General features: G+C 73.0%; 102 protein-coding genes, 1 tRNA gene, 4 pseudogenes and 1 riboswitch (1 of these 108 only partly in view). Of the genes and pseudogenes, 59 read left to right on the plus strand and 48 right to left on the minus strand.

Going from position 1 to position 111375, the window contains the following annotated elements:
- Positions 1–88 precede the first annotated feature (88 nt).
- Positions 89–472: a hypothetical protein gene (locus tag IE294_RS10740; RefSeq protein ID WP_189884727.1), complete on the minus strand. Its 384-nt coding sequence runs from the start codon at positions 470–472 to the stop codon at positions 89–91.
- Between the two features lie 178 nt (positions 473–650).
- Here IE294_RS10740 and IE294_RS10745 point away from each other — a divergent pair, with 178 nt between their 5' ends.
- Positions 651–1511 (plus strand): GAF and ANTAR domain-containing protein, encoded by an 861-nt coding sequence (locus IE294_RS10745; protein WP_229917125.1) that lies wholly within the window; start codon positions 651–653, stop codon positions 1509–1511.
- An 86-nt stretch (positions 1512–1597) separates the two neighbouring features.
- On the opposite strand, the gene IE294_RS10750 is transcribed toward IE294_RS10745, so the two are convergent.
- The 3 genes from IE294_RS10750 to phoU form a co-directional block, all read right to left on the minus strand.
- Entirely contained in the window at positions 1598–1846 is a 249-nt protein-coding gene (locus tag IE294_RS10750) for an SCO4226 family nickel-binding protein (RefSeq protein WP_189884729.1), read from the minus strand.
- A 130-nt stretch (positions 1847–1976) separates the two neighbouring features.
- Complete coding sequence (locus tag IE294_RS10755) at positions 1977–2132, minus strand: hypothetical protein (RefSeq protein WP_014673458.1); 156 nt, start codon at positions 2130–2132, stop codon at positions 1977–1979.
- 114 nt (positions 2133–2246) lie between these two features.
- Positions 2247–2936, minus strand: a complete 690-nt coding sequence (gene phoU, locus IE294_RS10760; RefSeq protein ID WP_189884731.1) for a phosphate signaling complex protein PhoU — start codon at positions 2934–2936, stop codon at positions 2247–2249.
- A 180-nt stretch (positions 2937–3116) separates the two neighbouring features.
- On the opposite strand from phoU, the gene phoR reads away from it, so the two are divergent.
- Positions 3117–4418: a two-component system sensor histidine kinase PhoR gene (phoR, locus tag IE294_RS10765; protein WP_189884733.1), complete on the plus strand. Its 1302-nt coding sequence runs from the start codon at positions 3117–3119 to the stop codon at positions 4416–4418.
- On the plus strand, positions 4415–5095 hold the full coding sequence (gene phoP, locus IE294_RS10770) for a two-component system response regulator PhoP (RefSeq protein ID WP_014673455.1): 681 nt from the start codon (positions 4415–4417) through the stop codon (positions 5093–5095). The genes phoR and phoP overlap by 4 nt, the downstream gene beginning before the upstream one ends.
- Before the next feature lie 101 nt (positions 5096–5196).
- On the opposite strand, the gene IE294_RS10775 is transcribed toward phoP, so the two are convergent.
- Positions 5197–5880: a copper chaperone PCu(A)C domain-containing protein gene (locus tag IE294_RS10775; protein ID WP_189884735.1), complete on the minus strand. Its 684-nt coding sequence runs from the start codon at positions 5878–5880 to the stop codon at positions 5197–5199.
- A 626-nt stretch (positions 5881–6506) separates the two neighbouring features.
- On the opposite strand from IE294_RS10775, the gene IE294_RS10780 reads away from it, so the two are divergent.
- The 7 genes from IE294_RS10780 to IE294_RS10810 all read left to right on the plus strand — a co-directional run bounded on the left by IE294_RS10780 (position 6507) and on the right by IE294_RS10810 (position 13593).
- Complete coding sequence (locus tag IE294_RS10780) at positions 6507–6989, plus strand: CarD family transcriptional regulator (protein WP_003953493.1); 483 nt, start codon at positions 6507–6509, stop codon at positions 6987–6989.
- A gap of 338 nt (positions 6990–7327) precedes the next feature.
- Positions 7328–8080 carry a 2-C-methyl-D-erythritol 4-phosphate cytidylyltransferase gene (gene ispD, locus IE294_RS10785; RefSeq protein WP_189884738.1) on the plus strand — a complete coding sequence of 251 codons (753 nt, stop codon included), beginning with the start codon at positions 7328–7330 and terminating at the stop codon, positions 8078–8080.
- Positions 8070–8567, plus strand: a complete 498-nt coding sequence (gene ispF, locus IE294_RS10790; RefSeq protein ID WP_058080988.1) for a 2-C-methyl-D-erythritol 2,4-cyclodiphosphate synthase — start codon at positions 8070–8072, stop codon at positions 8565–8567. The genes ispD and ispF overlap by 11 nt, the downstream gene beginning before the upstream one ends.
- Positions 8568–8624: 57 nt before the next feature.
- A complete protein-coding gene (locus IE294_RS10795; protein WP_189884740.1) occupies positions 8625–9029 on the plus strand; it encodes a PPOX class F420-dependent oxidoreductase in 405 nt (134 codons plus the stop codon).
- A gap of 285 nt (positions 9030–9314) precedes the next feature.
- Positions 9315–10718 carry a cysteine--tRNA ligase gene (gene cysS / locus IE294_RS10800; RefSeq protein ID WP_189884742.1) on the plus strand — a complete coding sequence of 468 codons (1404 nt, stop codon included), beginning with the start codon at positions 9315–9317 and terminating at the stop codon, positions 10716–10718.
- Between the two features lie 88 nt (positions 10719–10806).
- Positions 10807–11748, plus strand: a complete 942-nt coding sequence (gene rlmB, locus IE294_RS10805; RefSeq protein ID WP_189884744.1) for a 23S rRNA (guanosine(2251)-2'-O)-methyltransferase RlmB — start codon at positions 10807–10809, stop codon at positions 11746–11748.
- A 150-nt stretch (positions 11749–11898) separates the two neighbouring features.
- A complete protein-coding gene (locus IE294_RS10810; RefSeq protein WP_189884746.1) occupies positions 11899–13593 on the plus strand; it encodes a DoxX family protein in 1695 nt (564 codons plus the stop codon).
- 98 nt (positions 13594–13691) lie between these two features.
- Here the strand turns inward: IE294_RS10810 and IE294_RS10815 are convergent, their stop codons facing one another.
- The 3 genes from IE294_RS10815 to IE294_RS10825 form a co-directional block, all read right to left on the minus strand.
- Positions 13692–14423: a nucleotidyltransferase family protein gene (locus IE294_RS10815; protein ID WP_189884748.1), complete on the minus strand. Its 732-nt coding sequence runs from the start codon at positions 14421–14423 to the stop codon at positions 13692–13694.
- A gap of 101 nt (positions 14424–14524) precedes the next feature.
- Positions 14525–14986 (minus strand): hypothetical protein, encoded by a 462-nt coding sequence (locus IE294_RS10820; RefSeq protein WP_189884750.1) that lies wholly within the window; start codon positions 14984–14986, stop codon positions 14525–14527.
- Positions 14987–15191: 205 nt separating this feature from the next.
- Entirely contained in the window at positions 15192–16328 is a 1137-nt protein-coding gene (locus IE294_RS10825) for an ABC transporter ATP-binding protein (protein ID WP_189884753.1), read from the minus strand.
- 207 nt (positions 16329–16535) lie between these two features.
- On the opposite strand from IE294_RS10825, the gene IE294_RS10830 reads away from it, so the two are divergent.
- Positions 16536–16609: transfer RNA gene (locus IE294_RS10830), tRNA-Thr, on the plus strand.
- Positions 16610–16859: 250 nt separating this feature from the next.
- On the opposite strand, the pseudogene IE294_RS10835 reads toward IE294_RS10830, so the two are convergent.
- Positions 16860–17770 (minus strand): annotated as a pseudogene (locus IE294_RS10835) (aminoglycoside phosphotransferase family protein).
- Between IE294_RS10835 and IE294_RS10840 the strand changes: the two are divergent.
- The 3 genes from IE294_RS10840 to IE294_RS10850 are packed head-to-tail and all read left to right on the plus strand — an operon-like array spanning position 17769 to position 20351.
- Entirely contained in the window at positions 17769–18422 is a 654-nt protein-coding gene (locus IE294_RS10840) for a rhomboid-like protein (RefSeq protein ID WP_189884755.1), read from the plus strand. The pseudogene IE294_RS10835 and the gene IE294_RS10840 sit on opposite strands and share 2 nt — an antisense overlap.
- A gap of 10 nt (positions 18423–18432) precedes the next feature.
- The gene (locus tag IE294_RS10845; protein ID WP_189884757.1) at positions 18433–19839 is read left to right on the plus strand and encodes an NAD(P)/FAD-dependent oxidoreductase; all 1407 of its coding nucleotides are present in this window, start codon (positions 18433–18435) and stop codon (positions 19837–19839) included.
- A gap of 32 nt (positions 19840–19871) precedes the next feature.
- Positions 19872–20351, plus strand: a complete 480-nt coding sequence (locus IE294_RS10850) for a GNAT family N-acetyltransferase (RefSeq protein WP_189884759.1) — start codon at positions 19872–19874, stop codon at positions 20349–20351.
- 283 nt (positions 20352–20634) lie between these two features.
- On the opposite strand, the gene IE294_RS10855 is transcribed toward IE294_RS10850, so the two are convergent.
- Together IE294_RS10855 and IE294_RS10860 are read right to left on the minus strand one after the other, a co-directional pair.
- Positions 20635–21606 carry a zinc-binding dehydrogenase gene (locus IE294_RS10855; RefSeq protein ID WP_189884761.1) on the minus strand — a complete coding sequence of 324 codons (972 nt, stop codon included), beginning with the start codon at positions 21604–21606 and terminating at the stop codon, positions 20635–20637.
- Between the two features lie 47 nt (positions 21607–21653).
- The gene (locus tag IE294_RS10860; RefSeq protein ID WP_189884763.1) at positions 21654–22826 is read right to left on the minus strand and encodes an FAD-dependent oxidoreductase; all 1173 of its coding nucleotides are present in this window, start codon (positions 22824–22826) and stop codon (positions 21654–21656) included.
- Positions 22827–22950: 124 nt separating this feature from the next.
- Here IE294_RS10860 and IE294_RS10865 point away from each other — a divergent pair, with 124 nt between their 5' ends.
- Positions 22951–23631 (plus strand): pentapeptide repeat-containing protein, encoded by a 681-nt coding sequence (locus IE294_RS10865; protein WP_189884765.1) that lies wholly within the window; start codon positions 22951–22953, stop codon positions 23629–23631.
- A gap of 308 nt (positions 23632–23939) precedes the next feature.
- On the opposite strand, the gene IE294_RS10870 is transcribed toward IE294_RS10865, so the two are convergent.
- Entirely contained in the window at positions 23940–25334 is a 1395-nt protein-coding gene (locus IE294_RS10870; protein ID WP_189884767.1) for a M1 family metallopeptidase, read from the minus strand.
- Positions 25335–25530: 196 nt separating this feature from the next.
- On the opposite strand from IE294_RS10870, the gene IE294_RS10875 reads away from it, so the two are divergent.
- Positions 25531–26031 (plus strand): hypothetical protein, encoded by a 501-nt coding sequence (locus IE294_RS10875; RefSeq protein ID WP_189885208.1) that lies wholly within the window; start codon positions 25531–25533, stop codon positions 26029–26031.
- Between the two features lie 48 nt (positions 26032–26079).
- On the opposite strand, the gene IE294_RS10880 is transcribed toward IE294_RS10875, so the two are convergent.
- Positions 26080–26655 (minus strand): TerD family protein, encoded by a 576-nt coding sequence (locus tag IE294_RS10880; RefSeq protein ID WP_014673433.1) that lies wholly within the window; start codon positions 26653–26655, stop codon positions 26080–26082.
- Positions 26656–26822: 167 nt separating this feature from the next.
- Between IE294_RS10880 and arfB the strand changes: the two genes are divergently transcribed.
- Together arfB and IE294_RS10890 are read left to right on the plus strand one after the other, a co-directional pair.
- Positions 26823–27260 (plus strand): alternative ribosome rescue aminoacyl-tRNA hydrolase ArfB, encoded by a 438-nt coding sequence (arfB, locus tag IE294_RS10885; protein WP_132785418.1) that lies wholly within the window; start codon positions 26823–26825, stop codon positions 27258–27260.
- Between the two features lie 105 nt (positions 27261–27365).
- A pseudogene (locus tag IE294_RS10890) lies at positions 27366–28299 on the plus strand (sigma-70 family RNA polymerase sigma factor).
- Here the strand turns inward: IE294_RS10890 and IE294_RS10895 are convergent.
- Positions 28224–28685 carry a GNAT family N-acetyltransferase gene (locus IE294_RS10895; RefSeq protein ID WP_189884769.1) on the minus strand — a complete coding sequence of 154 codons (462 nt, stop codon included), beginning with the start codon at positions 28683–28685 and terminating at the stop codon, positions 28224–28226. The pseudogene IE294_RS10890 and the gene IE294_RS10895 overlap by 76 nt on opposite strands.
- A gap of 82 nt (positions 28686–28767) precedes the next feature.
- Positions 28768–29340, minus strand: a complete 573-nt coding sequence (locus IE294_RS10900; protein WP_189884771.1) for a flavin reductase family protein — start codon at positions 29338–29340, stop codon at positions 28768–28770.
- A 330-nt stretch (positions 29341–29670) separates the two neighbouring features.
- Here IE294_RS10900 and cdgB point away from each other — a divergent pair, with 330 nt between their 5' ends.
- Together cdgB and IE294_RS10910 are read left to right on the plus strand one after the other, a co-directional pair.
- Positions 29671–31326 carry a diguanylate cyclase CdgB gene (gene cdgB, locus IE294_RS10905; RefSeq protein ID WP_189884778.1) on the plus strand — a complete coding sequence of 552 codons (1656 nt, stop codon included), beginning with the start codon at positions 29671–29673 and terminating at the stop codon, positions 31324–31326.
- A gap of 117 nt (positions 31327–31443) precedes the next feature.
- On the plus strand, positions 31444–32361 hold the full coding sequence (locus IE294_RS10910) for a carbohydrate-binding protein (RefSeq protein WP_189884780.1): 918 nt from the start codon (positions 31444–31446) through the stop codon (positions 32359–32361).
- On the opposite strand, the gene IE294_RS10915 is transcribed toward IE294_RS10910, so the two are convergent.
- The 3 genes from IE294_RS10915 to IE294_RS10925 all read right to left on the minus strand — a co-directional run bounded on the left by IE294_RS10915 (position 32358) and on the right by IE294_RS10925 (position 35569).
- The gene (locus IE294_RS10915; RefSeq protein WP_189884782.1) at positions 32358–33287 is read right to left on the minus strand and encodes a 1-phosphofructokinase family hexose kinase; all 930 of its coding nucleotides are present in this window, start codon (positions 33285–33287) and stop codon (positions 32358–32360) included. The two genes, IE294_RS10910 and IE294_RS10915, sit on opposite strands and share 4 nt — an antisense overlap.
- 123 nt (positions 33288–33410) lie before the next feature.
- Positions 33411–34538, minus strand: coding sequence for an N-acetylglucosamine-6-phosphate deacetylase (gene nagA / locus IE294_RS10920; RefSeq protein WP_189885210.1), 1128 nt, complete (start codon positions 34536–34538; stop codon positions 33411–33413).
- A gap of 86 nt (positions 34539–34624) precedes the next feature.
- Positions 34625–35569 carry an ROK family protein gene (locus IE294_RS10925; protein ID WP_189885212.1) on the minus strand — a complete coding sequence of 315 codons (945 nt, stop codon included), beginning with the start codon at positions 35567–35569 and terminating at the stop codon, positions 34625–34627.
- A 111-nt stretch (positions 35570–35680) separates the two neighbouring features.
- Here IE294_RS10925 and IE294_RS10930 point away from each other — a divergent pair, with 111 nt between their 5' ends.
- From IE294_RS10930 to otsB, 3 genes are all read left to right on the plus strand, one after another.
- Positions 35681–36964 (plus strand): ABC transporter substrate-binding protein, encoded by a 1284-nt coding sequence (locus tag IE294_RS10930; RefSeq protein WP_444545311.1) that lies wholly within the window; start codon positions 35681–35683, stop codon positions 36962–36964.
- A gap of 36 nt (positions 36965–37000) precedes the next feature.
- On the plus strand, positions 37001–37225 hold the full coding sequence (locus IE294_RS10935) for a DUF3263 domain-containing protein (RefSeq protein ID WP_189884786.1): 225 nt from the start codon (positions 37001–37003) through the stop codon (positions 37223–37225).
- Positions 37226–37314: 89 nt separating this feature from the next.
- Positions 37315–38178 (plus strand): trehalose-phosphatase, encoded by an 864-nt coding sequence (gene otsB, locus IE294_RS10940; RefSeq protein ID WP_189884788.1) that lies wholly within the window; start codon positions 37315–37317, stop codon positions 38176–38178.
- Here otsB and IE294_RS10945 read toward each other — a convergent pair.
- Positions 38145–39584, minus strand: a complete 1440-nt coding sequence (locus tag IE294_RS10945) for an alpha,alpha-trehalose-phosphate synthase (UDP-forming) (RefSeq protein WP_189884790.1) — start codon at positions 39582–39584, stop codon at positions 38145–38147. The genes otsB and IE294_RS10945 overlap by 34 nt on opposite strands.
- Positions 39585–39659: 75 nt before the next feature.
- On the minus strand, positions 39660–40604 hold the full coding sequence (locus tag IE294_RS10950) for a glucosyl-3-phosphoglycerate synthase (RefSeq protein WP_189884792.1): 945 nt from the start codon (positions 40602–40604) through the stop codon (positions 39660–39662).
- 131 nt (positions 40605–40735) lie between these two features.
- Positions 40736–40875: riboswitch (SAM riboswitch) on the plus strand.
- Positions 40876–40892: 17 nt separating this feature from the next.
- Between IE294_RS10950 and thrC the strand changes: the two genes are divergently transcribed.
- From thrC to IE294_RS10975, 5 genes are all read left to right on the plus strand, one after another.
- The gene (gene thrC / locus IE294_RS10955; protein ID WP_189884794.1) at positions 40893–42176 is read left to right on the plus strand and encodes a threonine synthase; all 1284 of its coding nucleotides are present in this window, start codon (positions 40893–40895) and stop codon (positions 42174–42176) included.
- Between the two features lie 148 nt (positions 42177–42324).
- Complete coding sequence (locus IE294_RS10960; protein WP_189814501.1) at positions 42325–42600, plus strand: MoaD/ThiS family protein; 276 nt, start codon at positions 42325–42327, stop codon at positions 42598–42600.
- A 449-nt stretch (positions 42601–43049) separates the two neighbouring features.
- Complete coding sequence (locus IE294_RS10965) at positions 43050–43253, plus strand: cold-shock protein (RefSeq protein ID WP_004986573.1); 204 nt, start codon at positions 43050–43052, stop codon at positions 43251–43253.
- Between the two features lie 299 nt (positions 43254–43552).
- The gene (gene groL, locus IE294_RS10970) at positions 43553–45175 is read left to right on the plus strand and encodes a chaperonin GroEL (RefSeq protein ID WP_014673417.1); all 1623 of its coding nucleotides are present in this window, start codon (positions 43553–43555) and stop codon (positions 45173–45175) included.
- A 234-nt stretch (positions 45176–45409) separates the two neighbouring features.
- Positions 45410–46537: an NADH:flavin oxidoreductase gene (locus IE294_RS10975; protein WP_189884797.1), complete on the plus strand. Its 1128-nt coding sequence runs from the start codon at positions 45410–45412 to the stop codon at positions 46535–46537.
- A gap of 28 nt (positions 46538–46565) precedes the next feature.
- On the opposite strand, the gene IE294_RS10980 is transcribed toward IE294_RS10975, so the two are convergent.
- The 3 genes from IE294_RS10980 to IE294_RS10990 all read right to left on the minus strand — a co-directional run bounded on the left by IE294_RS10980 (position 46566) and on the right by IE294_RS10990 (position 49085).
- A complete protein-coding gene (locus IE294_RS10980) occupies positions 46566–47138 on the minus strand; it encodes a hypothetical protein (protein WP_014673415.1) in 573 nt (190 codons plus the stop codon).
- A gap of 48 nt (positions 47139–47186) precedes the next feature.
- The gene (murQ, locus tag IE294_RS10985; RefSeq protein WP_189884799.1) at positions 47187–48110 is read right to left on the minus strand and encodes an N-acetylmuramic acid 6-phosphate etherase; all 924 of its coding nucleotides are present in this window, start codon (positions 48108–48110) and stop codon (positions 47187–47189) included.
- Between the two features lie 69 nt (positions 48111–48179).
- Positions 48180–49085, minus strand: a complete 906-nt coding sequence (locus tag IE294_RS10990) for a MurR/RpiR family transcriptional regulator (protein WP_014673413.1) — start codon at positions 49083–49085, stop codon at positions 48180–48182.
- Between the two features lie 56 nt (positions 49086–49141).
- Here IE294_RS10990 and IE294_RS10995 point away from each other — a divergent pair, with 56 nt between their 5' ends.
- Positions 49142–49525 (plus strand): DUF8819 family protein, encoded by a 384-nt coding sequence (locus tag IE294_RS10995; protein ID WP_058083895.1) that lies wholly within the window; start codon positions 49142–49144, stop codon positions 49523–49525.
- Between the two features lie 7 nt (positions 49526–49532).
- Positions 49533–49808: a DUF4031 domain-containing protein gene (locus tag IE294_RS11000; RefSeq protein WP_189884801.1), complete on the plus strand. Its 276-nt coding sequence runs from the start codon at positions 49533–49535 to the stop codon at positions 49806–49808.
- Here IE294_RS11000 and IE294_RS11005 read toward each other — a convergent pair.
- Together IE294_RS11005 and IE294_RS11010 are read right to left on the minus strand one after the other, a co-directional pair.
- On the minus strand, positions 49790–50881 hold the full coding sequence (locus tag IE294_RS11005; protein ID WP_189885215.1) for a GNAT family N-acetyltransferase: 1092 nt from the start codon (positions 50879–50881) through the stop codon (positions 49790–49792). The genes IE294_RS11000 and IE294_RS11005 overlap by 19 nt on opposite strands.
- A 35-nt stretch (positions 50882–50916) precedes the next feature.
- Positions 50917–51561: an HD domain-containing protein gene (locus IE294_RS11010; RefSeq protein ID WP_189884804.1), complete on the minus strand. Its 645-nt coding sequence runs from the start codon at positions 51559–51561 to the stop codon at positions 50917–50919.
- Between the two features lie 112 nt (positions 51562–51673).
- Between IE294_RS11010 and IE294_RS11015 the strand changes: the two genes are divergently transcribed.
- Together IE294_RS11015 and IE294_RS11020 are read left to right on the plus strand one after the other, a co-directional pair.
- Positions 51674–52342: a maleylpyruvate isomerase family mycothiol-dependent enzyme gene (locus IE294_RS11015; RefSeq protein WP_189884806.1), complete on the plus strand. Its 669-nt coding sequence runs from the start codon at positions 51674–51676 to the stop codon at positions 52340–52342.
- Between the two features lie 71 nt (positions 52343–52413).
- Complete coding sequence (locus IE294_RS11020; protein ID WP_189884808.1) at positions 52414–53112, plus strand: copper homeostasis protein CutC; 699 nt, start codon at positions 52414–52416, stop codon at positions 53110–53112.
- Between the two features lie 336 nt (positions 53113–53448).
- Here IE294_RS11020 and IE294_RS11025 read toward each other — a convergent pair.
- Both IE294_RS11025 and IE294_RS11030 read right to left on the minus strand, forming a co-directional pair.
- Positions 53449–54375, minus strand: a pseudogene (locus tag IE294_RS11025) (IS5 family transposase).
- 53 nt (positions 54376–54428) lie between these two features.
- A complete protein-coding gene (locus IE294_RS11030) occupies positions 54429–55802 on the minus strand; it encodes an erythromycin esterase family protein (protein ID WP_189884810.1) in 1374 nt (457 codons plus the stop codon).
- Positions 55803–56864: 1062 nt separating this feature from the next.
- Between IE294_RS11030 and IE294_RS11035 the strand changes: the two genes are divergently transcribed.
- Together IE294_RS11035 and IE294_RS11040 are read left to right on the plus strand one after the other, a co-directional pair.
- Positions 56865–57722: an ABC transporter ATP-binding protein gene (locus tag IE294_RS11035; RefSeq protein ID WP_189884812.1), complete on the plus strand. Its 858-nt coding sequence runs from the start codon at positions 56865–56867 to the stop codon at positions 57720–57722.
- Complete coding sequence (locus IE294_RS11040; protein ID WP_189884813.1) at positions 57719–60244, plus strand: ABC transporter permease; 2526 nt, start codon at positions 57719–57721, stop codon at positions 60242–60244. Before IE294_RS11035 ends, IE294_RS11040 begins: the two co-directional genes overlap by 4 nt.
- Positions 60245–60661: 417 nt before the next feature.
- On the opposite strand, the gene IE294_RS11045 is transcribed toward IE294_RS11040, so the two are convergent.
- Positions 60662–62725: a HelD family protein gene (locus tag IE294_RS11045; protein ID WP_189884815.1), complete on the minus strand. Its 2064-nt coding sequence runs from the start codon at positions 62723–62725 to the stop codon at positions 60662–60664.
- A gap of 320 nt (positions 62726–63045) precedes the next feature.
- On the opposite strand from IE294_RS11045, the gene IE294_RS11050 reads away from it, so the two are divergent.
- The gene (locus IE294_RS11050; RefSeq protein ID WP_103809762.1) at positions 63046–63228 is read left to right on the plus strand and encodes a hypothetical protein; all 183 of its coding nucleotides are present in this window, start codon (positions 63046–63048) and stop codon (positions 63226–63228) included.
- Positions 63229–63261: 33 nt separating this feature from the next.
- Positions 63262–64395: a glycosyltransferase 87 family protein gene (locus IE294_RS11055; RefSeq protein ID WP_189885216.1), complete on the plus strand. Its 1134-nt coding sequence runs from the start codon at positions 63262–63264 to the stop codon at positions 64393–64395.
- A 23-nt stretch (positions 64396–64418) separates the two neighbouring features.
- Here IE294_RS11055 and IE294_RS11060 read toward each other — a convergent pair whose 3' ends face one another.
- Positions 64419–66443, minus strand: a complete 2025-nt coding sequence (locus IE294_RS11060) for a CASTOR/POLLUX-related putative ion channel (protein WP_189884817.1) — start codon at positions 66441–66443, stop codon at positions 64419–64421.
- Between the two features lie 231 nt (positions 66444–66674).
- On the opposite strand from IE294_RS11060, the gene lgoX reads away from it, so the two are divergent.
- A complete protein-coding gene (gene lgoX / locus IE294_RS11065) occupies positions 66675–68693 on the plus strand; it encodes an L-glutamate oxidase LgoX (protein ID WP_189884819.1) in 2019 nt (672 codons plus the stop codon).
- 4 nt (positions 68694–68697) lie between these two features.
- On the opposite strand, the gene IE294_RS11070 is transcribed toward lgoX, so the two are convergent.
- A complete protein-coding gene (locus IE294_RS11070; RefSeq protein WP_189884821.1) occupies positions 68698–70341 on the minus strand; it encodes a DNA repair helicase XPB in 1644 nt (547 codons plus the stop codon).
- A gap of 176 nt (positions 70342–70517) precedes the next feature.
- Between IE294_RS11070 and IE294_RS11075 the strand changes: the two genes are divergently transcribed.
- Positions 70518–71066 carry a hypothetical protein gene (locus tag IE294_RS11075; protein WP_189884823.1) on the plus strand — a complete coding sequence of 183 codons (549 nt, stop codon included), beginning with the start codon at positions 70518–70520 and terminating at the stop codon, positions 71064–71066.
- On the plus strand, positions 71063–71326 hold the full coding sequence (locus IE294_RS11080; protein WP_229917126.1) for a hypothetical protein: 264 nt from the start codon (positions 71063–71065) through the stop codon (positions 71324–71326). Before IE294_RS11075 ends, IE294_RS11080 begins: the two co-directional genes overlap by 4 nt.
- Positions 71327–71337: 11 nt before the next feature.
- Here the strand turns inward: IE294_RS11080 and IE294_RS11085 are convergent, their stop codons facing one another.
- A complete protein-coding gene (locus tag IE294_RS11085; protein ID WP_189884825.1) occupies positions 71338–73896 on the minus strand; it encodes a helicase-associated domain-containing protein in 2559 nt (852 codons plus the stop codon).
- Between the two features lie 97 nt (positions 73897–73993).
- Between IE294_RS11085 and IE294_RS11090 the strand changes: the two genes are divergently transcribed.
- Both IE294_RS11090 and IE294_RS11095 read left to right on the plus strand, forming a co-directional pair.
- Positions 73994–74986 carry a hypothetical protein gene (locus tag IE294_RS11090; RefSeq protein WP_189884827.1) on the plus strand — a complete coding sequence of 331 codons (993 nt, stop codon included), beginning with the start codon at positions 73994–73996 and terminating at the stop codon, positions 74984–74986.
- A 179-nt stretch (positions 74987–75165) separates the two neighbouring features.
- On the plus strand, positions 75166–75810 hold the full coding sequence (locus IE294_RS11095; RefSeq protein ID WP_189884829.1) for an HAD family hydrolase: 645 nt from the start codon (positions 75166–75168) through the stop codon (positions 75808–75810).
- Here IE294_RS11095 and IE294_RS11100 read toward each other — a convergent pair.
- Complete coding sequence (locus IE294_RS11100) at positions 75774–76037, minus strand: hypothetical protein (RefSeq protein WP_030989395.1); 264 nt, start codon at positions 76035–76037, stop codon at positions 75774–75776. The two genes, IE294_RS11095 and IE294_RS11100, sit on opposite strands and share 37 nt — an antisense overlap.
- A gap of 165 nt (positions 76038–76202) precedes the next feature.
- Between IE294_RS11100 and IE294_RS49315 the strand changes: the two genes are divergently transcribed.
- The gene (locus IE294_RS49315; protein ID WP_189884831.1) at positions 76203–76586 is read left to right on the plus strand and encodes a cold-shock protein; all 384 of its coding nucleotides are present in this window, start codon (positions 76203–76205) and stop codon (positions 76584–76586) included.
- Between the two features lie 29 nt (positions 76587–76615).
- On the opposite strand, the gene IE294_RS11110 is transcribed toward IE294_RS49315, so the two are convergent.
- From IE294_RS11110 to IE294_RS11125, 4 genes are all read right to left on the minus strand, one after another.
- Entirely contained in the window at positions 76616–77464 is an 849-nt protein-coding gene (locus IE294_RS11110; protein ID WP_189884833.1) for a 1,4-dihydroxy-6-naphtoate synthase, read from the minus strand.
- Positions 77454–78206: a futalosine hydrolase gene (locus tag IE294_RS11115; protein WP_189884835.1), complete on the minus strand. Its 753-nt coding sequence runs from the start codon at positions 78204–78206 to the stop codon at positions 77454–77456. The genes IE294_RS11110 and IE294_RS11115 overlap by 11 nt, the downstream gene beginning before the upstream one ends.
- Positions 78179–78673: a DUF2771 family protein gene (locus tag IE294_RS11120; RefSeq protein ID WP_189884837.1), complete on the minus strand. Its 495-nt coding sequence runs from the start codon at positions 78671–78673 to the stop codon at positions 78179–78181. Before IE294_RS11120 ends, IE294_RS11115 begins: the two co-directional genes overlap by 28 nt.
- 94 nt (positions 78674–78767) lie before the next feature.
- Positions 78768–80168, minus strand: coding sequence for an MFS transporter (locus IE294_RS11125; RefSeq protein WP_229917127.1), 1401 nt, complete (start codon positions 80166–80168; stop codon positions 78768–78770).
- Between the two features lie 267 nt (positions 80169–80435).
- Between IE294_RS11125 and IE294_RS11130 the strand changes: the two genes are divergently transcribed.
- The gene (locus IE294_RS11130; protein ID WP_189884839.1) at positions 80436–81362 is read left to right on the plus strand and encodes a DUF3027 domain-containing protein; all 927 of its coding nucleotides are present in this window, start codon (positions 80436–80438) and stop codon (positions 81360–81362) included.
- A gap of 8 nt (positions 81363–81370) precedes the next feature.
- Here IE294_RS11130 and IE294_RS11135 read toward each other — a convergent pair.
- A pseudogene (locus IE294_RS11135) lies at positions 81371–81778 on the minus strand (ATP-binding protein); the annotation flags it as partial.
- A gap of 93 nt (positions 81779–81871) precedes the next feature.
- Here IE294_RS11135 and IE294_RS11140 point away from each other — a divergent pair.
- Together IE294_RS11140 and IE294_RS11145 are read left to right on the plus strand one after the other, a co-directional pair.
- Positions 81872–82738, plus strand: a complete 867-nt coding sequence (locus tag IE294_RS11140; RefSeq protein WP_189884841.1) for a helix-turn-helix domain-containing protein — start codon at positions 81872–81874, stop codon at positions 82736–82738.
- Positions 82735–82929, plus strand: a complete 195-nt coding sequence (locus tag IE294_RS11145) for a DUF397 domain-containing protein (protein ID WP_189884844.1) — start codon at positions 82735–82737, stop codon at positions 82927–82929. Before IE294_RS11140 ends, IE294_RS11145 begins: the two co-directional genes overlap by 4 nt.
- 1 nt (position 82930) lies before the next feature.
- On the opposite strand, the gene IE294_RS11150 is transcribed toward IE294_RS11145, so the two are convergent.
- Positions 82931–84556 (minus strand): alkaline phosphatase D family protein, encoded by a 1626-nt coding sequence (locus IE294_RS11150; protein ID WP_189884846.1) that lies wholly within the window; start codon positions 84554–84556, stop codon positions 82931–82933.
- 142 nt (positions 84557–84698) lie between these two features.
- Between IE294_RS11150 and ppk2 the strand changes: the two genes are divergently transcribed.
- Positions 84699–85718 (plus strand): polyphosphate kinase 2, encoded by a 1020-nt coding sequence (gene ppk2 / locus IE294_RS11155; RefSeq protein WP_189884848.1) that lies wholly within the window; start codon positions 84699–84701, stop codon positions 85716–85718.
- A gap of 15 nt (positions 85719–85733) precedes the next feature.
- Positions 85734–86696 carry a YihY/virulence factor BrkB family protein gene (locus IE294_RS11160; protein ID WP_189884850.1) on the plus strand — a complete coding sequence of 321 codons (963 nt, stop codon included), beginning with the start codon at positions 85734–85736 and terminating at the stop codon, positions 86694–86696.
- Positions 86697–86717: 21 nt separating this feature from the next.
- Here the strand turns inward: IE294_RS11160 and IE294_RS11165 are convergent, their stop codons facing one another.
- On the minus strand, positions 86718–87209 hold the full coding sequence (locus IE294_RS11165; protein ID WP_189884852.1) for a hemerythrin domain-containing protein: 492 nt from the start codon (positions 87207–87209) through the stop codon (positions 86718–86720).
- Positions 87210–87346: 137 nt separating this feature from the next.
- Here IE294_RS11165 and IE294_RS11170 point away from each other — a divergent pair, with 137 nt between their 5' ends.
- The 3 genes from IE294_RS11170 to IE294_RS11180 all read left to right on the plus strand — a co-directional run bounded on the left by IE294_RS11170 (position 87347) and on the right by IE294_RS11180 (position 92407).
- Positions 87347–90475, plus strand: a complete 3129-nt coding sequence (locus IE294_RS11170; RefSeq protein WP_189884854.1) for a sacsin N-terminal ATP-binding-like domain-containing protein — start codon at positions 87347–87349, stop codon at positions 90473–90475.
- Between the two features lie 141 nt (positions 90476–90616).
- Complete coding sequence (locus tag IE294_RS11175) at positions 90617–91375, plus strand: calcium-binding protein (RefSeq protein ID WP_189884856.1); 759 nt, start codon at positions 90617–90619, stop codon at positions 91373–91375.
- A gap of 201 nt (positions 91376–91576) precedes the next feature.
- Positions 91577–92407, plus strand: coding sequence for a hypothetical protein (locus IE294_RS11180; RefSeq protein WP_189884859.1), 831 nt, complete (start codon positions 91577–91579; stop codon positions 92405–92407).
- 16 nt (positions 92408–92423) lie between these two features.
- Here IE294_RS11180 and IE294_RS11185 read toward each other — a convergent pair whose 3' ends face one another.
- Together IE294_RS11185 and IE294_RS11190 are read right to left on the minus strand one after the other, a co-directional pair.
- Positions 92424–94820, minus strand: coding sequence for an HAD-IC family P-type ATPase (locus tag IE294_RS11185; protein WP_189884860.1), 2397 nt, complete (start codon positions 94818–94820; stop codon positions 92424–92426).
- Between the two features lie 78 nt (positions 94821–94898).
- Positions 94899–95165 carry a DUF2530 domain-containing protein gene (locus tag IE294_RS11190; protein ID WP_189814472.1) on the minus strand — a complete coding sequence of 89 codons (267 nt, stop codon included), beginning with the start codon at positions 95163–95165 and terminating at the stop codon, positions 94899–94901.
- A 150-nt stretch (positions 95166–95315) separates the two neighbouring features.
- Here IE294_RS11190 and IE294_RS11195 point away from each other — a divergent pair, with 150 nt between their 5' ends.
- Positions 95316–96767 carry an NCS2 family permease gene (locus tag IE294_RS11195; RefSeq protein WP_189884862.1) on the plus strand — a complete coding sequence of 484 codons (1452 nt, stop codon included), beginning with the start codon at positions 95316–95318 and terminating at the stop codon, positions 96765–96767.
- Between the two features lie 10 nt (positions 96768–96777).
- On the opposite strand, the gene IE294_RS11200 is transcribed toward IE294_RS11195, so the two are convergent.
- Entirely contained in the window at positions 96778–96960 is a 183-nt protein-coding gene (locus tag IE294_RS11200) for a ribbon-helix-helix protein, CopG family (RefSeq protein WP_189884864.1), read from the minus strand.
- Between the two features lie 154 nt (positions 96961–97114).
- Between IE294_RS11200 and IE294_RS11205 the strand changes: the two genes are divergently transcribed.
- Together IE294_RS11205 and IE294_RS11210 are read left to right on the plus strand one after the other, a co-directional pair.
- Positions 97115–97552, plus strand: a complete 438-nt coding sequence (locus IE294_RS11205) for a MarR family winged helix-turn-helix transcriptional regulator (protein WP_041665295.1) — start codon at positions 97115–97117, stop codon at positions 97550–97552.
- Positions 97553–97654: 102 nt separating this feature from the next.
- On the plus strand, positions 97655–98926 hold the full coding sequence (locus IE294_RS11210; protein WP_189884867.1) for an MFS transporter: 1272 nt from the start codon (positions 97655–97657) through the stop codon (positions 98924–98926).
- Between the two features lie 18 nt (positions 98927–98944).
- Here IE294_RS11210 and IE294_RS11215 read toward each other — a convergent pair whose 3' ends face one another.
- A complete protein-coding gene (locus IE294_RS11215) occupies positions 98945–99490 on the minus strand; it encodes a GNAT family N-acetyltransferase (protein WP_189884869.1) in 546 nt (181 codons plus the stop codon).
- A gap of 40 nt (positions 99491–99530) precedes the next feature.
- On the opposite strand from IE294_RS11215, the gene thpR reads away from it, so the two are divergent.
- Positions 99531–100103 carry an RNA 2',3'-cyclic phosphodiesterase gene (thpR, locus tag IE294_RS11220; RefSeq protein WP_189884871.1) on the plus strand — a complete coding sequence of 191 codons (573 nt, stop codon included), beginning with the start codon at positions 99531–99533 and terminating at the stop codon, positions 100101–100103.
- A gap of 181 nt (positions 100104–100284) precedes the next feature.
- On the opposite strand, the gene IE294_RS11225 is transcribed toward thpR, so the two are convergent.
- Complete coding sequence (locus tag IE294_RS11225) at positions 100285–101277, minus strand: aldo/keto reductase (RefSeq protein WP_189884873.1); 993 nt, start codon at positions 101275–101277, stop codon at positions 100285–100287.
- A gap of 30 nt (positions 101278–101307) precedes the next feature.
- Positions 101308–101781: a carboxymuconolactone decarboxylase family protein gene (locus IE294_RS11230; protein ID WP_189884875.1), complete on the minus strand. Its 474-nt coding sequence runs from the start codon at positions 101779–101781 to the stop codon at positions 101308–101310.
- An 851-nt stretch (positions 101782–102632) separates the two neighbouring features.
- Between IE294_RS11230 and IE294_RS11235 the strand changes: the two genes are divergently transcribed.
- On the plus strand, positions 102633–102932 hold the full coding sequence (locus IE294_RS11235) for a hypothetical protein (RefSeq protein ID WP_189884877.1): 300 nt from the start codon (positions 102633–102635) through the stop codon (positions 102930–102932).
- On the opposite strand, the gene IE294_RS11240 is transcribed toward IE294_RS11235, so the two are convergent.
- Positions 102904–103488: a Uma2 family endonuclease gene (locus tag IE294_RS11240; RefSeq protein WP_189884879.1), complete on the minus strand. Its 585-nt coding sequence runs from the start codon at positions 103486–103488 to the stop codon at positions 102904–102906. The genes IE294_RS11235 and IE294_RS11240 overlap by 29 nt on opposite strands.
- 87 nt (positions 103489–103575) lie before the next feature.
- Positions 103576–104259, minus strand: a complete 684-nt coding sequence (locus IE294_RS11245; RefSeq protein ID WP_189884881.1) for a GDSL-type esterase/lipase family protein — start codon at positions 104257–104259, stop codon at positions 103576–103578.
- Positions 104260–104381: 122 nt separating this feature from the next.
- Between IE294_RS11245 and IE294_RS11250 the strand changes: the two genes are divergently transcribed.
- Positions 104382–105362 carry a TolB-like translocation protein gene (locus IE294_RS11250; protein ID WP_189884883.1) on the plus strand — a complete coding sequence of 327 codons (981 nt, stop codon included), beginning with the start codon at positions 104382–104384 and terminating at the stop codon, positions 105360–105362.
- Between the two features lie 82 nt (positions 105363–105444).
- Here the strand turns inward: IE294_RS11250 and serC are convergent, their stop codons facing one another.
- The gene (gene serC, locus IE294_RS11255) at positions 105445–106563 is read right to left on the minus strand and encodes a phosphoserine transaminase (RefSeq protein WP_189814460.1); all 1119 of its coding nucleotides are present in this window, start codon (positions 106561–106563) and stop codon (positions 105445–105447) included.
- A 156-nt stretch (positions 106564–106719) separates the two neighbouring features.
- Between serC and IE294_RS11260 the strand changes: the two genes are divergently transcribed.
- From IE294_RS11260 to IE294_RS11270, 3 genes are all read left to right on the plus strand, one after another.
- Positions 106720–110004: an FAD-binding and (Fe-S)-binding domain-containing protein gene (locus IE294_RS11260; RefSeq protein WP_373315807.1), complete on the plus strand. Its 3285-nt coding sequence runs from the start codon at positions 106720–106722 to the stop codon at positions 110002–110004.
- On the plus strand, positions 110001–110774 hold the full coding sequence (locus IE294_RS11265; protein ID WP_189884886.1) for a metallophosphoesterase family protein: 774 nt from the start codon (positions 110001–110003) through the stop codon (positions 110772–110774). The genes IE294_RS11260 and IE294_RS11265 overlap by 4 nt, the downstream gene beginning before the upstream one ends.
- 158 nt (positions 110775–110932) lie before the next feature.
- Positions 110933–111375 carry the 5' portion of a lipid II:glycine glycyltransferase FemX gene (locus tag IE294_RS11270; RefSeq protein ID WP_189884888.1) on the plus strand. The gene runs 676 nt beyond the window's last position, so 443 of the gene's 1119 nt are visible here — the first part of the coding sequence; its start codon is at positions 110933–110935; the stop codon falls past the right edge of the window.

Here is a 111375-nt window from a genome sequence, read left to right on the forward strand (position 1 = left end):
ACACTGACCAACGGGCGCCCTTCGCCATGGTCGCGATCAGCACAAACATCGGACTCATTCATCTAGCCGGCCACTGCTCGTGCCGCCCTCACAGGGCCGGCAGGAAGCCGCCGCGGGTCGTGCCCGAGGAGAGCAGGGCGGACCAGTCGAGGGTCTCGGGCAGCCGGTCCAGGGACAGTACGACCGCTCCGCCCGCCGCCTCGGCGTCCGCGCACCAGTCGCCCATGTCGCCGGGGGCTCCCCGCGCGTCGATCACCGGGGCGGCGAGGGCGGGCACGACGAGGCCGTGGTCGCCGGGTCCGTCCACGACACACAGGGTGAGCCGGGGCGCGATGCTCCATCCCTCGCACACCGGCACCGCCCCGTCGGGCGCGGCCGGCACCGGCAGCGCGTCGTGGACGGGCGCCCCGGCCGGCAGCAGTACGGGCGTGGCCCCACGGACGAACAGGGTCTTCTCGGCATCCAGCAGCACGGACCCACACTCGCAGGACCGGCACCGGGCCCGGGAGGCGGGGCGACCGACGTGCGGGGCTCACGCCGGCGGAAACGCGCGGTTGCTTCCCCCTTTACTTCGCCCTTCCTGGGAACTCGGCAGGCGGATGCCGGTGGATCATGCCGGCGCAGACCGTGCCGTGGCGGGAGTGATGACCATGCCGGCCGAGAAGTCCGGGTCGTCCGCGGGTGGCGGCGGGCCGCCCGACGCCGAGGTGCGGCTGCGGCTGCGGGTCGGTGAGGCGCTGGCCGCCGCCGCGCGGGGTGCCGACGAGCCCCGGGCGGTACCCGGCGCGCTGTGCGCGGCGTGCGCGCGGCTGCTGCCGGTCACCGGTTCCTCGGTGTCGATCTCCGGCGGCAAGGGCGTCCGCATGACGTGGTGCGCCAGTGACCGGGTCGCGGCCCGGCTGGCGGAGTTGCAGTACACGGTGGGCGACGGCCCCTGCCAGACCGCCCTCGACCGGGGCGTCCCCGTCCTCGCCTGCGACCTCACCCAGGGCCCCGACCTCCGCCGCTGGCCGATCTTCGCGCACGAGGCGGTGGGTCTCGGCGTCCGGGCGGTGTTCTCGCTGCCGCTCGGCGTCAGCGGCGCCGCCATCGGCACCCTCGACCTGTACAGCGAGCAGGCGGGCGGGCTGGCCGAACCCGATCTGCGGGTCGCGTTGTGGGTGCGGGACGCGGTCACCCTGGCGCTGATGAACCTCCAGGCGGCCCGGTACGGCACCCCCGGCGGGGGCACCGACGAGGACACCGAGGGCGAGGTGGCGTCCTGGGTGGCGGCCTCCGAGGCCGGCCACACCGAGGTCTACCAGGCGGTCGGCATGGTGATGGTGCAGCTGGACGTGGACCCCGAGCAGGCCCTGGACCGGCTGCGGGCCCGCGCGTACGCCGACGGCCGCACGGTCAGCCAGGTGGCCCGGGAGGTCCTGACCCGCCGGCTGAGCTTCCGGCCGGAGACGGACGGCGGTGACCCGGCCCGTCCGTACGGCGATGACCCCCAGGGTCCTCTCGGAGAGTGACGGGCGTGACGTCCGCTGAGGCGGAAGGGGCGGGGTGCCCGTACGCCGACGAGGACGGGGCGTGCCCCTCACGCCTCCAGTGGCCCTCACGCCTCCAGCGGTACCGGATGCACCTCGTCCGCCCGGTGGCCGGCGCGCTCGTGGACGCGCTGGACGGCTTCCGCCGAGGGCGCTTCGGAGAGGCAGTAGACGACGCCGGACTCCGGGTCCGCCCAGGCGTGCTGGAAGTGCACGAACTCGTCCGCCTCGATGGCGAGGTCGGCCCGGTGCGCCTCCGTCAACTGGTCGGCCGTGATGCCCTCCATGCCACGGTGCACGTCGATGAACTTGGCCATGGCCCGACACCTCCTGCTGCCGGTTGTCCTTCCCACCCGCACCTTCCATGCTGCGCCCGGGGGAAGGGAGGGGCATCCGGTACGGCGGGGGCCGGTGTGAACAGGGCTCACACCGGCCCGGACGTGCCGTTCAGCCGCACTGGCAGGGGTTGCCCGACTGGCAGCCGCAGCCGCAGCCGGAGCCGCAGCCGCACGCGCCGAACAGCGGAAGGGTCCTGATCTCGGCGGGCTGCCCGGTCTCGCGCTCCTGCGTCGGGTCGGGCGTGGTGCTGGGGGATTCGGCCATGGGTCCCTCCTAGACCTGGGGCAGGGTGCCCTCGCCCATTTCATGCCCGTCGCGCCGGGCGCATCAACGGCGCACGGAGGCGTTCGCGGACCCGGGCCGCCCCGGCCGGAGGGGTTACGCCCCCTCGGCGCCCGTCACCGGCTGGATGTCCGGCTGCAACTCGTCGGCGTGCTCACCGGTCACCAGGTAGATCACGCGCTTGGCGACGGCCACGGCGTGGTCGGCGTACCGCTCGTAGTAGCGGCCCAGCAGGGTGACGTCCACGGCCGTCTCGATGCCGTGCTTCCAGCGCTCGTCGATCAGGTGCTGGAAGAGCGTGCGGTGCAGCAGGTCCATCTCGTCGTCGTCCTGCTCCAGCTGGAGGGCGAGGTCGACGTCCTTGGTCACGAGCACTTCGGCCGCCTTCGCCATCAGGCGCTGCGCGAGCTGGCCCATCTCCAGGATGGTGGCGTGCAGGTCGTGCGGCACGGCCCGGTTCGGGAAGCGCAGCCGCGCGAGCTTCGCCACGTGCTGGGCGAGGTCGCCGGAGCGCTCCAGGTCGGCGGACATCCGCAGCGACGTGACGACGATCCGCAGGTCCGTCGCCACCGGCTGCTGCCGGGCCAGCAGGGCTATCGCCCGGGCCTCCAGGTCGTGCTGGAGTTCGTCGACCTTCTTGTCGGCCTCGATCACGCTCTCGGCCAGCTTGAGGTCGGAGTCGAGGATGGCGGTCGTGGCGCGCCCGATCGCCGATCCGACCAGCCGGGCCATCTCCACCAGTCCGTCGCCGATCGAGTCCAGTTCCTCGTGGTACGCGTCCCGCATCAGGGTTCCCTCTCATCGGTGTGCTTGGTCCCCACGCTCCCACGTTCCGCCCCGCACCCGTCCGTTTCCGCCACCCCAAATGAACCAATACTGGCTGCAAGGTGAACTCTGGGCGACGAGTGTCCGAGGTCGCACGGTGACGGCTGTGGTCATGTCGTACCCCGTGCCTAACCTGGAGGCATGGACGTGAACGCGGCGGTCGCCGCAGCGGCAGCGATCGCCGGGGTGCTCACCGGTGTCATCGCCATGCTGGCGTTCCGCTGGAGCGAACGCGACCAGAAGCGACCGACCAGGACTTCCTTGCACACTGATCCCGTACTCCCGCCCGGCGTGGACACCGTACTGTCCGTGCTCCGCTCCTCCGCCGTCGTCCTCGACGAGGCCGATGCCGTGGTCAAGGCCAGCTCCGCCGCCTACGCCCTCGGGCTGGTCCGCGGCGGCAAGCTCTCCGTCGAGCCCATGCTCCAGATGGCCCGGGACACCAGACGGGACGGCGAGATAAGACAGGTCGAGCTGGACCTGCCCCGGCGCGGCACCGGCCGCGGCGAGGCCCTCGCCGTCTCCGCGCGCGTGGCCCCGCTCGGCTCCCGCCTGGTCCTGCTGCTGGTCGAGGACCTGACGGAGGCCCGCCGGATCGAGGCGGTGCGCCGTGACTTCGTGGCGAACGTCAGCCATGAGCTGAAGACGCCCGTCGGCGCGCTGTCCCTGCTCTCCGAGGCCGTGATGGACGCCTCCGACGACCCCGAGGCCGTGCAGCGCTTCGCCGGCCGGATGCAGATCGAGGCGACCCGCCTGACCAACCTGGTGCAGGAGCTGATCGACCTCTCCCGGGTGCAGAACGACGACCCGCTGGAGGACGCCGAGCCCGTCCGCGTGGACGAGCTGGTCGCCGAGGCCATGGACCGCTGCCGCCACCAGGCGGGCACGAAGCAGATCACGATGGCCTCGAACGTATGGGCGCCCGAAGGGCCCGATCAGGGCGGTGGCGGGCGACGGGCGGGTGGCACCGGGGACCTGCACGTGTGGGGGAACCGGGGCCAGCTGGCCGCCGCCCTGGGCAACCTGGTCGAGAACGCGGTCAACTACTCCCCGGCCCGCACCCGCGTCGGCATAGCCGCACGCCGGGTCAACGCGCCCGGCGGCGACATGATCGAGCTGGCGGTGACCGACCAGGGCATCGGCATCTCGGACAAGGACAAGGAGCGCATCTTCGAGCGCTTCTACCGGGTCGACCCGGCCCGCTCCCGGGCCACCGGCGGCACCGGTCTGGGTCTCGCCATCGTCAAGCACGTGGTCGCCTCGCACGGCGGGGAGGTCACGGTCTGGAGCGCCGAAGGCCAGGGCTCCACCTTCACCCTCAGGCTGCCGGAGGCGGGCGCGGCCCGCGACCGCGCACAGCAGCACCCCGACCTCGACGACGAGGCCGGCCCCACCGATCCACCCCCGTACGCATCGCTTCCCGCCCCGGAGGTCCTTCCGTGACCCGTGTGCTCGTCGTCGAGGACGAGGAGTCCTTCTCCGACGCCCTGTCGTACATGCTCCGCAAGGAGGGCTTCGAGGTCGCCGTCGCGGCGACCGGCCCTGACGGCCTGGACGAGTTCGAGCGCAACGGCGCCGACCTGGTCCTCCTCGACCTGATGCTGCCGGGCCTGCCCGGCACCGAGGTCTGCCGCCAGCTGCGCGGCCGTTCCAACGTCCCCGTGATCATGGTGACCGCCAAGGACAGCGAGATCGACAAGGTCGTCGGGCTCGAAATAGGAGCCGACGACTACGTCACCAAGCCGTTCTCCTCCCGCGAGCTGGTCGCCCGCATCCGCGCGGTGCTGCGCCGGCGCGGCGAGCCGGAGGAGGTCACCCCGGCCGCGCTGGAGGCGGGGCCGGTCCGCATGGACGTCGACCGGCACGTGGTCACGGTCGGCGGCTCCAAGGTCGACCTCCCGCTCAAGGAGTTCGACCTCCTGGAGATGCTGCTGCGCAACGCGGGCCGCGTGCTCACCCGCATGCAGCTCATCGACCGCGTCTGGGGCGCCGACTACGTGGGCGACACCAAGACCCTCGACGTCCACGTCAAGCGTCTGCGCGCCAAGATCGAACCGGACCCGGGCGCGCCGCGGTACCTGGTGACGGTGCGGGGTCTGGGCTACAAGTTCGAGCCGTAAACCGTAAACCGTAATCCGTAAGCGCTCGTGGATGGGCGAGCGCTCGTACGTATGCCGAAGGGCGGCACCCGCACGGGTACCGCCCTTCGGCATACGGCTGGTCAGTGGCCGGCGGCCGACGCCGACGCCGAGTCGTGCGGGGTGACGGCCGCACCGGACGCGGGGGCCGACGGGCTCGTCCCGTGGCCGCTTGCCGGCTTGCCGCTGCCGGACGCGCTCGCGCTGCCGGACGGGGTGGCCGTGGCGCCGCCGGCGCCGGCCGGGGCGGACGGGACCTGGCTCGGGCCCCACTCGTCGAAGTAGCTGGTGGCCGGGACGACGAAGGCGCGCAGGCTCACCTTGCCGGTCTTGCTGAAGGTGAAGGTGATCTTCTGGGCGTTGCCGTCCTGGACGGCCTCACGGCCGCTGGGCAGCGTCGCGGACGCGTTGTCCTTGCCGCCGAGGATCAGCGAGCCGTGCGCGGGAACGGTCAGGCTCTGGCCCTTGGCGGGCTTCAGCTCGGCGGACGTCCCGCTGCCGTCCAGGGTGATCGACTGGAGGGTCTGGTCGGTGCGCCCGGAGTTGAACAGGGTCGCGGAGATCACCGCGGGGCCCGTCGACTGGAGGTCGGGCTGGGTGATGACCAGAGCGTTCTGGACCTTGATGTCGCCCACACTGGTCGCCGCGTTGTCCGGCTTGACCTCCAGGGTCTGGGCGTTGTTTCCGGCGCCGCAGGCGGCGAGCGAGGCGATCGAGAAGACGATGGCGGAGGCGGCGAGGGCGCCGCGTCGAAGGCTGCTGCTCACGGCGGCGGCAACTCCTTGAACGCGCGGGCGGCTCCCCTTGTAAAGCCGCCCTAAGTGTCTGTCAGCGGCTTCAGGCTACCGAGCCGTTCCGGCGGCGTCGCACCCGACCCTCCCCCTGGCCCCGGGCTTCCCTCCGGCTGGGGGTACTCCGCGCGGCCCACGCGGCTCCGCGGTGACATTGCGGAGCCACTGGTCTGTCATTCACATAACGCGACGGCGACCCCCTCTCGGCCCCTCACAACGACGCCCGCAAAATGTCCGTGAAGGAATGTGCGAGCTGTCCCAATATTGATCACGGAGCACCCCTCCGGCAGCCGTTGATCAATTCCGGATTCGTCTCGCATCCGGCCATGGCCACCGAACGGAGTAGCGGAAGTCGCACGCTTGAGGCCGGACAAATCAGGATGTTCCGCCACTTGGAACGACCTCCCGGGGCGTGTGACGTACGCGTTTCACCTCGCCCGGAGAGCCCCTCCGACCTGCGAATACCCGGTTCCGGAGGCTCCCCGCAGCACGTTCCGGTTGCTGTTGTCAAGCCCTGAGATATGCCCTGACCTGCGAAAACGCCATTCAGAAGACGCCGTATCCGTGTTACCCTGGATAGCCACGGAAGGGGTACCTGTCACATGACGTTCAAGGTTGGCGACACCGTGGTCTATCCCCATCACGGGGCCGCGCTGATCGAGGCCATCGAAACTCGCCAGATCAAAGGCGTGGACAAGACCTACTTGGTGCTGAAGGTCGCCCAGGGTGACCTGACGGTGCGTGTGCCAGCGGACAATGCGGAGTTCGTCGGCGTGCGTGATGTGGTCGGTCAGGACGGGCTGGACCGGGTCTTCGAGGTGCTGCGCGCGCCGTACGCCGAGGAGCCCACGAACTGGTCCCGTCGCTACAAGGCAAACCTGGAGAAGCTCGCCTCCGGCGATGTCATCAAGGTCGCGGAAGTCGTGCGTGACCTGTGGCGTCGCGAGCGCGAGCGTGGACTGTCCGCCGGTGAGAAGCGCATGCTCGCCAAGGCCCGCCAGATCCTGGTGAGCGAGCTGGCTCTCGCGGAGAACACGAACGAGGACAAGGCCGAGGCCCTGCTCGACGAGGTGCTCGCCTCCTGACGCGCAACGGCGGCGAACCTTCGCTTCCGGCACGCTCAGCACACTGAAATGCCGCGGTGCCCGATGACACTGATCCTGTCGCCGGGCGCTGCGGCATGTTGCGTCCCCGCAGCGGGTGCTCCTCGGCAAGCCTGTGGACCAGCCCCCGACACGCGATCCCCCGATAATCGATTCCCGGTCGATACTCGATCCCCCGGTACCCGCAGTGCCGGTACTCGATGTGCCGCCCGGGCGGATGGCTCGACCAGGGTCACGGAAAGGGTCCGGTCAAGGCGTCGCGCCCGCACTCCTCCAGGCCATACCCACCTAGGTCGAGCACACAAACCTGACAGGAACCGATGTCTGACGAATCGCGCCCCACGCCCGCGCAGACCCCCGTCGCCGCCGTGATTCCGGCCGCCGGCCGGGGCGTACGGCTCGGTCCGGGCGCCCCCAAGGCGCTCCGCGCGCTGAACGGCACACCCATGCTCATCCACGCGGTCCGCGCCCTCGCCGCGTCCCGCCATGTCTCGCTGGTGGTCGTCGTGGCCCCGCCGGACGGCGCCGCCGAGGTCAAGTCCCTGCTCGACGCGCACGCGCTGCCGGAGAGGACGGACTTCCAGGTCGTCCCCGGCGGCCAGTCGCGCCAGGAGTCGGTCCGGATCGGCCTGGACGCCCTGCCGCCGCACTACCGGATCGTCCTCGTCCACGACGCGGCCCGGCCGCTGGTCCCGGTCGACACGGTGGACGCGGTCATCGAGGCCGTACGCGACGGCGCCCCCGCCGTGGTGCCCGCGCTGCCGCTGGCCGACACGGTCAAGGAGGTCGAGCCCGCGGCCGTGGCCGACGACCCGGAACCGGTCGTCGCCACCCCTGACCGGGCCCGGCTGCGGGCCGTCCAGACCCCGCAGGGCTTCGACCGGTCGACCCTGGTCCGCGCCCACGAGAGCGTCACCGAGAACGTCACCGACGACGCGAGCATGGTGGAGCAGCTGGGGCTGCCCGTCGTGGCCGTCCCCGGCCACGAGGAGGCGTTCAAGGTCACCCGCCCCCTCGACCTGATCCTCGCCGAGGCGGTCCTGGCCCGCAGGAGGCTGACCGATGGCTTCTGAGGCCGGCTTCGTGCTTCCCCAGGTCGGCATCGGCACCGACATCCACGCCTTCGAGGAGGGCCGCGAGCTGTGGTGCGCGGGCCTGAAGTGGGAGGGCGAGGGGCCCGGCCTGGCCGGCCACTCCGACGCCGACGTCGTCGCCCACGCGGCCTGCAACGCCCTCTTCTCCGCCGCCGGGCTCGGTGACCTGGGGCAGCACTTCGGCACCGGCCGCCCCGAGTGGTCCGGCGCGTCCGGGGTCACCCTGCTCACCGAGGCCGCCCGGATCGTGCGCGCGGCGGGCTTCACCGTCGGCAACGTCGCCGTCCAGGTGATCGGGCCCCGCCCGAAGATCGGCAAGCGGCGCGACGAGGCGCAGAAGATCCTCTCCGAGGCGGCCGGCGCGCCCGTGTCGGTCTCCGGCGCCACGACGGACGGGCTGGGCTTCCCGGGCCGCGAGGAGGGGCTGATGGCGGTGGCCACGGCACTCGTGGTGCGCGTGAGCTGACGGCGTGGCAGGGTACCCACACGACCACCAGTGATCGTGTACTCCGGAGGGGTGCCCATGTCCGCCGTACTGTCCGACCGCCTGAAGTCCGTGCTCGACGGCAAGGTGTTCGTCGTCTTCGGCACCGTCCAGCCCGACGGCAGCCCGCAGATGTCCCCGGTCTGGGTGAAGCGCGACGGCGACGACCTCCTGGTCTCCACGACGGTCGACCGCCGCAAGTACCACAACCTGGAGCGCGAGCCCCGGGTGACGGTCGTCGTCCTCAACCCCGACGAGCCCTACGAGTACGCCGAGATCCGCGGCACCGCCGAGACCACGACCGAGGGCGGCCGGGAACTCATCGACGAACTCAGCCGCAAGTACACCGGCAAGGACTACGCCGACTTCAACCCGGCGTCGGGCCAGGACGCCGAGCGGGTGGTGGTGCGGATCCGGCCGCGGAAGGTGGTCGGGCGGTTGTGACGGCGGCCGGGGGCGGTCGGTGAGGGTTGTGCCGGCCGTGGAAGGCGGTTGTGCGGTGGGGACTGCGCCGCCCGCGGGCGGAGCCCGCTGTCGGGTGCGGTAACCCGGCGTCGGGCCAGGACGCCGAGCGGGTGGTGGTGCGGATCCGGCCGCGGAAGGTGGTCGGGCGGTTGTAGAGGTGAGGGCTGGGCCTGCCGTGGACGGTGGCGGGGCCCGGCCCCGCGGCGAGGCGGCTTCCTGGTGGGAAGGCGCATGGCACTGCCCGGGGCCCACTACTCTGGAGTGGTGACTATTCGCCTGTACGACACCAGCGCCCGGCAGATCCGTGACTTCACCCCGCTCAAGCCGGGCTGCGTCTCGATCTACCTCTGTGGCGCCACCGTGCAGGCGGCACCGCACATCGGCCACATCCGCTCGGGCCTCAACTTCGACATCATGCGCCGCTGGTTCGCGTACCGCGGCTACGAGGTGACGTTCATCCGCAACGTCACCGACATCGACGACAAGATCATCACCAAGAGCCGCGAGCAGAACCGGCCCTGGTGGTCGATCGGGTACGAGAACGAGCGCGCGTTCAACGAGGGCTACGCCGCCCTCGGCTGCCTCCCGCCGACCTACGAGCCCCGCGCCACCGGCCACATCACCGAGATGGTCGAGATGATGCGGGGCCTCATCGAGCGCGGGCACGCCTACGAGGCCGACGGCAACGTCTACTTCGACGTACGGTCCTTCCCGCACTACCTGGAGCTGTCCCGGCAGGAGCTGGACAACCTGCTCCAGCCGTCCGGCGAGGGCGAGACCGGCAAGCGGGACCCGCGTGACTTCGCCATGTGGAAGGCGGCGAAGCCGGGCGAGCCGACCTGGCCGACCCCCTGGGGACCGGGCCGCCCCGGCTGGCACCTGGAGTGCTCCGCCATGGCGCACAAGTACCTGGGCAGCGCCTTCGACATCCACGGCGGCGGCCTCGACCTGATCTTCCCGCACCACGAGAACGAGATCGCCCAGGCCAAGGCCTACGGCGACGACTTCGCCCGGTACTGGGTGCACAACGCCTGGGTGACCATGGCCGGCGACAAGATGTCCAAGTCGCTCGGCAACAGCGTCCTGGTCGGCGAGATGGTCAAGCGGTGGCGGCCCGTCGTGCTGCGCTACTACCTGGGCACCCCGCACTACCGCTCGATGATCGAGTACAGCGAGGAGTCCCTGCGCGAGGCCGAGTCCGCGTTCGGGCGGATCGAGGGCTTCGTGCAGCGGGTCACCGAGCTGGCCGGCAAGACGGTCGAGCCGGCCGCCGAGGTCCCGCCCGCCTTCGCCGAGGCGATGGACGACGACCTGGGCGTCCCGCAGGCCCTCGCCGTCGTGCACACCACCGTCCGGCAGGGCAACAGCGCGCTGGCCGCCGACGACAAGGAGGCCGCCGTCGCCCGGCTCGCCGAGGTGCGGGCCATGCTCGGCGTCCTCGGCCTCGACCCGCTCGACCCGCACTGGGTAGGCGAGGGCGGCGACCGGGGCGAGGACCTGAACGGCGTGGTCGACAGCCTCGTACGCCTCGTCCTGGACCAGCGCGAGTCCGCCCGCGCCCGCAAGGACTGGGCCACCGCCGACGCCATCCGCGACCAGCTCGGCCAGGCCGGGCTGGCCATCGAGGACAGCCCGCAGGGCCCGCGCTGGAGCCTCGGCCCGCGCTAGCGCCCGCTTGATCGATTGTGCCGCCCGGCCCTCCGGGCGGCACACTGCATAAGACGTACGTACGAAAGCTCACGAAGACAGGTAGGTCATGGCCGCGAACAACCGTCGCATGTCCGGCAAGAAGGGCGCGCAGGTCGGCAGTGGCGGCCAGCGGCGCCGGGGCCTGGAGGGCAAGGGTCCGACCCCGCCCGCCGAGATGCGCAAGGGGCACGCCAAGCAGCGCGCCGCGGCGGCCAAGGCCCGCCGCGTGCAGGGCCGCTCGCAGCAGCGCCGGGGTGGCGGCAGGTCCACCTCCGAGCTGGTGGTGGGCCGCAACCCGGTCGTCGAGGCGCTCCGCGAGGGCGTCCCGGCTTCCACCCTCTACGTCCAGCAGTTCATCGACAACGACGAGCGCGTCCGCGAGGCCCTCCAGCTCGTCGCCGAGCGCGGTGGCATCAACCTCATGGAGGCCCCGCGTCCCGAGCTGGACCGCATGACGAACGGCCTCAACCACCAGGGCCTGGTCCTCCAGGTCCCGCCGTACGAGTACGCGCATCCGGAGGACCTGCTCGACGCCGCGGCCGACGAGGGCGAGGACCCGCTGGTCGTGGCCCTGGACGGGGTCACCGACCCGCGCAACCTCGGCGCCGTCGTCCGTTCCGTCTCCGCCTTCGGCGGCCACGGCGTGGTCGTGCCCGAGCGCCGCTCGGCCGGCATGACCGCCGGCGCCTGGAAGACCTCCGCCGGTACGGCCGCCCGTACGCCGGTCGCCCGCGCCACCAACCTCACCCGGACCCTGGAGGCCTACAAGAAGGCCGGCCTCACGGTGGTCGGCCTGGCGGCGGACGGCGAGGTCGAACTCGGTGACCTCGAGGCCCTGGGGGGCCCGGTCGCCATCGTGGTCGGCAGCGAGGGCAAGGGCCTGTCCCGCCTGGTCGGCGAGACCTGCGACTTCCGCGTCCGCATCCCGATGCCGGGCGGTGCCGAGTCGCTCAACGCGGGTGTGGCCGCCGGGATCGTGCTGTACGAGGCCGCCCGCAGGCGGAGCTGAACAACCGTCCGGGCGGGCCTGAACGCCCGTCCGGAAGTTCACCCTCGCGGGGTAATTCGGGCGGCCATATGGCGCTCGGGGCCGCTTTGACGGGGTCCGGACACATCCGGGCGGTCAAAGCAGTGTCCTAACGCCACGTCACTCGGTTAGATGAGTGTGGACACCAGAACACCCCGCACACCCACGGGGGACCGTTCGTCGGGCTTCGACGACGCTCCCGCGCTGAGCATGGTGAAGGTGCCGAGCGATCCGGCGCAGGTCATCGTCAATCACGCCAGCTTCCGCGTGCAGCTGGGCGCGGCGGCCAGGCGCACCCAATCCCCGCGGATCGCCCGGCATCTGAGCGCCGCCCAGGACACCGCCCGGATGCCCGTCGTGGGCACGGCGGGCCGGGCCGGCTCCACCGGCCGCCGCCGCCCCGTCGTGTGGAGCGGCAAGTCCGCCCCCGACGACACCGGCGCCCACCGGCTCCTCCAGGCCGTGCGGGGCAGCAGCGTCCGCCACGCCGACGAGCCCGAGGCCGGCGCCACCCAGGTCATCCCGCGCGTCCAGACGGGCTACGCCGACACCTACGACGAACGCGACCTGACCGTCGAGACCCCCGTCGTCGGCCACCAGCGCACCGCCCCCGGCGCCGACGGCACCCGCCTCCTGCCGCACATGCGCACGGCCACCGGCGCCTACGACGACCCCGCCTACCCTCCCTACCCCGACGACCACGAGCCGTACGACACCTACCCGGCCGACACCGACCCCGGCACCGACCTCGCCGCGGACGCCGACGCCCCGCGCCGCGCCAGGCGCCAGGGCGACGACCCGGCCCGGCACGCCTACTACCCCGGCCGCCGGCTCAACCTCGGCGTCGTCCTCCTCCCGCTGCGCATCTTCCTCGGCTTCATCTCCATCTACGCCGGCATGGGCAAGCTGTGCGACCCCGTCTACTTCGACGGCGGCAAGCGCGGCTCCATGGTCACCTGGCTCAACACGCTGCACCCCTGGGACGTCGCCGAGCCGCTGCGCCAGTTCGCCCTGCACCACCCGGTCGGCTCCGGCCTGGTCATCGCCTTCCTCCAGGTCGTCGTCGGCGTCCTGACGATCCTGGGCTGCTGGCAGCGCGTCGCCGCGGTCGTCGGCGCGATGCTCTCCGCCGCCCTGATCGTCACCGTCAGCTGGAAGACCGTCCCGGTCTACGACGCCCCGGACATCATCTACCTCGCCGCCTGGTCCCCGCTGATCATCGCGGGCGCCCCCGTCTACTCCGTGGACGGCCGGCTCGCGGGCGGCGCCTGGCGCCGCCTCGGCCCCCGCGCCGACATCTGGGAGCTGCGCCGCTACGTCCTGCGCCGCGGCGCGCTGATCACGGCCGTCACGGTCGGTCTGACCCTGTTCATCGGCTCCCTGCTGGGCGGTGCGGTCCGCGACTCCAGCCGCGTGGTCGTCCCCGGCCCCGGCGAGGCGCCCCGCAACCAGCTCCCCGGCTCCCCGCTCCCGCAGGAGCCCGGCACGCGGCACAAGAGGACCCCGGCGGCGTCCAGCTCCCCGACCGGCGGCGCCACGGCCGACGCGAGCCCCTCGGGGGCGGCGACGACCCCGGGCGCGAGCCGGGCCACCTCCGGCGGTACCACCACGGCCCCGACCCAGACCCAGGGCACCACGGGCCAGGTCCCGCCCCGCCAGACGTCCCCGACGACGGGTGGCGCGCCCAGCACGACGGCGGGCCCGACGAGCACGGGCGGCGGCGGCGCGAGCACCGGTGGCTCGACGACGGGCGGCGGCACGTCCACAGGCGGCGGCAGCAGTACGTCCACGGGACAGCCGGGCCTGGTGGGCGGCCTGCTGGGCTGACGGAACAGCGCAGGGCCCCGTACCGGGAGCGGTACGGGGCCCTCTTCGATCTCGGGGACCCGGGGGCCGGTGGACCCGCCCAGGGGCCCGGGGACCTGTCAGCGACCGAGCGCCGCCAGTTCCTTGGCCGCCTCCGTCAGGTCCTTCGCCGTGTCGATGGCCCGCCAGTACGCGCCCTGCGGAATGGGGAACCCGGCCAGCTTCTTCTCCCGGGCCAGCCGGGGGAACGTGGTCCGCTCGTGGTCCCCCCGCTCGGGCAGCAGGGAGGCGAACTCCGGCGAGAACACGTAGACACCCGCGTTGATCTCGAACGTCGACGGCGGTGCCTCGATGAAGTCGGTGATGTGCCCGAACCCGTCGGTCTTCACGGCTCCCCACGGGAGCCGCGGCCGGGCGAGCGCCAGCGTGGCCACGGCGTCCCGCTCGGCGTGGAAGTCGGCCATGTCCCGCAGGGAGAACCGCGTCCAGATGTCACCGTTCGTGGCGTACCAGGACCGGTCGGGATGGGGCAGCCGGGCCGCCGCGTACCGCAGGCCGCCGCCGCGGCCGAGGGGCTCGCTCTCCACGACGGTGGTGACGGAGACGGGAAGGTCGGCCGAGTCCAGCCACTTCTCCAGGACGTCGGCGAGGTGGCCGCAGGAGACCACGACGTCCGTTACACCTTCCTCGGCCAGCCAGGTCAGCTGGTGGCCGATGATCGGAGTGCCCGTACCGGGGATCTCGACCATCGGCTTGGGCCGGTCGTCGGTGTACGGACGCAGCCGGGAGCCCTGGCCACCGGCCAGGACCACGGCTTGTGTGGGGCGCGACGCGGCGTTCGGATGGGTCATGACCGCACTGTACGTGGCACCCCACCGCGGTGCGCCGGGGGCAACCCGCTCCTTGAGGAGCCGTTACCCGGTTCACACCGGCAGCCCGCTGTCGCCGGGGCTCAGCTGTGCGCGGCCAGGACGCCCGAGGCGAAGGCCGTGTCGCACACCGGGCGGGCGTACGACTGGGCGCGCGAGGCGCCGTAGAGGTGCACCGCGGCCCTGCCGAGGGCGCGGGCGATGGAGGAGCAGTGCCGGGCCAGCGAGGGGCGGCCGTTGACGGCCTGCTGGAGGTGGGTGAGGACCGCCCCCGGGTTCTTGTGCTGCAACTCGGTCATCAGCTGGTCGCGGAGCACGTCCTGCGGGGCGCGGGTGACCTTCTTGGCGGAGACCTCCACCGACGACACGTCGGAGGCGGCCAGCACCGAGCTGGAGGGGCTCCCCGTCCAGTTGACCCGGGTGACCGCGAGGGTCCCGGAGAGCACCAGGACGACGGGCAGGACGAGGGCGAGAGTGCGGCCGATCCGGCGGGCAGGGCCGCCCCGGTGGCCGCGTCGTGTCTGTGGGGTGGTGGAGTGCTTCACGCGTGTGAGGGTAGCGCCCCGTGATGATGCGGAGACAATGAGTCACTCTTATGGGGGATGAGAAGGCGCTGATTTCCGGGTAACGGGTTGACGGAGCGCCCCACGGCAAGATCCACGACGGGGCGGCGTGGCGGGACCCGGCGACGAGACGACGGGAAGGGCCCCGCACGCCGAGCGCGCGGGGCCCTTCCGATGCCGTCGGCCGTCAGTCGGTCAGCCGCTCGCCGGTGGAGGTGGAGAACACGTGGGTCTCGCCCGGCCGCGGCACGACGTGCAGCGTGGAGCCCTTCTCGGGCACCTGACGGCCGTTGACACGGACGACCAGGTCCTTGACCTCGCCGCCGACCTCGGCGGTGCCGTAGACGTAGCCGTCGGCACCCAGCTCCTCGACGACATTCACGGAGACGGCGAGGCCGGCCGGGGCGTCGGAGGCGTCCTTGGACAGGGAGGCGGCGACGGAGCCGTTGTGCTCGACCACGTCGAAGTGCTCGGGGCGCACGCCCACGGTCACCGTGCGGTCGCCCTTGTCGGCGGCGGCCTTCAGGGCGTCCCGGTTGACCGGGACGACGCTGTTGCCGAACTTCACGCCGCCGTCGGTGATCGGGACCTCGATCAGGTTCATCGCGGGGGAGCCGATGAAGCCGGCGACGAAGAGGTTCGCGGGCTTGTCGTACATGTTCCGCGGCGAGTCGACCTGCTGGAGGATGCCGTCCTTGAGCACGGCCACGCGGTCGCCCATCGTCATGGCCTCGACCTGGTCGTGGGTGACGTAGACGGTGGTGATGCCGAGGCGGCGCTGGAGGGACGCGATCTGCGTACGGGTGGAGACGCGGAGCTTGGCGTCCAGGTTGGACAGCGGCTCGTCCATGAGGAAGACCTGCGGCTCGCGGACGATCGCGCGGCCCATGGCGACACGCTGGCGCTGACCGCCGGAGAGCGCCTTCGGCTTGCGGTCCAGGTACTCGGTGAGGTCGAGGATCTTGGCGGCCTCCTCGACCTTCTGCCGGATCTCCGCCTTGTTCACACCGGCGATCTTGAGCGCGAAGCCCATGTTGTCGGCGACCGTCATGTGCGGGTAGAGGGCGTAGTTCTGGAACACCATGGCGATGTCCCGGTCCTTGGGCGGCAGGTGCGTGACGTCGCGGTCGCCGATGCGGATGGCGCCGCCGTTGACGTCCTCCAGACCCGCGAGCATCCGCAGGGAGGTGGACTTTCCGCAACCGGACGGGCCGACCAGGACGAGGAACTCGCCGTCCTCGATCGCGATGTCGAGTGCGTCGACGGCGGGCTTGGTGGAACCCGGGTAGATGCGGGTCGCCTTGTCGAACGTGACTGTGGCCATGGTGAATGGGCCCCCTTCTACCGGCAGGAACGTGCCGGACGATCCGTTGTAGGAAGGTGGTTGGTGTAGTCCACGCGAGTGAACTGGGTCAGGACAGTACCTGGCGTTCATTCGATCTGTCAGTAGCCCGGCCCATGTGAACTTCGCGGAAATTCTCGACGGGACGGCCCCGAGACCTGGGTACACTGCACGGGCACCCAGGTGCACGCCTCCTTAGCTCAGCTGGTCAGAGCGCCGCTCTTGTAAAGCGAAGGTCGTCGGTTCGAATCCGACAGGGGGCTCTCGAAAACAAGCGCTGACCTGGGGTTACTCCTAGGGGGGCGGCCGGAGCGCGGCAGGCGCGGGACTTCGCCGACTGGTGCCTGAAGGGCGACCCGCCGACGGTCGCCACGGCTTCGTACCAGGCCGCTCGCATGTTCGTGGCCGGCCGCTTCGCCGGCGAGGCTCGCGGTGCTTGGGGAGCTCACCGAGCGCTTCCGGCCGACCTGGTCGAAGCCGACCCGTCCGCGACACCGTCGGTCCAGGCGGCTCTCACGCCAGCAGGCGGGCGATCTCCAGCTGGCGGTCCTCGACCGGGCGGCCGTCCTTCACGTCCCACAGGGCGTTCTGGAGCAGGCGGCCGAAGGTAAGGCGCGGGCCCGGGCGCGGTCCAGGCCGAGGACGTCGGTCATCGCGTCGAAGCGCCAGCGGACCTCGGCCGCGTCGAAGCGGTTGTGCAGGGCGGGCCACAGCTCGAAGCCGGGGTCGCCGGCCAGCGGCTTGGGGTCGATGGCGAGCCAGTCGGCGCGGTCGGCGGCGAGGACGTTCTCGTCGTGCAGGTCCCAGTGGAGCAGCCGGTCGCCGGGCTCGTGGACGACCTCGCGCACGGCGGCGGCGCAGTCGGCGACGATCCGGCGGGCCGCGGGATCCGGGACGCGCTCCAGCGCCCACGGGGTCCGTTCCAGCATGGCCTCGGCGATGTCGCCCAGCTGGCGCAGGCCGGGCGGGGCCGGGAAGGACGTGAGGTGGGCCAGCAGCCGGGCGATGACCAGGACGGCCTCGCGGGTGTCGCCGAGGCCCGCGAGCATCCGGGACTCGTCCAGGCGCTCCAGGAGCATGGTGCCGGTGGCCGGGTCGTGGTCCAGGAGCCGTACCGCCCCGTCGCCGTCCCACACGCGCAGGGCGGCCGGTTCGCCCACGCTCTCCTCGTCCGTCAACTGGAGCTTGAGGACCGCGCGGAGGCCGTCGGCGCGGACGACCGGCAGGACCAGGGCGCTGACGCCGTTCATCGACGGCCCGTCGAGCGTGAGCCGCCAGCGGCGCAGGAAGTCGGCCGCGAGGTCCGGCAGCGCGGCGATGAACGCCCGCCCCGCCGCGCCGTTGTACGTCTCCTGCGCCTGCGCCAACTCGCCGGGGATGTCGATCACGAAGCGGACGATACCGGCGTGCGTGAATCGGCTCATGCGAATTCTCCGGGGCCTGAGCGGGGTGTGGGCGTATGTCCGCGGTGCTCCCGGCACGTACGTGTGGCTGGGCATCCTGTTCGTGACGACCGTCGCGCTGCACCACATGTCGCCGGAGTTCGAGGAGCACTTCCTGCGGCGGCGGTCGACGAACATCCATGAGCTGTCCCGCAATCCGGTGCGGGTGCTGGTGGCCAGCGCGATGTGGATCGAGAACGGGTACTGGGTGCCGTACGCCCTGCTGTACACGGTGTTCCACGCGCCGGCCGAGCGCTGGCTGGGCACGGTCCGCTGGCTGGCGGTGTGCGCGCTGGCGCACGTGCTGGCCTCGCTGATCAGCGAGGGGGTGCTGCTGGAGGCGATCCGCCGGGACATGGCCCCGCACTCGGCGGTGAACACCCTGGACATCGGGGTGAGTTACGCGCTGGCCGGGATGATGGCGGTGCTGGTCTACCGGATCGCGGCGCCCTGGCGGTACGCGTACCTGCTGGCGGTGCTGGCCGTGTTCGGGCTGCCGCTGGCCGCCGGGCCGACCTTCACCGACTTCGGTCACCTCGTCGCCGTACTGATCGGCCTGGCCTGCTATCCGCTGGCCAGGGGCCGCGGAAAACCATGGAATCCGAAGGAGACACTGGCCGGGCTCAGGGGTTAACGTCCCGGCCATGAGCAGCTCGGCGAGCAGTGTCGTGAACGGTGGCATCTCCTTCTGGTACGCGGACGACGGCCTTCCGGCGGTGCGGGAGCCGCTGTCCGGGGACGCGTCCGCCGACGTCGTGATCGTGGGCGGCGGCTACACGGGTCTGTGGACCGCGTACTACCTGAAGAAGGCCGCCCCCTTCCTGCGCATCACCGTCCTGGAGCAGAAGTTCTGCGGGTACGGCGCCTCCGGCCGCAACGGCGGCTGGCTGTACAACGGGATCGCGGGCCGGGACCGGTACGCGAAGCTGCACGGCCACGAGGCCGCCGTACGGCTCCAGCGGGCGATGAACGACACCGTGGCCGAGGTGATCGCGGTCGCCGAGGCGGAGGGCATCGACGCCGATGTGCACCGGGGCGGCGTCCTGGAGGTGGCCACCACTCCGGCGCAGCTGGCCCGGCTGAGGGCGTTCCACCAGCACGAGCTGTCGTACGGCGAGAAGGACCGGGAGCTGTACGGTGCCCGGGAGACCGCCGAGCGGATCCGGATCGCGGACGCGGTCGGCTCCACCTGGACCCCGCACGGGGCCCGGCTGCACCCCGTGAAGCTGGTCAAGGGGCTCGCGGCGGCCGTGGAGGCGCTCGGCGTGACCATCCACGAGTCGACGCCGGTGACGGAGATCCGCCCCAAGCACGCGGTCACCCCCTATGGCACCGTCCGCGCGCCCTACGTCCTGCGCTGCACCGAGGGCTTCACCGCCTCCCTCAAGGGGCAGCGGCGGACCTGGCTGCCGATGAACTCCTCGATGATCGCGACCGAGCCGCTGTCCGAGGAGCAGTGGGCGGCGATCGGCTGGTCGGGCCGGGAGACCCTCGGCGACATGGCGCACGCCTACATGTACGCCCAGCGCACGGCGGACGGCCGGATCGCGCTCGGCGGGCGCGGGGTGCCGTACCGCTTCGGTTCGCGCACCGACAACGACGGCCGGACGCAGGCGGCGACGGTCGAGGCGCTGCGGGAGATCCTGACCCGCTTCTTCCCGTCCCTGGCCGGGGTGCGGATCGAGCACGCCTGGTCGGGCGTGCTCGGGGTGCCGCGCGACTGGTGTGCCACGGTGACGCTCGACCGCTCCACCGGCCTCGGCTGGGCGGGCGGCTACGTCGGCTCCGGCGTCGCCACCACCAACCTGGCCGCCCGCACCCTGCGCGACCTGGTGCAGCGGGACTCCGGGCAGGGCGGGCCGACCGAGCTGACGGACCTGCCCTGGGTGGACCACAAGGTCCGCAAGTGGGAGCCGGAACCCTTGCGCTGGCTGGGCGTCCAGGGCATGTACGCCACCTACCGCGCCGCCGACCAGCGCGAACGCCTCCACCCGGGCACGGAGTCCTCGCGCCTGGCGAAGGTGGCCGACCGGGTGGCGGGACGGCACTGAGGCCCGGTCCGCGGGCCGGTTACCCTCGCGGCATGATTCGTACCGCGACCCCCGACGACGTCCCCGTCATCCACAGCATGGTCCGTGAGCTGGCCGAGTACGAGAAGGCGCCCGAGGAGGCCCGGGCGAGCGAGGCGCAGTTGCGGGAGGCGCTGTTCGGGGAACGGCCGGCCGCGTTCGCGCACATGGCGGTGGACGAGGCGAGCGGGGAGCCGGTCGGGTTCGCGCTGTGGTTCCTCAACTTCTCCACCTGGCGCGGGGTGCACGGCATCTATCTGGAGGACCTGTACGTCCGCCCGGAGGCGCGCGGCGGCGGCCACGGGCGGGCGCTGCTGGCCGAGCTGGCACGGATCTGCGGGGAGCGCGGGTACGAGCGGCTGGAGTGGTCCGTACTGAACTGGAACCGGCCGGCGATCGGTTTCTACGAGGCGCTGGGCGCCCGGCCGCAGGACGAGTGGACGGTGTACCGGCTCACGGACGAGTCCCTGACCGCGCTGGGCTCGGCCGGCTGACACCGGTCACGGCGGTGGCGCCCCAGGTGGCCGGGGCCGCGGTGGTGGGGGTCGTGGCGGCGGTGGTCCGGCGGCTCCGGGCCGTCCGTGGCCGGTCGCGCAGTTCCCGCGCCCCTTGGGCCGGCGAGCCGCAGCGTGTCCGAAGGCGCGGGGCTGGACCGGTGTGCGGCTCCGCGGTGCGGGCGGCGAGCGGGCGCCCGCCCGGGACGACGAACCGCGCCGTGCGCCGTACCGCCGCGCCACGTCGCACTCCGCAGTGCCCCGCCGCCCCGGTCGCCGTCCGTCAGGGTTCCAGCACGACCTTGCCGATCGTGTCCCGTCCCTCCAGTGCCCGGTGCGCGGCGGCTGCCTCCGCGAGGGGGAAGCGGGTGACGGCCGGGCGCAGCCGGCCCCGGGCGGCCTCTTCGAGCGCGCGCAGTTCCAGCGCGCGCAGGCCGCCGGCGCGCTCCAGCATCGCCGGGCCGAGCACGGACTCCGAGACGCCCTCGACGTGGTACCCCTGGCCCTGCCCGATGCCCTCCGCCGACCAGCCGAACACCAGGTGCCGGCCGCCGGGGCCGAGCAGGGCGACGGCCTCCCGGGCGGCCTGGCCTCCCACGCCGTCGTAGACGAGGGAGGCGGGCCGGCCGCCCAGGTGGGCGCGGACCTTGGCGGGCCAGTCCGGTGCGGTGTAGTCGACGGCGAGGTCGGCGCCGGCGGCCCGGACGCGGGCGGTCTTCTCCGGGCCGCCCGCGAGCCCGATCACGGTCGCCCCGGCGTTCTCGGCGTGCTGCACGAGCAGGGTGCCGATGCCGCCGGCCGCGGCCGGTACGACCACCACGTCGTCCGGTCCCGGCTCGGCGAACTGCGCGATGCCCAGCGCCGTACGGCCCGTGCCGATCATGGCGACGGCGGCGGCGAAGTCCAGGTTCTCCGGGATGTCGTGCAGGCGCTCGACCTCGGTGACGGCGAGTTCGGCGTACCCGCCGGGCGCGAAGCCCAGGTGGGCCACCACCCGCCGGCCGAGCCACAGGCCGTCCACGCCGTCGCCGAGCGCGTCCACGACCCCCGCGACCTCCCGGCCGGGCACGGTCGGCAGGCGGGGCGGTTCGGGCAGCGGGCCCTGGTGGCCCTCCCGCAGGGCCGCGTCGAGCAGGTGCACGCCGGCCGCGGCGACCGCGATCCGCACCTGGCCGGGGCCCGGGACGGGGTCCGGGAGCTCCTCGTAGGTCAGGTTCTCGGCCGGACCGAAGGCGTACAGGCGGACGGCGTGCATGGGACCCCCAGGGAGACGAGGCGCGGTGTGATCCCCACCCTCGGACCTCAAGCGCGCTTGAGGTCAAGGGCGGGCCGGCCGAGGATCAGGGACACCGCCGTCACCGCGCTGTTGAAGGACACCTCCGCGAGCACGCCCGGGGCCGCCACCTGGTCGCCGACGAGGTAGACCCCGTCGCCGCGGTCCACGGCGGGCCGGTCCCGCCAGCTGCGGCCCGGCAGGTCCACGGCCCCCGTACGGCCGTCCGCCACGGCCTCCCGCCGCCAGGTCACCCGCTCACGCCACCCCCGAAACCCCAGGTCGAGCAGGCGCTCGGCGCGGGCCACGCCGTCGGTCCGGGCCTGGCCGGGCCCGATCGGGAACTGCCCCTGGATCAGCTGCTCCCCGGCCGGCGCGAGGGACGGGTCCTGTGCGGTGAAGCGCTCGATCCAGCCGGGCGCGTCCAGGTCGGAGACGGCGAAGGCGTCCCCGCGCCGGGTGCGCACGGCGAGGTCGAGGAGGACGGTACGGCCGCTCGGCCACTCCAGCGCGTCGTCGCGGAGCAGCCGCCGGGCGGCGGGCAGGCCGGTGGCGACGACCACCGGGGTGTCCTCCGGCAGCTCGTCCACCCGGGCCCCGGTCTCGATCCGCACGCCCATGTTCCAGGCCCGCGCGGCCATCCGGCCGACGACCCCGCCCCAGCCGCCGCGCGGATAGTGCGCCTCCGGCGGCAGCTTGGCGGCCCGGCGCAGCCGCTCGTGGACGAAGGCGGCGGACAGGCCGCCCGGGTCGTGGTGGAACAGCGCCACCGCCGCGTAGTGCGCCGCCGCGCGGGCGCCCTCCTCCCCGGCGATCCCGGTCGCCCAGCCGAGGAAGTCGGCGTCGACGGGGGCCGGGCCGACCCGGCGCCGCAGCAGCTTGAGCATGGCGAAGGGCGGGGTGCGGCGCAGCACTCCGTGGTGGCGCAGCCGCAGCCGGGCGGCCTCCAGGGGCGGCAGCGCGGCGAGCGGGCCGATCAGGTCCCGCTGCCTGAGCCAGGCCCAGTGCGGGCCGCCGGCGTAGAGCGCGTGCGGGCCCTCGTTGGTCCGGTACGGCCCCTGTGCCGTCCGGGCCCGCCCGCCCAGGGTGCCGTGGGCCTCGTACACGGTGACCTGGGCGCCGGCCTCGGCGGCCGTGATCGCGGCGGTGAGTCCGGCGAAGCCGCCGCCGATGACGGTGATGTGGTGCGCGGGCTTGTGCATGGTTCTCCCTGGGGTCGGTGCGCCTGCTCGGGAGTACGACGGCCGGCGCCCCGCTTCGTGTGACATCCCGCGTGTCCGCCCAGCTCGGGGCGGATTGTCAGTGGCGGGGTGCAGCATGGGGGACATGGTGAGGCGAGCGGCGGGTGCGGGTGCGGCAGGGGTGAAGGGCGCGCGGCGGCCGGAGGTGCGGCTGCCGCCCCTGGAGCCGTGGGCCGAGGCGGAGTTGGAGCCGGACGGCGACTACGACGGGCTGGAGTTCCGGGACTGCGACCTGACCGGGCAGGACGGCGCGGGTGCCCGGTTCATGGACTGCGCGCTGACGGGCTGCGCGCTGGACGAGACGGCGCTGGGCCGGGCCCGGGTGCTGGACTCGGTGCTGACCGGACTGCGCGGGGTCGGGACGCGGTTGGCCGAGGCCACGCTCAGAGACGTCGAGCTGGTCGACGCGCGTCTGGGCGGTACGCAGCTGCACGGCGCCGTGCTGGAGAGAGTCGTGATCCGGGGCGGCAAGATCGACTACCTGAACCTGCGCGAGGCCCGCCTCAAGGACGTCGTCTTCGAGTCCTGCGTCCTGGTCGAGCCGGACTTCGCGGGCGCGCGCCTGGAGCGGGTGGAGTTCACCGACTGCGCCCTGAAGGGGGCCGACTTCGGCGGGGCGACCCTGACGGACGTCGATCTGCGCGGGGCCGCTCCGCTGGAGATCACCCGGGGCCTGGACCGGCTCTCCGGCGCGGTGATCAGCACGGGCCAACTGCTGGACCTGGCCCCGGTGCTGGCGGCGTCGATGGGCATCCGGGTCATGTGACCGGCGTCATCGATTCCTGGGCTCGTCCAGCTTGTCCAACTCGTCCAGCTCGCCGCCGCGCACGCCGCCGACGGCATCCTCGCCCCGCGCCGGTGGAGCCGGGTGTGACGTTCCACGCCTCAAGTGCGCTGGAACAGAAGGAGGTTGAGGCTGGATCCCATGTCCGTATAACGGATTCCGCAGCATGGTATCCGGATACGACCACGTAAATTCTTGACGGCGCTCTGTCAAACAGACGGGTTCCGGTGTCACTCTCTCCTCGCCCGCCGCGTATCTGTGCATCCCCTGTGGCCCCTCTGTGCCCCTCCTCACGGGTGGCCCGGCTTGCCGTCGCCGTACAGCCAGTCCTTCCAGATCCCGCCGAAGTCCTGGTCCGGGACCTTCTTCTCGACGTACGCGGTGAAGTCGGCGGTGCTCGCGGTGGCGTGGCGGCGGGCGGCGGCCCAGCCCTGGAGGATGGCGTAGAAGGTGTCGTCGCCGGCCTTCTGGCGGATCTTGTGCAGGACCATCGCGCCGCGCTCGTAGACCGGGCTGCCGGAGATGTGCGCGGCATCCGACTGCTTCGCCGGCGGGAAGGCCCAGATGTCCTCGCGGTCGCCCTCGTACAGGCGGGTGAACGTCTGCTGGGCGGTGGGCCCGCCGTGGTCCTCCTGGTACAGCCACTCCGCGTACGTCGCGAATCCCTCGCCCAGCCACATGTCCCGCCAGGACCGGGGGGTGACCGAGTCGCCGTACCACTGGTGGGCGAGTTCGTGCACGAGGATCGAGGTGCTGAGCTGGTCGGCGGGGAAGACGGGCCGGTTCTGGGTCTCCAGGGCGTAGCCGGCGTCGTGCGGGCGGTCGACGATCGCGCCGGCCGAGGAGAAGGGGTAGGGCCCGAAGTTGTACTCCTCCCAGTCCAGGATCTCCGGGAGCTTCGCGAGCACCTTGGCGCTCGCCTTGGCCTGGGTGGGATCGACGGCGGTGAGGACGGGCAGACCGTGCGGGCCGGTGCCGCGGGTGATGTCGTAGTGGCCGATGGCGACGGTGGCGACATAGCTCGCCATGGGCCGGTCGGTGTGCCAGTGGTACGCGGTACGGCCGCCCTTCGTGCTCTGTTCCGTCAGCTCGCCGTTGGAGATCGCCTGGAGGCCCTTCGGGACGGTGACCGTGATGTCGTACGCCGCCTTGTCGCAGGGGTGGTGGTTGCCGGGGAACCAGGCCATGGAACCGACGGGTTCGCCGAGGGCGAGGGCGCCGTCGGCGGTGGGCAGCCAGCCCTCCTCGGAGCCGTCGGGGTCGGTGAGGGTGCGCGGGGTGCCCGAGTAGCGGACGGTGGTGCGGAACGTCTCGCCCCGGGTGAGGTCGTCGTGCGGGCGGACGGTGAGTTCCTGTCCGGCGCGGTTCCAGCGGGCGTCCTCGCCCTCGACGGTGACCGAGTCGACGCGCAGCCCGGCGAGGTCGAGGTCGAAGGCGGGCAGGTCCCGGGTGGCGCGGGCGGTGATGACGGCCGTGCCGGTGAGCCGGCGGGTGGCCGGGGTGTAGTCCAGGGTGAGGGCGTAGTGGCCGACGTCGTAGCCGCCGTTGCCGGCCTTCGGGAAGTACGGGTCGCGCACCCCGGAGCCGCCCGGGACACCCCGCACGCCACCGTCGCACGCGGTGCCGGTGAGGGCGAGGCCGAGGAGCGCGCAGAGGGCCGGGACAAGGCGCGCGGATCCGGACATGCCAGCGATCTTAGGCACGCGGGACCGTCACGGACAGGGTCCGCCGCGTCGAAGGCGAGGGCGGCTCGGCAGGGCCGTTGCCCGGAAGCGGGGCCGGGGCCGGCAGGGCCCGCTGGTCTGGAGGCGAGGTCGGGTCGACCTCGGTTCGCTGGGCCGTGGGAGAGGTCGGGTGGGGTGGCGTGACACCATCTCCTGCGTGCTCGACATCGGCTACGCCCTCTCCAACCGGTTCCCCGACCCCCCGCAGACCGACTACCGCCGCGCGGACGTCCACGCGCTGCGGTACGACCTGTTCTGCGGGGACGTCTACCTCGCGGACACCGAGTCCGACCGGGAGCTGTCCACAGCCTGGGGATGGGTGCCGGTGCTGGACTTCGCGTGGGCGCTGTGCGACATCGTGGAACGGCTGGACCAGGACCCGATGGGCTCCCGCGCCGCCCGCCCGCAGCGGGCGGAACTGGACTTCACCGAGTCCACCGACCGCATGCTCTTCGAGCGCCGCTTCGGCTGGGTCGACATCGCCGCCGACTGGATGCCGGCCGAGGAGTCCCCGCTGACCTTCTCCCACGCCGAACTGCGCCGCGAGGCCCGCGACTTCCTGCACGACCTGCTCGCGGACCTCGTCGACCTCCACGAGGACCTGGGGGAGAACCCGGCGATCTGGACCCTCCAGGCCCGCTTCCCCCGGGTGCGGTGAGGAGGGCCCCCGGCTGCGAGCCGGGGGCCTCTCGCACGACCGAGTCCGTCAGACGTTCACGCCGAAGTCCTGGGCGATGCCGACCAGGCCCGAGGCGTAGCCCTGGCCGACCGCGCGGAACTTCCACTCCGCGCCGTTGCGGTACAGCTCGCCGAAGATCATGGCCGTCTCGGTGGCCGCGTCCTCGGACAGGTCGTAGCGCGCGATCTCGGCGCCGCCCGCCTGGTTGACGATGCGGATGTAGGCGTTGCGGACCTGGCCGAAGTTCTGGCCGCGGTTCTCGGCGTCGTAGATGGAGACCGGGAAGACGACCTTCTCGATGTCGGCCGGGAGCGCGGCCAGGTTGACGTTGATCGCCTCGTCGTCGCCGGCGCCCTCGCCCGTGCGGTTGTCGCCCGTGTGGACGATCGAGTTGTCCGGGGTCTGCTTGTTGTTGAAGAAGACGAAGTGGGCGTCCGAGTAGACCCTGCCCTGGGGGTTCACCGCGATGGCGGAGGCGTCCAGGTCGAAGTCGGTGCCGGTCGTGGTGCGGACGTCCCAGCCGAGGCCCACGGTGACGGCGGTCAGGCCCGGAGCCTCCTTGGTGAGCGAGACGTTGCCACCCTTGGACAGGCTTACAGCCATGTTGGGAGTCCCTTCCTTAGATATCCCGTGCATATCGGTGCACTCTGTGCCGACGAAGCTACCGTCACCGGGGACAACGTCGAGGGGGGTCCCCGTGGTTCCGGATCCCTTTACCTTTTTTACCGAACCGGAAATCAAGGTGACGTGAGGCGGGCCGGGCCGGGAACATGAAAGACATGTCCGGGCCCTACCTCATCCGTGGCTCCGTCTCGCTTCCCGAGGCCGAGCTGATGTGGCGTTTCTCCAGGTCGTCAGGGCCCGGTGGACAGCACGTCAACACCAGCGACTCGCAGGTCGAGCTGCGCTTCGACCTCGCCCGCACGGAGGCGCTCCCTCCGGTGTGGAAGGAGCGGGCGCTGCGGCGGCTGGCCGGCCGCCTCGTCGACGGGGTGGTGTCCGTACGGGCCTCGGAGCACCGCTCCCAGTGGCGCAACCGGGAGGCCGCCGCCGTACGCCTCGCCGCGCTCCTCGCGGAGGCCACCGCGCCGCCGCCCAAGCCCCGCAAGCCGACCCGCATCCCGCGCGGCATCAACGAACGCCGGCTGCGGGAGAAGAAGCAGCGCGCGGAGACCAAGCGGGGCCGATCGGGCCGGGACTGGGGTTAGGCAGACAGGACCCGCGCCCTGTCACATCTGCCGGCTCCCTCTCGTCAGGGCGTGCAGGAGCTCTCGCGACCGCCGGGGGCGACGACGGAGAGGCCGCAGCCACCCATGACCGACCACGCATTTCTCGCCGAGCGCTTCGAGGCCCACCGGGGTCATCTGCGGGCCGTCGCCCACCGGATGCTCGGCTCCGCCGCCGAGGCCGAGGACGCCGTCCAGGAGGCGTGGTTCCGGCTGAGCCGGTCCGACACCGGCGAGGTGGAGAACCTCGGCGGCTGGCTGACGACCGTCGTCGGCCGGGTCTGCCTCGACATGCTCCGCTCCCGCCGCTCGCGGGGCGAGCAGCCGCTGGAGACCTGGCACCCGGCGCCCTCCGCCGAGCCGGACCCGGTGCGCGACGCCCTGCTCGCCGACTCGGTCGGGCCGGCCCTCCTCGTCGTCCTGGACACGCTCTCCCCGGCCGAGCGGCTCGCCTTCGTGCTGCACGACCTGTTCGGGGTGCCCTTCGAGGAGATCGGCGGCATCCTCGGCCGCAGCCCGGCCGCGGCGCGGCAGCTCGCCAGCCGGGCCCGGCGCCGGGTGCGGGGCGTGCGGGCGCCGGAGGCCGACCTGGCCCGGCAGCGGGAGGTGGTGGACGCCTTCCTGGCCGCCGCGCGGAACGGCGACTTCGACGGGCTGCTGGAGGTGCTCGACCCCGAGGTGGAGGCCCGTACCGAGGCCGGTGTGAACAGCGGTGCGGCCCGCGTCGCCGCCGCCGCGGCGAGCTTCGCCCATCTGGCGCGCGTCGCGCGTCCGGTGCTGGTCGACGGGGCGACCGGCCTGGCCGTGTTCGCCGACGGGCGCCCGGAGCGGGTCCTGGCCTTCGCCTTCGTCGCCGGCCGCATCTCGGTGATCGACATCATCACCGAACCCGCCCGGCTGGCGGACCTCACCGTCGAGGAGCTCCGGCTCGGGACGGGGCCTGGCTCAGGACAGGTCCAGCACCCCCACCGTCTGGTCCCCGCTCGTCTCCCCGTTCTTCCGGAAGCCCAGGCGGAGGTAGAACTCCTCGGGGCCGTGCGGGCCGGGGTGCCAGCAGACGTACAGCTCCGTGCCGCCCCGGCGGCGGATCTCGCCGGCCACGGCGTCGACGGCGAAGCGGCCGTAGCCCCTGCCCTGCTCGCCGGCGGCGACGTTCAGCCGCCACAGCCCGGAGCGGTGCACGCCGCCGTCACCGTGCCAGTCGATGTCGAAGAAGGCCATGAGGAAGCCGACGACGCGGCCGTCGTCGACGATCAGGCGGGGCCAGGCGACGTCCCGGGGGTGGACGTACGCCTCGGCGAGGGACCGTACGACCGGTGAGACGGCGTGTTCCTGGTCGGGGCGGACGCGGAGGGCGACGGCGGTGTCGAAGTTCCCCGGGGTCACTTCTTCCAGACGTGGTGTCATCCGCGCACCGTAGGCAGGCGGTCCCTCCGCCCGCCACGGAATTCGCCGCTCGGCCCGACGGGGCCGCGAGGCGGTGCCCGGCTCAGCCCAACTGCCGGTACCGCCCCCGGAAGTACATCAGCGGGCCCCCCTCGGCGCTCGGCACCCGGGCGGTGAGGACACGGCCGATGACCAGGGTGTGGTCCCCGGCGGTCACCCGCTGCTCGGTCCGGCACTCCAGGGTGGCCAGCGCGCCGCCGACCAGCGGGGCGCCGGTGACCTCGCCCCGGACGTAGGGGATGTCCTCGAAGAGCAGCCGGTCGCTGATGCGGCCCCTCATGGCGAAGCGGCCGGCGATGTGCCGCTGGCTCTCGGTGAGGACCGACACCGCCCACAGCGGCTGCTCGTCGAGCAGGTCGTCCATGCGGGCGCCCGTGCGCAGGCTGACCAGGACCAGCGGCGGGTCGAGGGAGACGGACATGAAGGCGGTGGCGGTCATGCCGACGTCCTCCGCGCCCGGCGCCTCGGAGTCGTCCGGGTCCAGCGGCGGTTCCTGCGCGGTCACCAGGACCACGCCCGCGGCCAGCCGGGACATGGCGGCCCGGAACTCGTCGTTGCTCACCCCCTCAGCATGCCCGGAAGGCAGGGGGGTCGTGGGGGAGGGAGTCTTCAGCACGCCGGAAACGCTAGTCTCCGCCCCGCGCGGCCCGCATCGGCCCTCCGCCCGAGCCGGGTCCTAGGACCAGCGGCGCACCCAGGCGTCGACCGGCCGGATACGTGCATCATGTGAGCACAGGCACACGCTGTGCGTTCAGGAAACGCACAGGGCAAACGCAGAAACTCCACTCAATTGTTCACGTTCTCCTGTGACTTGAGTCACAAGGGGTGGGAATTGTTGACCCTGTGTACCGAGTGGGCTTCGCGCTGTGATTCAGTGGCGGGGAAGCCACGAAGAGGTTCAGACACAACCCTTGATTCGCTGCGAGGTCTCGGGGGGAGGGTGAGCATGGAGACCGAGTCGGAGCCGTATGTCCGTCTTGCGTCCCTGCGACAGCTGCACCAGGTCATGGCCGACATGAACACGGCACGCAGCCTGGCGGACACACTGCAAACCGTCGCGGACGGCGCCGTGTCCGCCCTCGGCTACGAGATGGCGGCCGTCAACCTGGTCCGCCAGGACGGCGATCTCGTGGTCGCCGCCTTCTCCGGCAACTCCGCCGCCGAGGCCCTGATCACCGGCCGGGCCGGCTCACGCGAGTCCTGGGACCGGCGGCTGAACATGGGCGAACGCTGGGGCGACCTCGTCTTCATACCGCACACCGAGGGCTGGGTCCTCGACGACGACGACGTCCCCCAGTGGTACACCGACGGGCCCGAGCCGCGCTTCGAGGACGAGTGGCACCCCGCCGACCGGCTCTTCGCGCCCATGTACACCCCCGGCGTGCAGGGCTCCACCTGCGGCGAACTGCTCGGCGTCATATCCGTCGACCGGCCGCGCAACGGCCGCCGTCCCGGCGCCTGGGGCCGCGAGGCCCTCCAGATGTACGCCTTCCAGGCCGCCATCGCGATCAGCAACGCGCGCCTGCGCGCCAACATGCAGCGTGCCCTGGTCCGCCTGGAACGCGAGCAGCAGGCCCTGCGCGCCAGCGAGGAATCCTTCCGGCAGGCCTTCGAGTACGCCCCCTCCGGCATGGCCATCGCCGAGATGGGCGGCGACCAGCACGGCCGCATCCTGCGCACCAACGACGCCCTGTGCCGGCTGCTCGGCCGGCCCGCCTCCGCGATGCGCCGCTACTCCTTCGCCGACCTCGTCCACCCCGAGGACGTCGGCACCCTGCTGCGGACCTCCGCGGAGGGCGGCCGGGCGGAACTGCGCCTGGGCCGCCGCGACGGCACCTACGTCTGGGTGTCCCTGCGCAACAGCGTCGTCGCCGACGCCGCGGACGGCCCCCGCTTCCTCCTCACCCACGTCGAGGACATAGAGGAGCGCAAGCGGCGCGAGCTCCAGCTCGCCCACCGCGCCTCCCACGACTCGCTGACCGGCCTGCCCAACTCCGCCGAACTGCGCGCGCGTCTGTCCGCCCGGCTCTGCCGGCGCCCCGCCCACGCCGACGCGCTGGAGTCCCTGGACGCGGCCTACGGCCACCCCGCCTTCGACACCCCCGCAGGCCACGGCTTCGACTTCGCGCCGGGTGCGGAGGGCTTCGACGCCTACGACCACCATGTGCACACCGTCGCCCCCGAGGACGGCCCTGACGACGGCACCAAGGGCCTCGCGGTCCTCTTCTGCGACCTCGACGGCTTCAAGTCGATCAACGACCGGTTCGGGCACAACGCGGGCGACGCCGTGCTCATCGAGGTCGCCCGGCGGCTGAGCAACGGCGTCCGGGACGGCGACACGGTCGCCCGGCTCGGCGGCGACGAGTTCGTGATCCTCGCCGACGGCCTCGGCCGGGCCGACGCCCAGGACCTCGCCGTACGGCTGCGCAACGAGATCATCCAGCCGATCCGCGCCGAGGGCCGGGCCGTCCGGGTCGGCGCGAGTTTCGGCATCGGCTGGGCACACTGCGGCATGACGGCGGACGAGGTGCTGAAGTCCGCTGACGAGCGGATGTACATAGAGAAACGATCTCGTCCCAAACAGCACCGGCGTGCTGGATGAAGCGCAGGTCAGCGAGTTGATGCGGTCTGAGTCACCCGTTTGGACGAGTGGGAGCGGGTAGGCTCGCCATTCCAACCCGTACCATATCCGCCCGCACCTGTTGAGGAGTACCAAGGGATGACGCCCGGCGACAACGGCGCGAGCACGCCCGAGGACGACGACCCGTTCGGCTACCTGTACGCAGACGGCCAGGCCCGGGGAGCCCAGCCGCCGTCCGGCGGTTACGGCTACCCGAACTCGGTCAGCAGGGTGCGCACGGTCGGCGAGCGCAGCTACGGCGCACAGCAGGCCGGCCAGGGCGTTCCCCAGCAGGGCGCCTACGGCCAGCCGAACGCCCACTACCAGGCACCGGAGACGCTGCCCGGCGGTGCCCCGGCCTCCCGCCGCCCCGCGGCCCCGGCGCCCGGCCGCCGCGGCCCCAACACCAAGGGCCTGCTGATCGGCGCCATCGCGGTGGTCGCCGCGGTCGTCATCGGCATCGGCGTCGCGATGATCAACGGCAACACGGACGACGACAAGTCCGGCAACGAGGCCGGCTCCACCCCGACCCAGTCCCAGACCAGCAGCCCGAGCCCGTCGGGCAGCGGTTCGGCGACGAGCGACTCGATGCAGTCCGACGCCTCGGCCCTCACACCGGCCGGCGGTGCGTCGACGGCTTCGGAAGTCAAGGGAGCGACCTCCTCCGACGGCAGCTATGTGACGGGGCTGAACCAGCCCGGTGCCTCGGTCAGCTGGAACGTCAACGCCCCGTCGGACGGTCCGTACACCCTGTTCGTCTACTACAGCGCGGCCGGTGACGACCAGTCGATGTCGGTCACCGTCAATGGCACCCCGTTCGGCAGCAAGCTGGGCCTAGAGAACTACCGGCACGCCAAGGACGGCGACTTCGCCAATGGCTGGACCCGCTCCTACGTGTGGCCGACCCTGAAACAGGGCTCCAACACGATCTCCATCTCCTGCGGTTCCGGCGACAAGTGCAACGTCCTGATCAGCAACGTCAAGCTGAAGCCGGGACAGGTAAAGAAGGACAGCTAGGCCGCGCTGACCACTCCGGTCACCGTCACCCGTCCCCGCAGCTCCTCGTACGCCGCGCGGTCGAACTCGCCCGCTGTCGGGGACCGCACGGTGGCCGCCGACAAGGCGACCGCGCGGGTGAGGCGGTCCGGCCAGCAGAGGTGTTCCACCAGGCCGGACAGCAGGCCCGCCACCGCCGAGTCGCCGGCGCCGGTGGGGTTGCCGAATGCGGGGGCCGGCGGAGTGGCGCGCCAGCGGCCGTCGGGGGTGACGGCGAGCAGGCCGTCCGCGCCGAGGGAGGCGACCACCGCGTGGGCGCCGCGGCGCCGGGCGTCCTGGGTGGCGCGCAGCGGGTCGTGGGAGCCGGTGAGTTCGGCCAGTTCGTCGGCGTTGGGCTTGATGATGTCCGGGCGGGCCGCCACCCCGCGGCGCAGGGGCTCACCGCTGGTGTCCAGCAGGACGGGGACACCCTGCGCACGGGCCAGCCGGACCAGCTTCGCGTACGCGCCGACCGGCACCCCCGGGGGCAGGCTCCCGCACAGGGCCACCGCCGAGGCGCCGCCCAGCAGTTCCTCGTAACGGTCGAGGAAGGCGCCCCACTCGGCCGGCTCGATCTGCGGGCCGGGCTCGTTCAGCTGGGTCGTGTCACCTGACCGCTCGTCGACCACGGCTATCGTGCGCCGGGTCGCCCCGGAGACCGGCACCAGCGCGTCCGTCAGGCCGGGCGTGCCGGTCAGCCCGTCGCGCACCGCCCGGCCCGTCCCGCCGCCCGCGAAGCCGGTGACCGTCACGTCCTGGCCGAGCGCGGCCAGGACCCGGGCCACGTTCACGCCCTTGCCGCCGGGCCGCTCGGCCACCTCGGAGACGCGGTGCGTCGCGTGCGGTCGCAGCGACCGTACGCGATAGGTGATGTCGAGAGCGGTGTTCAGCGTGACCGTGAGGATCACCCGGGCCGACCTCCCTCGAAGTCCGTGCGGCTGTCTCGGTTTTCCGGGGTCCCGATCATGCCAAAGAGACGGCGGTCGGCCCAGTGCGCGGGTCGGCCTCCGTCTCCTCGACGTCGGTACGGATCAGGGCAGTTGGGGCGCTACCACCCATTCGCCCTGCCGCATCACGCCCTTCAGCGCGAAGTCCGCGTCCAGCAGGACCAGGTCGGCGTCCTTGCCGGGCTCCAGCGACCCGACCCGGTCGGAGAGACCGAGCAGCCGGGCCGGGTTGGCCGACAGGGCGGTCACGGCGTCCTCCACCGACAGCTTGTCGACGGTCACCGCCCGCTGGAACGCGCGGTCCAGCGTCAGCGTGGAGCCCGCGATCGAACCGCCCTCCACCAGCCGGGCCACGCCCTCGCTGACCTCGACCTCCAGCGGGCCGAGCATGTAGCGCCCGTCACCGATGCCGGCCGCGTCCATCGCGTCGGTGATGAACGCCACCCGGTCCGCGCCCGCGTGACGGAACGCCAGCTCCAGCGCGGCCGGGTGCAGATGGACGCCGTCGTTGATCAGCTCGACCGTGACCCGCTCGTCCTCCAGCAGGGCGGCGATCGGGCCGGGCGCGCGGTGGTTCAGGGCGGGCATGGCGTTGAAGAGGTGGGTGGCGACGGTGGCGCCCGCGTCGATCGCCTCGACCGTCTGCTCGTAGCCGGCGTCGGTGTGCCCGATCGCCGCGAGCACGCCGTGCTCGACGAGCAGCCGTACGGAGTCGATGCCGCCCGGCAGCTCGGTCGCGAGGGTGACCATCTTCGCCTTGCCGCGCGCCGCGTCGATCAGCTTGCGGACCTCGGCCGGGTCCGGGTCGCGCAGCAGCTTCTCGGAGTGCGCGCCCTTGCGGCACGGGGAGATGAACGGCCCCTCGAAGTGGATGCCCGCGATGTCGCCCTGCTCGGCCAGCTCGCTCAGCAGGCCGGCCTGACGCACCAGCAGGTCCATCTCGTCGGTGACGGTGGAGGCGACGAGGGTGGTGGTGCCGTGGACGCGGTGCGTGTGGACGGCGGTGAGGATCTGCTCGGCGGTGCCGGAGAAGGAGGCTCCGCCCCCGCCGTGGTTGTGGATGTCCACGAAGCCGGGGACGAGCCAGTGGCCGGTGACGTCGATCGGTCGGGCGTCGGCCGGCGGGGTGCTGGTGATGCGCCTGCCCTCGATCGCCAGCCGGCCGTTGCGCACCGTTCCGGTGGGGAGCACCACGTTCGCGCCGGTGAGCAGTTGCGGGCCGGTGGGGGTCGAGCGCGCGGTGCCCCGCGCCCCTGACGGGGCGCCGTACCTGTCCGGAGTTTCCCGCTCGGTTGCCATCAGGTGCTTACCTCCGGAGTCGTAGAAGTGGCCGTCAGCAGGTCCTGCGCGAGGAGCCCCGCGCCGAGGCAGCCGGCCGTGTCGCCCAGCGCCGCCGGGACGATCGTCGGCAGTTTCTGGAAGGTGACCCGGTGCCGGACGGCGTCCCGCAGGGGCCGGAACAACACTTCCCCCGCCTCGGCCAGCCCGCCACCGATGATCAGCGTGCGGGGGTCCAGCAGGGTGAGGGCGGTGACCAGCCCGTCGGCGAGCGCGTCCACCGCCTCCTGCCAGACCCGGACGGCGTTCGGGTCGCCGGACGCGACGGCCTCGGCGCAGTCCGCCGCGTCCGCCCCGGGGTCGCCGCAGGCCGCCGCCCATGCCTCGCTGACGGCGGACGCGGAGGCGTACCGCTCCAGGCAGCCGCGCTGCCCGCAGGGGCAGACCGCGCCCGCGGGGCGTACGACGATGTGGCCGATCTCGCCCGCGAAGCCGTGCGCGCCTGCCTCCACCCGGCCGTCGATGCCGATGGCACCGGCGATCCCGGTGCCCAGCGGCACGAACAGGAACCGGTCCGCGCCCCGGCCCGCGCCGATCCGGCCCTCCGCGAGGCCGCCGGTGCGGACGTCGTGGCCGAGGGCGACGGGCACCCCGAGCCGGTCGGCGAGCAGGGCCCGCAGGGGTACGTCCCGCCAGCCCAGGTTGGCGGCGTAGACGGCGGTGCCGGTCGCCTCGTCGACGATGCCGGGGACGGCGATGCCGGCCGCGCCGGCGGGCTCGCCGTAGTGCTCGACGCCGTACGCGCGCAGCTCGGCGGCGAAGTCGAGGATGCCCGCGAGCACCGCCTCGGGGCCGCGCTCACGGCCGGTGGCGCGGCGGGCGCGGTGCAGCAGCGCGCCGTCGTCGCCGACGAGGGCGGCCTTCATCCCGGTACCGCCCACGTCGAGGGCGATGACATGTCTCACCACGGGGCTAGTGTGACCCTCCCACCCAGGAGAGGTCTAGTCCACTCACGTGGTGTAGACCTTACGTGTCCACATATTGAACCGTCAGACAGCAGGGTTGGGGCTTTGAACGTGCGTCGGCGTACGGCAGGAACGATCGCGGTGGTGTCCGCACTGGGCATGACGGCGGTCCTCGGCGGCTGCGGGAGCACGGGCTCCTCCGACGTGACCCTCCGGCTCGTCGCCGCCGACTACGGCGACTCCGCCGCCAACAGCTCCAGGAAGTACTGGGACGCCCTGGCCAAGGAGTACGAGAAGCAGCACTCGGACGTGAAGGTCGAGGTCAGCGTCTACTCCTGGAACGACGTCGACCGCAAGGTCAAGGAGATGGTCGACGCCGGCCACGCCCCGGACATGGCCCAGATCGGCGCCTACGCCGACTACGCCGCAGCCGGCAAGCTCTACCCGGCCTCCGACCTGCTCTCCATACGCACCCAGGCGGACTTCCTCTCCCCGCTCTCCGACGCCGGCCAGTGGAAGCACGCGCAGTACGGCATCCCGTTCGCCGCCTCCACGCGCGTGCTCTTCTACAACAAGACCCTGTTCGCCAAGGCCCACCTCACGGCGCCCACCACCTGGGATCAGCTGGCCGCCGACGCCACGGCGCTCAAGGCACAGGGCGTGAAGTACCCGTACGCGCTGCCGCTCGGCCCCGAGGAGGCCCAGGCCGAGACCATGCAGTGGCTGCTCGGCGGCGGCAACGGCGGCAGCGGCTACACCGACGACGTCGGCACCTACACCATCGACTCCGCCCCCAACGTCGAGACCTTCACCTGGCTCAAGGACGAACTGGTGGACAAGGGCCTGACCGGCCCGGTCGCCCCGGGCAAGCTCAACCGCGCCGCCGCGTTCGCCGCGTTCGCCGACGGCCAGGTCGGCATGGTCAACGGGCACCCCACGCTCATCCAGCAGGCGGCCAGGAAGGGCGTGGAGTTCGGCACGGTGCCGATGCCGGGCCGCACCGGCAGGGCCAGGGCCTCCATGGGCGTCGCCGACTGGATGATGGGCTTCAAGCAGAACGGGCACGCCGAGCAGATCGGCGACTTCCTCGACTTCGCCTACAGCGAGAAGAACGTCCTCGACTTCTCCCGCAAGTACGGGCTGCTGCCGGTCACCAGCTCCGCGTCCAACACCATGGCGGCGTCGGACGCCGCCGCCGACAAGGCCCTGCGTCCCTTCCTGGAGCAGCTGCCGACCTCGGAGCTGTACCCCGTCGGCAAGACCTCCTGGGCGGCGGTCAGCGCGGCCGTGAAGCAGAACATCGGGCAGGCGGTCGCCCCCGGCGGCAGCCCCGCCGGCGTCCTGACCCGCTTGCAGTCGACGGCCATGGCGGCCGACAGCAGCAGCGCGAGCTGAGCGGCGCTGTCGGTGCCCGCCGCTACCGTGGCAGGCATGGAACTGGGCACCCGCGAGAAGGCGATCCTCGCGCTGGAGCGCCGGGCCTTCCCCGGCCCCGGCGCGAAGGAACGCGCGATACGCGAGGAGCTGGACCTGTCCCCCGTCCGCTACTACCAGCTCCTCAACGCCCTCCTGGACGACGAGCGGGCCCTGGCCCACGACCCGGTGACGGTCAACCGCCTGCGCCGGATCCGCGAGGCGCGCCGCGCGGAACGCTGAGTCCCCGGGCGGAGCCCCCGGCAGGGGTCCGGGACATGAGGCGCCGGAACCCCGGGCGTGAGGCACCCGGAGCTGGATAGTGTCGCGGTATGGACGCTATGGACGCTCTGCCGACCCCGCGCACCCAAGCCGGCCAGGACGGTCTCGCCGCCCTGCTCGCGCAGCCCCGCACCGCCCTGATCGGCCTGGACTTCGACGGCACGCTGGCCCCGATCGTCGCCGACCCCGAACAGGCCCGCGCCCACCCCGGGACCGTACCCGCCCTCGCCGCCCTCGCCCCCGAGATCGCCTCCGTCGCCGTGATCACCGGCCGCCCGCCCGAGGTCGCGGTCCGCTACGGCGGCTTCGCCGGCGTCCCCGGCCTGGAGCACCTCACCGTCCTCGGCCACTACGGCGCCGAGCGCTGGGACGCGGCCACCGGCGAGGTCACCGCGCCGCCCCCGCACCCCGGCGTGGCCGCCGTCCGCGCCGAACTGCCGGGCCTGCTGGAGCGCGCCGGGGCACAAGAGGGCACGTGGATCGAGGAGAAGGGCCGGGCGCTGGCGGTGCACACCCGCCGGGCCCCCGACCCGCAGGCCGCGTTCGAGGCCCTGCGCGCCCCGCTCGCCGACCTCGCCACCCGGCACGGCCTGATCGTCGAGCCAGGCCGCATGGTCCTGGAACTGCGCCCACCGGGCATGGACAAGGGCGTGGCCCTCCTCGACCACGCCCGCTCCGTCCACGCCGGCTGTGTCGTCTACGCCGGCGACGACCTGGGCGACCTCCCCGCCTTCGCCGCGGTCGAGAAGCTCCGCACCAACGGCGTCCCCGGCCTGCTGGTGTGCAGCGGCAGCACGGAGGTCACGGAACTCGCGGACCGGGCCGACCTGGTGGTCGACGGCCCGCAGGGAGTCGTGGGCCTGCTCCGGGCGCTGGCCGCTCAGCTCGGCCGGGGGTCCAGCGCCGCCAGCTGATCGAGGAACCACCGGGCCGGCGGCAGCGCGGTCGCGGCGGCGGCCAGTCGCTTCGAGCGTTCCGCCCGCGCGTCCGCCGGCAGGGTCAGCGCCTCGTGCAGGGCCCGCGCCGTGCCCGCGATGTCGTACGGGTTCACCACGAAGGCGTCCTCGCCCAGCTCCTCGTACGCCCCCGCCTCCCGTGACAGCACCAGCGCGCAGCCCCCGTCGGAGACGACCGGGACCTCCTTGGCGACCAGGTTCATGCCGTCCCGGATGGGGTTCACCAGCGCCACGTCGGCCAGCCGGTACGCGGCCAGGGAGCGGGCGAAGTCGTCCTTCACGTGCAGCACGACCGGGGTCCAGCCGGCCGTGCCGAACCGCTCGTTGATCTCGTCCGCGACCTGCCGCACCTGCGCGGTGTACTCGCGGTACACGGCGAGGTCCTGCCGGGACGGGTAGGCGAAGGCCACATGGACGACCTTCTCCCGCCACTCGGGGTGGTCCTCCAGCAGCTGCTCGTACGCCAGCAGCCCGCGCACGATGTTCTTGGACAGCTCGGTCCGGTCCACCCGGACGATCGTCTTCCGGTCCGCTCCGATCTCCGCCCGCAGCGCCGCCATCCGCTCGTCCACGTCCGGCTCGTGCGCCCGCTTGCGCAGGAAGTCCGCGTCCGCGCCCAGCCCGTGCACCCCGATCCGGGTGCCGGAGGGGATACCGGGCCCGAGCACCGCGTGGCAGCAGTCCGTGAACGCGTCCGCCCACCGCCGGGTGAGGAACGCCGCCCGGTCCGCGCCCAGGATGCCGCCGAGCAGCTCGGCCGCGATGTCGTCGGGAAGGAGCCGGAAGTAGTCCGGCGGCGCCCACGGGGTGTGCGAGAAGTGGCCGATGCGCAGGTCGGGCCGGAGCTGCCGGAGCATCCGCGGGGCCAGGGCCAGGTGGTAGTCCTGGATCAGCACGGCCGCGCCCTCGGCCGCCTCCTCGGCCAGCGCCTCGGCGAACGCCCGGTTGTAGGCCTCGTACGACGCCCACTGCCGCCGGAAGCCGGCGTCGAAGACCGGTTCCAGCGGGGTCTGGTACAGCATGTGGTGGACGAACCAGAGCACCGAGTTGGCGATGCCGTTGTACGCCTCGGCGTGCACGGTCGCGTCGATGTCGAGCATCCGAACCCGCTGCCCGCCGGTCTCCTCGGCCGGCAGCAGCCCGCCGTCCGCGCGCCGGACGGCCGCCCGGTCGCCGTCGCCGAGCGCGGCGCACACCCACACCGAGCCCGCGTCGGACCCGATGGCGGACAGTCCCGAGACCAGCCCGCCGCCGCCCCGCCGGGCGTGCAGCGAGCCGTCCTCGCCCACCTGATAGGAGACCGGGCCGCGGTTCGACGCGACCAGCACCTGAGCCTTCTGAGCAGCATCGAGCGTGGAAGCCATACGCCTCAACCTAGCCCGGCCCCGAACCGCTCAAACGTACGGCCCGCCCGGGGAAGCCGACCGTATACGGCCCGTTCAGGCCACCTTCCGTTCGGCGTACTCCGCGATCTCCACCATGGGCGGCCGTTCCTCGGTGTCCACCGAGTAGGTGCGCGGCTCGAACCCCGCCTCCCCCCGCTCGAACTGGGTCAGCGCGGGCCGGACCAGATGGCCGCGGGCCAGCCGGAGCTGGGCGGTGCGGTAGATCGCGGCGGCCATCCGGCCGAGCGCCTGCCCGTCCTGGTGCCGGTGCCTGCGCACGCCCACGTCGACCTGGGCCAGCGCGTCCAGGCCCACCAGGTGCAGCGCGTCCACCAGCATGCCCAGCTCCACGCCGTAGCCGACGGGGAACGGCAGCTGTTCCAGCAGCGTGCGGCGGGCCGCGTACTCGCCGCCCAGCGGTTGCACGAACCCGGCCAGCTGTGGCCAGTGCATGTTCAGCAACGGACGGGCCATGAGTTCGGTGACCCGGCCGCCCTGCCCGGCACTGCCGCCGAGCGGACGGTCGTACATCGCCTTGACCAGGTCGACGTCCGGGTCGGTGAACAGCGGGCCGACGATCCCGGAGACGAAGTCGGAGGAGAACTCCCTGAGGTCCGCGTCGACGAAGCAGACGATGTCCCCGCCGGTCACCAGCAGCGACCGCCACAGCACCTCGCCCTTGCCGGGGACGGCCGGGACGCGCGGCAGGATGGCGTCCCGGTGGACGACCCGGGCGCCCGCGCGCGCGGCGACCTGGGAGGTGCGGTCGGTGGAGCCCGAGTCGACGACCACGATCTCGTCGACGAGCGGCACCTGCTCCACGAGGTCGTGCCGGATGACCTCGACGATGTCGCCGACGGTCTCCTCCTCGTTGAGCGCGGGCAGGACGACGCTGACGGTCTGGCCCGTGCGCTGCTTCGCGGCGAGGATCTGGTGCAGCGGACGATCGGCCACGGACCAGGACCGGGTGGTCAGCCAGCGCTCGACTTCTTCCAGCACAGTCTGTGGCTCCTCACTCTTGTCTCGCGGTTCGGACGACTATCTCAACTGTCCCGGCCGTCGGTTACAGTCTTGAACAACGCCGATGACCATCGCATGTCGGGGGTCGGGTGCGTTCCACAACCGCATACCGCTCATCCAGAGGGGCAGAGGGACACGGCCCGGTGAAGCCCCGGCAACCCCCCTGACCGGACTCGTTCGCGCGAGGCTCACGGCCAGGGAAGGTGCCAATTCCGTCTCACGGCGAGATGCGTCGTGGGGAAGATGAGGAGAAAGGGCCTCGCCTCCATGGCTGTGCAGACAGTTGCCACCACCAGCGAATCCACCGTCGACCTCGGCCCCGCCGCGGCCCTGAGCTGTCGCGAGTGCGGTCACCGGGTGCCGCTCGGCCCGGTCTTCGCCTGCGAGGAGTGCTTCGGCCCGCTGGAGATCGCCTACGACTTCTCCGGCTACGACACCGAGGAACTGCGCCGCCGCATCGAGGCGGGCCCCGCGAACATCTGGCGCTACGCGCCCCTGCTGCCGGTCCCGGCGGACGTCGCCGGCAAGCCGAACATCAACCCGGGCTGGACCAAGCTCGTCCAGGCCGACAACCTGGCCCGCGAGCTGGGCGTGACCGGCGGCCTGTACGTGAAGGACGACTCCGGCAACCCGACCCACTCCTTCAAGGACCGGGTCGTGGCCCAGGCCCTGGAGGCCGCGCGCGCCTTCGGCTTCACCACCCTGTCCTGCTCCTCGACCGGCAACCTGGCCGGCGCCGTCGGCGCCGCCGCCGCCCGCGCCGGCCTCCGCTCCTGCGTGTTCATCCCGCACGACCTGGAGCAGGGCAAGATCGTGATGGCCGCGGTCTACGGCGGTGAACTCGTCGGCATCGAGGGCAACTACGACGACGTGAACCGCTTCTGCTCCGAGCTGATCGGCGACCCGGCCGGCGAGGGCTGGGGCTTCGTCAACGTCAACCTGCGGCCGTACTACGCGGAGGGCTCCAAGACCCTGGCGTACGAGATCTGCGAGCAGCTCGGCTGGCGGCTGCCGGACCAGATCGTGGTCCCGATCGCCTCCGGCTCCCAGCTCACGAAGATCGACAAGGGGCTCCAGGAGCTGATCAAGCTCGGTCTGGTCGAGGACAGGCCGTACAAGATCTTCGGCGCTCAGGCCGAGGGCTGCTCCCCGGTCTCCACCGCCTTCAAGGCCGGCCACGACGTCGTACGGCCCCAGAAGCCGAACACCATCGCCAAGTCCCTGGCCATCGGCAACCCGGCCGACGGGCCGTACGTCCTGGACATCGCGCGCCGCACCGGCGGTGCCGTGGAGGACGTGACGGACGAGGAGGTCGTGGACGCGATCAAGCTGCTCGCGCGGACCGAGGGCATCTTCGCGGAGACCGCCGGCGGCGTGACCGTCGGCGTCACCCGCAAGCTGCTGGAGGCGGGCGTGCTGGACCCGGCGAAGACCACGGTCGTCCTCAACACCGGCGACGGCCTGAAGACCCTGGACGCGGTGGCCGGCACCGGTCTCACCGCCACCATCCGCCCGACCCTGGACTCCTTCCGAGAGGCCGGCCTCGCATGACGGGCGTTCCGCCGGGAGGCCGCACGCGACCCGCGGGCCGGTGGGGGCCGGTCACGCCCGCGCGGCGGCAGCCGCACCCGCACCACGGCCCCGCGCCCCTGGGGCGCCGCCCCGCCGTACCCGTGAACCCGACCGGAGGTCCCACCGCATGAGCGTGACCGTTCGCATCCCCACCATCCTGCGCACCTACACCGGCGGGCGGGCCGAGGTCGCCGCCGAGGGCACGACGCTCGGCGAGGTCATCGCCGACCTGGAGAAGAACCACACGGGCATCGCCGCGCGCGTGCTGGACGACCAGGGCAAGCTGCGCCGGTTCGTCAACGTGTACGTCAACGACGACGACGTCCGGTTCGAGCAGGGCCTGGACACGACGACCCCCGACGGGGCCGGCGTCTCGATCATCCCGGCGGTCGCCGGCGGCTGAGCCGCGGATCCGCCCGCTCATTACCTTCGGTAACCGCGGTTACCGGCTGTTCATCCGATTGCCCCCTCCGTAAGAGAAGCGGAGGGGGCAATTCTGTGTGATTGAGCGCGGTAGAGTTGGGGAACACGGCCCCGGCCTCCGGGTCGCGGGCCCTGGATTTCATGCCGCCCGCCCGACAAGAAGTAGCCAAAGTGTGCGGGTTGTCTGCGGCTTTTGTGGCTTTTATGGGGCCCGACTTGCCCTGAATTCGGATGAATTCTCGCCAGATTCCGGACCGCTCGCGTCCAGAATTCTCGTCCGATTGACCTGTTGCAGACGGCAGTTGGACAGATACATTCAGCCGCGGTCGACGCGTTCCGGCGCACGCCCCCGACCAGTTGGGGGGTGAGGTCTGACCCGGGTCCGCGAAGTGTGGATCTGTGCAAGGGCCAGTAATAGGGGAGTTAGGCATGGCTCAGGGCACCGTCAAGTGGTTCAACGCGGAGAAGGGGTACGGCTTCATCGCGGTCGACGGTGGTGCGGACGTCTTCGTCCACTACAGCGCGATTCAGATGGACGGCTACCGCACCCTGGAAGAGGGCCAGCGGGTCGAGTTCGAGATCTCGCAGGGCCAGAAGGGTCCGCAGGCCGACATGGTTCGCGTCACCGCCTGAACGTTTCTTGTCCGAAGGGCCCGCACCTCGCAGAGGGTGCGGGCCCTTCGCCGTGCCCCGGTTCCGCTGTTCGCGTGCGGCTGACGGGAGCCTCCCACCCGTCCAGGCGCTTGCACTCGACCATGCCGAGTGCTAATCATTGGCGTTAGCACTCTGAAGGTGAGAGTGACAACGAAGGACCGGGTCGGTGAGGCCCGCGGGTCATGTGGTGCAAGGGACCACGGGACCGGCGAGCCGTCCGTCGCGGGCGCGGGCGCGGTCCGAAGGAATCACCCCCAGTCCTGGAGGGACCACTTCACATGGCCAAGATCATCGCGTTCGACGAGGAGGCGCGGCGCGGCCTCGAGCGCGGCATGAACCAGCTCGCGGACGCCGTGAAGGTGACGCTCGGCCCCAAGGGCCGCAACGTCGTCCTCGAGAAGAAGTGGGGCGCCCCCACGATCACCAACGATGGTGTCTCCATCGCCAAGGAGATCGAGCTCGAGGACCCGTACGAGAAGATCGGCGCCGAGCTGGTCAAGGAAGTCGCCAAGAAGACGGACGACGTCGCCGGTGACGGTACGACCACCGCGACCGTGCTCGCCCAGGCCCTGGTCAAGGAAGGCCTGCGCAACGTCGCCGCCGGCGCCAACCCGATGGCTCTGAAGCGCGGTATCGAGAAGGCCGTCGAGGCCGTCTCCGCCGCCCTGCTGGAGCAGGCGAAGGACGTCGAGACCAAGGAGCAGATCGCCTCCACCGCGTCCATCTCCGCCGCCGACACCCAGATCGGCGAGCTGATCGCCGAGGCCATGGACAAGGTCGGCAAGGAAGGCGTCATCACCGTCGAGGAGTCCAACACCTTCGGTCTTGAGCTGGAGCTCACCGAGGGCATGCGCTTCGACAAGGGCTACATCTCCGCCTACTTCGCGACCGACATGGAGCGCATGGAGGCGGTGCTGGAGGACCCGTACATCCTCATCGCCAACTCCAAGATCTCCTCGGTCAAGGACCTGCTCCCGCTGCTGGAGAAGGTCATGCAGTCGGGCAAGCCGCTGCTGATCATCGCCGAGGACGTCGAGGGCGAGGCCCTGTCGACCCTGGTCGTCAACAAGATCCGCGGCACCTTCAAGTCCGTCGCCGTCAAGGCCCCGGGCTTCGGCGACCGCCGCAAGGCCATGCTCGGCGACATCGCCATCCTCACGGGCGGCGAGGTCATCTCCGAGGAGGTCGGCCTCAAGCTGGAGAACGCGACCCTGGACCTCCTGGGCCGCGCCCGCAAGGTCGTCATCACCAAGGACGAGACCACCATCGTCGACGGTGCCGGCTCCTCCGAGCAGGTCAACGGCCGCGTGAACCAGATCCGCGCCGAGATCGAGAACAGCGACTCGGACTACGACCGCGAGAAGCTCCAGGAACGCCTGGCGAAGCTCGCCGGCGGTGTCGCGGTCATCAAGGCCGGTGCCGCCACCGAGGTGGAGCTCAAGGAGCGCAAGCACCGCATCGAGGACGCCGTCCGCAACGCGAAGGCGGCCGTCGAGGAGGGCATCGTCGCCGGTGGTGGCGTGGCCCTGCTCCAGGCCTCCCAGGTCTTCGAGAAGCTGGAGCTCGAGGGTGACGAGGCGACCGGCGCCAACGCCGTGCGCATCGCCCTGGAGGCCCCGCTGAAGCAGATCGCCGTCAACGCCGGCCTCGAGGGCGGCGTCGTGGTGGAGAAGGTGCGCAACCTGACCCCGGGTCACGGCCTGAACGCCGCGACCGGCGAGTACGTCGACCTGGTCGCCGAGGGCATCATCGACCCGGCGAAGGTGACCCGTTCCGCGCTCCAGAACGCCGCCTCCATCGCCGCGCTGTTCCTCACCACCGAGGCCGTCATCGCCGACAAGCCGGAGAAGGCCGCGGCCCCGGCCGGCGGCGGCATGCCGGGCGGTGACATGGACTTCTGATCGACCTGACGGTTGATCGCCTGTCCTGCGGACCGAGGGCGGCACCCCCAGCTTCTGGCTGGAGGTGCCGCCCTCGGGCGTTCGCGGGGTGGGGGGAGGGTGTCCGGTATCACGTGAGGGGATCCGGACCGGACCGGAACGCGGGCCGCCGAGCGGTGTTTACTTAAGACGCTGCAACAATGCGTACGCACATACCAGCCGGTTCACCCCGTTCACTCACGAGGAGCCCCCCACGTGACCGTCACCACGCCCCCCGCCTCCCGCGCGGCCCGCGTCCTGTCCCGCCCGATCACGCTGAACGGCCTCACCGTTCCGAACCGGATCGTGATGGCGCCCATGACCCGCATGTTCTCGCCGGGCGGTGTGCCGGGCGAGGACGTGCGCTCGTACTACGCCCGCCGCGCCGCCGCCGGGGTCGGCCTCATCGTCACCGAGGGCACCTACGTGGGCCACCCGTCGGCCGGCCAGAGCGACCGCGTCCCGCGCTTCCACGGCGAGGAGCAGCTCGCGGGCTGGGCGAAGGTCGCCGAGGACGTGCACGCGGCCGGCGGCACCATCGTCCCGCAGCTGTGGCACATCGGCATGGTCCGCAAGCAGGGCGACGCCCCCTTCCCGGACGCGCCCCCCGTCGGCCCCTCCGGCCTGGAGGCCGCCGGCGCCGAGCCCACCGGCAAGGCGATGACGCAGGCGGACGTGGACGACGTCATCGCCGCGTTCGCCGAGGCCGCTGCCGCCGCCGAGCGCATCGGCTTCGACGGCGTGGAGCTCCACGGCGCCCACGGCTACCTCCTCGACCAGTTCCTGTGGGCGGGTACCAACCGCCGTACCGACGCGTACGGCGGCGACCCGGTGGCCCGCACCAGGTTCTCCGCCGAGATCGTCGCCGCCGTGCGCGCGGCGGTGTCGCCGGACTTCCCGGTCCTCTTCCGCTACTCGCAGTGGAAGCAGCAGGACTACACCGCCCGGCTCGCCGAGACCCCCGAGGAGCTGGAGGCCATCCTCACCCCGCTCGCGGCGGCCGGAGTCGACGCCTTCCACGCCTCCACCCGCCGCTACTGGCTGCCCGAGTTCGACGGCTCCGACCTGAACCTGGCCGGCTGGACGAAGAAGCTCACCGGCAAGCCCGTCATCTCCGTCGGCTCGGTCGGCCTGGACGGCGACTTCATCAACGCCTTCCAGGGCGAGGGCTCCCCGGTCAAGGGCATCGACAACCTCCTGGACCGCCTGGAGGCCGACGAGTTCGACCTGGTGGCCATCGGCCGCGCACTGCTCCAGGACCCCGAGTGGGCGGCCAAGGTGCTCGCCGGCCGGTTCGACGAGCTGAAGCCGTACGACGCGGCGGCCGTGAAGACCCTGAGCTGACCGGCGTGTCCGCGGGGGCCGCCGGCCGCTACAGGTTGCCCATCGGCTCGATGTCGACCCGCACCGGCGTCCCCCACACGCGCAGCACCTCGTAGTCGGTGAACTCGTGCACCAGCCGGTACGCCATGGCGGGCCGGGAGCCGCGCCGCTGGGCGGCGAGGTACGCCTCCGCCTCGCGCCGGTCCCGCCTCGGCGTCCCGCACAGCTGCCACTCCTGGCCGTTCCACAGCTCCGGCAGCCACCGCTGCTGCGCCTGCGGCCGGTCACCGCGCACGCCGTACCGGGAGGGGGCGGTGGGGACCGGCTCGCCCGGCCGGGGCCTGCCGCCTTGGAACTCCGACCGCCGGGCGGCCCGGCGCCGGGTCTCGCACAGCAGGCACAGGTCGGGCGCGCTCTCGTCCACCGGCCCCTGCGGGTGCTCCGGACAGCGGGTGGCGGGCGCGGCGGTGGTCACGGTGTCGTCCAGCAGGTCGAGGGCCCGCCGCAGGTCGTCCTTGATCTCGTGCAGCCGGGCGTCCGGCGTGTCGGCGGTCAGGGCCTCCCCGTGCTCCCCGAGCAGCCGGAGAGCCCGTCCGAGGGCGGTGAGCTGGGCGTGATTCATGTCGGTGGGTGCCTCCTCCCCTCCATGGTGCCCTGACCGCACGGTCCGTCAGCGTGCCGCGTGGGTCAGCGCCGTGCGCAGATGGCCGCCGGACTCCTGAAGCAGGCGGCCCGCCGTCGGGCCGTCGACGCCGGCGAGGAGGGCCAGGATCGCGTGCTTCACCTCGCCGCCGGTCTGGGTGAGGGCCTTCTCGATGTCCGCGTCGCTCGCGCCCGTGGCCAGGGAGACGATCCGGTGGGAGCGGGCCCGGAGCTTGTCGTTGGAGGCGCGCACGTCGACCATCAGGTTCCCGTACGTCTTGCCGAGCCGGATCATCGTGATCGTCGAGAGCATGTTCAGCACCAGCTTCTGGGCCGTGCCCGCCTTCAGCCGGGTGGAGCCGGTGATCAGCTCCGGGCCCGTGACGACCTCGATGCCGTGCTCGGCGGCGGCGGCCAGCGCGCTGCCTTCGTTGCAGGCCAGGCCGATGGTCAGCGCGCCGAGCGCCCGGGCGTGCTCGACGGCGCCGACCGCGTACGGGGTGCGGCCGGAGGCGGAGACGCCGACCACGGTGTCGTCCGGGGTGAGCTTCAGCGCGTCCAGGTCCCGGCGGGCCAGCTCCTCGGAGTCCTCGGCGCCCTCGACCGAGGTGACCATGGCCGCGGGACCGCCCGCGATCAGGCCGACGACCCGCTCGGGGTCGGTGTTGAAGGTGGGCGGGCACTCGGAGGCGTCCAGCACGCCCAGCCGGCCGGCGGTCCCGGCACCGGCGTAGACGAGCCGTCCGCCCCGGCTCATGCGTGCGGCGACCGCGTCGACGGCGGCGGCGATCCGCGGCAGCTGCGTCGCCACGGCGGCGGGCACGCCCGCGTCCTCGCCGTTCATCAGCCGGGCGATGTCGAGGGTGGGCAACCGGTCGATCTCGGCGAGTTCCGGACGGAATGCCTCGGTGGTCAACGAGGCCAGCTGGTCGCGCAGGTCATGAGAGGTCATAGGGGGGCGGCTCTCTCCGGTGACGGGTGAGGGGGGTGGTGAACCTTCCTGCCGGTTCCTTCCTACCCCCTATCGCGAACCGCTCCGGTGCCGGTGTGCCAACGCCTCGTAGGAGGCGGCCAGCGCGGGCGCCGCCGTCTCGTACGTCCGCTGCGCCACTCCCACGAACAGACAGTCCACCACCAGCAGCTGACTCGTCCGGGAGGACATCGCGGCGGGCCGCAGCTCCGTCTCCCGTGACGTCGACGTCGTCAGCACGAGGTCGGCGTACTGCGTGACCGGCGAGTTGGGCCGTCCGGTGATGGCCACCGTCGTCGCCCCGCGTTCGAAGGCCACCCGGAGCGGTTCGATGACGTCCCCCGTCGACCCGGAGTGCGTGATCGCGAGGGCCACGTCACCCGAACGGAGCTGTACCGCGTTGGTCACCGCGAGATGCGGGTCGCTGTGCGCGTGGGCTATGAGCCCTATCCGCAGCAGCTTCTGGGTGAGGTCCTGGGCGACGAGCCCGGACGCCCCTATGCCGTACACGTCGGTGCGCCGGGCGGCGGCCAGCGCGGTGACCGCCGCGCCGAGCTGGACGGTGTCGAGTCCGGCGGCGGTGTCGGCGAGGGTCTGCTGCTCCTCGTAGGCGAGCTTGGTGACGACGTCGGCGATGGGGTCGTCCACCGCGATGTCCGTCGTGATCGCGGGCGCGCGCCCGGACTGCTGCTGGGCGGCGAGCCCGGCGAGGGCGAGCCGCAGGTCGCGGTAGCCCGGGTAGCCGAGCAGCCGGGCGGTGCGGACGACCGTCGCCTCGCTCGTGCCGGTGAGTTCGGCGAGGCCGGTGACCGTGAGGGCGGCGCAGCCGGCCGGGTCACCGGCGACGGCCTCGGCGACGCGCTGCATGGACCGGGTCATGGACGGGGCGAGCGTGCGCACCTTGGCGGCGAGCGATCCACCCGGGCTGCCGAAAATTTCCTTCACGTCCTGGGTCACACCTGAAAGATATTTTCGGTTCGGTGTCGCGGTCAAGAGTGCGCACAATGGGAGGCATGGACCCCATCAGCCCCCTGGAGCAGTCATTGCACGCGGCCCGCGCCCGCGTGCTCGCGGATCTCGTCGCGGGAGAGGTCGCGGAGGCCGACGTCGTCTCGCTGGTGGAGGACTCCATCGCCCAGCGGCGCTGGTGGGTCGAGCAGTGGCCGGACGGCGCGGCCTTCGTGGCCGGGCTGGTCGCCCAGGACGTGCAGGACGCGCTGCTGGAGCGGTACGGCCGCTGGCCGCTGTGCCCGGCCTGCGGCTCCGGCGACCCGCACGCACTGGACGTGGAGCCGGAACTGGGCCCCGATCCGCACTGGGTGTGCCACAAGGCCGGCGTGCGGGTCGCGTCGGTGGGCTCGCTGGGACCGGCCCTGCGCGGGACGCCGTCCTCATGAGGCGCCGGTGACCCTCTACATCGACCCGCCGACCTGGCCCGGCCACGGGCGCATGTGGTCGCACCTGGTCAGCGATGTCTCCTACGACGAACTCCACCTGTTCGCCGAGGGCCTGGGCATGCCCCGCCGGGCCTTCGACAGCGACCACTACGACGTCCCGTCCCACCGCTACGCGGACGCGGTGGCGGCGGGTGCGGTGCAGGTCAGCAGCCGTGAGGTGGTGCGCCTGCTGTGCTGTGCCGGTCTGCGCAGGCGCAAGGGGCTTCAGGCCCGGCGGACGTAGAGCCGCAGCCCGGTCTCCATGGCGTCCTCGTCGTGGGCCGTGCGCTCCTCCTCCACGGTCGCGCGGGTGAAGCCCGCCCGGCTCACCACCCGTTGGGAGGGCAGGTTGGCCGGTTCGATCGTGGCGATGACCGTGTCGACGTCGTCCCGGGCCAGCGCCCACTCGGTCAGCGCGCGCAGCGCCTCGGTCGCGTAGCCGTGGCCGCGGGCGCTCTCGACCAGGTCGTAGCCGATCTCCACCCGGCGCTCGTCGTCCGGGGCGCCGTGGAAGCCCATGCCGCCCACCGCCCGGCCGTCCTCGGAGCGCACGAGGGCGAAGACCCCGAACTCCGGGCGGAGCACGCCGGCTTCGTACGCCTTCAGCAGGTGGGAGCAGGCCTCCCGGGTGCCCTCGTACGGGCCGTCGTCCAGCCAGTCGAAGCCGCCGTCGCCGCCGAGGGCCAGATCGCGGGCGGCGGCCGGGCGGATGCCGGTGAGGGTGACGCGTCCGGCCGGCAGGACGAGGTTGTTGTACCAGGTCCAGTCGGTGACCGGGGCGCGGCCGGGCAGCTCGCCGCGGCCGGTCGCCCACAGCAGGGTCGGCCAGGGTGCGGGGCCGGGCTGGACGTGCGGGAAGAGCCAGGTCAGGACGGACTCGGCGAGCTCGGCGGGCGGTTCGTAGGGCAGGCCGAGACCCCGGGCGATGTCATGGGTGTGCAACAGGGCCTCGGCGACACCCATCGCGGCGAAGCCCTCGCGGTCGGCGCTGCCGAAGTGGACGGGGTGGAAGGCGCGGACGCCGGGCGGGGTGGTGCGGACGGCGGCGGCCAGCAGGGCGCCGGTGGCCTCGATCACCTGGAGCAGGCCGGCGTTGTCGGTGCCCTCGGGGAGGGTGATGCGCAGCGGGAGGCGGTCCTGGGCGCGGCCGGCGAGACGGCCGGCGTACGCGGCGAAGTCCTCGGCGATGTGGAAGGCCGTGGTGCGGCAGCTCCACTCCAGACCGGCCGCGCCGACCGCGTCCCAGTCCCGGTCCAGCGCCGTGCGCAGAGCCGCCGCGCAGCTCGCGACGGCCGCCTCCACCTGATCCCCGCTCATCGTCCGCATGCGCGCACAGTACGGCGGCGGCGTCCTCAGGTCGACAGCATTTCCAGCTCGGACGTGAGGTTGTAGCGGGCGGTGGCCTCCCAGTGCTCCTGCCCGTACGGGGTGCGGTACAGCCGGGGCAGGGCGAGGAGTTGGCGCAGGATCGCCGAACGGCCGTCGCGGAAGGCGTCGCCCGGTACGAAGTGGTACTCCTCGCGGACCTCGGCGGTGTAGACGGCGTACGCCGACGGGGGCGCGGCCAGGATCGCGAGGTCGGCGTCGCACAGCACCTGTCCGTCGCGGTCGTCGTCGGCCGGGTCGTGGGTGACGGTGAGCCGGACCAGCCGGGCCACCTCGGCCGTCTTCGCCTCCGGCACACCGGCCTCGGACAGGGCCCGCTCGGCCAGCCGCGCGGACCGCTCCTCGTTCTCGGACCGTTCGGGGAGGTAGACGGCGTCGTGGAACCAGGCGGCGAGGCGGACCACGTCCGGGTCGGTGGCGTACTCCTCCAGCGCGTCGACGTGGTCGAGCACGGCGGTGAGGTGGGCCACCGTGTGGTAGCGGCGCTGCGGCTCCTGCCAGCGGGCGAGCAGGGTGTCGGCGTAGGGGGCGGGGTCGGGACCGCCGCCGGGGGCGCGGACTGCTTCCAGGGCGCGGGCGAAACGGAGGCGCAGGGCGTCGAGGTCGGCCATGCACCCCATTCTGTCCGGTGGGGTCCCGGGCCGGGCGGTGGTGGCCCTGGGCCGGCTGTCCGTCCGTTTTCCCGCGTGACGGCCGTCCCCCGGCGCCCCTAGCGTGATCCGCATGACTGAGACGCAGGAAGTACGCGACCCCGAGCTCCCCGGGCGGCTGCTGGCCGCCGAGCGCGACGCCCTCGTACCGCTGCTGCGGTCGCGGCCCGACGCCGACTTCGCGCTGCCGTCGGCCGGGTGTCCGGGCTGGACGGTGCGGGACGTGCTGGCGCACTGTTCCGCCGCGCTGGCGCGGGTGGTGGAGAACCGGTTCGAGGCGGGCGTGTTCTCGGCGGAGTCGAACGAGCGGGACATCGCCGAGCGGGCCGGCTGGACGAACGCGCGGGTCGTGGACGAGCTGGAGCGCGGGATGACGGAGGCCGGAAGGGTGATCGCCGGGACGGACGGTTCGCTGGACGTGATCGCGCTCGGTGAGTGGGTGCACGCCGGGGATGTGCGGGACGTGCTGGGCGCGCCGGGGGCGTACGCCGGGGCCGGGCTGCCCGACGCGCTGACGCTGCTGGCGCGGATCACCCGGCAGAGGGAGCACGTGCCGCTCCACGCCGACCTGGACGACCTCGACGAGCCGCTGCGGCTCGGTGCGGTGGCCGCGGGCGGCCCGCCCGCCCGGTACATCGGCGACGCGGCCACGCTCGTACGGCTGTACGCGGGACGGCCGCTGAACGGGGCGTCCTACGAGCTGGCCGGGGCCCGGGAGGAGGAGCTGAACATCTTCGGGTGAAGGGCGTCCCCCGGCAGGCGTAGTCTTGGACCGGATTGGACTAGACCTGTAGCGCCGATGAATGGGGTGCCATGAGCAAGCGTGCAGTCCTGGAGGTGATCGCCCTCGACGTCGAGGACGCGGTCGCCGCCCAGGCCGGAGGCGCGGACCGGCTGGAGCTGGTCACCGAGATGGCGGCCGACGGGCTCACCCCCGCGCCCGCCACCGTCGCCGCGATCCGCGCCGCCGTCGACATCGACCTGCGCGTCATGCTCCGCCTCGCGGACGGCTTCGCGGCCGGTGACCTGGACCGGCTGATCGGCGTGGCCGACGCGCTGCGGCAGGCCGGAGCCGACCAGTTCGTGCTCGGGTTCCTCACCACGGACGGCGGTGTCGACCTGGGCGCGGTGGAACGGGTCGTCGACGCGCTCGGCGGCTGCCGCTGGACCTTCCACCGGGCGATCGACCGGGCCGCCGACCGGGACGCCCTGCGCAAGCAGCTCGCCGACCTGCCGGGTCTGGACACCTACCTCACCGCCGGCTCCGCCACGGGCGTGGACGACGGCCTGCCCACGCTGCTCGCCGAAGCGGCACACGACGGCGAGCCCGGGTACGAGCAGCAGATCATGGTCGGCGGCGGACTGCGCCTCGACCATGTCACGCGGCTCCGCGCGGGCCGGATCGAGGCGTTCCACATCGGCGGCGCGGCCCGCCCCGACGGCTGGCGGGGCCCGGTCTCGGCGGCTGCGGTCGCCCAGTGGCGCACGGCCCTGGACGGCGACGCCGCGTAGTCCCATACGGGGTGCGCTGGGTGGTCGTCCGCCCGGTGGCGCATGGGCCTTGTTCGCGCGCGGGGCGCGGTTTCGGCGGCTGTGGTCGCCCGGGGCGCGCGGGCCTGGACGGCGAGGCCGCGTAGTCCCGTACGGGGTGCGTTCGGCGGTCGTTCGCCCGGTGGCGCGCGGGCCTTGTTCGCGCGCGGGGCGCGGTTTCGGCGGCTGTGGTCGCCCGGGGCGCGCGGGCCTGCACGGTCACGCTGCGTAGCCCCGCACGGAGTGCGCTGAGGGCGGTCGTTCGTCCAGCGGCGCACGGTGCTCGGCGGTGACGCCGCCCGGGACTTGTCCGGGCGATCACGTGCGAAGCCAGATGACGAGGGCTGCCGCAGTGACGGTGCCGAGGTAGACGTACCCGCGCTTGTCGTAACGGGTCGCGACGGCACGGGAGTTCTTCAGCTTGTTGATGGCCCTCTCGACGGTGTTGCGTTTCTTGTACCGGTCCTCGTCGAAGCCTGGTGGCCGGCCGCCGCGTGATCCCTTGCGCAGGCGGGCGGCCTGGCTGTCAGTCTTCTCCGGAATCGTGTGCCGGATGCCGCGTCTGCGCAGAAAGTCGCGGCATGGGCCGTTGCCGTATGCCCTGTCGGCGGCCAGGCTGTCGGGTTTCTTGCGGGGCCTGCCTCGGCCGGTCCGCGGGACTCGGATCTTCTCCAGTACGGCTATGAACTGGGTGCGGTCCGCCCTCTGCCCTGGTGTGACGATCAGGGACAACGGACGGCAGCAGCCGTCCGCGCTCAGGTGGATCTTGCTGGTGAACCCGCCCGCGAGCGGCCCGGGCCCTCACCTCCAGCACCACCTCCACCAGCCGGGCGACAAGGCTCTGCCACGGCGTCTCGTCCTGGTGTTCCCCTGGCCCATCCCCCTTTGAGGAAAGGGCTGGTGGCGGAGGTGCGAGCGCCGGCCGCGTGCTGGTGGGCGCGCATGATGGTGGAGTCGACCGAGATGTCCCAGTCGACCTCACCGGCCGCGTCCGCTTCAGCCTGGACCTGCCGAAGCAGGCGTTCCCAGGTCCCGTCGGCGGACCACAGCCGGTGGCGTTCGTAGACCGTCTTCCATGGTCCGAACCGCTCGGGAAGGTCGCGCCACTGCACGCCGGTCCGCACCCGGTGCAGTATCCCGCCGATCACCTGCCGATGGTCCCGCCACGGCCACAACGCCTGTTGCCGACCGGCAGGAACGGCCTCAACGTTCCCGCTCGGCGTCTGTCAGATCACCCCGCCCCATGCTCGAACCAACGAGCGAGTAGGGCGATAGTCACATGGTCGGGTGGACAAGTCCTAGTTGAGCATGTGGGCGGCCTGGACCTGATGGAGGTGGATGAGGACGTCGTGGGTCTGGGTGAGGCGGATCTGGGGGGCGTCGGCGATGCCGGGGTAGGTGGCGCCGATGTTCTTGATGGTGTGGGGTTCGGCGAGCCAGGCGCGGGCCGCGGTGGGGGCGGTGCGCAGGTCGACGACGTAGTCGCGGTGGCGGACCTTGTCGAGGGTGTGTTCGGCGGTGCCGGGTGCGGCGGGTGCGGCGGTGAAGCGCTGCGGGGCGCCGTCGTGGTTGAAGGCGTTGAACGTGCCCTGGTTGAAGGTGAGGCCCACGCTCAGGTAGCCGGTGCCCAGTTGCTCGCGCAGGAACTCGCCCTGAACGCGGGGGTGGCTGGCGGGGGCGTAGGTCTTGAGGGCGGTGTGGCTGTTGTGGGCGGAGATCATGATCTTGCTGCCGGTGCGCTGCTGCCACCAGGCGATGTTGTCCGCCATGACGCGGTCGCGGTAGAGCATGGCGCCGGGGATGTTCCGGGGGTCGTCCCAGTCGAAGGCGTAGAGGGTGGTCATCTGGTGAATCGCGCTGGCGTGCTGCACGGCCCAGGCATGGGCGTCGGGGTCGGCACCGGGGTGCTGCTTGAGCAGGTCCACCGCACGGCCGGTCCGCTCGGCGATCGCCTTGCGCTCGGCGAGCGGCTTCGCGAAGTAGTCGTCGACGTAGGTCTCGGCGCTGATGGTGGGCCGCAGTCCTTGGTACAGCTCGGTGATCTGCGCGGCGAGTTCGGGGCTGGACGCGGCCGCGAACGTGTTCACCTTGTCGTACAGCTGCGGGCCGGCGAAGCCGTTGTCGTCGCCGACGAAGCGGACGGGGTCACCGGGGTGCTGGATGTTGTAGGAGCGCGCCCACTGGAGCAGGTCGCGGTACTCGGCGTTGTTCCACCAGCGGTAGGTGCCCTGGAACTCCTCGTCCATGATCTGCTTCAGGTCGCCCTCGCCCCGGGTGAGGTAGGCGTCGATCCGCAGTCCGCTGCTCCAGGCGGCTTCGAGGGCGAAGGTGCGGAAGCCCTTCTCCTCGACCAGGTACCGCAGCATCCGGTGCTTGAGGGTGACGAACTCGTGCGAGCTGTGGGTGGCCTCGCCCACGCCCACCACGGTGGCGTCGCCGACCATCGTGCCGAACGGGCGCAGGTCGGCGACGTTGCCGCGGGGTTCGGTGGTGCGCAGCGGGTGCGCCACCCGGTCGAGGGCGGCCTCGGGAGAGCGGAACGCGACGGCGTCGGGGGAGGCCGACGCCGCGGACGCGGCGGGCGGAGCGGCGGCGGAGGCGGCCGGAGCGACAGCCAGGGTGGCACCGAGCGGGACAAGCAGAGCGGCGAGCAGGGACTTGCGTGTGATCATGGCCCCAACCCTCGCCGCCCGGGAGCTCCTCGCACCATCCGCTGCACCCCCCGATCGGCCCGGGGGTTTGCCTCACCCGCCGACGGGCGGGGTGGTAGGACCCCGCTCCTGGTCGTGAACGGGCGTCGAGCAGGTCGCCCGGCTGGAGTCGAGCGGCTATCGGCGACTGGTGGTCGGCCCCCGTCGGCCGCCGTATCCGGCTGGCTTCTCTCTGAAGTCACCCGGAGCTCCGCAATCGCCTGTCTCTGAGAGGTACCGCGGTTTGGGGAACGGCGGCAGAGTCGGCCCTGGCGCACAGCCCGGAGGCCGGGTGTTACTGCGCTCGCGCTGCGGCGCCGGCCTCACGGCGGCCTTCCCCGGGATCGAGCAGGCGGCTCGGGACCAGTGCCGGCGGGAACGGGGCTGGACTGCGAGCCGGTGGTGGGAGAAGAGGGATGGGCGGTGTTCGAGCGGCTCCGGGACCGCGCGGCCGTACGCGGCGCAGAAGGGCCCTTGGTGCAGCGGCCTGCAAGGGCGGCCCGGCCGATTAGGCCTTCATCCGCCGGTGGTTCGTCGAGACGCCGATGCAGCGTGCCTGGTCGGTCGTCAGCTTTTCGCTGCGGTGGCCGCCTCATGGACCGGCTGGGCCGTCCTCGGCCGCCATGGTCGGACGGTGGGCGTGGCCGGTGTTCGGGCCGGGCGCGTTCAAGAGGACCGGGTTCTCAGCTGTCGCCGCCGGCGCACTGGGCCCGGCTGCCGACCTGCTGCTTCTCCTTCTTTGCCCTGCACCAGCCTGCGGCAGAAGGCTCTTTGCGGGTCGTGCAGCGGTCGGCAGCCGCTTCGCCACCACGTTCGCGGCGAAGCGGACGCCGACCGCGACCGTCGGCAGCCGTGGACGGTCCGGCTTCGCGTACCCGTCCTCGCCAAGCGCCGGACCTCCCACCTGCGGTTTCCCGTCGCCGGGGAGTGGGGGGATAACCCCACCTCCGTTCCGCCGGTGGCCTGCATGGTTCGCGCGGCCCGTGCTTCCTAGGTTTGAGGACGTTGACAACGAGCGCCGCAGAACCGAAGGAAGACCCCTCCATGGCACGCCACCGAGACCACAGGACCGACGGGCCTGGAACGGCCCCGTACACCGCAGCCCCGTTCACCGCGCACCCGTACGGCTCGGCCCTGCACCTCCGGGCCCCGTCCGCGGAGCCCGCGATCGAACTGCGGGGTGTGCGCCGGATTTACGGAAGCGGCGCGGCGACGGTGCACGCGCTGCGCGGGATCGACCTGGCGCTCGCCCGCGGCAGCTTCACCGCCGTCATGGGCCCCTCCGGCTCCGGCAAGTCCACCTTCCTGCAGTGCGCGGCGGGCCTGGACCGCCCGGACGAGGGACAGGTTCGGCTCGGCGGCGAGGACATCACCACACTGAGCGAGGACCGGCTCACCAAGCTGCGCCGCTCCCGCATCGGCTTCGTCTTCCAGTCCTTCAACCTGCTGCCCTCGCTGAGCGTCGAGCAGAACGTGCTGCTCCCGCAGCGCCTCGCCGGGAAGCGCCAGGACCGGGCCAGGGCGCGGGAACTGCTCACGCGGGTGGGCCTGGGCGAGCACGCGTCGCGCCGCCCGGGACAGCTGTCCGGCGGCCAGCAGCAGCGGGTGGCGATCGCCCGCGCGCTGATCACTCACCCGGACGTGGTGTTCGCCGACGAGCCGACCGGCGCGCTGGACACCACCACCGCGCACGAGGTGTTGGGCCTGCTGCGGCAGGCCGTGGACTCGCTCGGCGCGACCGTGGTCATGGTGACCCACGACCCGGTGGCCGCCTCCTTCGCCGACCGGGTGCTGTTCCTGGCCGGCGGCGCGATCGCGGACGACCTGCCGTACCCGACCCCGCAGACCGTCGCGGACCGGATGATCGCGCTGACCGCCCACCCGGTGGGAGCGGCGGCATGACGAACGGACTCGCCCGCGCCTCGGTGCGCTTCCGGCCCGGGTCCTTCGTGGGAACCCTGGTCGCCCTGCTGCTGGGCGCCGCCGTGGTGGTGGCCTGCGGCACGCTGCTGCAGACCGGTCTGACCGCGAGCCTGAAGCCCGAACGGTACGCCGCCGCCCCCGTGGTGGTCACAGCCGACCAGGCGGTCAAGATTGAGCGCAAGACCGGTGGGGAGACCGAAACCCAGGAGCAGGCCACCCCGGAACGGGCCCGCATGGACGCCGCGCTGGTCGGCCGGCTGACCGCCCTGCCCGCGGTCGCGGCGGCCCGCCCCGACACGGCCTTCCCGCTGCCCGCCGGGGAGAGGACACCGGCCATGACCGGCCGGGGCTTCGCCGCACTCGGGATCGCCGGACCCGGCGACAAGCTGGTCGAGGGCCGCGCACCCGGCGCGAACGAGATAGTGCTGGACACCGACACGGCGCGTGCCGCCCATCTCGCACCCGGCGCGAGCCTCGCGCTCACCGCGCCCGGCGGCACCGCGCACTACCGGATCTCCGGTCTGGCCGCCGCCCAGCAGAGCGGCCCCACCGCCTGGTTCGCCGACACCACCGCCGACCGCCTCTCCGGCCACCCCGGCCGCATCGACGCCATCGCGGTGCAACCCCGCGAAGGCGTTCCCACCACCGAACTGGCGGCCCAGGTCCGCCGGGCCCTCGGCGGCGACGCCAGGACCTTCACCGGGGACGACCGGGGCACCGTCGAACACCCCGCCCTCAGCAGTGCCCGCAGCATGCTGACGGCCCTCGGCGGCACCTTCGGCGGCTACGCCACCATGACCGCCGTGTTCGTGGTGATGAGCACCATCGCCCTCGCCACGGGCCAGCGCGCCCGCGAATTCGCGCTGCTGCGCGCCATCGGCGCCACCCCACGCCAGATCCGCCGCACCATCGCCACCGAGGCGATGCTGGTAGCGCCCCTGGCCGCCGCGCTCGGCATCCTGCCCGGACTGGCCCTCGCCCGCTGGTGGTTCGGCCAGCTGGCCGACCGCGGCGCCGTACCCGCAGACGTCCGTCTCGACATCGGCCCGCTGCCGATGCTCGCCGCCGTGCTCCTGTGCACCCTCGCCGCGCTGACCGCCGGCTTCCTGGCCGCCCGCCGCCCCTCCCGGATGCGGGCCGCCCAGGCACTCGGCGACGCCGCCGTCGAAGCACCCCGCCCCGGCAAGGTGCGCACCGTCCTCGGCGTGCTCTTCGCCGCCGGCGGCTGCACGGCCGCCGTCGTTGCCAACGCCCTGGACGGCGAGAAAGCCGCCCAGACCGCACTCGGCGTGGTTATGTGCTTCATGGTGACCGTCGCCCTGCTCGGTCCCCGGCTCGCCGCAGCCGCCGCCGCGCTGCTCGGCGCCCCGCTGCGGGCCGGCGGCGCGCCCGGCTCGCTCGCCGCCGACAACGCCCGCGCCAACGCCCGCAGACTGGCCTCCGCGATCACCCCCATCGTTTTGGTCACCGCCTTCTGCGGCACCCTGCTGATCCTCCAGAGCACCGTGCGCCACACCACCGGCGAGAACGTCAAGGCCGGCGTCACCGCCGACCACGTGATCGCCACCACCGGTCCCGGCCTGCCCGCCGGAACCGCGGAGACGGCCGCCCGGGTGCCCGGTGTGGACACCGCCATCGGCCTGCTGCGCACCGGCGTGGTCTACGAGAGCGGCGACATGCTGAGCTCCGCCCCCGCCCTCGGCGTGGGCGGCGACCCGGCCCGGCTGCCGAAGGTGCTCGACCTCGACGTGCGCACAGGTGCCCTCGCCGACCTCGGCCGCGCCCCTGACACGATCGCGCTGAGCACAACCCTGTCCAGCGCACTCGGCGCGAAGGTCGGCGACCGGGTGCCGCTGTGGCTCGGCGACGGCACCGCGGTCCGGCCCGCGGTGGTCGCGGTGTACGAGCGAGGGCTCGGCGTCGGCCAGGCGCTGCTGCCCCGGGCCGCGGTCGCATCGCACGTCACCGCCGCCTACGACAGCCAGGTGCTGGTCGCCGCCGCGCCGGGCACCGACCGCGCGGCCCTGGCCGCCGGCCTGGGCGCGCTGCCCGGGACGGCCGTGACCGACCGGGCCGGGTTCGTCGCCCAGGCGGACAAGGACCTGGAACTCAGCGGCTGGGCCAACACCGTGATGGCGGCCGTGCTCGGCGGGTTCGCCGCCGTCAGCGCCGCCAACACCCTGGTCATGACGGTGATCGACCGGCGCCGCGAGGTTGCGCTGCTGCGGCTGGCCGGCACCACCCGGCGCCAGGTGCGCCACATGATGCGCTGGGAGGCGCTGCTGGTGGCCGTGACCGGGCTCGCGGTCGGCGCGTCGATCGCCGGGCTCACGCTGGTACCCGTCGCCCGGGGCGTGACCGGCTCCGCCCCCCACGTGCCGCCGATGCTCGCCCTGCCACTGGCCGTCGGCACCGTGCTGCTCTGCCTCGGCTCGACGGGCCTGCCGGTGCGCGCACTGCTGCGGACCCGGCCGGCAACGCTGGGAACGGCACGCCAATAGCAGAGTGCGGCAGTCGGCGGAGGGGCCTACCCGGGGGACACCCCGGGTAGGCCCCTCCGGCGTCCGCGTTCACCTGCCGGACCCGCCGCATCATCACCTCCTGCCGGCCATCCGAGAGGCGCACCCCGGCGTCCCGCCACCGCCATCTCAGCGGGCGCGTCCGGCTCCCCGCCCCATGCCCGGACCAACGAGCACGGCGGGTGACAGTCACATGACGACCGGACAAGTCCTAGTAGTCCCGTACGGGGTGCGCTCGATGGGCGTCCGGGCCAGTGGGGCACGGCCTGCACGGCGACGGGCCTGTTCGCGTGTGGGGGCCGGTCTCGGCGGGCGCGGTCGGCCCGTGGTGCACGGTGCTCGCGGCGGTGCCCGGCCCGCGTGGGGTGCGGTCGGGGCGGCGCCGCGGCCCCCCGCTCGTTACTCGGCGAGCTGCGGCGGCAGGGGTGCCGTGTGCGTCACGATCAGGCCCGACACCGCCCGGGTCAGCGCCACGTACAGGCGCCGCAGGCCCGTGCGTTCGTCCGGCTCGCCGTCCACCACGGCCCGCGGCTCGTCCAGGACCACGTAGTCGTACTCCAGACCCTTGGCGAGCGAGGCGGGGACCAGGGTCAGCCGGGTCTCGCGGGTGGTCTCCTCACCGGGGGCCAGGTAGGAGATGCCGGCCGCCGTCAGGGCCTCGGCCAGCGCCGGGACGCGGGCGTCGGCGGCGATCAGGCCGGTCGACCCCTCGTTGCGCAGCAGTTCCGCGCACGCGGCGACGACGTCGGCCGCCTCCGTGGCCGTACGGACCTCGAAGAACCCGGGGTTCTCCCGGACGGAGGCGACCGGGGTGAGGCCGGGCGCGATGTGCGGCAGCAGCCGGGAGGCGTACGCGATGACGTCCGTCGGCACGCGGAAACCGGCCGTCAGCTCCTCGACGACCCCCTCCGGCTTGCCGAGGTGGGCCAGCGCCTGGGCCCAACTCCGGGTCGCCCACGGGGTCGTCCCCTGCGCGAGGTCGCCCAGCACGGTCGCGCTGCCGGTGGTGCAGCGGCGGCCGACGGCCCGGTACTGCATGGGGGAGAGGTCCTGCGCCTCGTCCAGGACGACATGGCCGAGCGAGTGCGTGCGCTGGACGAGGTCGGCCGCCTCGTCGATCAGCACGGCGTCCGCCGGCGACCACTTGGCCGCCTTCACGCTGCGCACCGGCCCGGCCCACAGGATCGTCTTCTGCTCGTCCTCGTCCAGCAGCCCGTCCGCGTGCTCGGCGAGGAACTCCGCGTCGGTGAGCAGCCGCAGCACCAGCTTGGCCGGGTCGACGGCCGGCCAGACCGCCTTCACGGCCGCCTTCACCGCGCTGTTGCGGGCGACCGCGTCCTGCACCCGGTCGTCCGGGGCCTCCCCGGCCCGCTCCATCTGCACCAGCACCGCGTGCGCGACGCGCTGCGGCAGGGCCTCGCGGGCGGCGCCGTAGCGGATGTCCCGGCCCAGCAACTCGCGGACGATCTCCTCCAGTTCGTACGCCGGCACCCGCCAGCGCCGCGAGCCGCGCACCACCACCACCGGCTCGGTGGGCACGGTCACATGGGAGTACAGGGCGCGCCGGAGGACCTCGGCCATCCGGGCGTCGCCCTTGACGATCGCGGCGGCGGCGTCGTCCGTGCCGCGCACCTCCACCTGCGCGACCAGGTCGTCCACGGTCGCCTGCCGCACGCTCAACTCGCCGAGCGCCGGCAGGACCTGCTCGATGTAGTGCAGGAAGGACCGGTTCGGCCCGATGACCAGCGTGCCGGTGCGGGCCAGCCGCTCCCGGTGGGCGTAGAGCAGGTACGCGACCCGGTGCAGGCCGACGGCGGTCTTCCCGGTGCCCGGCCCCCCCTGCACGCACACCGTGCCGCCGAGCCCGCTGCGGACGATCTCGTCCTGCTCGGGCTGGATCGTGGCGACGATGTCCCGCATCGGGCCGACGCGGGGCCGCTCGATCTCCTGCTGGAGCAGCTTGCTGGTGGTGGCAGTCCCCGACGACTCCGCCGGGTCGGAGAGGTGCTCGTCCTCGTAGGCGGTCAGGTCGCCGCCGGTGTACCCGAAGCGGCGGCGCAGCCCGACGTCCATGGGGTCCTTCTTGGACGCCCGGTAGAACGGCTGCGAGACCGGTGCGCGCCAGTCGATGACCATCGGGTCGCCGTCGGCGTCGTGGACGTGCCGCCGCCCGATGTAGAACCGCTCGCCCCCGGCGCCCTCGGCCCGCTCGGCGCCCGGGGCGTGCAGGTAGTCGAGCCGGCCGAAGAACAGCGGGGTGTCGCTGAGGTCGGCCAGTGCCTTGATGCGCTCGTCGATCTGGCGGGAGAGCACCGCGGCGTTGACCCAGTTGGCGGTGACGTCGCTGATGTCGAGTGCCTCCACGTCCTCGCGCATGGCGCGCAGGGCGGTACGGGACGCGGCGAGGTGGGAGCGCTCTCGGGCGAGGGGGTCGTCGAGCGGGTCGTGGGCGGGCGTGGACAAGGGGGTGCCTCCGGTGGGCCTGCTGCGTGGGCTACGACGATGCCGCCCGGTTTCCGGCCGGGCGACGGCACTCCGTGGGGAGGCGGGCAAGAGCGGAGATTTTAGGGGAGCGGGCGGGGCGGGGGCCAATGGATTTCCGACCCCGGCGCGCCCGCCGGGGTTCGCCGGCGGCGCGTCCCCCGCTCCCGCGGGCCCGTCCCCTAGGGGACAGGGGGCCTCAGGTCCAGGGGCGGCGTCCACCCGGAGATCTACGCGGAACCCTCCAGGATTGGACCCGCAGACCGATGCGGATGAGGGGTGCGGAGTTCCACCATGGAGACATGAGCGCAGCAAGCATCACACCCGCACCCGTCCGGCCCCCGTCCGGCGCCACGGCCGTCGACGGCCCCCACCACCACCTGCTGGGCAACGCCCTGCGTGCCGTGAAGGTGTTCCTGGAGGCGGCCTTCAGCGTCGTGATCCTCGGCGAGTACGGCGAGGAAGCGGGCATACACCACAAGTGACGACATAGGGTCGCGTCCGTGCGGAAACGGACGTTGACGCCCTCCTGCCCTGCCCTGCTCCTCCTCGCCCTGTCCCTCGCCGCCTTCGTCACCCTGTGCGTCCTGCGCGGCGCACCCATGGCCGACCTCCTCGTCTACCGGGCCGAGGGCGCGGCCGTGGCCCACGGCACCGACCTGTACGGCTTCACGGTCACCGAGTGGCACCTCCCGGCGACCTATCCGCCCTTCGCGGCGATCCTGTTCGTCCCCGCGGTCTGGCTCCCGGTCCCGGTCCTGAAGGCGCTCTTCCTCGCGGGCAACGCGCTGCTGCTCGTCACCCTGGTCGCCCTCTCCGCCCGCCTGGCCTCCCGGCCCCTGCCCCCGGGCCCGCTCTGCACGGCCACGGCCCTCGCCCTGTGGCTGGAACCGGTCTTCCAGACGCTCCTGTTCGGGCAGATCAACCTGGCCCTCGCCTGCCTCGTCCTGTGGGACCTGACCCGCCCGGCCGGCGCCCGCGCCAAGGGCCTGGCCCTCGGGATGGCGGCCGGTGTCAAGCTCACCCCGGCCGTGTTCATGGCGTACCTGCTCGTGCGCGGCCGGGTGCGGGAGGCGGTGACGGCGGGGACGGCGTTCGCGGGGACGGTCGCGCTCGGTGCCGTCCTGCTGCCCGGGGCGAGCGCGGACTTCTGGACCCGGCGGCTGTACGAGACCGGCCGGGTGGGCAAGGCGTGGATCGTGGACAACCAGTCCCTGCGCGGGCTGGTCGCCCGGGTGCTGGGCGACCCCGCACCGGGCCTGGCCTGGGCGCTCCCGGCGGCGGTGGTCGCCGTGCTGGGCCTGGGGCTGGCCGCGCGCGCCCGCCGGGAGAGCCACGGCATCCTGCTGACCGCGTGCACGGCCCTGCTGGTCTGCCCGATCAGCTGGACCCACCACTGGGTGTGGTGCGTACCGCTGCTCGTCGTGCTGCTCGCGGAAGGCCGCACCCGCACGGCCGTACTGGTGGCCCTGGTCTTCACCGCCCGCACGATGTGGCTGGTACCCCACGAGGGCGCCCGCGACCTGGAACTGCCGTGGTGGCAGCAGCCGTTGGCGGGTGCGTACCCCCTCCTGGCGCTGGGGCTGCTGGTCTCGTACGACAGCGGGACCGGCCGGCGCTGTGCACCGGCCCCGGCCTCAAGTCCCCGGTGAGGAAGCCGGACACCGGTCCGGCGTCACCCCGTCGGCGGGTCCGCGCCGTCCCCGGCGCGCCAGTCCCCTCCTGGGCGGCCGTCACCGGCACCGTCATGCCGTTCGTCCCGCGCGTCGCGGCTCCGTGGAACGCGCCCGCTCGCGTTCGCGCGGCCGGCGCCGGTGCCGGCGATGACGACGACCTCGTCACCGGTGGTCCAGCGCCGGCGTTCGGCCTTGGGCGGGTTGACGCGCAGCCCGTAGCCGGGGGCGCGGGCGGCGTCGGCGTGGCTGCGGTACCCGATGGCGCACTCGCCCCGGTCGCGCGCCGCGGCGACGACCGTGGCGAAGGACGCCTCCTGGCCGGACAGGACGTAGTCGGCGGCCGACCGCAGATGGACCTGGGTACCGCCGGCCGAGAACAGCTCGTCGAACACCGCCGCCAGGTGGCGGTTCTGGGAGATCTGCGCCATCAGCAGCCCGACCAGCTTGCCGCTGATGATCACGTCGGCTCCGGGACCGAGCGGTGCGAGGGGCCGGTTGCCGTCGTCGGTCAGTTCGGTGACCACCGGCAGTTCCCGGCCGATCCGCTGTTCGAGATGACGCAGCACGAGCAGGGTGACGAGCGTGCGGTTGTCCGGCTCCTCCGGCAACTCGCCGGGCCGTGGATCCCGGCCGAGCACGACGACGCTGTCGTAGGAGGCGATGTCCAGGCCGTACAGCGTCTCCGGCCGGGTGGTGTCGCCCCTGCGGTGCACACACCTCCAGCCGGCGTCGCCGGTGTCGCACGCCGTCCGCACGGTCGCCCCGTCCTCGTCCGCCACCACGTCGGCGACGGAGCCGGACGGTGCGTTGCGGCCCCACTCCCGGAGGATGAGCGGCGCCCGGCGGTTCCAGCCCAGCACCAGCACCCGCTCCGGCCGTGTGTCCCGCGGCCGGGGGTCCGCCATGAGCCGCTGCTCGACGAACCGCGCGCAGTCGGCGAGTTCGGCGGTGTCGTCGTCTGCGGCGATGACGAGGACCTGGTCGTCCGGCTCGATCACCGTCCCGGCCGGCGGGTTCAGCCACGGCACACCGTCGCGGATCAGCCCGACCGCGCACGCGTTGCCGTAGCGGAGCAGCACGTCACCGAAGTCCCGGCCGACCAGCGACGGGTGTGAGGCCGGATAGAACTCGTCCCCGGCGAAGTCGAGGAGCTCGCGGTGGACGAGGGACAGCCCCGGGCGGCGCGCGGCCTGGGCGATGAGCCGGGCGGTGACCGTGTCGCTCTCCACGACGATGCCGTGCTCGCCCGCGGCCAGCCGGGCCGCCAGCAGGTAGCCGCTGTCCCGGACCGCGGCCACGACGGGCGCGGTGGACTCGTCCCCGGACGCCGTCGCCCGCAGGGCCAGCAGGGTCTTGACCACGTCCGCGTCGCCGCGCGAGTCGTCGGGGGGCAGCACGATCACCGAGTCGGCCGTGGCCGGGCTGGTCAGCGCCAGTACGGCCGGATCGGCCGACGGACCGCTGCGGCAGACCAGCCGGGTCCGGCCGGTGGGACCCACCTTGCTGTACAGGGCCTCCTCCATGGCCGTCTTGTCCCGGTCGGCGAGGACGGCCACGGCCGAACCCCGCTGGTTGGCGCCCGCCGCGACCAGTTCGCCCACCACCGTGAACACCTGCTCGGACCAGCCCAGGACCACCACATGGCCGTGCTCCACCAGCGTGGAGCGTCCGCGCCGCAGGGCGATGAGCCGCTCGGTCAGCCCGGTCGTGATGAGCCCCACGAGGGTCGAGACGTACACCAGGGCGACGAGGGCCAGCAGCACCGACAGCAGCACCCGCAACGGGGTGCCGGTGGTGCCGCCCAGCCGCAACGTCTCCCCGGTCAGGCGCCAGACCTGCGCCAGTTTCCCGGAAAGGCCGGCGGGGACGTGCGGAGCCGTCCACACCAGCACCGCGCTCGCGGGGACGACGAGGGCCAGGCAGACCGCCACCAGCCAGCCGACCAGGGCCGAGGTCCCGCGCGCCAGGGTCGTGTCGAACCAGTACCGCGCTCGGGCACCCGCCCCGGGACGCCGCTGTTCCACCTTGTTCCCCCTCCGCACACGGGCCTGTAGGGGGCAGTGTCCTGACCCGGCGCCGGCGACGCGCGGCACGGCACGCGATTCATCCCTTCGCCGTAATCGGGTGCGGCCGGACCACCCCGGCGTGCCTCCGCACACCCCCGTCCCACCGGTTTGAACGGCGGCCTTCCCTCGTCCGTGGCAATTCGCCGCGACCCTGGGCGCACCGGCCCGGCGGACCAGTAGAAGTTCGCCATGACCGAAGATCACCAGGTGGACGCCGGCAACGGCGGCCTGACCAGGCGTACGCTCACGACCGCCGCCGGCACGACGACCGCGGCCACCCTCCTCGGCGCGGGCAGCGCGGCGGCCCTGCCCGCACCCGCGCCCGCGCGGGCCCCCGCCCCGGCCGCCCCCGCCGGCGCGCGTGGCCCGGACTTCGACCGCTGCCTCGCCGCCGCACGGGCCCTGCTCGTCGTGGACTCCGGCGACCGGCCCCTCGTCCCCGGCTACCAGCGGGTGCTCAAGGACGGTCTCCCCCGACGGCGGGCGGGCGGCCCGAAGAGCGTCCTCGTCGTCGGCGCCGGCCCGGCCGGCCTCGTCACGGCCTGGCTGCTGAAGCGGGCAGGACACCGCGTGACCGTCCTGGAGGCCAACGGCAACCGGGCGGGCGGACGCATCAAGACCTTCCGCCGTGGCGGCCACGAGAAGGCGGCGCAGCCCTTCGCCGACCCCCGCCAGTACGCCGAGGCCGGCGCGATGCGGCTGCCCGGCAGCCACCCGCTGGTGATGGACCTCATCGGCCAACTGGGCCTGAAGAAGCGGCCGTTCTACTACGTCGACGTCGACGCGGACGGGCGCCCCGCCTCCCACACCTGGATCCACGTCAACGGCATCCGGGTGCGGCGCGCCGACTACGCCCGCGCACCCCGGCGCGTCAACCGCTCCTTCGGCGTCCCGCGCGCCCACTGGGACACACCGGCCGCCGCCATCCTGCGCTCGGTCCTGGACCCGGTGCGCGACGAGTTCAGCACGGTCGGCCCCGACGGCAAGCGCGTCGACAAGCCGCTGCCCGAGCGGGTGCGGGGCTGGGCCAGGGTGATCCAGCGCTTCGGCGACTGGTCGATGTTCCGCTTCCTGACCGAGCACGCGGGCCTGGACGAGCGGACGGTCGACCTCATCGGCACCGTCGAGAACCTCACCTCACGGCTGCCCCTGTCCTTCGTCCACAGCTTCATCGGCTCCTCCCTGATCAGCCCGGACACGGCGTTCTGGGAGCTGGAGGGCGGCACGGCCGTCCTGCCGGACGCCCTGCTGGCCAAGGTCCGCGACACCGTGCGGTTCGACCGGCGGGTCACCCGGATCGAGTACTACGATCCCGGCCGCGCCGGCGGCGACACGGCGCACGTCCACGCCAAGGGACCCCACGTGTGGGTGGACACCGTCTCCGAGGGGCGCGGGGGCCCGGTCGTGCGGGAGCAGTTCACCGCGGACGCGGCCGTCGTGACCGTGCCCTTCTCCGGCCTGCGGCACGTGCAGATCAGCCCGCTGATGTCGTACACCAAGCGCCGCGCGATCACCGAACTGCACTACGACTGCGCGACCAAGGTGCTGCTGGAGTTCAGCCGCCGCTGGTGGGAGTTCGACGAGGCCGACTGGAAGCGGGAGCTGAACCGCATCGACCCCGGCCTGTACGACGCCTACCGCACCGGACGGACTCCCGGCGACGGCCGCCTGCTCGGCGCGCACCCCTCCGTCCCGCGCGGACACATCACCCCCGGCCAGCGCGTGCACTACGCCGCCAACCGCGCCGTCGCCCGCGACCAGCCGGAGGCGGCCCACGTCATCGGCGGCGGCTCGGTGTCGGACAACGCCAACCGCTTCATGTACCACCCGTCGCACCCGGTCCCCGGCAGCGCGGGCGGGGTGGTCCTGGCCTCCTACAGCTGGGCGGACGACGCCCTGCGCTGGGACTCCCTCGACGAAGACGCCCGCTACCCGCACGCCCTGTGCGGCCTCCAGGAGGTCTACGGCCAGCGGATCGAGGTCTTCTACACCGGCGCGGGCCGCACCCAGAGCTGGCTGCGCGACCCCTACGCCTACGGCGAGGCGTCCGTGCTCCTGCCCGGCCAGCACACGGAACTGCTCCCGTCCATTCCGGTGCCCGAGGGGCCCCTGCACTTCGCGGGCGACCACACCTCCGTCAAACCGGCGTGGATCGAGGGCGCGCTGGAATCCGCCGTGCGCGCCGCCCTGGAGGTCCACACGGCCTGACGGATCAGCTCTCGGCCAGGATCTCGTCCGCGTCCATGATCCGGTAGGCGTACCCCTGCTCGGCCAGGAAGCGCTGCCGGTGGGCGGCGAAGTCCTGGTCGATGGTGTCGCGGGCGACGACCGAGTAGAAGTGGGCCTGGTGGCCGTCGGCCTTGGGGCGCAGCACCCGCCCGAGCCGCTGGGCCTCCTCCTGCCGGGAGCCGAAGGTGCCGGACACCTGGATGGCGACCGTGGCCTCGGGCAGGTCGATGGAGAAGTTGGCGACCTTCGACACCACCAGCACGCTGATCTCGCCCTCGCGGAACGCGTCGAAGAGCTTCTCGCGCTGCGCGTTGGAGGTCTCGCCCTTGATCACCGGGGCGTTCAGGTGCTCGCCCAGCTCGTCGAGCTGGTCGATGTACTGCCCGATGACGAGGATCTGCTGCCCGGCGAACCGGCGGACGATCGCCTCGGTGACCTTCCGCTTGGTCTCCGTCGTGGCGCAGAACCGGTACTTCTCCTCCGTCTCGGCCGTCGCGTACGCCAGCCGCTCGGCGTCGGTCAGGTTGACCCGGACCTCGACGCAGTCGGCGGGTGCGATGTAGCCCTGCGCCTCGATCTCCTTCCAGGGCGCGTCGAACCGCTTGGGCCCGATGAGGGAGAACACGTCCGACTCGCGTCCGTCCTCGCGCACGAGGGTGGCCGTGAGCCCGAGCCGCCGCCGCGCCTGGAGATCGGCGGTGAACTTGAAGACGGGCGCGGGCAGCAGGTGCACCTCGTCGTAGACGATCAGGCCCCAGTCCCGGGAGTCGAACAGCTCCAGGTGCGGGTAGACGCCCTTCCGCTTGGTCGTCAGCACCTGGTAGGTCGCGATGGTGACGGGCCGGATCTCCTTCCTCGTCCCGCTGTACTCGCCGATCTCGTCCTCGGTCAGCGAGGTCCGCTTCACCAGCTCGTGCTTCCACTGCCGGGCGGAGACGGTGTTGGTGACGAGGATCAGCGTGGTCGACTTCGCCTGGGCCATGGACCCGGCCCCGACCAGCGTCTTCCCGGCGCCGCAGGGCAGCACGACGACCCCGCTGCCGCCGTGCCAGAAGTTCTCCACGGCCTGCTTCTGGTACGGGCGCAGCGTCCACCCGTCCTCCAGCAGCTCGATCGGGTGCGCCTCACCGTCGACGTACCCGGCGAGGTCCTCGGCCGGCCAGCCCAGCTTCAGCAGCGTCTGCTTGATCTGCCCGCGCTCGGAGGGGTGCACGGCCACGGTGTCCGGGTCGAGCCGGGCGCCGACCAGCGGGGCGATCCGCTTGGACTTCAGCACCTCCTCCAGCACCGGCCGGTCGGTGGTGGTCAGGACGAGGCCGTGCGCGGGGTGCTTGGTCAGGGTGAGGCGGCCGTAGCGGTCCATCGTCTCGGCGATGTCCACGAGCAGCGCGTGCGGCACGGGGTAGCGGCTGTACTGCACCAGGGCGTCCACGACCTGCTCGGCGTCGTGCCCGGCGGCGCGCGCGTTCCACAGGCCGAGCGGGGTGACCCGGTAGGTGTGGATGTGCTCGGGTGCCCGCTCCAGCTCGGCGAAGGGCGCGATGGCCCGCCGGCAGTCGTCGGCCCGCTCGTGGTCGACTTCCAGGAGCAGGGTCTTGTCGGACTGGACGATCAGCGGACCATTCACGCGCGGCACACCCTTCCATGACGGCCAAACGTCCAGTGTGCCTCATCCGGCCGGGGGGCTCCATGGCCGCAAGATCGGCGGCGGCACCGGACGCCGGGGGCAACCCCCGCGCCCCGCCGCGAGTCCTGATCCACGACGAGGCGGCGCGGGCGCGCGGCCGGGTGAGGAGTTCAGGGATGTCGGCACGAAGGTGGGCCGTCGGCACCGGAGCCGTGGTGGTCCTGGTGGCCACCGGCACCTGGGCGATGCGGCCGGGATCCGTCGACTCGCGGCTGTGGGACGAGATCCGGCCGGTCATCGAGGCCCGGCTCGCGGCGGAGAGCCGGGGCACCGGCCACGGCGAGGACGTGCCCGGCCTGCACACGCGCTGGTTCTGCCGGGCCGAGGCGCTCGACGTGGCGGAGCGCGGCGGCGAGGTGCGCGCGGGCGTCGACACGCTGTGCCTGGAGTACGGGGTGCGCGACGGCGGCCTGGTGGAGTGCGGCGGCGGGAAGGGTCCGCAGGTGGTGCGGCTGGAGCGGGACCCGCACGGTGGGTACCGGGTGCTCTCGCGTGAGGCACCGTCGGACGGCGCCGGGAACGCGGACTGGACCGGGGCCCGCTTCGGTTCCCTCTCCCGGGCCGCCCTGGACGGCACGATCCCGTCCGACACCCTGGAGCGCGCCGCCCGCGCCCACTTCGGTCTGCCCGCGGACGCGCCGGTCGGGGACTGTTGGATGCGGTGACCCGGCCGGTCTCAGTCGTCCGCCAGCTCCGCGACCCCGGTGATCCGGTGCAGCGGGACCCGCACGGCGGGTACCGGGTGGTCTCGCGTGAGGCACCGTCGGACGGCGCCGGGAACGCGGACTGGACCGGGGCCCGCTTCGGTTCCCTCTCCCGGGCCGCCCTGGACGGCACGATCCCGTCCGACACCCTGGAGCGCGCCGCCCGCGCCCACTTCGGTCTGCCCGCGGACGCGCCGGTCGGGGACTGTTGGATGCGGTGACCCGGCCGGTCTCAGTCGTCCGCCAGCTCCGCGACCCCGGTGATCCGGTGCAACGGGAACGTCCGCACCTCGTCCGCCGTGTGGTCGTACGCCGTCACGAAGCCGCCCTCGACCCGGATCGGGGCGATGACCCGCTGGCTGGCGGCGCCCTCGGCGTTGACGTAGCCGATCCACACCGAGTCGCCGGTCAGGACGGCCGCCTGCATGGTGGCCAGGGTCTCGGCGGCGGAGGTGCGGGGCAGCTCGCCGCCCGCCAGGGGCTCGCCGACGGGCTTGCGCGGGGCGGTGGCGGCCAGGTCGCCGGCCCGGATCGCACGGATCGCCGCCGTGAGCAGCGTGGCGTCGGGCGGCGGCGGCCCGTCCGGCACCGGCTCGGGCGCGGTGCGCGGCGGAGTGCGGTGGGCGTGCGCCCGGGTGATCAGGACATCGCCCTCGGCGGACTCGGCGGCGGGCGCGTACCCCATCGCGCGCAGCCCCTCCAGCAGGGTCGCCGGGTCGGCCGGGGCGGCCAGCACGGTCGGCGCGAGGCGGCGCAGACGCAGGGCGGCGGCGCGCTTGTCGGCGAGGATCTCGTTCAGCAGGGCGTCGTCGTCACAGCGGACGTACGCCGAGGCCGCGCCGACCCGCAGGTGGCCGTGCCTGCGGGCCACGTCGTCGATCAGGTAGGCGAGCGGCTGGGGGACCGGGGTGCGGGAGTGCTCGGCGAGGAAGGCGTGCAGGTCGGCCGCGGTCCGGCCGGCGTCCAGGGCACGGCGGACGGACGCCGGTGTGAACCGGTACACGGTCGCGCCGCCCTTGGACTCCACGTCCGCGAGCACCCCCAGCATGTCCGCGAGCGGGCGCCGCAGCGGACCGGGCGCCACCGCCGTCAGGTCGGCCTGGAGCAGCACGTGGTCCAGCGGCTCGGGCAGCAGCGGCGCGAGCAGCCGGGCAGCGGCGCCGGCGGCGACACCCTGCTCGGCGGGGGAGAGGGGCACGAGCCGCTCGGGGGCCCGGTGGTGGTGCACCGGAAGCTTGTCACCGGGCCCGGTGGGCTCGGCGGAGTCGGCGCCCGGGGCGGCAGGGGCGCCGGTCGCGGCCGGTGCCCCCAGCAGCGCGCGCCCCTGGGACGACAGCGCGCCCCGGCCCGTCACCCCCAGCAGTTCCGCCTCCGACAGGGTCCAGCGGGCGAGCCGGGACCGCAGGTCGTCGTCACGGGCACCGTCGCGCTGGGCACCCCGCAGGGGCCGCTCCCAGCGCAGCCGGGCCAGCACCGACTCCGCGTCCGGCGCCGCGCCCTGCGGCAGCGCGGCCAGCAGGGACAGCACCCGGTGCCGTACCTCGGGCGCGGCGGAGCGGTCGAGGCCCGGACCGAGCGCCGACAGCGTCCGGTCCTTCGCGTCCCGCCCGCCGACCAGCCCCGGCGTACGGGTGGCCGCCAGCCAGGTGCGGGCGAGCCGGGCCCAGCGCTCGGCCGGGGGCAGCTCCAGCCACTCGTCGTAGGCCGGGGTGGCCGCGTACCGCTCGTCGGCCTCGCCGTCGGAGGCGATCAGGCCGGCCGCGTAGGCCAGCTCGGCCCAGAAGGCGGCGACCGGCTCCGACACGTCCAGCGCCACGGCCGTCCGCTTCAGGTCACGGACGCTCAGCCCGCCCGCCCGCAGCACCGCGGGCCCGCCCTCGTCCCAGTCCTTCAGCAGCTCCTCCACGGTGGCCAGCGCGGTGTACGCCTGCCCGGCCGCCGTCGCGTCCACCACCTGCGGGCTGTGGGTCGCGGCCGGCGCCACCGCGGGCGGCAGCGGCTCGGGCGCACGGTGGGCGCGGCCCTCGCGCAGGTGCAGGGCGACCTCGCGGGGCAGCACGACCGTGCCGGGCGCCGTCGGCAGCAGCAGACCGCGGTCCAGCAGCCAGCGCAGGTGCGCCGCCGGATCGGCGGTGACCTGCCCGTAGGGCGGCCCCCACACCAGCCGGGACAGCACCTCGCGGGCGGCCTCGGGCGCCCCGGCCAGCAGCTTCGCCATCTTCCCGCGGCGGGTGAACAGCCCGGTCAGCGCGGCCACGGCGGACACCGAGTCATGGGTCGACGGCAGTCCGGCCGTCGTCACGATCTCCTGGATCCGCCCCGGTGACATGCCCGAGGTGGCCTCCTGCACGGTCGGCCCCAGCCCGGTCGGGGACGGGTGCTGCGGGGACGGCGCGAGCAGCTCGCGGGCGGTCCGCACCAGCCGCAGCCGGTCGTCGTCGCCCCACACCAGCGCCTGCTCGCGCAGGGTGGCGACGGCCCGGGGCAGCGCGCGGGCGACCGTCTCGTCGCCGGTGTCCCCGGCCATCAGACCGAGCAGTGTGTCGTACGACGCCGGGTCCGGAGCCACGGCCAGCGCCTCCGCCGTCTGCAACGCGAACCGGTCCAGCCGCTCCAGGGCGCGCAGCACCGAGGCCCGGGTGCCGGCGCGGGTGGCGAGCTGGGTGAGGTCGGTGGGGACGGGGGTGATGAGGTCCGGGCGGCTGCGCAGCAGCGCGGCCAGGGAGGCGTCGTCCCGTGCGCGGAGCGCCTCCGCGAGGGACCGAGGGGCTGAGTGGGCCTCGGGGCTCATCCGGCCAACGGTAGCGGACTTCCATATGCCGAGGGCATCGGCGAGAAGCGGTACGGTCCTCACGGAGTATCAGTCGGCGTCACCCCGGAGGGGTCGCGTGGGGATCGAGAGCGACCAGGTCGTCTACGAGTATCTGAGCCGCGTCGGAGACATCGCCCAGCAGCGCCAGCTGCCGTCGGCGACGCGGATGCGGCTCGTGTCGGAGCTGCGCAACGAGATCGACCGGCACCGGGCACAGGCGACGGTGGACTCGCCCGCCGCGGTCCGCCGCATCCTGGACCGCCTGGGCACCCCGGACGAGGTGGTCGCGGCGGCGGGCGGCACCGGCGGCCTCCCGCAGGCCCCGCCCACCGCCGTACCGGCGCAGCCCTCCCCCCGGGAGCGGGCGCCGGAGCCGGCCGGGCGGGAGCGGCCGAAGGGCTTGCGCCGGGTCGTGCCGCGCCCGCGCCCCGCCGAGCCGGAGCCGCCCGCCGCGCGCGACACGCCGGCCCCGCCGCACCTCGCGCCCGCGCACGAACTGGGGGATGCCACGGCACCGCCCGACTGGTGGCGCGTCGGCACCGCGGGCCCCCTCGGGGACATCGACCCGGTGCCGGGGTTCGTCGGCGGCGTGGAGATCCCGGAACTGCTCAAACGGCCCCCGCAGGAGGCTCCCGCCGAGAAGGCCGAGCCGGTGGCGGAGCCCGCCGGGGCCGCACCGGAAGCAGCGCCCGCCAAGCGCCGCCGGCGTCTCCCCCTCCCCGTCCCCTCCGCCGGCTGGTCCAACCCCCTCCTGCTGCTGGCCGCCGCCGCGCTCGTCGCCGGTGCCGTGCTCGGCAACTGGTTCGCGCTGCTCCTCGGCTGGGCCATCGCCTACGGCTCCCGGCGGCTGACGCCCGCGGAGACCAAGTGGGCGGTGATGGTCCTGCCGGGCACGGCGGTCGCGGCGGGGCTGGTGTGGCTGTGGGGCCGCAACGAGGGCCGCTGGGGCACCCCGATCGCCGAGGGCCACATGAACGACGCCATGAGCGACACCTGGCCGTGGGTGGTCAGAGGAGCGGCGCTCGCCTCGGCCCTGTTCCTCCTCTGGCGCTCCCAGCGAAAGGGGTAGCGGCGGCGCGGTCGCGGTCGGTGTCAGGCCGCGGGCGACCAGCCCCCACGCGCCCGCACCCGGCAGACGTCCCCGGGCCCCCACGACGCGACCCCACCGGCCCCGTACATCCCGCACCCGACACAGCACCCTCGCCCCCCGAACCCCACCCGGCCGAACCGCCGGAGGCACCCGGCACAATGGCCCGCATGGCCTCCTCGCTGACCGTCGGTTTCGACCTCGACATGACCCTCATCGACTCCCGCCCGGGCATCCGTGCCTGCTACCTGGCCCTGGCGGAGCGCACGGGTACGTTCATCGACGCCGACCTGGCGGTGACCCGGCTGGGCCCGCCGCTCGCGGAGGAGCTGATCCACTGGTTCCCGGCCGACGAGGTGCCGGCGGTGGCCGACCTGTACCGGGAGATGTACCCCTCCATGGCCATCGCCGCGACGCCCGCCATGGACGGTGCCCGGGAGGCGATCGACGCCGTGCGGGCGGCCGGCGGACGCACGATGGTGGTGACGGCGAAGTACGAGCCGAACGCCAAGCTGCACCTGGCCCACCTCGGCATCGAGCCGGACGTGGTCGTCGGCGACCTGTGGGCCGAGCAGAAGGCCGCGGCGCTGCGCGAGCACGGCGCGGGCGTGTACGTCGGCGATCACGTCGGGGACGTCCGCGGCGCCCGTGCGGCGGGTGCGTTTTCGGTCGCCGTGGCGACCGGCCCGTGCCCGGCCGACGAACTGCGCGCGGCCGGCGCGGACGTCGTCCTGCCGGACCTGTCCGCGTTCCCCGCGTGGCTCGGCGGCTACCGCGAGGCGCCCGGCGCCGCACCCCTCGCCTGACGCCGTCCGGCGGCGACGGAGCGCAGGACACCCGCGCCGGCCACGAGGAATCCGACGGCCATGAGCATGCTCAATCCGAACATGTAGGTCGGAAATGGCTTCGCTCCGAGGAACAGCGGAGCCACTGTGACGAGGGTGGCCACGGCCCCGAGGAAGAAGACGACGGCACCGGCGCGGATCAGTCGGTCACCGGGCGCGGCGGAATTCGTTTGGGTTTTGTCACGCACCGGACCAGGGTAGTTCCCTGCGCGAGAGAACAACCGGGGGACGTCTTGTCACCCGCCCCAAGACCATTAGCCTTGGTACCGGCGGGTCGTGGTCGACCCGCTCTAGTGCTATCAAGAGCCGTTTCCGAAGTAGTTTTCCCGACGAGTACGAGGACGAGGACAGACGTGCCTACCGGCAAGGTCAAGTGGTTCAACAGCGAGAAGGGCTTCGGCTTTCTCTCCCGCGACGACGGCGGTGACGTCTTCGTCCATTCCTCGGTTCTCCCCGCCGGAGTCGATGCGCTCAAGCCGGGACAGCGCGTGGAGTTCGGTGTCGTCGCCGGTCAGCGCGGTGACCAGGCGCTCTCGGTGATCGTGCTCGACCCGACGCCGTCCGTCGCCGCCGCCCAGCGCAAGAAGCCGGACGAGCTGGCGTCGATCGTGCAGGATTTGACGACCCTTCTTGAGAACATCACGCCGATGCTGGAGAAGGGCCGTTACCCGGACAAGACCTCCGGCAAGAAGATCGCCGGCCTGCTCCGCGCGGTCGCCGACCAGCTGGACGTCTGAGCCGTATCCGCAGGGCCCGGCCGGCATCATCACGGGAAAGCGAGCGCGTCGGGGCCGAGGGGCGGCACCAGCCCTTCGGCCGCCGCGCGCGTGAGCAGTCCCCGGATCGCCGCGTAGCCGTCCTCGCCGAGGTCGGCCGTGAACTCGTTGACGTACAGCCCGATGTGCTGGTCGGCGACGGCCGGGTCCATCTCCTGCGCGTGCTCCATGACGTACGGCCGGGAGACCTCCGGGTCGTCCCAGGCGGCCCGTACGGAGGCCCGGACGGCGTCGGCGAGCCGGCCGAGCCGCTCGGCGCCCAGCGACCGCTTGGCGATGATCGCGCCCAGCGGGATGGGCAGCCCGGTGGTGCGCTCCCAGTGCTCGCCCATGTCGGCGAGCTTGTGCAGCCCGTAGTTCTGGTAGGTGAAGCGGGCCTCGTGGATGACCAGGCCCGCGTCCACCTTGCCGTCCCGCACGGCCGGCATGATCTCGTGGAACGGCATGACCACGACCTCGCCCACCCCACCGGGCAGCGTGTCCGCGGCCCACAGCCGGAACAGCAGGTACGCGGTCGACTTCTCACTGGGCACCGCGACCGTACGCCCCTTCAGGTCGGCCTCCGCCTCCCGGGTGAGCACCAGCGGTCCGCAGCCCCGGCCCAGCGCACCGCCGCACGGCAGCAGCGCGTACTCGTCGAGGACGTACGGCAGGACGGCGTACGACACCTTCAGCACGTCGAACTCGCCGCGCTCGGCCATGCCGTTGGTGATGTCGATGTCGGCGAAGGTCACGTCCAGCGCGGGGGCGCCGGGGACGCGGCCGTGGGCGAGGGCGTCGAAGACGAAGGTGTCGTTCGGGCAGGGGGAGTACGCGATCTCCAGCGGTTCAGCGGTCATGTGCGTTCCAACTCTCCAATGCGGGCGCGAGCTTCCCGAAGCCCTCGGTGAGGGCGGTGAGGGCGTCCCCGACGCGCCAGGCGGCGCGGTCGCGGGGCCCCACCGGGTTGGAGACCGCGCGGATCTCCAGCACGGGCACACCGTGCGAGGCGGCGGCCTCCGCCACCCCGAACCCCTCCATGCCCTCGGCGAGCGCGCCGGGGTGCCGGGCGCGCAGGGCGGCGGCGCGGGCGGCCGTGCCGGTCACCGTGGAGACGGTCAGGATCGTGCCGGTTCGGGCACCGGTGGCCTCGGACACGACTCGTACGAGTGATTCCGGCGGGCGGTGGGTGACGGTCCCGAACCCGAGTTCGGTGACCGGAAGGAAGCCGTCGGCGGTCTCGGCGCCCAGGTCGGCGACGGTGATCGCGTCCGCGACGACGAGCGAGCCGAGGGGCGCCCCGGGCGGGAAGCCGCCGCCGATCCCGGCCGAGACGACCAGACCGTAGGGGCGGCCCGCCAGCGCGGCGGCGGTGAGGGCGCCGGCGGTCGTGGCGGCGGCGAGCGCCGGGCCGACGCCGGCGGCGAGCAGGTCCCAGCCCGCGGCCGTACGGACCAGGGACGCGCCCGGCAGCCGTACCTCCCCGGCCGTCGCGGGCAACGCGCGGGCCACCGCGTCCCGCTCGACGGGGACCGCGGTGGCGACCAGGACCGGGACCGGAAGGGACGTCGTGATCAGGCCTTCTTCAGCTTGAAGGACCACATGCCCTTGTTCGTGTTCTCGCCCATCCGGATCGACAGGGTGTTGGTGTTGCCCTGGGTGCCGTACTGGACGTTGAAGAACGCGCTGCTCGGGATCGTGCGGTACGTCTCCTTGCTGGAGTCGCTGAACTGGCGGCCGTTGACCAGCACGATCCAGCCCGCGTCGGCGATCTTCGGGTCGACGCCGATCCGGACGGTCTCGTCCTGGCCGACCTTGATCGACTTGATGTCGTCGGCGTTCTTGACGCACTCCTTCAGCGACGTCTCGTCCAGCGCCTTGCCGTCGTTGTAGCAGACGGCCTCGGAGTTGACCGAGTGCCCGCCGACGGTGATCGTCGCGACGGGCGTCGGCTTCTCGCAGGCCGACAGGACGAGCAGTCCGGCGGAAACGGCGCCGGCGGCGACGACGCGGCGGCGTCGCGCAACGCGGTGTACATCAGCGGCTTCGCCGCGGGGCAGCGTGGTCATGGCCGAAGGCTATCGGGCGCCCCGAGCCGTCCGCCCACGTGGGGTACGGCGTGCCCGGTTCGTTACGCCACGCGTGCCCGCGCCCCCACGCCCCTCACGCCACCCGGGTCGAGGCCCGGCCGCCGTGCCGGGCCGAGGCGAGCAGCCCCCTGAGCGTGCTCAGCCAGCCGACGGCCACGAACGCGGCGCCGACCAGCAGCCCGACCGTGCCGTTGAGCGGCATCACGATGCCGACCGCGCCGCCGAACACCCACGCCATCTGGAGCAGCGTCTCGGAGCGGGCGAACGCCGAGGTGCGCACCAGCTCGGGCACGTCCCGCTGGATCAGCGCGTCCAGCGCCAGCTTGGCCAGCGCCTGCGCGAACCCGGCGACCGCGGCCAGGCAGGCCACCAGGAACGCGCCGAAGAAGAGGGCGGCGACGACCGCCGTACCGAGCACCACCGCGACCACGGTCACGATGATGACCTCCGGCGCCCGGGAGCGGAGCCAGGCCCCCACGGCCGTGCCGAGGGCGTTGCCCGCCCCGGCCGCGACGCCCACTATCCCCAGCGACACCGCCGCGCTCTCCCCGGTCAGCGGGTGCTCGCGCAGCAGGAAGGCGAGGAAGAAGATCAGGAAGCCGGACAGGCAGCGCAGGGCGGCGTTGGCCCCGAGCGCGTGCGTGACGGCCGGCCCGACCGTCCGCAGCCCCGGCCGTTTGGCCTGCCCCCGGTGCGGCCCGTGCAGATGCTGCTCGTCGGCCGCGAGCAGCGCCACGTCCTCCCCCTTGGCCGAGTCCACCTTGGGCGGCAGGGAGAACGACAGGAACGTACCGGCGACGAAGATCACGAACGCGCCGTAGAGCGGCCACGGATCGCCGAGGGCGTGCAGCCCCGCCGCGACCGGCGCGGCGGCACCGGTGGCCAGCAGCCCGGCGAGGGTCACCCGGGAGTTGGCCTTCACGAGCGAGAACCGCGGCGGCAGCAGCCGTGGCACGACAGCGCTGCGGACCACCCCGTACGCCTTCGAGGCCACCAGCACGCCCAGCGCGGCCGGGTACAGCTCCAGGCTGCCGCTCGCCACCGCCCCCGAGATGATCAGCGAGAGCAGCGCCCGCGCCAGCATCGCCGCGGCCATCGCGGCCCGCCGCCCGTGCGGCAGCCGGTCCAGGAGGGGGCCGATGACGGGCGCGAGGACCGTGAAGGGCGCCATGGTGATCGCGAGGTAGAGGGCGACCCGGCCGCGCGCCTCGTCGGTCGGCACCGAGAAGAACACCGTGGACGCGAGCGCCACGGTGACCATGACGTCCCCCGCGCCGTTCACCGCGTGCAGTTCGATCAGCTTGCCCAGACCCGACTCGCCCGCGCCGTGCGCGTGCGTGACCCTGCGGATGCCCCGGGCCGTACCGGTCACGGGGAAGTGCAGGGCACGGCCGACCGAGCGGACGGCACCACCCACCCGGCCCGAACCGCCGCCCCGACCATTCGCCCTGTCCGCGGCTGCCACGACGTTCATAGTGCCCCGAGATACGGCCCGATAGTGCGGATCGTTCGGGTGTGGCGGCACACGACCCCGGTCGGCGCAGGCAGAAGGGCGGGTGGGAATATGCACGAATCTCGTCCGGTGTAGCGTGCCTATCTCAGCCATAACGCAGAATGGATGGCAGAGGTGCGCCCAGGCGCGCGGATGCAGACGTCGATGCGGTCCCCAGGTCCGCTCCGTCGGCGAAACCGCCGGAGGCAGCCGCACTCGACGAGACGGCGTAGGAGAGAAGCGATACCTGTGAGCGCAGCGACCACGCGAAGCCGCACCCCCGACCGCCTGTGCGCCGAGGCCGTCGACCTCGCCCGCACCGCCGCCGAGGAGGCCGCCGCGCCCGGCGTGGTCGGCGAGCACGCCGGCCTGGTGTCGGAGGGCGACCGTGTGGTCACGCACTTCTTCGAGTGCAAGGAACTGGGCTACCGCGGCTGGCGCTGGGCGGTGACGGTGGCCCGCGCCTCCCGCGCCAAGGTCGTCACGCTCGACGAGGTCGTCCTCCTCCCCGGCCCCGACGCCCTCCTCGCCCCCGAGTGGGTCCCGTGGAGCGAACGCCTGCGCCCCGGCGACCTCGGCCCCGGCGACCTGCTCCCCACCGACCAGGACGACCTGCGCCTGGAGCCCGGCTACACGGGCGAGGAGGAGCCGCCGCCGAACTCGGTGGTCTCCGAGGAGATGCAGGAACTGGCGGAGGCGGAGGACGCCGACGTCACGCCGGGCGCCCCCGCCGCCCAGCCGACGGTGCCCTCCCGCGGCACCATCGCGTCCGTCGCCGAGGAACTCGGCATGCGCCGCGCCCGCGTCCTGTCCCGCTACGGCCTGCACAGCGCCGCCGACCGCTGGGAAGAGGCATTCGGCCCCAAGACGGCCATGGCCCAGGCGGCCCCCGCCACCTGCATGAGCTGCGGCTTCCTCTCGCCCATCGGCGGCTCCCTCGGCCAGGCCTTCGGCGTCTGCGCCAACGAGTTCTCCCCGGCGGACGGCCGCGTGGTCTCCCTCGCCTACGGCTGCGGCGGCCACTCGGAGGCCGCGGTCATGCCGAAGCCCCCGCAGCCGGCCTCGCCGGTCGTCGACGAGACCCGGGTCGACCCGTTCCCGCTCCGCCCGGCCCGCGACTCCGGCTCGGTCCCGGAGACCGGCGACGACGAGACGGCGGAACTCGGCCACTCCTGAGCCTTCACGCGCACCTCGGCCCACACCGTCTTGCGCGGCGCGGGCCCGTGCGCCGTACCCCAGCGCTCCGCCAGCGCCTCCACGAGGAGCAGCCCCCGCCCGCCGACTGAGTCCGCTTCCGGACGCCCGAGTTCGGGCAGCAGGTCACCGCGCGTGTCGGTCACCTCGATCCGGAGCGTGTCCCCGACGGCGTACAGCGTCAGCCGGAAGTCCCGGCCGGCCACCCTGCCGTGACCGGCCGCGTTGGCGGCGAGCTCGGCCACGATCAGCTGCGCCGGGTCCAACGGCAGCCCCCAGGACCGCAGTTGCTCCCTGGCGAGCAGCCGGGCGAGACGGGCCCCGCGGGGCGTGGGGGAGAGCCGCGCGGTGAAGTTCGGGATGGGGGTGGAGATGTGGGTGGAGATTTCCTGGTTCACATCACTCAGAGTGGGCCGTGCCTGCTACCTCTGAACAGTGACGACGCGGTTGCGTAGGGTCACTGTCCAGCGCGTGTCCGGTGGTGTCCGGGCATGTCGGGAAGGGGGTGCGGTGTGAGTGAGGAAGAGGAGCCGGGCTGGGAGGTCGAGCCGGACGACGAGTGGGGCGTCGCCGTCATCGCGACCGTCGGCCGCCAACTGAGGCTGCGCCGGGAAGCGGTGGCCCTGCGCGCCGCCGACTTCGCCAGGGCCGTGGGCTACAGCGAGGACATGGTCTACAAGGTCGAGTCGGGCAAGCGGATTCCGAGGCCGGAGTACCTCGACAAGGCGGACAAGGTTCTCGACGCGGGTGGGTTGCTCGCGGCGATGAAGGAGGACGTGGAGAAGGTCCGGTACCCGAAGAAGGTTCGGGCTCTGGCGGAGCTGGAGTCGAAGGCGGTCGAGCTTCAGCTCTACGATCCGCTGAACATCCACGGGCTGCTCCAGACGCCGGAGTACGCCCGGGCGTTGTTGCAGATGCGTCGGCCTGCCTACACCGACGACGTGGTGGAACGCGGCGTCGGGGGCCATATCGCTCGGAAGGTGCTGTTCGAGCGGGATCCCGCGCCGGAGATCAGCTTCGTCCAGGACGAGTGGTCGCTACGACGCCCCCTCGGGGGTAGGAAGGTATTGCGTCAGCAGCTCGAACACCTCCTTGAGGTAGGCCAGTTGAGGAATGTCGAGATCCAGGTAATGCCGATGGACCGTGAGGAGCACGCGGGAGTGGCAGGCGGGATCGAGGTGCTGAAGTTCGCGGACGGTTCGGCAGTGGGCCGCTCCCCCGCAGTGGCCAACGGCCGCCGGGTCGAGGACCCCAAGCATCTCCGTATCCTTGAGCTGCGCTACGGCATCATCCGGGCGCAGGCGCTCACTCCCCGTGAGTCGACGACCTTCATCGAGCATCTGCTGGGGGCAACATGATCCGCTGGTTCAAGAGCAGCTACAGCAGCAGCAGCGAAGCCGACTCCTGCGTCGAAGTCGCCCTGGACTGGGACGCCGCCCCCACCCCCGCCACCATCCACATCCGCGACTCCAAGCAGGACAACGGCCCCCTCCTCACCGTCGCCCCCGCCACCTGGACGGAGTTCGTCTCGTACGCCGCCCGGCGGTGAACTAGCCGGTGAGGCTCGTCTCGTGGACCGTGTCGAGTCTCGCCTCCTTGCCGGTGCGTTCCAGGCGCAGGCGGGCCGAACGGCCGCTCAGCGTCAGCGTCATGAGCTGGTTGCCGAACCACGGCCCTCCCCGCTTGCGCCACCGCACCGGCGGCCGGGGCGTGCGGCCGTGCCGGGCGAGGAGGCGGCCCAGGACGCGGGCCGGCGCGCTCCAGCCGACGCGGAAGCCGACCCGCATGGCCGCCGGCACGGAGTTGTGCACGGGTGAGCAGGTGAGCTGGACGACGGGGACGCCGAGGTCGCCGGACCGCCAGGTGGCCTCGGCGACGTAACCGTGGTGCACGTCCCCGGAGAGCACGCACACGCTCGCCGGGGCGCCCGGCGCCGCCGCGACGTCGGCGATGAGGGCGGCGAGGTCGGCGAAGGAGCGGGGGAAGGCCGCCCAGTGCTCAAGGTCGGCCCCGCGCCGCAGCCACTCGCCGAAGCGGGCCCAGCGGGCGCCGCGTTCCCCGGCGCACAGGGCCGCGTCCCAGCCCTCGGTGTCGTGCACCAGGTGCGGCAGCAGCCAGGGCAGGGAGGTGCCGATCAGGAGGTGGTCGTAGGCCCCCTCGTCGCCAAGGACCTGTTCGCGCAGCCAGTCGGCCTCGCCCGGGTCGAGCATGGAGCGGCGGCCCTCCTCCAGGACCCGCGCGGCCCGGGAGTCGACCATCACCACCCGGACCCGGCCGAAGTCGCGCCGGTAGCTGAAGCGGACCGTGGAGGAGTCGGCGTCGGCCTGTTCGGCCAGGGCGCGCAGTGCCTTCGTACCGTCCGGGGTGGCGCGGACGGCGGCCCAGGTGGGGTCGTCGTCCAGTTCGGCGGGGGACAGGTTGCCCAGGTGCTGGTGGACCCAGTACGACATCAGGCCGCTCAGCAGCCGTTCCTGCCACCAGCCGGTGGCCCGCATGTCGGCGAGCCAGGAGGCGGAGGTGTTCCAGTCGTCCACGATGTCGTGGTCGTCGAAGATCATGAAGCTGGGCACGGTGGACAGCAGCCAGCGGACCTCCGGGTCGAGCCAGGATTCGTAGTAGAGGTGGCAGTACTCCTCGTAGTCGGCGACCTGGCCGCCGGGCGGTTCGTCGAGGTTCCGGCGGCCGGTCAGCCAGCGCCGGGTCTCCTCGGAGGTCTCGTCCGCGTATATCTGGTCGCCCAGGAGCAGCAGGACGTCGGGGCGCTCGGCGTCGGGGTCGGCAGCCAGGCGGACGGCCAGGGTGTCGAGGGCGTCGGGGCCGACCGGGTCCTTGCCGTCCGCCGGGGGCGCGGCCCAGCGGCACGACCCGAAGGTGACGCGGACGGCGTCGCCGGTGCCGGGCGTGCGGATGACGGAGGGCGGGAAGCGGGAGTCGGGCAGCGGCCACACCGGGGTGTCGTCGAGGAACACCTCGTAGGAGGGGGCGGTGCCCGCTTGGAGCCCGGTCACCGTGACGAGGGCGTAGTGGTGCCCGGCCACCTGGAAGGTGGCGGCCGTGCCGCCCGCGCCGTCGGAACAGCGCACCTCGACCGTGCAGGGCCCGCTCGTCTCGACCCACACGGTCGCGCGGGAGCCGTCGGTGTACCTCAGCAGCGGTCCCAGGCGCAGTCCGGCCATGTGATCGCCTCTCTGTCTCGTACGGCACGGGAAGGAACGACCCCAGCGACGGTACAGGCGTCTGGGACCCGTCCGGGCGGGCACGTGTGAGGAGACCGGGGCGGGGCGGCTCCGGTGAGGGGTGAGGCGGAGAGGTGGTGTCGTGACCGAGCACGGGCGGGCGACGGAGGCACGGGAGGCCCGGGGCACGACGGGCGAGGACGACCTGCTGCGGGGGTTCGAGGTGGACGACCGGCAGCCGGAGCGGCCGGTGCTGCTGGACGCCGGCGGCCGGCCGGTCGAGACCTGGCGGGAGAACCACCCCTACGACCACCTGATCGGCCGGCGCGAGTACGAGCGGACCAAGCGGATCCTCCAGATCGAACTCCTCAAGCTCCAGCGCTGGGTGAAGGACACGGGCCAGCGGATCGTCGTGGTGTGCGAGGGGCGGGACGCGGCCGGCAAGGGCGGCACCATCAAGCGGTTCACCGAGCGGCTGAACCCCCGGGGGGCCCGCGTGGTGGCGCTGGACAAGCCGACCGAGCGGGAGGCGGGGCAGTGGTACTTCCAGCGGTACGTGACGCACCTGCCGGCCCGCGGGGAGATGGTCTTCTTCGACCGGTCCTGGTACAACCGGGCCGGGGTCGAGCGGGTCATGGGGTTCTGCGCGGAAGCCGAGCACCGGCAGTTCCTGCGGCAGGCCCCGCTGTTCGAGCGGCTGCTCACCGACGACGGCATCCTGCTGGTGAAGTTCTGGTTCTCGGTGTCCCGCGCCGAGCAGCGGACCCGGTTCGCGATCCGGCAGGTCGACCCGGTGCGCCGCTGGAAGCTCTCCCCGACCGACCTGGCCTCCCTCGACCGCTGGGACGAGTACACCGCGGCCAAGGTCGACATGTTCCGGGCGACCGACACCGCGCACGCGCCCTGGACGGTCGTGAAGAACAACGACAAGCGGCGGGGCCGGCTGGAGGCGATGCGCAGCCTCCTGGACCGTTTCGACTACCCGGCCAAGGACCGCGAGGCGGTCGGCACCCCCGACCCGCTGGTCGTCGGCGCCGCGGACACCCTGCTCGAACCGGGTGAGGAACCCACGGCCCTGTCGCCGACCCCGCTGGCCGGACCGGGCGGCGGACCCGGGAACCACCCCGACCCCGCGGTGCCGGCCGGCCGCGGCCACAGGTGAGGAGGAACCCGGACCATGGGAACGGTGGTGCACGTCCCGCAGACCCGGGACATGATCGGGGACGAGCTCTCCGGTGATGAGGCCTTCACCGCGCTGCGCCGCTACGGGGGCGCGCGCCTGCTGCTCGACGCCTTCTCCCGGTTCCGCTACGCCGACGGCTTCACCAACGCCCGCGCCCTCGGCTTCCAGATCGTGCTGGGCCTGGTGCCGTTCACCATCGCGCTCGTCGGCCTCGCCACGGCCGCGCACACGGAGAGCCCGGGGCGGATCGTCGAGCTGACCCTGGGCAGGATCGTGCCGGGCGCCAGCGCCGACGTGGTCCGCGAGGCGCTGCGCGGCACCCGCCGCACCGCCGGCTCCGACGCGTGGAGCACCGTCGCGCTGTGCCTGGGGCTGGCCTTCTCCGTCCTCAACCTGGCCTCGGCGATGGGCCAGGTGGAGCGGGGCGCCAACCGGATCTACGGCGTCGAACGGGACCGGCCCTTCCCGCGGAAGTACGGCAGGGCCGTGCTGCTCGCCTTCGCCGCCGGCGTGCCCATGGTCCTGGGCTTCCTGGTCCTGGTCGCCGGCCGGGCCGTGACCGCCGCGACGGCCGAGGCGCTGGGCACCTCCCGGCCCCCGGGGTGGTGGGGCGCCCTGGAGGTGCCCGTGGGAACGGCCCTCGCCTGGATCGCCTCCGCCGTCATCTTCCGCTGGTCGCCGCGCCGGGACCAGCCCGGGTACACCTGGCTGGCGTTCGGTTCCGGCGTCCACCTGGTGCTGTGGGTCACCGCGACCTGGCTGCTGACGCTCTACGTCTCCCGCAGCGGCTCCTTCGGCGCCGTGTACGGGCCGCTCACCGCCTTCGTGGCCCTGCTGCTGTGGGCCAACCTGACCGGGATCGCCCTGTTCCTGGGCATCGCGTTCGCCGCGCAGCTGGAAGCGGCCCGCGCCGGTCTGGGCCGTGCCGTCCGGCCGGACCCGGGGCCGGGCCCCTGAGCCCCGGCCCCGGTGCGCGGATCAGGACTTCACGAGGCGGCGCACGTTGTCGACCGAGCCGCACCCGGACTTCAGCTGCCGCTCACGCTCCTCCCGGAACGCCGCGCCCAGCTCCTCGCGCCGCTCCGCCGCCACGTTCTCGCGCGCGCCGTTGAGGATGGTGCGCTCCTCCTCGTCGGCGTGGTGGGTGACGGCCTCCACCAGCGCCTCCAGCTTCTCGTCCCACTCCTCGGAGCCGACCTCCTCGACCTCCAGGAGTTCCAGCAGGGCCTCGTTGCCCTCGTCGTGCTCGTGCTCGCCGTGCTCGACCTCTTCGTCGTCGATGTCCTTGTACCGCTTCAGGGCGGGGTAGACCTCGGCCTCCTCGGCCAGCGCGTGCGCGATCAGCAGGTCCGCGAACTCCTCCAGCGCGGACGCACGGTCGGCCTCCACGCTGCGCATGAGGCGGAACAGGTCCTCCATACGCCGGTGGTCCTGGAGGATCAGCTCGACGACATCCCGGGTTTCGGCCATGGAACGGGCACCACTTTCGTACGTACGGCACTACCGTGCCAACGGATGGGTCCCCACCGCCTACCCCCGCCGTCCGCGTTGATGGCCTCCCGGCTCCGCGCTGTACCTTCGTCCTCACGTCGTAGAGGAGAGTCAACGTGAGCAAGTTCGTCCGGCCTGCGGCCGAGGGCGCCGACCCCTTCGGCACCGCCCGTCTGCGTCGCGGTGTCCTCGACGCCTGGGCGACCAGCCCCGCCCGGTTCCGGGAGGACGCCAACGCCGAGGAGGACCTGGTCCTCGGGGGATACCGGGACCGGCTCGTCGTCGAGCTGGCCCAGAACGCCGCCGACGCCGCCGCGCGGGCGCACGTGCCGGGGCGGTTGCGGCTCACCCTCCGCGACGGCGTGCTCGTGGCCGCGAACACCGGGGCCCCGCTGGACGCGGCCGGTGTCGAGTCGCTGTCCACGCTGCGGGCCTCCGCGAAGCGGGACGCCGAGGCCACGCCCGGTGCCGTCGGCCGGTTCGGGGTCGGGTTCGCCGCCGTGCTCGCCGTCACCGACGAACCGGCGATCGTGGGGCGGCACGGGGGTGTGCGCTGGTCCCTCGCCGAGGCCAGGGAACTGGCCGCCGACACCGCCCGGCACAGCCCCGGGCTCGGGGACGAGGTGCGGCGGCGGGACGGGCACGTGCCCCTGCTCCGGCTGCCCTTCGCCGCCGAGGGCACCGCTCCCGAGCCGTACGACACCGCCGTCATCCTGCCGCTGCGGGACGCCGCCGCAGCCGATCTCGCCGAGCGGCTGCTCGACGGCGTCGACGACGCCCTGCTCCTCGCCCTGCCGGGGCTGGCGGAGGTCGTCGTGGAGGTCGACGGCGGGGCTCCCCGCACGCTCAGCCGGCGTACCGACGGCCCCTTCACCATCGTGGAGGACTCCCGGGACGGCATCACCAACTGGCGTACGGCCTCGGCGAACGGGGCGCTCACGCCCGAGCTCCTCGCCGACCGGCCGGTCGAGGAACGGCTGCGACCGCACTGGTCGGTGACCTGGGCCGTGCCCGTCGACGCCTACGGTGCCCCGGTCCGGCCCCGTACGAGCCCCGTCGTGCACGCGCCGACGCCGAGCGACGAGCCCCTCGGCGTGCCCGCCCTGCTCATCGCCTCCTTCCCGCTGGACACCACCCGCCGGCACGCGGCTCCCGGCCCGCTCACCGACTTCCTGGTGGAGCGCGCCGCCGACGCCTACGCCGGACTGCTCGCCTCCTGGCGGCCGGTGCTGGCCGGGATCATCGACCTCGTGCCGGGGCCGCTCGGCAAGGGCGTGCTGGACGGGGCCCTGCGGCAGGCCGTGCTGGAGCGGCTGCCGCGGACCGCCTTCCTGCCCCCGGCCGTCGAGGTGAAGGGCGACGACGAACTGCCGGAGGCGCTGCGGCCCCGCGACGCCGAGATCGTGGAGGGCGCCGGCGCCGACACCGTGCGGGTGCTCGCCGAGGTGCTGCCGACCCTGCTCCCGGCGGGGCTGGAGCGGCGCGCCGAGCTGCGCACCCTCGGGGTGGCCCGGCTGCCGCTCGCCGACGCCGTCGACCGGCTCGCCGGGCTGGAGAAGGAGCCGCAGTGGTGGTGGCGGCTGTACGACAGCCTCGCCGGAGTGGACCCCGAGCGGCTGTCGGGGCTGCCGGTGCCGCTTGCCGACGGGAGGACCACGATCGGGCCCCGGCAGGTGCTGCTGCCCGCGCCGGACGCCGCCCGGATCGATCCGGACGTGCTCGGGCGGCTCGGGCTGAAGGTGGCGCACGCGGACGCCGCGCACCCGCTGCTGGAGAAGCTGGGCGCGCTGCCCGCGACCCCCCGCGCGGTGCTGACCACCCCTCAGGTGCGGGCCGCCGTGGCGGGCTCACTGGAGGACGACGGCGCCCTCGGCTGGGAGGAGGACGCGCCGGACGCCGAGGAGCTGGCCGACACGGTGCTCGCACTGGTGCGGGACGCGGGACTCGAACCGGGGGACGAGCCCTGGCTGGGCGCCCTCGCGCTGCCCGACGAGGACGGGGAACTCGCGCCCGCCGGTGAGCTGGTGTTCCCCGGCAGCCCCTTCGCCCGGGTCATCCGGGAGGGTGAACTGGCCGCCGTGGACGCCGACCTGGCGGAGAGGTGGGGTGAGCAGCCGCTCGCCGCGTGCGGGGTGCTCGCCGGCTTCGCGCTCGTCCGGGCCGCGGACGTCGTCCTGGACCCCGACGAGCTGGAGCCCCGGGAGGGCGACTACGCCGAGCCCGACGACGCCGGTCTGCTGGACGCCGTGGACGTGTGGTGCGAGGACATCCTCGACCGGTTCCCGGACAGCCCGGTGCCGCCGGTCGCCACCGAACTCGTCGCCGTCCGCGACCTGGACCTGGTGGACGACGACCACTGGCCCGAGGCGCTCGCCCTGCTGGCCCGGCCGCCGCTGCGGGACGCCCTCGTCCAGCCCGTGCGCGTCCTGCTGCCCGACGGCACCCACGAGGTCGTACGGCCGTACACCGCGTGGTGGCTGCGCGGGCACCCGGTGCTCGACGGGCGGCGCCCGGCCGGGCTGCTCGCGGCCGGCGGGGACCGGCTGCTGCGCGGGCTGTACGACGAGGCCGACGCCACCGGGTTCGAGGACGCGCAGGTGCTGCGGGCGCTCGGCGTGCGCACCTCGGTCGGCGCGCTGCTGGACGAGCCCGGCGGAGCCGCCGAACTGCTGGACCGCCTCGCCGACCCGGAGCGGCCCGTCACGCCCGCCCAACTGCACGGGTTGTACAGCGCGTTGGCGGAGCTGGATCCTGAGCAGGTGACCCTGCCGGAGGAGCTGCGGGCCGTGGTCGACGGGCGCGTGGAGGTCGTGGACGCCGGGTCGGCCGTCGTGGTCGACTCACCGGACCTGCTGCCGTTCACCTCGGGTGTGCCGCTGCTGCCGGTCCGGCCGGCGCGGGCCGCCGAACTGGCCGAGCTGTTCCAGGTGCGGCGGCTGAGCGAGTCCGTCACCGGTGAGGTGCACTCCGAGGGGACCGAGCACGACGTACCGGACGCGGTGCGGGTGCTGCTCGGGCCGCGTACGCCGGACACCTATGTCGAGCACGAGGAACTCGTCGTGGACGGCGTGGAGATCGACTGGCGGCTCACCGACGACGGCGTGCCGCACGCGGCCACCCTGGAGGGGGTCGCGGCGGGGCTGGCCTGGGCGGCGGGGCAGTGGCCCCGGCGGTTCGAGGTGGCCGCGCTGCTGGAGGACCCGTCGCGGACGGAAGAGCTGGCGCGGGACCGGTGGTTCGACTGACCCCGGCCGGTTCCGCCGGGGCCGGTACCCGCTGAAACACACCCGCACAGAATTTTCACGACTCGTACAACCTTTCACTTCGTCCCCGCGTCACATCTGTGGAGTCACCCGACTCCCCAGATCTCAACGTGGGGACCACACATGCGCATGCGTGCCTCTGTCGCCGTCGTCGGCGGCGCCCTGGCCCTGTCCGCCCTCGCCGTCCCGGCCGCCCAGGCCGACGGCGGCTACGGCGACACGAAGATCACCAAGGTGGTGGTCGACGGTGACAACAAGGTGCAGATCGGCATCTCCAGCGCGGTGACCGTCAAGGTCAGCGTCACCGCCACGGACAACTCCGGCATCAAGGGCGCCGACGAGTTCACCCTCTACGGCCCCGACAACGGGTACGCGGGCACGGGCAAGCCCACCTGCACCAAGGTCAACGCCACCACCTCGACCTGCACCGCCTCGGTGAAGATCGACCCGAAGACGGACTACCTCACCAACAAGAGCGCCGGCACCTGGTACGTGGACGCGTGGGTCGACGCCAAGGACGGGGACTTCGTCTGGAAGCACAAGGCCGGCTCCTTCTCCTTCCAGCGCGCCGCCAGGCTCACCGCCAACGCCTCCCCGGAGCCGGTGAAGAAGGGCAAGACCGTCACCGTGACGGGCGCCCTCACCCGCGCCAACTGGGAGTCGCTGAAGTACGGCGGCTACGGCTCGCAGTCCGTGAAGCTCCAGTTCCGCAAGAAGAGCTCCAGCACCTACACCACGCTGAAGACCATCAAGGCGGACACCAAGGGCAACCTGAAGACGACGACCACCGCCACGGTCGACGGCTACTTCCGCTTCTCCTTCGCGGGCGGCTCGACCACCTCGGCGGTCAACGCCACGGGTGACTTCGTCGACGTGCAGTAAGCGGCACGCGTCCGGCCCCGGGAGTGCCTGCCGTCGCTCCCGGGGGCGGAACGTTCCTTCTCAGTTGTGTCATGTGCGGGTAATCCTCGGCCCAAATCTGGCCGGAAAGAGGTCTTGCCGTACAACCCGCCCCCTGCCTCGCGGATCTGATCGCATGAGTCGACCGACTCCACGATCACTTCTCCCTCCAGGGGAACGCACATGCGCATACGTGCCACCGTGGCCGCCGTCTCCGGCGCCCTGGCCCTCTCCGCCTTCGCCGTCCCGGCCGCACACGCCACCGGTGACTCCGGCACGCCGTACACGCTGAACGTCAGCTTCTCGAACGTCACCATCGCCAAGGCGATCAAGGTGGGCACCACCAACGAGGTCAGTGCCACCTACTCGTACACGCTGACGCACGGCTCGGACGTGGACATCGCGGCGAAGGACTTCTACTCCGACGCCTTCCTCTACAAGGGCTCGTACGACACCTCGACCGCCGAGCTGTACGGCGACAACCCGGCGACCTGCACCCCCGTCACGACGACGACGGCCACCTGCAAGGGCACCGTCGACATCTACCCGGCCGACGGGGACCTGAAGAGCGCCTGGGCCGGTTCCTGGGGCGTGGCCGCCGAGGCCGTCGCCTTCAACGGCCAGGACCAGAACAACCCCGACCTGAGCAAGGTCGGCTACAAGGACAAGAGCGGCCTCGGCAGCACCCTGGTGCAGCGCTACTCCAAGCTCACGGCCAACGCCGGCCCCGAGCCGGTCGCCAAGGGCAAGACCCTCACGGTGACGGGCAAGCTGACCCGGGCGAACTGGGACGACCACCTGTACCACGGCTACACCAGCCAGCCGGTCAAGCTCCAGTTCCTCACGGCGGGCACGTCCACCTGGACCACCGTCAAGACGGTGACCACGGACTCGTCCGGCAACCTGAAGACCACCACCACCGCGAACTACGACGGCTACTGGCGCTACAGCTTCGCGGGCACCTCGACCACCCCGGCCGTCAACGCCGCGTCCGACTACGTCGACGTGAAGTAGCGGCACCCCACCGGACTCAGTCCGGGAAGCGGCGGCCGACCCACCTCCACAGGTACTCCAGGGCGGCCGCCGCCACCGCGGCCACGCCGACCGCCGTCCACGGCAGCTCCATGCCGACCAGCTTCAGCGCGAAGAAGTCCTGGAGCGCCGGGATCGCGAGGACCAGCAGGAAGGCCACGGCCATCGCGGCCACCAGGGCCACCCGCCACCAGGTGTAGGGGCGGGCGATGATCGCCAGGACCCACATGGAGATCAGGAACAGGGTCAGGGTGGCCGCGCTCGTCTCCGCGCCCAGGGCGCCGGGGCCGGTGTAGTGGTGCCGCGCCAGCAGGTACGTGGCGAAGGTCGCGACCCCGGCCAGCACCCCGCCGGGGACCGCGTACCGCATCACCCGGCGCACGAAGCGCGGTCTCGCCCGCTCCTTGTTCGGGGCGAGGGCCAGGAAGAAGGCCGGGACGCCGATGGTGAGCGTGGACAGCAGGGTCAGGTGCCGGGGCAGGAACGGGTACTCCACCTGCCAGCACACCACCAGCACCGCCAGCAGCACCGAGTAGACCGTCTTCACCAGGAACAGCGTCGCCACCCGCGTGATGTTGCCGATCACCCGGCGGCCCTCGGCGACCACCGAGGGCAGGGTCGCGAAGCTGTTGTCCAGCAGCACGATCTGGGCCACCGCCCGCGTGGCCTCCGAACCGGAGCCCATGGCGACCCCGATGTCCGCGTCCTTCAGGGCCAGCACGTCGTTCACGCCGTCCCCGGTCATCGCGACCGTGTGCCCGCGCGACTGGAGCGCGCCCACCATGTCCCGCTTCTGCTGCGGGGTCACCCGCCCGAAGACGGTGCCCGCGTCCAGGGCCTTCGCCATCTGCGGCCGCTCGGCGGGCAGCCGCCGCGCGTCCACCGCCGTGCCCTCCAGGCCCAGCTTCGCGGCGACCGCCCCGACCGAGACCGCGTTGTCACCGGAGATGACCTTCGCGCGGACGTCCTGCTCGGTGAAGTAGCGCAGGGTGTCGGCGGCGTCGGGCCGCAGCCGCTGTTCCAGGACGACCAGGGCGGTGGGGCGGGCGCCCCGGGCCGGCTCGGCGTCGTCCAGGTCGCGGTGCGCGCGGGCCAGCAGCAGCACGCGCAGGCCCTGCTCGTTCAGGCGCTCGGTCTCGGCCAGCGCCGGGTCGTCGGCGCCGAGGAGCACGTCCGGGGCGCCCAGCAGCCAGGTGCTGGTCTCGCCGTCGCCCTCGCTGAACGCGGCCCCGCTGTACTTGCGGGCGGAGGAGAAGGGCAGCGACTCGACGCAGCGCCAGTCGTCGCTGTCCGGGTAGGCGTCGATGATGGCCTGGAGGGAGGCGTTGGGGCGGGGGTCGGACTCGCCGAGCGCGCCGAGCACCTTGCGCAGGTACGTCTCGTCCGCGCCGTCCAGCGTCCGCAGCTCGGTGACGTCCATGCCGCCCTCGGTGAGCGTGCCGGTCTTGTCCAGGCAGACGGTGTCGACGCGGGCCAGGCCCTCGATGGCCGGCAGCTCCTGCACGAGGCACTGCTTGCGGCCGAGCCGGATGACGCCGATCGCGAAGGCCACGGAGGTGAGCAGCACCAGCCCCTCGGGGACCATCGGCACGATCCCGCCGATCGTGCGGGCGACGGAGTCCTTCAGGTCGTCGTTCTTGACGACGAGCTGGGTGATGACGAGTCCGACGGCCGCCGGGACCATCATCCAGGTGACGTACTTCAGGATCGTGGAGATGCCGGTGCGCAGCTCGGAGTGGACGAGCGTGAACCGGGACGCCTCCTCGGCGAGCTGGGCGGCGTAGGCCTCGCGGCCGACCTTGGTGGCGGTGAAGGCGCCGCCGCCCGCGACCACGAAGCTCCCGGACAGCACCGGCTCGCCGGGGCGTTTGACGACGGGGTCGGCCTCACCGGTGAGCAGCGATTCGTCGATCTCCAGCCCGTCCGCCTCCGCGCACACCCCGTCGACCACGATCTTGTCACCCGGACCGATCTCGATGAGGTCGTCCAGGACGATCTCATGGGTGGCCACCTCGGTCGCGACCCCGTCCCGCCGTACCGTCGGCCGGGCCTCCCCGATCACCGCGAGCGAGTCCAGGGTCTGTTTGGCCCGCCACTCCTGGACGATGCCGATGCCGGTGTTGGCGAGGATCACGAAGCCGAAGAGGCTGTCCTGGATCGGCGCCACGAACAGCGTGATCAGCCACAGGACGCCGATGATCGCGTTGAACCGGGTGAAGACGTTGGCCCGGACGATCTCCCCGAGCGACCGGCTGCCGCGCACCGGTATGTCGTTGACGAGGCCCCGGCCGACGCGGTCCGCGACCTCGGCACCGGTCAGCCCGGTCGCGGGGCGCCCCGGCAGGGCCACGGGATGCACGGGGTCGAGTTCGGCACCCGCGTCTATATGGCTCATGCAGTCGACGGTACGTGCGATATCGCCCGCCCGCCCACCAAACGGGCCCGGGGGCGGAGCCCCCGGTGGCCGGCCGGGCTATTCGGCCGGCGTCGCCCGCACGGCCGCCGACCGCTTGATCGCCGCGTCCCTCTTGCGCACGTACCAGACCCCGATCAGTCCCAGCCCGCCCCCGGCCAGGCACGTCCACAGCCACCACAGGTGCCCGTGGTCCTCGAACCAGCCGTAGAAGGGGAGCTGGACCAGGAAGAGGACGAACCACACGAGGGTGCCGCCGGTGATCGTGGCGACCACGGGCCCCTCCAGGGGCTCCGGCGCCTCGTGCTTGGGGGTCCACTTAGCCATGCGCACAGCTTAAGCGCCGCCAGGGTCTACGCGCGGAGATGGCGATCTGCGACTCATATGTTCATACTGAAACCGTTTGTCTTTGACCACTTCTGATCGTAGGAAACTCCAACGGGGCTCGGGGGAACCCCGCTGGTGATGAGGTCCCGCATGTCCACCTCGGCACCCGCCAAGGTCCCCACCCCCGAGAAGCCGGGTGGCGCGCCCGCCTACGGCGCCCTCGACCGCTACTTCAAGATCTCCGAGCGCGGCAGCAGCCTCGCCCGTGAGGTCCGTGGCGGTTTCGCGACCTTCTTCGCGATGGCGTACATCATCGTGCTGAACCCGATCATCCTCAGCAGCGCGAAGGACATGTACGGGCACCACCTGGACAACGGCCAGCTGGTGACGGCGACCGCGCTGACGGCCGCGTTCTCCACGCTGCTGATGGGCGTCATCGGCAACGTGCCGATCGCGCTCGCCGCCGGCCTCGGCGTGAACTCGGTCGTCGCCCTCCAGCTCGCGCCGCGCATGTCCTGGCCGGACGCCATGGGCATGGTCGTCCTCGCCGGTTTCGTGGTCATGCTGCTGGTCGCCACCGGCCTGCGCGAGCGCGTGATGAACGCCGTGCCGTTCGGCCTGCGCAAGGCGATCTCCATCGGTATCGGCCTGTTCATCATGCTGATCGGCCTGGTCGACTCCGGTTTCGTCACCCGTATCCCGGACGCCGCCCAGACCACCGTCCCGGTCCAGCTCGGCACCGGCGGTCACCTCACCGGCTGGCCGGTACTGATCTTCGTCCTGGGCGCGCTGCTCACCTTCGCGCTGATCGTCCGCAAGGTGCCGGGCGCGATCCTCATCTCCATCGTCGGCATGACCGTCCTCGCGGTGATCATCAACGCGGTCGCCACGATCCCGTCCTGGGGCCTGACGGTCCCGAAGTGGCCGGGCAACCCGGTCGCCACCCCCGACTTCGGCCTGGTCGGCCAGGTGAGCCTGTTCGGCGGCTTCTCCAAGGTCGGCGCGCTGACCGGCATCCTCTTCGTCTTCACGGTCCTGCTGTCGTGCTTCTTCGACGCGATGGGCACGATCATGGGCATCAGCGACGAGGCCAAGCTGACGGACGCCGAGGGCTACATGCCGGGCATCAACAAGGTCCTCTTCGTGGACGGGCTCGCGGTCGCGGCGGGCGGTGCCAGCTCCTCCTCGGCCACCACCGCCTTCGTGGAGTCCACGGCCGGCGTCGGCGAGGGCGCCCGTACCGGCTTCGCGAACGTCGTCACGGGCGGCCTGTTCGCCGTCGCGCTGTTCCTCACCCCGATCGCCACGATGGTCCCGTCCCAGGCGGCCACCCCGGCGCTGGTCGCGGTCGGCTTCCTGATCCTGTCGAACTCCATCAAGGAGATCGACTGGGCGGACTACACCATCGCGATCCCGGCGTTCGTGACGATGCTGATGATGCCGTTCACCTACTCGATCACGAACGGCATCGGCATGGGCTTCATCACCTTCACGGTGCTGCGGCTGGTCGCCGGGCGGGCCCGGGAGATCCCGGCGGCGATGTACGTCGTCTCGGCGGTCTTCGCCTTCTACTACCTGATGCCGGCCCTGGGCCTGACCTGACCGGCGGGCGTCAGGTGACGCCGTAGAACCTCTCCGTCTCCTCGACGGCGGCCTGGAACCGCTCGTCGAAGTCATCCCGAATGAGCGTCCGGACGACATAGTCCTGGACGCTCATTCCTCTTCTCGCCGCGTGCTGCCGGAGCCGTTCGAGCAGCTCCCCGTCCATCCGCAGGCTGAGCACACTGGTCCCCATGTCCAGAGGGTCGCCACAGCCGGCCGTCCGATGCGTCCATTTCCGGACCCGGCTCACCCGTACGGGTGATCGGAGGGTTGAGTGGCGGGCGTCACGGGCATCTTGGGCACGCCCGACTGGTCTTTAGCGAGAGTAATGAGTTACGCTAAAGAACATGCCGGACCTTACCCATGGCGACGACGCAGCCGCCGTGAACGCACTCCGCTCCGCAGTGATGCGGTTGTCCCGTCGGCTCAAGCACCAGCGGGTCGACGAGTCGCTGAGCCCCACCGAGATGTCGGTGCTCGGCACCCTCGCCCGCTGCGGCTCCGCCACCCCGGGCGAACTGGCCCGCAAGGAGCACGTCCAGCCGCCGTCGATGACCCGCATCGTCGCGCTGCTCGAAGCCAAGGGGCTGGTCAGGCTGGAGCCGCACCCCGAGGACCGGCGCCAGAAGGTCGTCACCCAGACCGAGCAGGCCGAGGCCATGCTCGAAGAGAGCCGCCGCAAGCGCAACGCCTTCCTGGCCGGCCTGGTCGAGGGCCTGGACGAGGACGAGTGGGCCGCCCTGCGCACCGCCGCCCCCGTGCTGGAGAAACTCGCACACCTGTAAGCGCGCCATCCGAGGAGGCGAACCCTTTTGAGTACGGGATCCGGAACACCTTCCGCCCCCGCACCGGCCCCTACCACCCCTGTCGTATCCCGTAAGTCCTCGATGTTCAGCTCGCTGAAGATCCGGAACTACCGCCTCTTCTTCATCGGCCAGGTCGTCTCCAACACCGGCACCTGGATGCAGCGCATCGCCCAGGACTGGCTGGTCCTCAGCCTCACCGGCTCCTCCGCGGCCGTCGGCATCACGACGGCCCTCCAGTTCCTGCCGATGCTGCTGTTCGGTCTCTACGGCGGCGTCCTCGTGGACCGCCTGCCCAAGCGCCCCGCCCTGCTGGTCACCCAGAGCGCGATGGCCCTCACCGGTCTCGTGCTCGCCGCGCTGACCCTCTCCGGGCACGTCCAGGTCTGGCACGTCTACGTCGCCGCCTTCGCCGTCGGCCTCGCCACGGTGGTCGACAACCCGGCCCGGCAGTCCTTCGTCTCCGAGATGGTCGGCCCCGAGCAGCTACAGAACGCGGTCAGCCTGAACTCGGCGAACTTCCAGTCCGCCCGGCTGGTCGGCCCCGCCGTCGCCGGCCTGATGATCACCGGTGTGGGCACCGGCTGGGCGTTCCTCGCCAACGGCCTGTCCTTCGCCGCGCCGATCGCCGGTCTGCTGCTGATGCGCGCCCGCGAGCTGCACGTGGTCGAGCGCGCGCCGCGCGGCAAGGGCCAGCTCCGCGAGGGCCTGCGGTACGTGGCGAAGCGGCCGGAGCTGATCTGGCCGATCGTCCTGGTCGGCTTCATCGGCACCTTCGGCTTCAACTTCCCGGTGTGGCTGTCCGCCTACGCGGACCACGTCTTCGACGCCGGAGCCGGTGCCTACAGCCTCTTCAACACCCTGATGGCCGTCGGCTCCCTCGTCGGCGCCCTGCTGGCCGCCCGGCGCGGCACGGCCCGGCTGCGCGTGCTCATCGCCGCCGCGCTGGCCTTCGGCACGCTGGAGACCGTGGCCGCGGTGGCGCCGTCGTACTGGCTGTTCGCGCTGCTCATGGTCCCGATCGGGGTCTTCGGCTTGACGGTGAACGTCACCGCGAACACCGCCGTGCAGATGGGTACCGACCCGGCCATGCGCGGCCGGGTGATGGCCCTGTTCATGATGGTCTTCATGGGCGGTACGCCGCTGGGCGCGCCGGTGGTCGGCTGGATCACCGACACCTACGGCGCCCGGATCGGCTTCGCGGCCGGCGGTGTGGTGTCGGCGGCTGCGGCCGGGGCGATCGGCCTGGTCCTGGCCCGCATCGGCGGCCTGCGCCTGTCGGTGGGCTGGCACCGCGGTCATCCGCAGGTCCGGTTCGTGCCGCGCGAGCGGGAGCAGCTGGCCACGGCGGCGTGAGCCGCCCGGCCGCCGCCGTCAGCGTCCGCCCGGAGGGTCCTGGTCGACCCTCCGGGCCAGCACCTGTCCCGGCCAGTCGTCCGGGCCGTGGGTGTAGGTGTGCGTCGGGGTGAAGCCGTTGGCCTCGTAGTAGGCGACGAGCCCGCGGTCGCCGCCCGCGTAGCAGTCCACCCGGAGCAGGCCCACGCCGGCCCGCCGGGTCGCCCCGGCGGCGTGCGCGAGCAGCGCGCTGCCCACGCCCTGCCCCTTGAAGCGGCGGTCGGAGGCGAGCCAGTGGATGTACCGCTCGGGCTCGCCGGGCGGCGGCAGGTGGGACAGGTAGGCGCCGGGCCCGTCGGTGAGCGTGAGCGTGGCGGCCGGCACGCCGTCCACCTCGGCGATGTACGGGGTGCCCTCGGCCAGGGCGCGCGCGACCGCCTCGACGGTCCTGGCGTGCCCCGACAGAGGCTCGGTGCCCCACTGGCCGGTCCGCCCCTGTGAGACGAGCCACTCCACACTGCTGTCGAGCATGCCCAGTATCGCGGGCAGGTCGTCGGGGCCGCCTTCGCGGACGGTGATCGCCATGGGCCCATCATGCCCGCCGGGGTCTGGGATCGTGAGGTGCATGAGACTCTTCGCCGCCGTACTGCCCCCCGGGGACGCCGTGGAGGAACTCGCCGCGGAGGTGGCCCGGTTGAGGCGGCTGCCGGATGCCGGCCGGCTGCGCTGGACCGCCCGCCCCGGCTGGCACTTCACCCTCGCGTTCTACGGCGAGGTCGCCGACGACGTCGTACCCGCCCTGTCGGACCGCCTGGCCCGCGCGGCCCACCGTACGGCCCCCTTCCCGCTCTCGCTCGCGGGCGGCGGCCAGTTCGGCCGGGGCCGGGCGCTGTGGACGGGCGCCCGGGGGGACGTGGAGGCGCTGCGGCTGCTGGCCGACCGGGCGGAGGCGGCGGCGCGGAAGGCCGGGGTGCCGATGGGGGAGCACCGGCGCTACACGGCCCATCTGACGCTGGCCCGCAGCCGGGACGCGGTGGACGTACGGCCGTATGTGGCGGCCCTCGCGGAGTTCGCCGGCGAGAGCTGGACCGTGGCCGACCTGGCGCTGGTGCGCAGCCGGCTGCCGACGTCCGGGGTGCCGGGGGAGCAGCCGCGGTACGAGGTGGTCGAACGGTGGGCGCTGGGCGGGGCCGGTTAGTCTCGCATACGTGGACCCGAAAACCCGGAACCGGATCATGGCCGGTGCGCTTGTGTTGATGTTCGTGGTGGTGGCCTTGGCGTCGGCCGTCAGGTAGCGGTCGGTTCGGGCGCCGGCACGGCGGAGCCGCATGCCGAATGCGGCCCCGCCGCCTTCTACGGGCGCTGACCGTTCCCGTCGCTCACCAGGCGAACGCCTCCGGCGACGGGCCCGGGCCCGGGAAGATCTCGTCCAGGCCGGCCAGCAGGTCCTCGCCGAGCTCCAGCTCGACCGCCCGGAGGGCCGACTGGAGCTGGTCGGCGGTGCGCGGGCCGACGATCGGGCCCGTCACGCCGGGGCGGGTCAGCAGCCAGGCCAGGGCCACCTCGCCGGGCTCCAGGCCGTGCTTGTCGAGCAGGTCCTCGTAGGCCTGGACCTGCGCGCGGGCCGCCGGGTCCTTCAGGGTGTCCACGGTCCGGCCGGAGGCGCGGCGACCACCCCGCACCTCCTTCTTCAGGACCCCGCCCAGCAGCCCGCCGTGCAGCGGCGACCAGGGGATGACCCCGAGGCCGTAGTCCTGCGCGGCCGGGATGACCTCCATCTCGGCGCGGCGCTCGGCGAGGTTGTACAGGCACTGCTCGCTGACCAGGCCGATGGTGCCGCCGCGGCGGGCGGCGGCCTCGTTGGCCTGGGCGATCTTGTAGCCGGGGAAGTTGCTGGAACCGACGTAGAGGATCTTGCCCTGCTGGACGAGGACGTCGATCGCCTGCCAGATCTCCTCGAACGGGGTGCTGCGGTCGATGTGGTGGAACTGGTAGAGGTCGATGTGGTCCGTCTTCAGCCGCTTCAGGCTGGCGTCCACCGCGCGCCGGATGTTCAGCGCGGAGAGCTTGTCGTGGTTGGGCCAGGGCTCGCCGTCGCCGGCCATGTTGCCGTACACCTTGGTGGCGATGACGGTCTTGTCGCGCCGGCCGCCGCCCTTGGCGAACCAGTCGCCGATGATGGACTCGGTCCGGCCCTTGTTCTCGCCCCAGCCGTACACATTGGCCGTGTCGAAGAAGTTGATGCCCGCGTCCAGCGCCGCGTCCATGATCGCGTGACTGTCGGCCTCGTCGGTCTGCGGACCGAAGTTCATCGTCCCGAGGACGAGCCGGCTGACCTTGACTCCTGTGCGTCCGAGCTGCGTGTACTTCATGGTCCACCAGCCAACGGCTTGGAGCGCGCTCTATGCAAGGCCTGTCGCGGGCAGGGAGCCGCCCTCGTGGTGCACGATCACGCCGAGCCGGTTGGCCGCGTTGATCATGGCGACCAGGTAGACCAGCGCGGTGCTCTGTTCCTCGTCGTAGTGTTCGCGCACCCCGGCCCACGTCTCGTCGGACACGCCCGGGTGGGCGTCGGCGATCCGGGTGCCCTCCTCGGCGAGCGCCAGCGCGGCCCGCTCGGCCTCGGTGAACACGGTGGAGCGGCGCCAGGCGGCCACCAGGTGGAGCCGGACCGCGCTCTCGCCGGCCCTCGCGGCCGTCTTGGTGTGCAGGTCGACGCAGAAGCCGCAGCCGTTGATCTGGCTGGCGCGCAGCATCACCAGCTCCTGCGTGCTCCGGGGCAGCGTCGACCGCGCGATCCCGAGGCTGACGTCGGCGAACCGCTTGCCGAGCTCGGCGCCGAGGTCGTTGGTCATCAGGTGCAGACGGGGTTCCATGGCGTGGTCCTCATCGAAAGGGGTCGGTACCGCGTCACGTCGTCGGCGCGGCGTCCTGTCGACCACGAGATGCCGGCCGGCCCGCCGGTGTGACAACCGCGGGCATGTGACCTGCGCCACCCCGCGGGTGCGGCGGCCACATCCCCCCGGGAGAGTCCCGTGCCCGTCCTGCCCGGCTCTGTGCCGTCGTCCCCGCGCTGCTGCCGTCCGCGGAGGGGGACGTCCCCGCACTGCTCGGCCTGCCGGCCCAGCGCGGCGACGACGCGCCCTGAATCCAGCCGCTGGACGACGCCTTCGCGCCCGCGGGGACCGGGTGCGTCTGCCCGCGCCCTGGCCGCGCCGGCGCGGGACGTGGGCGGTGGGCCTGGCCGTGTTCGCGGGCGTGCACGCGCTCCGGGCGGTGGAGCCGTCGGGGGCGACGCGCTGGGAGGTGCGGCACGGCTGCCGGTACGGCGCCTGCCGCGCACTGCACACGTCGTACGAGGAGTACGGCGACCGCGCCGACCACCGTTACCCGGAGCGCGGCTCGGCCGGGTTCTCCGTGGACGGGGCGTACGTGGGGGCGCACGTGCGCGGGCCGCCGGCCGTGGGCGACTTGGGCCCGGACGTCGTCGACGAGTGGCTGCTGCTGGACGCGCGGGACGGGCGGGTGCTCGCGCGGGCCGGCGCCGGGGCCGCGGCGGCGGGCCGCTTCCACCTGCCGCACCCGGCGGACCCGGGGCAGATGGGGCTGAGCCTCGGGGAGGGCCAGGACGGGGCGCTGGGGCCGCTGGGACGGGACGGAACTGCCCGTCCGGTACGTCGGGAGCGACCTGGCCCTGATGGGCCTGAGCCCCTCGGGGGAACGGCTGATGACGGTGGCGCTCGAGCAGGACGCGCCGGCGGTCCGCGACACCGGCGGCTCGGTGCTGGAGGGCCTGGAGCGGGACGCCGGGACGGCCGTCCCCCGGCATCCCGGGGCCGAGCCGGACAACGACGAGGTGCTTCCCTACCGGGACTGGGAGGGCGGCTTCCTCGACGAGACGACCCTGATCTGCTCGACCGTCGAAGGCGACGAGGAGTGGGGGCGGCACCGGCTCCTCGGCACGGCGGGCGCGCGCACGCCGGTGGAGGTCGGCGGGGTCAGTCGCGGGGGAAGTCGTCGGTTGTGAGGACGAGGCCGACCAGGGTGCCGGTCAGGTCGATGTCGGTGCCGAAGTCCACCCGCGTACGCACGGCGTAGTCGCCGTCCTTGGGGTCGGTGTGGACGTGGCACCGCCGCTGGTAGGGGTCGGCGATGAGGTAGACGGGGACCTCGGCGGTGGCGTAGGCCGTCCGCTTGGGGCCGTAGTCGTTGTGTGCCGTGCCCTTCGAGATGACCTCTGCGACGAACTCGACGTCGCCACAGCGCCAGAGACCCCCGGGCGTCTTCTCGGCGCCCTCGGCCACGAGAGTGACGTCGGAGCAGAATCCGTTGAGATGGCCCGGGTAGTCGATGCGGACGTCCGATTTGACGCGCTTGCGCGGGTACTTGGTGCGCAGCTGCTCGAAGATACCGGCGGTGATCTCCCAGTGGGTGTCCCGCTGCGGCGTCATGAAGATGGCCCCCCCGACGATGTCGACCTTGTATCCCTCGGGGGTGGCCCGCTCAAGCGACTCGAACAGGGCGTCCAGAGTCGGCTCGCCGCTCTCCTCGGCCATCTCGGTCCTGTCTTCGAGGGCGGTCATCGTGGCGCTCCTCCCCGGCTGCCCACGCGAAGGTGCAGCCGCGCGGTACAACGATAGGCAGCACGACGAGGAGACGCCGGGTTTCGGTCAGCTTGTTCCCGCCGCGTACACCTGTCCGATCCCCCACGCCTCCCGCATCGCCCCCGCGAACGCCTCCGCTATCAGGTGCTCCCCGCGCGCGTTGGGATGCGTGCCGTCGTAGGTGTCGGTCTGGAGGTCGTACCCCTGCGGCGGCGAGGCGAGCAGGAGCGGCGAGCGCGGCTCGTCCAGGTCGGCCACCGCCTTGGCGAGCAGCACGTTGAACCGGTCGACCTGCTCGGCGAAGGACGCGTCGGCCGCCGCGCGGATGTTCGGGATGACCGGCAGCAGCACCATCCGGATGCGCGGGTCCGCCTCCCGGGCGCCCGCCACGAAGGTGCGTACGTTCTCCGCGGTCTGCTCGGCGTTCGTGTAGAAGCCGAGGTCGATCAGGCCCAGGGAGACCAGGAGGACGTCGGGGCGGTGGGCGCGCACCGCGTCGCCGATCAGCGGGACCATGTGCAGCCAGCCCTCGCCCCAGCCCGCGAGGTGGGCGCGCGGGAAGCCGGGGTCGGCGTAGGCGAGGGACGTCGGGGCGTCGGCCTGCTTGTCGTACAGCGTCTCGCGCGGCCCGACGAAGGTGAACGGGCCGTCGTACGCCACGCACAGGTGCTGCCACAGCCGGTAACGCCATGTGTGTTCGCCCGCGCTCCCGATCGTCATGGAGTCGCCCACGGGCATGAACCTAAGCATCCGGTCATGATGGACGATCTCCGTGACCCCTGGGGCCGGTGGTGCCTGTGAGGCGGACCACGTCCCCCGGTCCCTGGCGGACACGTGCCCTGAACCCCCGGCGGGAATGGCAGGCTTGGGGCATGCGTCGATCGTTCGCCGTCCTCGCCGGGGTGCTGCTCGCCGGTGCCTGCGTGCTGCCCGCCTCCGCCGCCGGGGGAACCGCCGATGGAGCCGGTGACCAGGGGTTCACCCTCAAGGACCCGCGGATCACCGAGTCCAGCGGGCTCGCCGCCTCCCGGCTGCACCCCGGCGTCTACTGGACGCACAACGACAGCGACGACGGGCCGTACCTCTACGCGGTGGACAGCGCGACCGGGAAGACCGTCGCCCGGATCACCCTGCGCGGCATCGGCGCCCCGCGTGACGTCGAGGCCATCTCCATCGGGCCGCACAACGAGATCTACGTCGGTGACATCGGCGACAACCTCGGCGGCAAGTGGCCCTACGTGTGGATCTACCGGCTGCCCGAGCCGAAGGACCTGACGGACCAGACCGTCACGGCCACGCAGTACGTCGTGAAGTACTCCGACGGGCCGCGCGACGCCGAGTCGCTGCTCGTCCACCCGAAGACCGGGCGCGTCTACATCATCGACAAGAAGGAGGACGGCGGGCACCTGTACGAGGGCCCGGCCACCCTGTCCACCTCGGGCGCGAACGTCTTCAGGCCCGTCGCCGCCGTCGACCTGTGGGCCACAGACGCCGCGTTTTCCCCGGACGGCCGGGACCTCGCCGTGCGCGGCTACTTCGGCGGCATCCACTACCTCTGGAACGGCGGTCGCATCAAGCGCGAGGGGCGCCTGGACGTCCCGTTGCAGGGGCAGGGGGAGTCCGTGTCGTACTCCGCCGACGGCACCAAGCTGATGTACGGCAGCGAGGGCGCGAACAGCGCCGTACAGGCCGTCGACGCGCCCGGCCGGCCCGACGCCGGGTCGTCCTCGGCGAAGGGCGGTTCCGGCACGTCGGCGGACGAGGGCGGCGGGGGGAGCCTCAAGGTCGGTGCCGTGATCGTCGTGGTCGGTGTGGCGGCCCTGTTCGGCCTGCGGCGGCTGCGGCGCGGCTGAACGGGGCGCGATCCGCCCGGCGGCGACGAAGGGGCGCCCGGCGGTGCCGGGCGCCCCTTCGGTCAACCGTGTCCGGGGACGGTCAGAGCTTCTCGATCACGTAGTCGACGCACTTCGTCAGCGCCTCGACGTCCGCCGGGTCGACCGCCGGGAACATCGCGATGCGCAGCTGGTTGCGGCCGAGCTTGCGGTACGGCTCGGTGTCCACGATGCCGTTCGCGCGCAGCACCTTGGCCACGGCGGCGGCGTCGATCTCGTCGGAGAAGTCGATCGTGCCGATGACCTGCGAGCGCTTGGCCGGGTCCGAGACGAACGGGGTGGCGTACTTGGCCTCCTCCGCCCAGGAGTACAGCCGGGTCGAGGAGTCCTTCGTACGGGCCGTGGACCAGGCGAGGCCGCCCTGGCCGTTGAGCCACTCCAGCTGCTCGTTGAGCAGGAAGAGGGTGGCGAGGGCCGGGGTGTTGTACGTCTGGTTCTTGCGGGAGTTGTCGATCGCCGTCGGGAGCGAGAAGAACTCCGGGACGTGGCGGCCGGAGGCGTGGATCCGCTCGGCGCGCTCGATCGCGGCCGGGGAGAAGACGCCGATCCACAGGCCGCCGTCGGAGGCGAAGGACTTCTGCGGGGCGAAGTAGTAGACGTCGGTCTCGGCGACGTCGACCGGGAGGCCGCCCGCGCCGGAGGTGGCGTCCACGAGGACCAGCGCGCCCTCGTCGGCGCCGGCCACGCGCTTGATCGGCATGGCGACACCGGTGGAGGTCTCGTTGTGGGTGAAGGCGTAGACGTCGACGCCCGCCTCGGCCCGCGGCTCCGGGTGGGTACCGGGGTCGGAGGCGATGACGGTGGGCTCGGCCAGCCAGGGCGCGAGCCCCGCGGCCTTGGCGAACTTCGAGGAGAACTCGCCGAAGTTCAGGTGCTGCGACTTGTTCTCGATCAGGCCGTGCGTGGCGATGTCCCAGAAGGCGGTGGAGCCGCCGTTGCCGAGGACGACCTCGTAGCCCTCGGGGAGGGAGAACAGCTCGGAGATGCCCTCGCGGACCTTGCCGACCAGGTTCTTCACCGGCGCCTGCCGGTGGGAGGTACCCAGCAGGGAGGTGCCGGTGGCGGCGAGGGCGTCCAGCGCCTCGGTGCGCACCTTGGAGGGGCCGGCGCCGAAGCGTCCGTCGGCGGGCTTGATGTCTGCGGGAATCTGGATGTCGGCCACGGGACGAGGTTAGCCCGTGGCGCAGAGCGAGGTGGAGACATGTCCGTTCGATGAGACGAGATCACCGGGACGTGGGCTTGTGGGGTTGTACGACGATACGCGCGGGCCTGTGGAAAACGTGGGGTGACTGTGCGTGAGCGGATGCATCCTGGACGCATGACGGATCGAGCGGGTGGTGCGGGGGCGGCCCAGGGAGCCGGGACCGGGGCCGGGGATGCGCGGGGTGCAGGGGCCGACGGCGCCGGCGTCGCCGAGCTGGCCGGCGCGCTGCGCGGGGCCGTGCGCGGCGAGGTCGGTTTCGACGCGACCGCCCGGGCACTGGTCACCATGGACGCGTCCAACTACCGGCGGGTGCCCCTCGGGGTCGTGGCCCCCAGGGACGCGGACGACGTGGCCACCGTGCTGGAGGTGTGCCGGGCGCGCGGGGTGCCCGTGGTGGCGCGGGGCGGGGGCACGTCGATCGCCGGGCAGGCGACCGGCACCGGCGTGGTGCTGGACTTCACCCGGCACATGACCGGTCTGCTGGAGCTGGACCCGGGCAGCCGTACGGCCGTCGTGCAGCCGGGGCTCGTGCTCGACCGGCTCCAGGAGGCCGCCGCACCGCACGGGCTGCGGTTCGGCCCCGACCCGTCCACGCACAGCAGGTGCACGCTCGGCGGGATGATCGGCAACAACTCCTGCGGTTCCCACTCGGTCGCCTGGGGCACGACCGCGGACAGCGTGCGGGAGCTGTCCGTGCTCACCGCGCGCGGGCAGCGGCTGCGGCTCGGGCCGGGCTGGGCGGGCGCCCCGCAGGGGCTGCGGGAGCTGGCCGAGGGCGAACTGGCCCGGCTGCGCACGGGTTTCCCGGACCTGCCCCGCCGCATCTCCGGGTACGCGCTGGACGCGCTGCTGCCGGAGAAGGGAGCGGACGTCGCCCGCTCCTTCTGCGGCTCGGAGGGCACCCTGGGCATCCTCACCGAGGCCGTGGTCGGTCTGGTCGAGGCTCCGCGCGCGCGTGCCCTGGCCGTGCTGGCGTACGCCGACGAGAGCGCCGCCGCCGAGGCCGCCGCGGGCCTGCTGCCGCTGCGTCCGCTCACGGTGGAGGGCATGGCCGCCGACCTGGTGCCGGCCGGAGCGGGGCTGCCGGCGGGAGGCGCCTGGCTGTTCGTGGAGACCGGCGGGCAGACGGCGGCGGAGGCACGCGCGCGGGCGGAGGAGATCGTGCGCGCCGCCGACGTCGTGTCCGCGCTGGTCGTCACCGACCCGGCGGACCAGCGGACCCTGTGGCGCATCCGCGAGGACGCGTCCGGGACGGCCACCCGGATGCCGGACGGCACGGAGGCCTGGCCCGGCTGGGAGGACTGCGCGGTGCCACCGGCCCGGCTCGGCGGCTACCTGCGCGACTTCCGAGCCCTGCTCGCCGCCCACGGTCTGCGGGGCACGCCGTACGGCCACTTCGGCGACGGCTGCATCCACGTCCGCGTCGACTTCGACCTGCTCACCGAGGCCGGTGTCGGCCGCTTCCGCCGCTTCTCCGAGGAACTGGCCGACCTGGTGGTGGCCCACGGCGGCTCCCTCTCCGGGGAGCACGGCGACGGGCAGGCCCGCGCCGAGCTGCTGCCCCGCATGTACGGCGAGGAGACGGTCCGGCTGTTCGAGCGGGCCAAGGCGGTCTGGGACCCCGACGACCTGCTCAACCCCGGCATGCTGGTCCGCCCGGCCCCGCTGGACGCGAACCTCCGCTTCTCCGTCCTGCCGAGCCGCCCGGTCGACGTCGCCTTCGGCTACCCGGCGGACGGGGGCGACTTCGCCGCGGCGGTCCGCCGCTGCGTCGGCGTCGCCAAGTGCCGTACGACCACGGCGGCCGGCCCCGCCGTGATGTGCCCCTCCTTCCGGGCCACCGGCGAGGAGGAGCACTCCACCCGCGGCCGGGCCCGGCTGCTGCACGAGATGCTCGCGGGCGAGCTGATCACCGACGGCTGGGGGTCCCCGGAGGTCCGGGACGCCCTCGACCTGTGCCTGTCCTGCAAGGGCTGCCGCTCGGACTGCCCGGTCGGCGTCGACATGGCCACCTACAAGGCGGAGTTCCTGCACCACCACTACGCCGGCCGCCGCCGCCCCGCCGCCCACCACACCCTGGGCCGGCTCCCGGAATGGCTCCGCTGGACCGCCCGCACACGGATGGCTCCGCTGGTCAACGCCCTGGCCCGGGTAGGCCCGCTGGCCGGCCTCGGCAAACGGCTGGCCGGGATCACACCGGAACGGCAGATCCCCCGACTGGCGACCCGGACGTTCACGGGGTGGTGGCGCAGCCGGGGCCCGGCCGGGGGTACCGGCCCGGCCGGGAGGCTGTCGGCTGGCGGCGTGGGGGACCTGCCTGCGCCGGGTGTCGGTGATGTGCCTGCGCCGGGTGCCGGGGGCGTGTCGGCATCGGGCGCGGGGGGCCTGCCTGCGTCGGGTGCGGGGGGCCTGCGCGTGTCGGGTGTCGGTGGTGTCCCTGCGCCGGGCGTGGGAAGCCTGCCCGCGCCGGATGCTGAGGATCTGCCCGTGTCGGGTGTCGGTGATGTGCCTGCGCCGGGCGTGGGAAGCCTGCCCGCGCCGGACGCTGAGGATCTGTCCGCATCGGGTGTCGGCGATGTGCCCGCACCGGGCGTCGGGACCCTGGTCGTTCTCTGGCCGGACACCTTCACCGAGTACCTGGCGCCGTCCGTCGGCCGGGCCGCCGTGCGGGTGCTGGAGGCCGCCGGGCTGCGCGTGGCCCTGCCGCCGACACTGCTGCTGCGCCGGGGCGCGATCGCCGACGGCACGACCAGGGCGGCGACCGCGCTGCTCGCGGCCCGCCGCGCCCGGGTCTGCTGCGGACTGACCTACGTCTCCACCGGCCAGCTGGACCGCGCCCGCACGGTCCTGCGCCGCACGCTGGACCTGATGGAGCCGGTGCTGCGGGCCGGGGTCCCCGTCGTCGTCCTGGAACCGAGCTGCGCCGCCGCCCTGCGCACCGACCTCCCGGAGCTGCTGCCCGACGACCCGCGCGCCGCCCGGCTGTCCGCCGCCGTCCGCACCTTCGCCGAGACCCTGGAACGGCACGCCCCGCACTGGACGCCGCCCCCCGTCGGCCGCCCGGTCGCCGGCCAGACCCACTGCCACCAGCACGCGGTGCTCGGCGACACCGCCGACCGCCGGCTGCGCGCCGCCGCCGGCCTCACCGGTGACCTGAGCGGAGGCTGCTGCGGCCTGGCGGGCAACTTCGGCTTCGAGAAGGGCCACTTCGAGGTCTCCCGGGCCTGCGCGGAGGAACAGCTCCTGCCCTCGGTACGGCAGGCCCCGCCGGACACGGTGATCCTGGCGGACGGCTTCTCCTGCCGCACCCAGCTGGAGCAGCTCGCCGGAGTGCGGGGCCGGCACCTGGCGGAGGTGCTGGCGGACGCGCTGGATTCCCCGGCGGGGGGTGCCGGGTGAGCGAGGACGAGGAGTACACCCGCCTGGCGGTCCTCTCCGACGTCCACGGCGTGCTGCCCGCCCTGGAGGCGGTCCTGGCGGAGCCCGAGGTGGCCGCCGCCGACCGGATCGTCCTCACCGGGGACATCACGGCGGGCCCCCAGCCGGCCGAGGTGCTGGACCTGCTGCGCGAGCAGGGCGACCGGGTGCTGTGGATCGGCGGCAACGCGGACCGGGAACTGGTGGAGTACCGGCGGGGCGAGCGCGCGGAGATCCCGGACCCCATCGGCCCGTACGCCGCCCGTGCGCTGCGCCCGGACCAGGTCGGCTTCCTGGCCGCCCTGCCGCGCACCCGCACCCTGCGCGTGCGCGGTCTCGGCCCGGTCCTCTTCTGCCACGCCACCCCGCGCGACGACGAGGAACTGGTCGTGGTCGACTCGCGCCCGGCCCGCTGGACGGAGGTCTTCACCGGCCTGCCGCCCGGCATCGGCACGGTCGTCTGCGGCCACACCCACATGCCCTACGTCCGCCTGGCCCACGGCCGCCTGGTGGTCAACCCGGGCAGCGTCGGCATGCCCTACGGCCGCCCCGGCGCCCACTGGTGCCTCCTCGGCCCCGGCACCGACCTGCGCGTGACGCCGTACGACATTCCGGCGGCGGTGGCGCGGCTGACCCGGGAGTGCGCCTACCCGGATATCGCCGCGTGGGCCGACTACTTCCTGTACGCCAGGGCGACGGACACGGAGGTGCTGGAGGCGTGGGGACCGAAGGACGGGCGGGACGCTTCGTAGGGTGAGGACACCCGCGATCTCCACGGACGCCGGCGGCATCGTCACCGACACATTGGCACCGTCACGACACACGGCACCGTCACCGGCGCCGGCGTCCTCACCGTCGTAGCACCGGCCTCGCCACAGGGACCGGCCCCGTCGCCGAAGGAGCCCCGCCCATGTCGCTCACCCTCCGTCCCCTCACCCGTGCCGAGCACCTCGCCTTCGTGGCGGAGCGGCCCTCGGTCAGCCATATGCAGGTGCCGTCGTGGGGGGACGTGAAACCCGACTGGCGGGCCGAGAGCCTGGGATGGTTCGAGGCGGACGGCCGGCTCGTGGGGGCCGGGCTGGTGCTGCTGCGGCCGTTGCCCAAGATGAAGCGGTACCTGGCCTACCTGCCCGAGGGCCCCGTCATCGACTGGGGCGCGCCCGATCCGGAGCGCTGGCTGGGGCCCATGCTGGCGCACCTCAAGGGCCGCGGCGCCTTCTCGGTGAAGATGGGCCCGCCCGTGGTGGCCCGGCGGTGGAGCCCGGAGGCGGTCAAGGCCGCGATCGCCGACCCCGGCGCGCACCGGCTGCGCGACGTACCGGCGACGTCCTGCGGGCCGGGCCCCGACCTCGC

It is taken from the genome of Streptomyces canarius (assembly GCF_014650735.1).
In the GTDB taxonomy this organism is placed as follows: Bacteria; Actinomycetota; Actinomycetes; order Streptomycetales; family Streptomycetaceae; genus Streptomyces; species Streptomyces olivaceoviridis.

Coding starts and splice junctions, on each gene's coding strand:
- IE294_RS11150 (WP_189884846.1), bottom strand. CDS start 84,556: ATGGCCGGACTGCGCCTGGGACCGCTGCTGAGGTACACCGACGGCTCC.
- IE294_RS11125 (WP_229917127.1), bottom strand. CDS start 80,168: ATGAACGTCGTGGCAGCCGCGGACAGGGCGAATGGTCGGGGCGGCGGT.
- IE294_RS11015 (WP_189884806.1), top strand. CDS start 51,674: ATGACTGAGACGCAGGAAGTACGCGACCCCGAGCTCCCCGGGCGGCTG.
- IE294_RS11260 (WP_373315807.1), top strand. CDS start 106,720: ATGACGGATCGAGCGGGTGGTGCGGGGGCGGCCCAGGGAGCCGGGACC.
- murQ (WP_189884799.1), bottom strand. CDS start 48,110: ATGACCTCTCATGACCTGCGCGACCAGCTGGCCTCGTTGACCACCGAG.
- IE294_RS10795 (WP_189884740.1), top strand. CDS start 8,625: ATGTCCGCCGTACTGTCCGACCGCCTGAAGTCCGTGCTCGACGGCAAG.
- IE294_RS11205 (WP_041665295.1), top strand. CDS start 97,115: ATGCCGGACCTTACCCATGGCGACGACGCAGCCGCCGTGAACGCACTC.
- IE294_RS11185 (WP_189884860.1), bottom strand. CDS start 94,820: ATGAGCCATATAGACGCGGGTGCCGAACTCGACCCCGTGCATCCCGTG.
- IE294_RS10935 (WP_189884786.1), top strand. CDS start 37,001: ATGGAACTGGGCACCCGCGAGAAGGCGATCCTCGCGCTGGAGCGCCGG.
- IE294_RS11225 (WP_189884873.1), bottom strand. CDS start 101,277: ATGAAGTACACGCAGCTCGGACGCACAGGAGTCAAGGTCAGCCGGCTC.
- IE294_RS11110 (WP_189884833.1), bottom strand. CDS start 77,464: ATGACCGCTGAACCGCTGGAGATCGCGTACTCCCCCTGCCCGAACGAC.
- IE294_RS10960 (WP_189814501.1), top strand. CDS start 42,325: ATGAGCGTGACCGTTCGCATCCCCACCATCCTGCGCACCTACACCGGC.
- IE294_RS11145 (WP_189884844.1), top strand. CDS start 82,735: ATGATCCGCTGGTTCAAGAGCAGCTACAGCAGCAGCAGCGAAGCCGAC.
- IE294_RS11230 (WP_189884875.1), bottom strand. CDS start 101,781: ATGGAACCCCGTCTGCACCTGATGACCAACGACCTCGGCGCCGAGCTC.
- IE294_RS11190 (WP_189814472.1), bottom strand. CDS start 95,165: ATGGCTAAGTGGACCCCCAAGCACGAGGCGCCGGAGCCCCTGGAGGGG.
- IE294_RS11120 (WP_189884837.1), bottom strand. CDS start 78,673: ATGACCACGCTGCCCCGCGGCGAAGCCGCTGATGTACACCGCGTTGCG.
- IE294_RS10850 (WP_189884759.1), top strand. CDS start 19,872: ATGATTCGTACCGCGACCCCCGACGACGTCCCCGTCATCCACAGCATG.
- IE294_RS10750 (WP_189884729.1), bottom strand. CDS start 1,846: ATGGCCAAGTTCATCGACGTGCACCGTGGCATGGAGGGCATCACGGCC.
- IE294_RS11140 (WP_189884841.1), top strand. CDS start 81,872: ATGTCGGGAAGGGGGTGCGGTGTGAGTGAGGAAGAGGAGCCGGGCTGG.
- IE294_RS11235 (WP_189884877.1), top strand. CDS start 102,633: ATGACGGTGGCGCTCGAGCAGGACGCGCCGGCGGTCCGCGACACCGGC.
- IE294_RS10845 (WP_189884757.1), top strand. CDS start 18,433: ATGAGCAGCTCGGCGAGCAGTGTCGTGAACGGTGGCATCTCCTTCTGG.
- IE294_RS11075 (WP_189884823.1), top strand. CDS start 70,518: ATGTCGGCACGAAGGTGGGCCGTCGGCACCGGAGCCGTGGTGGTCCTG.
- IE294_RS10945 (WP_189884790.1), bottom strand. CDS start 39,584: ATGGCTTCCACGCTCGATGCTGCTCAGAAGGCTCAGGTGCTGGTCGCG.
- IE294_RS10815 (WP_189884748.1), bottom strand. CDS start 14,423: ATGACCCATCCGAACGCCGCGTCGCGCCCCACACAAGCCGTGGTCCTG.
- IE294_RS10965 (WP_004986573.1), top strand. CDS start 43,050: ATGGCTCAGGGCACCGTCAAGTGGTTCAACGCGGAGAAGGGGTACGGC.
- IE294_RS11240 (WP_189884879.1), bottom strand. CDS start 103,488: ATGACCGCCCTCGAAGACAGGACCGAGATGGCCGAGGAGAGCGGCGAG.
- IE294_RS11010 (WP_189884804.1), bottom strand. CDS start 51,561: ATGGCCGACCTCGACGCCCTGCGCCTCCGTTTCGCCCGCGCCCTGGAA.
- IE294_RS10910 (WP_189884780.1), top strand. CDS start 31,444: ATGACGCCCGGCGACAACGGCGCGAGCACGCCCGAGGACGACGACCCG.
- IE294_RS11095 (WP_189884829.1), top strand. CDS start 75,166: ATGGCCCGCATGGCCTCCTCGCTGACCGTCGGTTTCGACCTCGACATG.
- ispF (WP_058080988.1), top strand. CDS start 8,070: ATGGCTTCTGAGGCCGGCTTCGTGCTTCCCCAGGTCGGCATCGGCACC.
- IE294_RS10860 (WP_189884763.1), bottom strand. CDS start 22,826: ATGCACAAGCCCGCGCACCACATCACCGTCATCGGCGGCGGCTTCGCC.
- IE294_RS11250 (WP_189884883.1), top strand. CDS start 104,382: ATGCGTCGATCGTTCGCCGTCCTCGCCGGGGTGCTGCTCGCCGGTGCC.
- IE294_RS11085 (WP_189884825.1), bottom strand. CDS start 73,896: ATGAGCCCCGAGGCCCACTCAGCCCCTCGGTCCCTCGCGGAGGCGCTC.
- IE294_RS10855 (WP_189884761.1), bottom strand. CDS start 21,606: ATGCACGCCGTCCGCCTGTACGCCTTCGGTCCGGCCGAGAACCTGACC.
- IE294_RS11165 (WP_189884852.1), bottom strand. CDS start 87,209: ATGGCCGAAACCCGGGATGTCGTCGAGCTGATCCTCCAGGACCACCGG.
- phoU (WP_189884731.1), bottom strand. CDS start 2,936: ATGCGGGACGCGTACCACGAGGAACTGGACTCGATCGGCGACGGACTG.
- IE294_RS11035 (WP_189884812.1), top strand. CDS start 56,865: ATGGCACGCCACCGAGACCACAGGACCGACGGGCCTGGAACGGCCCCG.
- IE294_RS11200 (WP_189884864.1), bottom strand. CDS start 96,960: ATGGGGACCAGTGTGCTCAGCCTGCGGATGGACGGGGAGCTGCTCGAA.
- rlmB (WP_189884744.1), top strand. CDS start 10,807: ATGGCCGCGAACAACCGTCGCATGTCCGGCAAGAAGGGCGCGCAGGTC.
- IE294_RS11005 (WP_189885215.1), bottom strand. CDS start 50,881: ATGAGCGGGGATCAGGTGGAGGCGGCCGTCGCGAGCTGCGCGGCGGCT.
- IE294_RS11050 (WP_103809762.1), top strand. CDS start 63,046: ATGAGCGCAGCAAGCATCACACCCGCACCCGTCCGGCCCCCGTCCGGC.
- IE294_RS11195 (WP_189884862.1), top strand. CDS start 95,316: ATGTCCACCTCGGCACCCGCCAAGGTCCCCACCCCCGAGAAGCCGGGT.
- IE294_RS11180 (WP_189884859.1), top strand. CDS start 91,577: ATGCGCATACGTGCCACCGTGGCCGCCGTCTCCGGCGCCCTGGCCCTC.
- IE294_RS11020 (WP_189884808.1), top strand. CDS start 52,414: ATGAGCAAGCGTGCAGTCCTGGAGGTGATCGCCCTCGACGTCGAGGAC.
- IE294_RS10880 (WP_014673433.1), bottom strand. CDS start 26,655: ATGGCTGTAAGCCTGTCCAAGGGTGGCAACGTCTCGCTCACCAAGGAG.
- IE294_RS10895 (WP_189884769.1), bottom strand. CDS start 28,685: ATGACACCACGTCTGGAAGAAGTGACCCCGGGGAACTTCGACACCGCC.
- IE294_RS11160 (WP_189884850.1), top strand. CDS start 85,734: ATGGGAACGGTGGTGCACGTCCCGCAGACCCGGGACATGATCGGGGAC.
- IE294_RS10745 (WP_229917125.1), top strand. CDS start 651: ATGCCGGCCGAGAAGTCCGGGTCGTCCGCGGGTGGCGGCGGGCCGCCC.
- otsB (WP_189884788.1), top strand. CDS start 37,315: ATGGACGCTATGGACGCTCTGCCGACCCCGCGCACCCAAGCCGGCCAG.
- IE294_RS10980 (WP_014673415.1), bottom strand. CDS start 47,138: ATGAATCACGCCCAGCTCACCGCCCTCGGACGGGCTCTCCGGCTGCTC.
- IE294_RS10840 (WP_189884755.1), top strand. CDS start 17,769: ATGCGAATTCTCCGGGGCCTGAGCGGGGTGTGGGCGTATGTCCGCGGT.
- IE294_RS10865 (WP_189884765.1), top strand. CDS start 22,951: ATGGTGAGGCGAGCGGCGGGTGCGGGTGCGGCAGGGGTGAAGGGCGCG.
- IE294_RS11215 (WP_189884869.1), bottom strand. CDS start 99,490: ATGGCGATCACCGTCCGCGAAGGCGGCCCCGACGACCTGCCCGCGATA.
- lgoX (WP_189884819.1), top strand. CDS start 66,675: ATGACCGAAGATCACCAGGTGGACGCCGGCAACGGCGGCCTGACCAGG.
- IE294_RS10755 (WP_014673458.1), bottom strand. CDS start 2,132: ATGGCCGAATCCCCCAGCACCACGCCCGACCCGACGCAGGAGCGCGAG.
- IE294_RS11175 (WP_189884856.1), top strand. CDS start 90,617: ATGCGCATGCGTGCCTCTGTCGCCGTCGTCGGCGGCGCCCTGGCCCTG.
- IE294_RS10995 (WP_058083895.1), top strand. CDS start 49,142: ATGGACCCCATCAGCCCCCTGGAGCAGTCATTGCACGCGGCCCGCGCC.
- arfB (WP_132785418.1), top strand. CDS start 26,823: ATGAAAGACATGTCCGGGCCCTACCTCATCCGTGGCTCCGTCTCGCTT.
- cdgB (WP_189884778.1), top strand. CDS start 29,671: ATGGAGACCGAGTCGGAGCCGTATGTCCGTCTTGCGTCCCTGCGACAG.
- IE294_RS11040 (WP_189884813.1), top strand. CDS start 57,719: ATGACGAACGGACTCGCCCGCGCCTCGGTGCGCTTCCGGCCCGGGTCC.
- IE294_RS10825 (WP_189884753.1), bottom strand. CDS start 16,328: ATGGCCACAGTCACGTTCGACAAGGCGACCCGCATCTACCCGGGTTCC.
- phoR (WP_189884733.1), top strand. CDS start 3,117: ATGGACGTGAACGCGGCGGTCGCCGCAGCGGCAGCGATCGCCGGGGTG.
- IE294_RS10870 (WP_189884767.1), bottom strand. CDS start 25,334: ATGTCCGGATCCGCGCGCCTTGTCCCGGCCCTCTGCGCGCTCCTCGGC.
- groL (WP_014673417.1), top strand. CDS start 43,553: ATGGCCAAGATCATCGCGTTCGACGAGGAGGCGCGGCGCGGCCTCGAG.
- thrC (WP_189884794.1), top strand. CDS start 40,893: ATGGCTGTGCAGACAGTTGCCACCACCAGCGAATCCACCGTCGACCTC.
- ispD (WP_189884738.1), top strand. CDS start 7,328: ATGTCTGACGAATCGCGCCCCACGCCCGCGCAGACCCCCGTCGCCGCC.
- IE294_RS10810 (WP_189884746.1), top strand. CDS start 11,899: ATGAGTGTGGACACCAGAACACCCCGCACACCCACGGGGGACCGTTCG.
- IE294_RS11210 (WP_189884867.1), top strand. CDS start 97,655: ATGTTCAGCTCGCTGAAGATCCGGAACTACCGCCTCTTCTTCATCGGC.
- IE294_RS10780 (WP_003953493.1), top strand. CDS start 6,507: ATGACGTTCAAGGTTGGCGACACCGTGGTCTATCCCCATCACGGGGCC.
- thpR (WP_189884871.1), top strand. CDS start 99,531: ATGAGACTCTTCGCCGCCGTACTGCCCCCCGGGGACGCCGTGGAGGAA.
- IE294_RS11245 (WP_189884881.1), bottom strand. CDS start 104,259: ATGCTTAGGTTCATGCCCGTGGGCGACTCCATGACGATCGGGAGCGCG.
- IE294_RS11030 (WP_189884810.1), bottom strand. CDS start 55,802: ATGATCACACGCAAGTCCCTGCTCGCCGCTCTGCTTGTCCCGCTCGGT.